The organism is Variovorax sp. GW821-FHT10B04, from assembly GCF_059415645.1.
In genome coordinates, this window is the sequence record NZ_JBWKNQ010000010.1 from 111,934 (window position 1) to 226,088 (window position 114,155).

Annotated in this window: 93 protein-coding genes and 1 riboswitch (2 of these 94 only partly in view); of the genes, 39 read left to right on the forward strand and 54 right to left on the reverse strand. The window is 69.2% G+C overall.

Annotated features, from left to right (window positions below):
* The 9 genes from AC07PZ_RS23085 to AC07PZ_RS23125 form a co-directional block, all read right to left on the reverse strand.
* On the reverse strand, positions 1-1,231 hold the 5' portion of the coding sequence (locus AC07PZ_RS23085; RefSeq protein WP_495297486.1) for an amidase. Its footprint begins 179 nt before the window's first position; only the first 1,231 of its 1,410 coding nucleotides appear in the window; it begins with the start codon at positions 1,229-1,231; the stop codon falls past the left edge of the window.
* A 22-nt stretch (positions 1,232-1,253) separates the two neighbouring features.
* Entirely contained in the window at positions 1,254-2,744 is a 1,491-nt protein-coding gene (locus AC07PZ_RS23090) for an amidase (protein ID WP_495297487.1), read from the reverse strand.
* A gap of 16 nt (positions 2,745-2,760) precedes the next feature.
* On the reverse strand, positions 2,761-4,251 hold the full coding sequence (locus AC07PZ_RS23095) for an ABC transporter substrate-binding protein (protein WP_495297488.1): 1,491 nt from the start codon (positions 4,249-4,251) through the stop codon (positions 2,761-2,763).
* A 59-nt stretch (positions 4,252-4,310) separates the two neighbouring features.
* Positions 4,311-5,135, reverse strand: coding sequence for an ATP-binding cassette domain-containing protein (locus AC07PZ_RS23100; RefSeq protein WP_495297489.1), 825 nt, complete (start codon positions 5,133-5,135; stop codon positions 4,311-4,313).
* The gene (locus AC07PZ_RS23105) at positions 5,132-6,115 is read right to left on the reverse strand and encodes an ABC transporter ATP-binding protein (RefSeq protein ID WP_495297490.1); all 984 of its coding nucleotides are present in this window, start codon (positions 6,113-6,115) and stop codon (positions 5,132-5,134) included. The genes AC07PZ_RS23100 and AC07PZ_RS23105 overlap by 4 nt, the downstream gene beginning before the upstream one ends.
* Before the next feature lie 23 nt (positions 6,116-6,138).
* On the reverse strand, positions 6,139-7,023 hold the full coding sequence (locus tag AC07PZ_RS23110) for an ABC transporter permease (RefSeq protein ID WP_495297491.1): 885 nt from the start codon (positions 7,021-7,023) through the stop codon (positions 6,139-6,141).
* Positions 7,020-7,979 carry an ABC transporter permease gene (locus tag AC07PZ_RS23115; RefSeq protein ID WP_495297492.1) on the reverse strand — a complete coding sequence of 320 codons (960 nt, stop codon included), beginning with the start codon at positions 7,977-7,979 and terminating at the stop codon, positions 7,020-7,022. The genes AC07PZ_RS23110 and AC07PZ_RS23115 overlap by 4 nt, the downstream gene beginning before the upstream one ends.
* Before the next feature lie 96 nt (positions 7,980-8,075).
* Complete coding sequence (locus tag AC07PZ_RS23120) at positions 8,076-8,411, reverse strand: AzlD domain-containing protein (RefSeq protein WP_495297493.1); 336 nt, start codon at positions 8,409-8,411, stop codon at positions 8,076-8,078.
* A 58-nt stretch (positions 8,412-8,469) separates the two neighbouring features.
* Positions 8,470-9,153: an AzlC family ABC transporter permease gene (locus AC07PZ_RS23125; RefSeq protein ID WP_495297494.1), complete on the reverse strand. Its 684-nt coding sequence runs from the start codon at positions 9,151-9,153 to the stop codon at positions 8,470-8,472.
* Positions 9,154-9,426: 273 nt separating this feature from the next.
* On the opposite strand from AC07PZ_RS23125, the gene AC07PZ_RS23130 reads away from it, so the two are divergent.
* Positions 9,427-10,872: an aminotransferase-like domain-containing protein gene (locus tag AC07PZ_RS23130; protein WP_495297495.1), complete on the forward strand. Its 1,446-nt coding sequence runs from the start codon at positions 9,427-9,429 to the stop codon at positions 10,870-10,872.
* An 81-nt stretch (positions 10,873-10,953) separates the two neighbouring features.
* On the opposite strand, the gene AC07PZ_RS23135 is transcribed toward AC07PZ_RS23130, so the two are convergent.
* The 7 genes from AC07PZ_RS23135 to AC07PZ_RS23165 all read right to left on the reverse strand — a co-directional run bounded on the left by AC07PZ_RS23135 (position 10,954) and on the right by AC07PZ_RS23165 (position 19,373).
* Positions 10,954-12,030, reverse strand: coding sequence for an alpha/beta hydrolase (locus tag AC07PZ_RS23135; protein WP_495297496.1), 1,077 nt, complete (start codon positions 12,028-12,030; stop codon positions 10,954-10,956).
* Between the two features lie 129 nt (positions 12,031-12,159).
* Entirely contained in the window at positions 12,160-13,746 is a 1,587-nt protein-coding gene (locus AC07PZ_RS23140) for a serine hydrolase domain-containing protein (RefSeq protein ID WP_495297497.1), read from the reverse strand.
* A complete protein-coding gene (locus tag AC07PZ_RS23145) occupies positions 13,722-14,798 on the reverse strand; it encodes an ABC transporter substrate-binding protein (RefSeq protein ID WP_495297498.1) in 1,077 nt (358 codons plus the stop codon). Before AC07PZ_RS23145 ends, AC07PZ_RS23140 begins: the two co-directional genes overlap by 25 nt.
* Before the next feature lie 56 nt (positions 14,799-14,854).
* On the reverse strand, positions 14,855-15,916 hold the full coding sequence (locus AC07PZ_RS23150) for an ABC transporter ATP-binding protein (protein WP_495297499.1): 1,062 nt from the start codon (positions 15,914-15,916) through the stop codon (positions 14,855-14,857).
* Entirely contained in the window at positions 15,909-17,645 is a 1,737-nt protein-coding gene (locus tag AC07PZ_RS23155) for an ABC transporter permease (protein WP_495297500.1), read from the reverse strand. The genes AC07PZ_RS23150 and AC07PZ_RS23155 overlap by 8 nt, the downstream gene beginning before the upstream one ends.
* The gene (locus AC07PZ_RS23160; RefSeq protein WP_495297501.1) at positions 17,642-18,004 is read right to left on the reverse strand and encodes a DUF4387 domain-containing protein; all 363 of its coding nucleotides are present in this window, start codon (positions 18,002-18,004) and stop codon (positions 17,642-17,644) included. Before AC07PZ_RS23160 ends, AC07PZ_RS23155 begins: the two co-directional genes overlap by 4 nt.
* A complete protein-coding gene (locus AC07PZ_RS23165; RefSeq protein ID WP_495297502.1) occupies positions 17,997-19,373 on the reverse strand; it encodes an acyclic terpene utilization AtuA family protein in 1,377 nt (458 codons plus the stop codon). The genes AC07PZ_RS23160 and AC07PZ_RS23165 overlap by 8 nt, the downstream gene beginning before the upstream one ends.
* Positions 19,374-19,398: 25 nt before the next feature.
* Between AC07PZ_RS23165 and AC07PZ_RS23170 the strand changes: the two genes are divergently transcribed.
* A complete protein-coding gene (locus tag AC07PZ_RS23170) occupies positions 19,399-20,151 on the forward strand; it encodes a GntR family transcriptional regulator (protein ID WP_495297503.1) in 753 nt (250 codons plus the stop codon).
* Positions 20,152-20,209: 58 nt separating this feature from the next.
* Here the strand turns inward: AC07PZ_RS23170 and AC07PZ_RS23175 are convergent, their stop codons facing one another.
* A complete protein-coding gene (locus AC07PZ_RS23175; RefSeq protein ID WP_495297598.1) occupies positions 20,210-21,508 on the reverse strand; it encodes an MATE family efflux transporter in 1,299 nt (432 codons plus the stop codon).
* Between the two features lie 206 nt (positions 21,509-21,714).
* The gene (locus AC07PZ_RS23180; RefSeq protein ID WP_495297504.1) at positions 21,715-22,359 is read right to left on the reverse strand and encodes a DUF2239 family protein; all 645 of its coding nucleotides are present in this window, start codon (positions 22,357-22,359) and stop codon (positions 21,715-21,717) included.
* A 293-nt stretch (positions 22,360-22,652) separates the two neighbouring features.
* Between AC07PZ_RS23180 and pgaA the strand changes: the two genes are divergently transcribed.
* From pgaA to AC07PZ_RS23210, 6 genes are all read left to right on the forward strand, one after another.
* Positions 22,653-25,232 (forward strand): poly-beta-1,6 N-acetyl-D-glucosamine export porin PgaA, encoded by a 2,580-nt coding sequence (gene pgaA, locus AC07PZ_RS23185; protein WP_495297505.1) that lies wholly within the window; start codon positions 22,653-22,655, stop codon positions 25,230-25,232.
* Positions 25,229-27,445 (forward strand): poly-beta-1,6-N-acetyl-D-glucosamine N-deacetylase PgaB, encoded by a 2,217-nt coding sequence (pgaB, locus tag AC07PZ_RS23190; RefSeq protein ID WP_495297506.1) that lies wholly within the window; start codon positions 25,229-25,231, stop codon positions 27,443-27,445. The genes pgaA and pgaB overlap by 4 nt, the downstream gene beginning before the upstream one ends.
* The gene (pgaC, locus tag AC07PZ_RS23195) at positions 27,442-28,713 is read left to right on the forward strand and encodes a poly-beta-1,6-N-acetyl-D-glucosamine synthase (RefSeq protein ID WP_495297507.1); all 1,272 of its coding nucleotides are present in this window, start codon (positions 27,442-27,444) and stop codon (positions 28,711-28,713) included. Before pgaB ends, pgaC begins: the two co-directional genes overlap by 4 nt.
* Positions 28,703-29,293 (forward strand): poly-beta-1,6-N-acetyl-D-glucosamine biosynthesis protein PgaD, encoded by a 591-nt coding sequence (gene pgaD / locus AC07PZ_RS23200; RefSeq protein ID WP_495297508.1) that lies wholly within the window; start codon positions 28,703-28,705, stop codon positions 29,291-29,293. The genes pgaC and pgaD overlap by 11 nt, the downstream gene beginning before the upstream one ends.
* A 67-nt stretch (positions 29,294-29,360) precedes the next feature.
* Positions 29,361-31,733 (forward strand): Tex family protein, encoded by a 2,373-nt coding sequence (locus AC07PZ_RS23205; RefSeq protein WP_495297509.1) that lies wholly within the window; start codon positions 29,361-29,363, stop codon positions 31,731-31,733.
* 136 nt (positions 31,734-31,869) lie between these two features.
* Positions 31,870-32,946 (forward strand): patatin-like phospholipase domain-containing protein, encoded by a 1,077-nt coding sequence (locus tag AC07PZ_RS23210; RefSeq protein WP_495297510.1) that lies wholly within the window; start codon positions 31,870-31,872, stop codon positions 32,944-32,946.
* 12 nt (positions 32,947-32,958) lie between these two features.
* Here the strand turns inward: AC07PZ_RS23210 and AC07PZ_RS23215 are convergent, their stop codons facing one another.
* The gene (locus tag AC07PZ_RS23215) at positions 32,959-34,026 is read right to left on the reverse strand and encodes an NAD(P)-dependent alcohol dehydrogenase (RefSeq protein WP_495297511.1); all 1,068 of its coding nucleotides are present in this window, start codon (positions 34,024-34,026) and stop codon (positions 32,959-32,961) included.
* Positions 34,023-34,313: a hypothetical protein gene (locus AC07PZ_RS23220; RefSeq protein WP_495297512.1), complete on the reverse strand. Its 291-nt coding sequence runs from the start codon at positions 34,311-34,313 to the stop codon at positions 34,023-34,025. Before AC07PZ_RS23220 ends, AC07PZ_RS23215 begins: the two co-directional genes overlap by 4 nt.
* Before the next feature lie 53 nt (positions 34,314-34,366).
* Between AC07PZ_RS23220 and yjjJ the strand changes: the two genes are divergently transcribed.
* From yjjJ to AC07PZ_RS23270, 10 genes are all read left to right on the forward strand, one after another.
* Positions 34,367-35,752, forward strand: a complete 1,386-nt coding sequence (yjjJ, locus tag AC07PZ_RS23225; protein WP_495297513.1) for a type II toxin-antitoxin system HipA family toxin YjjJ — start codon at positions 34,367-34,369, stop codon at positions 35,750-35,752.
* Positions 35,753-35,825: 73 nt separating this feature from the next.
* A riboswitch (cobalamin riboswitch) is annotated at positions 35,826-36,079 on the forward strand.
* Between the two features lie 146 nt (positions 36,080-36,225).
* Positions 36,226-38,415, forward strand: a complete 2,190-nt coding sequence (locus tag AC07PZ_RS23230) for a TonB-dependent receptor (protein ID WP_495297514.1) — start codon at positions 36,226-36,228, stop codon at positions 38,413-38,415.
* Positions 38,415-39,287 carry an ABC transporter substrate-binding protein gene (locus AC07PZ_RS23235; protein ID WP_495297515.1) on the forward strand — a complete coding sequence of 291 codons (873 nt, stop codon included), beginning with the start codon at positions 38,415-38,417 and terminating at the stop codon, positions 39,285-39,287. The genes AC07PZ_RS23230 and AC07PZ_RS23235 overlap by 1 nt, the downstream gene beginning before the upstream one ends.
* 8 nt (positions 39,288-39,295) lie before the next feature.
* The gene (locus AC07PZ_RS23240; protein ID WP_495297516.1) at positions 39,296-40,300 is read left to right on the forward strand and encodes a FecCD family ABC transporter permease; all 1,005 of its coding nucleotides are present in this window, start codon (positions 39,296-39,298) and stop codon (positions 40,298-40,300) included.
* Positions 40,301-40,358: 58 nt separating this feature from the next.
* Positions 40,359-41,153 carry an ABC transporter ATP-binding protein gene (locus AC07PZ_RS23245; protein WP_495297517.1) on the forward strand — a complete coding sequence of 265 codons (795 nt, stop codon included), beginning with the start codon at positions 40,359-40,361 and terminating at the stop codon, positions 41,151-41,153.
* Entirely contained in the window at positions 41,153-42,094 is a 942-nt protein-coding gene (locus tag AC07PZ_RS23250) for an LLM class flavin-dependent oxidoreductase (RefSeq protein WP_495297518.1), read from the forward strand. Before AC07PZ_RS23245 ends, AC07PZ_RS23250 begins: the two co-directional genes overlap by 1 nt.
* A gap of 68 nt (positions 42,095-42,162) precedes the next feature.
* Positions 42,163-43,221, forward strand: coding sequence for a cobalamin biosynthesis protein CobW (cobW, locus tag AC07PZ_RS23255; RefSeq protein WP_495297519.1), 1,059 nt, complete (start codon positions 42,163-42,165; stop codon positions 43,219-43,221).
* A 22-nt stretch (positions 43,222-43,243) separates the two neighbouring features.
* Complete coding sequence (locus tag AC07PZ_RS23260) at positions 43,244-47,245, forward strand: cobaltochelatase subunit CobN (RefSeq protein WP_495297520.1); 4,002 nt, start codon at positions 43,244-43,246, stop codon at positions 47,243-47,245.
* Positions 47,242-48,426: a magnesium chelatase ATPase subunit I gene (locus AC07PZ_RS23265; RefSeq protein WP_495297521.1), complete on the forward strand. Its 1,185-nt coding sequence runs from the start codon at positions 47,242-47,244 to the stop codon at positions 48,424-48,426. Before AC07PZ_RS23260 ends, AC07PZ_RS23265 begins: the two co-directional genes overlap by 4 nt.
* Before the next feature lie 128 nt (positions 48,427-48,554).
* Positions 48,555-49,112 carry a vWA domain-containing protein gene (locus AC07PZ_RS23270; RefSeq protein WP_495297522.1) on the forward strand — a complete coding sequence of 186 codons (558 nt, stop codon included), beginning with the start codon at positions 48,555-48,557 and terminating at the stop codon, positions 49,110-49,112.
* Here the strand turns inward: AC07PZ_RS23270 and AC07PZ_RS23275 are convergent.
* Positions 49,073-50,815: an S-layer protein gene (locus AC07PZ_RS23275; protein WP_495297523.1), complete on the reverse strand. Its 1,743-nt coding sequence runs from the start codon at positions 50,813-50,815 to the stop codon at positions 49,073-49,075. The genes AC07PZ_RS23270 and AC07PZ_RS23275 overlap by 40 nt on opposite strands.
* Before the next feature lie 176 nt (positions 50,816-50,991).
* Here AC07PZ_RS23275 and AC07PZ_RS23280 point away from each other — a divergent pair, with 176 nt between their 5' ends.
* Together AC07PZ_RS23280 and AC07PZ_RS23285 are read left to right on the forward strand one after the other, a co-directional pair.
* Positions 50,992-51,402, forward strand: coding sequence for an energy transducer TonB (locus tag AC07PZ_RS23280; RefSeq protein ID WP_495297524.1), 411 nt, complete (start codon positions 50,992-50,994; stop codon positions 51,400-51,402).
* A 35-nt stretch (positions 51,403-51,437) separates the two neighbouring features.
* Positions 51,438-51,881 carry a hypothetical protein gene (locus AC07PZ_RS23285; protein WP_495297525.1) on the forward strand — a complete coding sequence of 148 codons (444 nt, stop codon included), beginning with the start codon at positions 51,438-51,440 and terminating at the stop codon, positions 51,879-51,881.
* 46 nt (positions 51,882-51,927) lie between these two features.
* Here the strand turns inward: AC07PZ_RS23285 and AC07PZ_RS23290 are convergent, their stop codons facing one another.
* Both AC07PZ_RS23290 and AC07PZ_RS23295 read right to left on the reverse strand, forming a co-directional pair.
* Positions 51,928-53,589 (reverse strand): ATP-binding protein, encoded by a 1,662-nt coding sequence (locus tag AC07PZ_RS23290; RefSeq protein ID WP_495297526.1) that lies wholly within the window; start codon positions 53,587-53,589, stop codon positions 51,928-51,930.
* Positions 53,590-53,836: 247 nt separating this feature from the next.
* On the reverse strand, positions 53,837-54,754 hold the full coding sequence (locus AC07PZ_RS23295; RefSeq protein ID WP_495297527.1) for an ABC transporter substrate-binding protein: 918 nt from the start codon (positions 54,752-54,754) through the stop codon (positions 53,837-53,839).
* A 72-nt stretch (positions 54,755-54,826) separates the two neighbouring features.
* Between AC07PZ_RS23295 and AC07PZ_RS23300 the strand changes: the two genes are divergently transcribed.
* From AC07PZ_RS23300 to AC07PZ_RS23310, 3 genes are all read left to right on the forward strand, one after another.
* A complete protein-coding gene (locus AC07PZ_RS23300) occupies positions 54,827-55,690 on the forward strand; it encodes an NAD-dependent protein deacetylase (RefSeq protein ID WP_495297528.1) in 864 nt (287 codons plus the stop codon).
* Positions 55,691-55,761: 71 nt separating this feature from the next.
* On the forward strand, positions 55,762-57,024 hold the full coding sequence (locus tag AC07PZ_RS23305; RefSeq protein ID WP_495297529.1) for a cation:proton antiporter: 1,263 nt from the start codon (positions 55,762-55,764) through the stop codon (positions 57,022-57,024).
* On the forward strand, positions 57,002-58,327 hold the full coding sequence (locus AC07PZ_RS23310) for an NAD(P)/FAD-dependent oxidoreductase (protein ID WP_495297530.1): 1,326 nt from the start codon (positions 57,002-57,004) through the stop codon (positions 58,325-58,327). The genes AC07PZ_RS23305 and AC07PZ_RS23310 overlap by 23 nt, the downstream gene beginning before the upstream one ends.
* Positions 58,328-58,384: 57 nt before the next feature.
* On the opposite strand, the gene AC07PZ_RS23315 is transcribed toward AC07PZ_RS23310, so the two are convergent.
* On the reverse strand, positions 58,385-59,155 hold the full coding sequence (locus AC07PZ_RS23315) for a class I SAM-dependent methyltransferase (protein ID WP_495297531.1): 771 nt from the start codon (positions 59,153-59,155) through the stop codon (positions 58,385-58,387).
* A gap of 26 nt (positions 59,156-59,181) precedes the next feature.
* On the opposite strand from AC07PZ_RS23315, the gene AC07PZ_RS23320 reads away from it, so the two are divergent.
* On the forward strand, positions 59,182-60,228 hold the full coding sequence (locus AC07PZ_RS23320; RefSeq protein WP_495297532.1) for a DUF2272 domain-containing protein: 1,047 nt from the start codon (positions 59,182-59,184) through the stop codon (positions 60,226-60,228).
* 4 nt (positions 60,229-60,232) lie between these two features.
* Here the strand turns inward: AC07PZ_RS23320 and AC07PZ_RS23325 are convergent, their stop codons facing one another.
* The gene (locus AC07PZ_RS23325) at positions 60,233-60,481 is read right to left on the reverse strand and encodes a DUF3297 family protein (RefSeq protein ID WP_495297533.1); all 249 of its coding nucleotides are present in this window, start codon (positions 60,479-60,481) and stop codon (positions 60,233-60,235) included.
* A 269-nt stretch (positions 60,482-60,750) separates the two neighbouring features.
* On the opposite strand from AC07PZ_RS23325, the gene AC07PZ_RS23330 reads away from it, so the two are divergent.
* On the forward strand, positions 60,751-61,326 hold the full coding sequence (locus AC07PZ_RS23330; RefSeq protein WP_495297534.1) for a hypothetical protein: 576 nt from the start codon (positions 60,751-60,753) through the stop codon (positions 61,324-61,326).
* 337 nt (positions 61,327-61,663) lie between these two features.
* On the opposite strand, the gene AC07PZ_RS23335 is transcribed toward AC07PZ_RS23330, so the two are convergent.
* The 4 genes from AC07PZ_RS23335 to AC07PZ_RS23350 form a co-directional block, all read right to left on the reverse strand.
* Positions 61,664-62,656 carry an aldo/keto reductase gene (locus AC07PZ_RS23335; RefSeq protein WP_495297535.1) on the reverse strand — a complete coding sequence of 331 codons (993 nt, stop codon included), beginning with the start codon at positions 62,654-62,656 and terminating at the stop codon, positions 61,664-61,666.
* A gap of 68 nt (positions 62,657-62,724) precedes the next feature.
* On the reverse strand, positions 62,725-63,126 hold the full coding sequence (locus tag AC07PZ_RS23340; protein WP_495297536.1) for a MerR family transcriptional regulator: 402 nt from the start codon (positions 63,124-63,126) through the stop codon (positions 62,725-62,727).
* 88 nt (positions 63,127-63,214) lie between these two features.
* Complete coding sequence (locus AC07PZ_RS23345; protein WP_495297537.1) at positions 63,215-63,859, reverse strand: ABC transporter ATP-binding protein; 645 nt, start codon at positions 63,857-63,859, stop codon at positions 63,215-63,217.
* A complete protein-coding gene (locus AC07PZ_RS23350; RefSeq protein WP_495297538.1) occupies positions 63,856-65,142 on the reverse strand; it encodes an amidohydrolase family protein in 1,287 nt (428 codons plus the stop codon). The genes AC07PZ_RS23345 and AC07PZ_RS23350 overlap by 4 nt, the downstream gene beginning before the upstream one ends.
* A gap of 105 nt (positions 65,143-65,247) precedes the next feature.
* Between AC07PZ_RS23350 and AC07PZ_RS23355 the strand changes: the two genes are divergently transcribed.
* Together AC07PZ_RS23355 and AC07PZ_RS23360 are read left to right on the forward strand one after the other, a co-directional pair.
* Entirely contained in the window at positions 65,248-66,174 is a 927-nt protein-coding gene (locus tag AC07PZ_RS23355; RefSeq protein ID WP_495297539.1) for a cation diffusion facilitator family transporter, read from the forward strand.
* An 89-nt stretch (positions 66,175-66,263) separates the two neighbouring features.
* Positions 66,264-67,838 (forward strand): gamma-glutamyltransferase family protein, encoded by a 1,575-nt coding sequence (locus AC07PZ_RS23360; RefSeq protein WP_495297599.1) that lies wholly within the window; start codon positions 66,264-66,266, stop codon positions 67,836-67,838.
* Here the strand turns inward: AC07PZ_RS23360 and AC07PZ_RS23365 are convergent.
* The 8 genes from AC07PZ_RS23365 to AC07PZ_RS23400 form a co-directional block, all read right to left on the reverse strand.
* Positions 67,835-68,155, reverse strand: a complete 321-nt coding sequence (locus tag AC07PZ_RS23365; protein ID WP_495297540.1) for a chaperone modulator CbpM — start codon at positions 68,153-68,155, stop codon at positions 67,835-67,837. The genes AC07PZ_RS23360 and AC07PZ_RS23365 overlap by 4 nt on opposite strands.
* A 5-nt stretch (positions 68,156-68,160) precedes the next feature.
* Positions 68,161-69,120, reverse strand: a complete 960-nt coding sequence (locus AC07PZ_RS23370; protein ID WP_495297541.1) for a DnaJ C-terminal domain-containing protein — start codon at positions 69,118-69,120, stop codon at positions 68,161-68,163.
* Between the two features lie 88 nt (positions 69,121-69,208).
* Positions 69,209-69,874: a histidine phosphatase family protein gene (locus AC07PZ_RS23375; protein ID WP_495297542.1), complete on the reverse strand. Its 666-nt coding sequence runs from the start codon at positions 69,872-69,874 to the stop codon at positions 69,209-69,211.
* 129 nt (positions 69,875-70,003) lie between these two features.
* Positions 70,004-70,657, reverse strand: coding sequence for a CDP-alcohol phosphatidyltransferase family protein (locus tag AC07PZ_RS23380; RefSeq protein ID WP_495297543.1), 654 nt, complete (start codon positions 70,655-70,657; stop codon positions 70,004-70,006).
* Between the two features lie 82 nt (positions 70,658-70,739).
* Positions 70,740-72,140, reverse strand: a complete 1,401-nt coding sequence (locus AC07PZ_RS23385) for a sensor domain-containing protein (protein ID WP_495297544.1) — start codon at positions 72,138-72,140, stop codon at positions 70,740-70,742.
* 23 nt (positions 72,141-72,163) lie between these two features.
* Positions 72,164-73,633, reverse strand: coding sequence for a GTPase/DUF3482 domain-containing protein (locus AC07PZ_RS23390; protein ID WP_495297545.1), 1,470 nt, complete (start codon positions 73,631-73,633; stop codon positions 72,164-72,166).
* Positions 73,630-75,105 carry a DUF2868 domain-containing protein gene (locus tag AC07PZ_RS23395; RefSeq protein WP_495297546.1) on the reverse strand — a complete coding sequence of 492 codons (1,476 nt, stop codon included), beginning with the start codon at positions 75,103-75,105 and terminating at the stop codon, positions 73,630-73,632. The genes AC07PZ_RS23390 and AC07PZ_RS23395 overlap by 4 nt, the downstream gene beginning before the upstream one ends.
* Before the next feature lie 379 nt (positions 75,106-75,484).
* On the reverse strand, positions 75,485-77,377 hold the full coding sequence (locus tag AC07PZ_RS23400) for an ABC transporter ATP-binding protein (protein WP_495297547.1): 1,893 nt from the start codon (positions 77,375-77,377) through the stop codon (positions 75,485-75,487).
* A 71-nt stretch (positions 77,378-77,448) separates the two neighbouring features.
* On the opposite strand from AC07PZ_RS23400, the gene AC07PZ_RS23405 reads away from it, so the two are divergent.
* Positions 77,449-77,961: a GAF domain-containing protein gene (locus AC07PZ_RS23405; protein WP_495297548.1), complete on the forward strand. Its 513-nt coding sequence runs from the start codon at positions 77,449-77,451 to the stop codon at positions 77,959-77,961.
* Positions 77,962-77,968: 7 nt separating this feature from the next.
* On the opposite strand, the gene AC07PZ_RS23410 is transcribed toward AC07PZ_RS23405, so the two are convergent.
* The gene (locus AC07PZ_RS23410) at positions 77,969-80,635 is read right to left on the reverse strand and encodes an ATP-binding protein (RefSeq protein WP_495297549.1); all 2,667 of its coding nucleotides are present in this window, start codon (positions 80,633-80,635) and stop codon (positions 77,969-77,971) included.
* A gap of 182 nt (positions 80,636-80,817) precedes the next feature.
* On the opposite strand from AC07PZ_RS23410, the gene AC07PZ_RS23415 reads away from it, so the two are divergent.
* A complete protein-coding gene (locus AC07PZ_RS23415; RefSeq protein WP_495297550.1) occupies positions 80,818-80,997 on the forward strand; it encodes a DUF3606 domain-containing protein in 180 nt (59 codons plus the stop codon).
* Between the two features lie 28 nt (positions 80,998-81,025).
* On the opposite strand, the gene AC07PZ_RS23420 is transcribed toward AC07PZ_RS23415, so the two are convergent.
* Positions 81,026-83,074 (reverse strand): AsmA family protein, encoded by a 2,049-nt coding sequence (locus AC07PZ_RS23420; protein ID WP_495297551.1) that lies wholly within the window; start codon positions 83,072-83,074, stop codon positions 81,026-81,028.
* On the reverse strand, positions 83,071-84,795 hold the full coding sequence (locus tag AC07PZ_RS23425) for a RecQ family ATP-dependent DNA helicase (protein ID WP_495297552.1): 1,725 nt from the start codon (positions 84,793-84,795) through the stop codon (positions 83,071-83,073). Before AC07PZ_RS23425 ends, AC07PZ_RS23420 begins: the two co-directional genes overlap by 4 nt.
* A 294-nt stretch (positions 84,796-85,089) precedes the next feature.
* Here AC07PZ_RS23425 and AC07PZ_RS23430 point away from each other — a divergent pair, with 294 nt between their 5' ends.
* Positions 85,090-87,195: an NAD(+) synthase gene (locus AC07PZ_RS23430; RefSeq protein WP_495297553.1), complete on the forward strand. Its 2,106-nt coding sequence runs from the start codon at positions 85,090-85,092 to the stop codon at positions 87,193-87,195.
* Between the two features lie 49 nt (positions 87,196-87,244).
* Here AC07PZ_RS23430 and AC07PZ_RS23435 read toward each other — a convergent pair whose 3' ends face one another.
* From AC07PZ_RS23435 to AC07PZ_RS23455, 5 genes are read right to left on the reverse strand one after another with little or no spacing between them, the layout of a single operon-like run.
* Positions 87,245-87,718: an SRPBCC family protein gene (locus AC07PZ_RS23435; protein ID WP_495297554.1), complete on the reverse strand. Its 474-nt coding sequence runs from the start codon at positions 87,716-87,718 to the stop codon at positions 87,245-87,247.
* Positions 87,711-88,697: a DMT family transporter gene (locus tag AC07PZ_RS23440; protein WP_495297555.1), complete on the reverse strand. Its 987-nt coding sequence runs from the start codon at positions 88,695-88,697 to the stop codon at positions 87,711-87,713. The genes AC07PZ_RS23435 and AC07PZ_RS23440 overlap by 8 nt, the downstream gene beginning before the upstream one ends.
* A 34-nt stretch (positions 88,698-88,731) precedes the next feature.
* Positions 88,732-89,520 (reverse strand): helix-turn-helix transcriptional regulator, encoded by a 789-nt coding sequence (locus AC07PZ_RS23445; RefSeq protein ID WP_495297556.1) that lies wholly within the window; start codon positions 89,518-89,520, stop codon positions 88,732-88,734.
* A gap of 34 nt (positions 89,521-89,554) precedes the next feature.
* Positions 89,555-90,718: a zinc-binding dehydrogenase gene (locus tag AC07PZ_RS23450; protein WP_495297557.1), complete on the reverse strand. Its 1,164-nt coding sequence runs from the start codon at positions 90,716-90,718 to the stop codon at positions 89,555-89,557.
* Positions 90,715-91,656: a LysR family transcriptional regulator gene (locus AC07PZ_RS23455; RefSeq protein ID WP_495297558.1), complete on the reverse strand. Its 942-nt coding sequence runs from the start codon at positions 91,654-91,656 to the stop codon at positions 90,715-90,717. Before AC07PZ_RS23455 ends, AC07PZ_RS23450 begins: the two co-directional genes overlap by 4 nt.
* Before the next feature lie 114 nt (positions 91,657-91,770).
* Between AC07PZ_RS23455 and AC07PZ_RS23460 the strand changes: the two genes are divergently transcribed.
* On the forward strand, positions 91,771-92,616 hold the full coding sequence (locus tag AC07PZ_RS23460) for a DODA-type extradiol aromatic ring-opening family dioxygenase (RefSeq protein ID WP_495297559.1): 846 nt from the start codon (positions 91,771-91,773) through the stop codon (positions 92,614-92,616).
* Between the two features lie 30 nt (positions 92,617-92,646).
* Here AC07PZ_RS23460 and AC07PZ_RS23465 read toward each other — a convergent pair whose 3' ends face one another.
* From AC07PZ_RS23465 to AC07PZ_RS23475, 3 genes are read right to left on the reverse strand one after another with little or no spacing between them, the layout of a single operon-like run.
* Positions 92,647-93,555 carry an aminotransferase class IV gene (locus tag AC07PZ_RS23465; protein ID WP_495297560.1) on the reverse strand — a complete coding sequence of 303 codons (909 nt, stop codon included), beginning with the start codon at positions 93,553-93,555 and terminating at the stop codon, positions 92,647-92,649.
* A 35-nt stretch (positions 93,556-93,590) separates the two neighbouring features.
* Positions 93,591-95,756: a prolyl oligopeptidase family serine peptidase gene (locus tag AC07PZ_RS23470; protein ID WP_495297561.1), complete on the reverse strand. Its 2,166-nt coding sequence runs from the start codon at positions 95,754-95,756 to the stop codon at positions 93,591-93,593.
* A 46-nt stretch (positions 95,757-95,802) separates the two neighbouring features.
* Positions 95,803-97,311 carry a glycosyltransferase family 2 protein gene (locus tag AC07PZ_RS23475; protein ID WP_495297562.1) on the reverse strand — a complete coding sequence of 503 codons (1,509 nt, stop codon included), beginning with the start codon at positions 97,309-97,311 and terminating at the stop codon, positions 95,803-95,805.
* Between the two features lie 125 nt (positions 97,312-97,436).
* Between AC07PZ_RS23475 and AC07PZ_RS23480 the strand changes: the two genes are divergently transcribed.
* Entirely contained in the window at positions 97,437-97,997 is a 561-nt protein-coding gene (locus AC07PZ_RS23480) for a cytochrome b (RefSeq protein ID WP_495297563.1), read from the forward strand.
* A gap of 49 nt (positions 97,998-98,046) precedes the next feature.
* Here the strand turns inward: AC07PZ_RS23480 and AC07PZ_RS23485 are convergent, their stop codons facing one another.
* Positions 98,047-98,202 carry a hypothetical protein gene (locus tag AC07PZ_RS23485; RefSeq protein ID WP_495297564.1) on the reverse strand — a complete coding sequence of 52 codons (156 nt, stop codon included), beginning with the start codon at positions 98,200-98,202 and terminating at the stop codon, positions 98,047-98,049.
* Between the two features lie 109 nt (positions 98,203-98,311).
* Here AC07PZ_RS23485 and AC07PZ_RS23490 point away from each other — a divergent pair, with 109 nt between their 5' ends.
* Positions 98,312-99,202 (forward strand): alpha/beta fold hydrolase, encoded by an 891-nt coding sequence (locus AC07PZ_RS23490; protein WP_495297565.1) that lies wholly within the window; start codon positions 98,312-98,314, stop codon positions 99,200-99,202.
* A gap of 36 nt (positions 99,203-99,238) precedes the next feature.
* Here the strand turns inward: AC07PZ_RS23490 and AC07PZ_RS23495 are convergent, their stop codons facing one another.
* From AC07PZ_RS23495 to AC07PZ_RS23515, 5 genes are all read right to left on the reverse strand, one after another.
* A complete protein-coding gene (locus AC07PZ_RS23495; RefSeq protein ID WP_495297566.1) occupies positions 99,239-99,826 on the reverse strand; it encodes a hemerythrin domain-containing protein in 588 nt (195 codons plus the stop codon).
* 103 nt (positions 99,827-99,929) lie between these two features.
* Positions 99,930-100,295 (reverse strand): hypothetical protein, encoded by a 366-nt coding sequence (locus AC07PZ_RS23500; protein WP_495297567.1) that lies wholly within the window; start codon positions 100,293-100,295, stop codon positions 99,930-99,932.
* Positions 100,292-101,821 carry an efflux transporter outer membrane subunit gene (locus tag AC07PZ_RS23505; RefSeq protein WP_495297568.1) on the reverse strand — a complete coding sequence of 510 codons (1,530 nt, stop codon included), beginning with the start codon at positions 101,819-101,821 and terminating at the stop codon, positions 100,292-100,294. The genes AC07PZ_RS23500 and AC07PZ_RS23505 overlap by 4 nt, the downstream gene beginning before the upstream one ends.
* On the reverse strand, positions 101,818-104,937 hold the full coding sequence (locus tag AC07PZ_RS23510; RefSeq protein WP_495297569.1) for an efflux RND transporter permease subunit: 3,120 nt from the start codon (positions 104,935-104,937) through the stop codon (positions 101,818-101,820). The genes AC07PZ_RS23505 and AC07PZ_RS23510 overlap by 4 nt, the downstream gene beginning before the upstream one ends.
* Entirely contained in the window at positions 104,930-106,093 is a 1,164-nt protein-coding gene (locus AC07PZ_RS23515; protein WP_495297570.1) for an efflux RND transporter periplasmic adaptor subunit, read from the reverse strand. The genes AC07PZ_RS23510 and AC07PZ_RS23515 overlap by 8 nt, the downstream gene beginning before the upstream one ends.
* A 173-nt stretch (positions 106,094-106,266) precedes the next feature.
* On the opposite strand from AC07PZ_RS23515, the gene AC07PZ_RS23520 reads away from it, so the two are divergent.
* From AC07PZ_RS23520 to thpR, 6 genes are all read left to right on the forward strand, one after another.
* Complete coding sequence (locus AC07PZ_RS23520; protein WP_495297571.1) at positions 106,267-106,962, forward strand: response regulator; 696 nt, start codon at positions 106,267-106,269, stop codon at positions 106,960-106,962.
* A complete protein-coding gene (locus tag AC07PZ_RS23525) occupies positions 106,955-108,367 on the forward strand; it encodes an ATP-binding protein (RefSeq protein WP_495297572.1) in 1,413 nt (470 codons plus the stop codon). Before AC07PZ_RS23520 ends, AC07PZ_RS23525 begins: the two co-directional genes overlap by 8 nt.
* Positions 108,368-108,450: 83 nt before the next feature.
* Complete coding sequence (imuA, locus tag AC07PZ_RS23530) at positions 108,451-109,269, forward strand: translesion DNA synthesis-associated protein ImuA (RefSeq protein ID WP_495297573.1); 819 nt, start codon at positions 108,451-108,453, stop codon at positions 109,267-109,269.
* Positions 109,238-110,614, forward strand: coding sequence for a Y-family DNA polymerase (locus AC07PZ_RS23535; protein WP_495297574.1), 1,377 nt, complete (start codon positions 109,238-109,240; stop codon positions 110,612-110,614). The genes imuA and AC07PZ_RS23535 overlap by 32 nt, the downstream gene beginning before the upstream one ends.
* Positions 110,607-113,987: an error-prone DNA polymerase gene (locus AC07PZ_RS23540; protein ID WP_495297575.1), complete on the forward strand. Its 3,381-nt coding sequence runs from the start codon at positions 110,607-110,609 to the stop codon at positions 113,985-113,987. Before AC07PZ_RS23535 ends, AC07PZ_RS23540 begins: the two co-directional genes overlap by 8 nt.
* A 47-nt stretch (positions 113,988-114,034) precedes the next feature.
* Positions 114,035-114,155, forward strand: the 5' end (the start) of a protein-coding gene (gene thpR, locus AC07PZ_RS23545; protein WP_495297576.1) for an RNA 2',3'-cyclic phosphodiesterase. Its footprint extends 491 nt past the window's final position; 121 of the gene's 612 nt are visible here — the first part of the coding sequence; it begins with the start codon at positions 114,035-114,037; its stop codon lies off the right edge, out of view.

A 114,155-nucleotide genomic window follows, 5' to 3' on the forward strand; every position in this document is an offset into this window, starting at 1 on the left:
TGAACGGCACCGTGAAGGTGATGTGGTGCATGGCCGTCGCGACGTCGTTGGTCGGCATCGGCAGCGACCCATCGAAGGCGGCGATCGCGGCGACCGGGCTCAGCACGAAGTCGTAGGGCTGGGTGGCGCGGACGGTCGCCGCGCGCATGGCCGTGGTGGCCGCATAGCCCTGGAACACCTCGGCACCGCTGTGGCCCGCGCCGGTCTGCGCCCATTCGCGGACGAAAGGCAGGATCTTCTCTTGCAGTTCCTGCGGCAGAAGTGCCATGTCGGCATGCGAGCGCGTGCGCCAGAAGCGGTCGATGTTGTCCACCAGCTGCGACGTGGCCCACGGCTTCATGGGCTCGACCACCGCGCCGGCCGCCTCGAAGCGGCGCGCCGCGGCCTCGATGGCGGCGCGGGTTTCAGGCTCCGTGGCCAGGCCGTGGCCGCCGTCCAGCAGCAGGCCGATCCGCACGCCGCGCAGGTCGCGCTCCAGCTGCATCCAGTCGATGTCCTGCCAGGGCAGGCTCGCGTAGTCGGCAGCGTCGGGTTGCGACAGCACGCCCATCATCAGCGCCGCGTCGCTCACCGTGCGGGTCATCGGGCCGGCGGCCAGCGCCATGAAGGGCGGGTCGAGCGGCACGCGCCCATAGCTTGGCTTCAGGCCGACGACGCCGCACCACGCCGCGGGCAGCCGGATCGATCCGCCGAGGTCGGTGCCGACGTGCAACGGCCCGTAGCCGGCGGCCGCCGCGGCACCCGCGCCGCCGCTGGAACCGCCGGGGCTCTTGTCGAGGTTCCAGGGGTTGCGGGTGCGGCCGTGAAAGCTCGACAGGCCGGACGACAGCATCCCGTAGTCGGGCATGGTCGTCTTGCCGATCAGCACGGCGCCGGCCTCGCGCAGGCGCGCCGTCACCGGGGCGTCGACGGGCGATGGCGTCGGCGCGATCGCCGCGGTGCCCAGCACGGTCGGCTTGCCCTTGACGTTGACCCGGTCCTTGAGCGTCGTCGGAACGCCGTCGAGCGTGAAGCCGCCGCAGGTGGCCGGCGTGCCGGCGCGCCAACGTGCCTCCGATGCACGGGCCATGTCCAGCGCGTCGGACGGGTCGACCGCGAAGGTCGCGCCGAGCACGCCGTCGCAGGCCGCGATCTGGTCGAGCACGGCCTGCGTGACCTGCACCGGCGACAGCTCGCCGCTGCGGAAGGCGCTCAGCATCTCGAGCGCGGACAGGGAAATGAGATCGGTCATGGGTTCCGGTTTCGAAGGTTGTTCAGGCCGCCGTGGCCTGGACAGTTTGCGTGACGTGGACGCCAGGCTTGCGACCCGCATTCCATTGGCCGTCGATCGCTCTTTCGATCTGAGCGGCCAACTGGAGCAGCAGCCCGTCGTTGCCTTGCCGCGCCTGCGCCTGGATGCCCAGCGGCAGCCCGCTTTCCTGTTCGGCCAACGGCAGCGAGATGCCCGGAATGCCGCACAGGTTGGACAGAGGCGTGTAGGCGAAGTTGGTCCACAGGTTGGCGAACCAGTCATAGACCGACGGGTTGGTGCTGGTCGTCAGGTACTCGGTGGTGCCGACCTTCGGCGTGGGCAGCGCGGTGATCGGCGTGAGGATGATGTCCCATTCCTCGAAGAAGTTGCCGAAGGCGCGCGACGTGGTGTTGAACACCGCCTGCATCTTCGAGCGCTCGGTGTACGAGGTGTTCAGGCCGGCTTCCCAGATCTTGATGTTGATCGGCTCGACCTTGTCGGCAGGCGGCCGCTCGAGCCCGAAGCGTTCGAGATGCCCCGCCACCACCTGGGCGAAGTTGCTGATGTAGCAGGTCGTCTGCGCGGCGAAGGCAGCGCGGAAGTCGACGTCGGGCAGCGCCCAGTCGACCTCGTGGCCCAGGCCTTCGAGAAAGCGGCCGACGCGGGTGAGTTCGGCGACGAAGTGCGGCGTCGCGCGAAAGTCGCCCCACTCGTGAGACAGCGCGATGCGCAGCTTGCCCGGGTCGCGGCGGATCAGCTCGGTGTAGGGCTCGGGCGTCGTCCAGTAGGGCATGAACTCGCCGGGTGCGCCGCCGCGGCAGTTGTCCACGAAGGCCGCGGTGTCGCGCACCGTTCGGCTGTGGCAGCCCTGGATCGACACCAGGCCCGACAGGTCGGACAGGCCGGGCGCGATCGAGAACACGCCGCGCGACACCTTCAGGCCGATGTTGCCGTTCACGCCCGCCGGAATGCGGATCGAGCCGCCGCCGTCGGTCGCGTGCGACATCGGCAGCACGCCGGCCGCCACAACGGCCGCGGTGCCGGCCGACGAGCCGCAGGTCGTGTAGTCGAGGTTCCACGGGTTGCGCGTGACGAACAGCTCGTTCTCCACCGAGCTGCACACGCCGAATTCCGGCGTAGTGGTGCGGCCCATGATGTTGAGCCCGGCCTGGCGGATCTTGCCGGTGAGAAACGAGTCCGCCGTCGCGCGGTTGCCCTGCATCAGCTGCGAGCCCATCTCCTGCAGGCGACCCTTCAGCGTGGGGCCGAGGTCCTTCATAAGATAGGGCACGCCGGCGAAGGCGCCGTCCGGGTTCATGCCGTCCACCAGCGGGTCGGCCACCGCATCGTCGAACACCTCCACCACCGCGCTCATCGCGGGGTCGGTGAGGGCGATGCCCGCCGCCACCTGCGCGGCGAGTTCGGCAGGCGACACGTCGCCCTTGCGCACCCGCTCGGCCAGCCCGACCGCGTCGTGCGCGGCCCATTCGTCCCAACCCATCACTGGCGTCATCGTCGTGTTCCTTCGATCAGGACCAGCTCAGCGCCGACAGGTCGTTGACCGAGATCGGCAGCGAGGTCCACAGGCCCTTGATGCCCTTCTTGGCGATGGTCGGGAACTGCGGCTGGTACATGAAGCCGTTGACGGCGTCGGTCGCCAGCATCTTCTGCGCGTCGCCCAGCAGCCTGTTGCGCTCGGCTTCGTTGCCGGTGTTCTTGATCTTGTCGTACAGGTCGTTGAAGGCCTTCGACTGGTAGCCCCAGTAGTAGTCGGGGTTGGTGTAGTTGGCGATGTCGATCGGCTCGGTGTGCGACACGATCGTCAGGTCGAAGTCCTTGTTGCCCAGCGTGCCGCTGAGCCACTGCGCCCACTCGACGTTCTGCACCTTCACCACGATGCCGATCTTGGCCATCTCGGCCACGATCACCTCGCCGCCCTGGCGTGCGTAGGGCTGCGGCGGCAGCGTCATGGTGAGTTCGAGCGGCGTCTTGACGCCCGCTTCGGCCAGCAGCTTCTTGGCCTTCTCGATGTCGAAGGGGTTGATGCCCGTCGTGTCGACGTAGCCCGGCGTGCCCGGCACGTAGTGGCTGCCGATCGGCACGCCGTAGCCGTCCGCGGCGCCTTCGATGATCGCCTTGCGGTCGATCGCGGCCAGGATGGCGCGGCGCACGCGCACGTCGTTCAGCGGCTTGCGGCGGTTGTTGATCGTCAGGATGGTCTTGCCGCGCGAGCCGGCCAGGATGGTCTGGAACTGCGGGTTGTTCTTGAACTGCGGCACCGCGCGCGTGCCGATGCGCGGGAACACGTCGATGTCGCCGGCCAGCAGCGCCGAGGTCTGGGCCGCCGTGTCGGAGATGAAGCGGAAGGTCGCCTTCTTGATCTTCGCTTCGCCGGGGTTGCGGAAGCCGTCCCACTTGCTCACGGTCAGCGACGAACCCTTCGACCAGCTGTCGAGCTTGTACGGGCCGGTGCCGACCGGCTTGGTCGCGTTGGTGTCGGCGCTCTTCGGCTCGACGATGACGGCGGTCGCCTGGCCGAGCAGGAAGGGCAGGTCGGGGTCGATTTCCTTGTTGATGACCACCACCGTGTATTCGTCCACGGCTTGCGTGCTCAGCTTCTGGAACATGCGCTTGTCTTTGTTGGTGCTCTTTTCACCGGACGCGCGATCGAACGAGAACTTGACCGTGGCCGCATTGAAGGGCTCGCCGTTCTGGAACTTGACACCCTTGCGCAGCTTGAAGGTGTAGGTGCGCAGGTCGGGCGAGATCTCCCAGCTTTCGGCCAGCAACGGCGTGACCTTGCCGTCGGCGTTGATCTTGGTCAGCGTCTCGAAGATGTTGTATTGCACGACCTCGGCAATGGCGACGGCGGCGGCGGCGGTCGGGTCGAGCCCCGGCGGCTCCAGCGTCAGACCGATAACGACCGAGTCCTTGCGGCTCTGGGCGGTGGCGAGGATGGGCAGGGCGGCACCGACGGCGGCCAGGCCGGTCGAGGCGAGAAGCGTGCGACGTTTCAACATGGTCAATGACTCCAGGGGCAAGGTAAGGCGTAACGGGTGAAGGGTAAAGGTTCGGGAAATCAGTGGTGCACCGGCTCGGCGCGGGGTACCGCCGCCAGCAGCGTCTGCGTGTAGGGGTGCTGGGCGTTCGAGAACAGCTCCTGCGGCGCGCCGCGCTCGACCACCAGGCCGCGGTTCAGCACGCACACGTCGTCGCACAGGTGGTTCACCACCGCGAGGTCGTGGCTGATCAGCAGGTAGCTGATGCCGAATTCCTGCTGCAGGTCGGTCATGAGGTTCAGCACCTGGGCCTGCACCGACACGTCGAGCGCACTCACCGGCTCGTCGGCCACGATCAGCTTGGGGCGCGTGATCAGCGCACGCGCGATCGCGATGCGCTGGCGCTGGCCGCCCGAGAACTCGTGCGGGTACTTGTCGAGGTCGGTCGTGCGCAGGCCGACCGCCGAGAGTGATGCCGACGCGCGCTTGCGCTGTTCGGCGCGGCTGGTCTCGGCCTGCGCCTCGAGCGGCTCGGCCACGATCTGCGCCACGGTCTGGCGCGGGTCGAGCGAGCCGTACGGGTCCTGGAAGACCATCTGGATGTCGCGCCGCGCCGCGCGCAGTTCGTCGCGCGACATCGTGTTCAGGTCGCGGCCGAGCAGCTTCACGCTGCCCGAGGTCGGGCGGTCCAGCGCCATGACCAGCCGTGCGATGGTCGACTTGCCCGAGCCGGACTCGCCGACGATGCCCAGGCTCTGGCCCTGGCGCACGGTGAAGCTCACGCCGTTCAGCGCCTTGACCTGTGCGGGCGGCGTGAAGAGCGATTCGCGCGGCAGCGGGTAGTGCCGCACCAGGTCGGTCACTTCGAGCAGCGGCGCGGTGGGGTTGTTCGTCGACGTGCTCATGCCGCCATCTCCATCCGTGCTTCGGGCAATCGGCTGCAACGCACCTCGTGGCCGCCGGGCATGTACGTCACGGCCGGACGCATCGAGACGCAGGCGTCGATGGTCTGGCTGCAGCGGCCCGCGAACGGGCAGCCGGCTGGCATGTCGACCAGTTCGGGCACGCTGCCGCGGATCGTCTCCAGCCGCACGCCGCGCGGGGCGCCGAGCGCGGGCCGCGCCGCGAACAGGCCCTTGGTGTACGGGTGCGCACGTTCCGCGAAGACGCGCTCCGTCGGGCCGCTCTCGACCACGCTGCCGCCGTACATCACGAGCATCTTCGACACGCTGCGCGCGATCACGCCGAGGTCGTGCGAGATCAGGATCAGCGCCATGCCGCGTTCGGCCACCAGGCTCTGGATCAGGTCGAGGATCTGCTTCTGGATCGTCACGTCGAGCGCGGTCGTCGGCTCGTCGGCGATCAGCAGGTCCGGGCTGCATGCCAGCGCCATCGCGATGCCGATGCGCTGGCGCTGGCCGCCCGAGAACTGGTGCGGGTAGGAGTCGAGCCGCGAAGCCGGCTCCGGGATGCCGACGCGTTCGAGCAGCGCCAGCACTTCGGTGCGGGCCTGCGCGCTGGACATGCCGCGGTGCAGCTTGAGCGGCTCGCCGACCTGGCGCGCAATCGTGTGCACCGGGTTGAGCGCCGTCATCGGTTCCTGGAAGATCATGCCGATCCGGTTGCCGCGGATCTTGCGCATGTCGGACTCCGGCAATCCGACCAGTTCCTGGCCCGCGAAGCGGATGCTGCCGGAGACCTTGGCGCTGGAGGGCAGCAGGCCCATCAGCGACTGCACGGTGATCGACTTGCCGCAGCCGGACTCGCCGACGATGCCCAGCGTCTCGCCGGGCGCGACCGAAAAGTTGATGCCGCGGACCGCATCGGCCGGGCCGCGCTGGGTCTGCAGCCCGATGCGGAGGTTGTTGACTTCAAGAAGAGACATGTCGGTTCTCGTTGTGGGCATGGTCAGCGCGCGCGCGCCAGGCGCGGGTCCAGAAGGTCGCGCAGGCCGTCGCCGAGCAGGTTGAGGCCGAGGACGGCCAGGGCGATCGCCATGCCGGGGAACACCGCCAGCAGCGGCGCCTGGAACATCAGCGTCTGCGCTTCGCTCAGCATGCGGCCCCACGAGGCCTGCGGCGGCTGCGTGCCCATGCCCAGATAGGACAGGGCGGCTTCGGCCAGGATGGCGATCGCGAAGCGGATGGTGATCTGCACGATCAGCACGGCCGAGATGTTCGGCAGCACGTGCTGCATCGTGATGGAGAACGGCCCCTTGCCGCAGGCCCGGGCGGCGGCCACGTATTCGCGCGACCAGATGGCGTTAGCCGATGCGCGCGTGATCCGCGCGAAGGTCGGTATGTTGTAGATGCCGATGGCGATGATCGCGTTGACCAGACCTGCGCCGAACACGGCCGTCAGCATGATGGCCGACAGGATCGCGGGGAAGGCGAGCGAGAAATCGGTGAAGCGCATCACGGCTTCTTCCACCCAGCCGCGCCGCGCGGCGGCGAGCAGGCCGAGGCCGGTGCCGACCACCAGGCCGATGCCGACGGCGATCACGCCCACCAGGATCGAGGCGCGCGCGCCGGCCAGCAGCAACGAGGCCACGTCGCGGCCATAGGCGTCCGTGCCCAGCCAGTGCGCCCAGGTGGGCGACTGCATCTTGTTGGCCATGTCCATCTCGGAGACGGACCACGGCGTCCACACGAGCGACAGCACGGCCGCGACGATGAGCAGGCCCGAGAGCACGGCTCCGACCATGAAGCTGCGGTGGCCGGTCGCGCGGCGCCAGAAGCCGGGCGCCTTGGGCGCGACCGCCGAGGCGGGCTTGTCGAGGGTGATGGCGTTCATATGTCGCTGGCTTTCACGCGGGGGTCGATGACGGCATAGAGCACGTCGACCACGAAGTTGACGATGACCACCATGGCTGCGAGCAGCATCACGCAGTCGCGCACGACGATCAGGTCGCGGTTGCTGATCGCCTGGAAGATCAGGCGGCCCAGGCCGGGCAGGTAGAACACGTTCTCGATCACGATCGTGCCGGCCAGCAGCTCGGAGAACTGCATGCCCATCACGGTCACGACCGGGATGAGCGCGTTGCGCAGCACGTGCGTCCAGAGCACCGAGCGCTGCGAAACGCCCTTGGCACGCGCGGTGCGCACGAAGTCCTCGCGCATCACTTCGAGCACGGCCGAGCGCGTGATGCGCGCGAGGATCGCCGACTGCACGACGGCCAGCGCGAGCGCCGGCAGCAGCAGCGACTTCAGGCCCGACACGATGCCTTCGGCGCCTTCGCCCCAGCCGTCGAAGCCGCCGGCGGAGAACCACTGCAGCTTCACCGAGAACAGCAGGATCAGCAGGATCGCGAACCAGAAGTTGGGCACCGCGATGCCCAGCTGCGCCATGCCCATCAGGCCGACGTCGCCCATCTGGTTGTGGCGCGCAGCCGCCGTCACGCCGACCAGCAGCGCGAAGACGGTGGTCAGCACCATCGCCGTGAGCGCCAGCGGCACCGTCAGGGTCAGGCGATCGAGGATCAGGTCGAGCACCGGCGAGCCATAGGCATAGCTGTCGCCGAGATTGCCCGTGAGGAGCCCGCCGATCCATTGCCAGTAGCGCGTCCAGGCCGGCAGGTCCAGGCCGAGCTTGGTGGCGAGCGCGGCCACCGCGGCCGGGTCGGCGTCGGGGCCCATGAGGATCTGCGCGGCGTTGCCGGGCAGGATCTCGAGCACGAGGAACACGATGATCGACGCACCGATCAGCGTGCCGATCAGCGTCGCGAGTCGCTTGAGGATGAACAGGCTCATGGTGATTTCGCCAGGTCCGGCGGCGGTAGGGAAGAAGGGTGGTTCGGGCTCATGTGTGGGCTTCGATCGAGGGGCGTTTCATGCGGGTGCGGGCCGTCACCAGCCCCAGCCCACGTGAAGGGGGAAATACGCCAGGCTGCCGACGACGATCGGCAGCGTGACGCTGCGTCGCAGCACGTAGCACAGGCAGGCGGCAGCGACGGCGAAAAGGCGCGCGTCGCGCCAGTCGGTGATGAAGGCCCCGGCGGGCGACAGCAGCACCTGCGGCACGACCAGCGCCAGCAGCGCGGCCGGCGGCGCGTGCCGCATGGCGTTCTGCAGCCACGGCGGAAACCGGGGCGCGTGTCTCGGCAGCAGGAACACGCTGCGCGTCAGCACCGTGGTGGCGGCGAGCGCAAACACGGCCAGCCAGTGGAAGAGCGCCGTGTTCATGGGCGACCTCCACCGCGCGGGCTGCGGTGCCGAGCGTCTTCGGGCGGCCGGGCGGCGCTCATGCGGCCGCCTTGTTGCGGTCGAGCCATGCGCCGGTCAGCGCGGCAAGCGCGATCGCCGCCAGCACGCCGGAGCCCATCGGCCAGGACGCCGTCAGCGCGGCCACGGTGCCGGCGACCAGCGCCGAGATGCGGGTGTGGCGGTCGTGCAGCATCGGCAGCGTCAGTGCCAGCAGCGCGAGCGCGCCGATGAACTGCAGGCCCCAGCTGGCGGGAATGGCGTCGACGGCCAGGATGCCGACCAGCGACGAGAGCTGCCAGGCGGCCCAGTTCGTCAATGCCAGGCCGAGGAAATAGGGGACCTTGCCGGGCCGGCCCGACTGTTGGCGCGCCACGAACGCGGCATAGACCGGGTCGCCTGCAAAGTAGGCCAGCAGCAGGCGCCGCGGCCGGGGCATGTGGCCCAGGTAGGGACGCCAGAGCGCACTGAAGACGACGAAGCGCAGGTTCAGCAGGAAGGCCATCGCGACGATCAGCCACAGGTGCGCGCCGGCGGCGATCAGGGGCAGGCCGGCCAGCTGGGAAGAGCTGGCGAACACCAGGAAGGACATGGCCAGGATCACGGACAGGTCGAGCCCGCTCTTGCCCATCGCCGCGCCCGTGATGAGGCCCATGGCGATCGTGCCCAGCGACGGCCCCGCGATGGCGCGTGCACCCGAGGCGAACTCGTTCCAGGCAGTCAACGGCGGCGACTGCTGGGAATGCTCTGTGCTTGTATGAGGGACGGGATGCCGCATGGGTCGGAAGGTTCGAATCGGGGTCGCAAGGCGGTGGGCATCGGGTGCTGCCGCCTTGCGTGTACTTTAGTCATGCGCCACCCATACACATATATACAGTTGAACAATGGTGCGCTATAACAGTTCGGCCTCTCCGTGCAGTGCAGCTACCCAAACTGGAACGTGCGGTGCACCAGTTCTGTGCGAGCGCGCCGCGCGATCCTCCGAAAGCAGTCCACGATGACGTCCATCGACAAAGCACCATCCGCCATTCCCCTGGTCCAGCAGATCCGGGATTCGATTGCCGGCGAAATCGACCGCGGACTGCTGCTGCCCGGCGCCAAGCTCGAGTCGGTGCGGGGTGCCGCATTGCGCCGCGGGGTCAGCACGATGACCGTCACCAATGCCTATAACCGGTTGGTGGCCGAGGGCTATCTCGTCGCCCGCCGCGCCAGTGGTTACTTCGTCACGTCGGACCCGAGCCGGTCGTCGGCGCTGCAGCGCGGACGGCCCTTCGTCGGGCGCACGAAGGTCGACTCGCTGTGGTTGATCCGCCGGGTCTGGGAGGACGACAGCGCGTTGATCAATGCCGGCTGCGGCTGGATGCCACCGGACTGGCTGCAGGGCGAGGAAGTGCGCACCGCGCTGGCGGGCCTGGCGCGCAAGAAGAGCGCGGGCCTGGCGAACTACGGCGGGCCGAGCGGCTACCTGCCGCTGCGCCAGCAGATCCAGATCCTGCTCGGCCAGCGGGCCATCGACGTCGCAGCGCACCAGATCACCCTGACCCATGGCGCCACGCAGGGCCTGGCGCTGGCCGCCCGCACGCTGCTGCGCCCGCAGGACGCCGTGCTGGTCGACGACCCGGGCTCGACCAATCTCTTCGCGACGCTGCGGTCGATGGATGTGCGCCTGGTCGGCGTGGAGCGCAGGCTCGACGGCCCCGATCTCGTGGCGCTGGAAGCGCTGGCCAAGCGCTACCGGCCGAAGGCCTTCTTCATCTGCACGCAACTGCACAACCCGACCGGCGGCATGTGCTCGCCGGCCGTGGCCTACCAGATCCTGCGGCTGGCGGAGAAGTACGACTTCCAGATCGTCGAGAACGACGTGCTGGCCGGCTTCGAGCCCGCGGGCGCGGTCAGCCTCGCGAGCCTGGACCAACTGAAGCGGGTCATCTACATCGGGAGCTTTTCGAAGACGATCTCGCCCAGCCTGCGCGTGGGCTACCTGGCCTGCAGCGAGGACCTGGCCGAGCGGATCATCTACGAGAAGATGGTCGACAGCCTGACCAGCTCCGAGCTGGGCGAGAAGCTGGTCCACGCGGTGCTCGTGGGCGGGCACTACCGTGCGCACCTCGCAACGCTGGCGGAGCGCTTGCGCGAGGCGCAGCGCGTCGTCTGCGACGGGCTCGAGGAGGCCGGCCTGCAGGTGTTCGCGCGTCCTGCGGGCGGGCCCTTCCTGTCGGCACGCTTCGTCGACGAAAAGGTCGACGTGCTCGACGTGGCGCAGCAGGCGGTGGCGGCGGGCATCATGCTCGCGCCCGGCTACCTGTTTCGCACCGACCAGCAGCCGACGCCGTGGATGCGCTTCAACGCCGCTTACGCCAACAACCCGCGGCTGTTCGAATTCCTGCGGGCGGTGAGCGGGCGCAAGGGGCGGGCATCCGTGTCCCGCTCGGCCGCCGATTGAGCCGCCCGGCTTCTCGGCTTCTACCGGCGGGCGAGGCCCGAGCCGCCACTCACCAGTTCGTCTCTGTCGGCGGTGGCCCTTTCATGGCACGACGTGGCTGGCGATCCATCCATCGAGCATCGCCGAGATTTCGAGGTTGTTCTTCTCCAACATCATCATGTGGCCGTTTCCATGGATTCCCAGATCGGCCAGCCGGATCAGATCGTTCTTCACACCGGCCTGCGCCAGATACTTCGATGTGCAGTGGTCGTACGCCGCGTGATATGACGCCTCGGTGATGACGACAGCCGTCGGGATGCCTGCCAGATTCGGCAGCCTTCGTGGCGTTCCATCCTGCATGAAGCAGCGCACGAGGTCGGGCGCGTCGGGCGCCTCCTGCTGCACCACCTGCAACTCGGCGGGATCGGTCAACGCCGGTTCGTAGGTCAATGCGATGTCCGTGAGCCCCCATGGACGTACCCGGCTTGCGTTTTGGAACGGTGGGCCCAACGGCTCGATGGCCACGATACCTTTGACGAGTTGCGGTCGAGCGTCGGCAATGAGCCAACCGAACGCACCGGCCTGAGAGTGCACGACAAGGACTGCCGGTCCGATCTTGTCCAGCAGTGCCGCGCCTGCTCGCTGCACCAGGGTCTGGGTCTCGCTGTTGCTTTCGAGGTGCTGCATTTGCGAGCGGAAGAACGCGTCGAAAGTCGGGTCGCCGATACGTCCGCTGCCAGGCCACTGAGTCTGGCGCCTGGCTTGCGGCCATGTTCCCTTTTCTGCATTGGCAGTGAACTGACGCTCCTCCATCTCGGTCGTGAAGAGCATTTCCTTGCCGTCGATCCCGGGCAGGTAGGCCGAACGCCCTCGGGCGGGTTGGTCGACCAGATAGACGACGTAGCCACGCTCGACGAAGTCATCTGCCCAGCCTTTGCGGCCGTCGGGTGTGCCCATCCAGTTGGTGGCGTTCTGTCCGGCTCCGTGGAACAGGACCAGCGGCCAGCGATGCTGGATCCGCTTGGGAACGAGCACCTCGACATACATCGCTCCGTGCATGAGTGTCTTCCCGGGCTGTCCCACATAGTCGCCGCCGACATAGAAGAAGCCGCGCCGGCCCAGCGCGGACTGGTCTGTCGTCGGCACTGGAACGATCGCCTGTGCGGGCTGCGGCGACATCGCTGGCATCGTCGAGTTGGCACAGGCGGCAAGGACGGATATCAACGAAATTGCACTCACCCTGCGCAGTGCGCACCGCCACGGGCTCGTCCTTCCAATTCTCATTGCATTCATGGGTTCAGGTCTCGATCAGGGATGGACGTTGCGGGTGCCGTGCACCGTGGCGTGAACCAACGGTCGTGACGTGGCACCTCCGTTGACGTTCACTGAACGCGACATCGTCAGGGCCTCGCCTTCGAAGACGAGCACGAAGGTGTCCCGGAACGCGGTTTCCGTGTACTGGCATTGCACGGTGAAACTGCAGGGGCTGTTCCAGTGTCCGCTCGCCACGGTGACGAGTTCGCCCGGCTCGTAGCCGTGGTGGAGCCCGGCGCCGGGCAGCGTGGTGTGCGACCCGAACGTGGTGCCATGGAGCCCCGCTTCGATGCCATGCCACGTCGCGCCGATCTCGAATTGCAGGCGGCATGTCGCGCCGCGGAAATCCAGCCGGATCGCTTGAATGCCGTCGGCGTTGGGTTCTGCGTCGAAGCAAAGGCCATCCACGTCGATGGTGGTCGAGGCTGCTGGATGGTCCGGTGCAGCCAGCTTCAATTCGCGCGTGTGCAAATAGGCGGCCAGCGATGCTTCGGTGCCGGCCGTTGCATCGGCGCCGGCGATCACGCGGGGCAGGTATTCCCAGACCCGCGGCGGAATCCCGACATCCGGTCTGCTGATGGATCCTGGTACGGCCGCTGTCGTGACCAGGGCGAGTCCGTGCTCGGGAAGCACGAAGGCGTACTGGCCGAAGGCACCGAAGGCAAAGAAGCCAGGCGTGTTCGGCCAGACCCACCAGTGATAGCCGTAGGGCCCCGCCGCCGTGGCTTTCGAAGCGGCTGCGACCCAGCCCTCCGGCAGGATGCGTCGACCTTGCCAGCGTCCATCTGCCGCATGCAGGATGGCCAGGCGAAGCAGGTCTTCCGAGCTTGCGCTGACACCGTTGCCTCCAGGGTTGATCCCTTCGGGGCCGACGTCCCATCGCACGGAGCGCATGCCGAGCGGCTCGAACAAGCGCTGCGCCAGATAGTCTCGAAGCGACTGTCCCGAGGTGCGTGTGACGATCGCCGACAGCATGAAACTCGTGGCGCTCGAATACTGGAAGTGCGTGCCCGGTGCATGCACCACGGGGATCTTCAGGAATTCGTCGATCCAGCTCGATGCGATACCTCGCCAGACCGAGCCCGACATGCCGCGATCGTGGCCGGAGGTCTGGGTCAGCAGATCACGCACCCTCATCTGCGCGAGGTTCGGTGGAATCTCCGTCGGCAGTCGCTCCGGAAAGAACGAGACGACAGTGTCGTCGAGAGAAAACAGCCCCTCGTGCACCGCAAGGCCGATGCCGGTCGCCGTGAGTGCCTTCGTCACCGAGTGCAGCATGTGCACGTGCTGGGGGGCATATGGCTTCCACCATGCCTCGGCCACCACTGCGCCGTGCCTGGCCAGCATGAAGCTGTGCAACTCCAGACCCGCCGATTCCATGGCACGCAGCAGCGCCTCGACAGCCGATGCGGACAACCCGGCCGCAGCGAGGGATGTGCGCGGCAGAACCTGATCGACCGGCGACGGCTGCTGTCGTGGCGCTTGCGTCGTATCCGGATGATTCCTCGAGTTCAAATCAACTTCTCCATCCTTGGGGCTCGATCTCATGTCCATGCTCAAGCCTTGAACAAGGATTTCCATTTCTTGACGACTTGCGGCCAGCCCGCGAGCTTCTTGCGGTCGTAGGTGTAATAGATGATGTTCTTGTCGCCGATCTGTTCGCGCACGGTCTTGAGCGTGTTGAACGGCAGCCCGTCTTGCGCAACGTCATCGCGGTAGGGTGTCAGGCCCGTCATGGCCAGTGCGCGCTGGCCGTCTCGCGACAGCATGAGATCCAGCACGAGCTTCGCGGAGTTCGGGTTCTTTGCCCGCTTCGTGATCAGTGCACCCTGGAGCGACACGGGCGTGCCGTCCTTCACGTAGCTCCAGCCGACGAGCCGCTTCACTTCCGGGCGTTCGAAGCCGACGAGCGACACGCTGTTGGAGAAGAAGGCGACCTTGTACTCGCCCGTCATGAGCTTCTCGCGCTGAACCGCGCCGCCCGACTCGGGCCGAGTGAGCGGTCCGATGGGTTCGAAGATCGACCAGTCGTTGCCCGGGCCTTCGAGCCAGGTCGCGAACATCGCGGTGCCGAAGGGATTGGCCTCGGCGTCGTAGGTGGATATCCGGCCTTTCATTCCCTTGGGATCGGCCTTGGCCATGGCCGAGATGTCCCGAATCGATTCCGGCGGCGTCTTCACGAGCAGGCGGTTGTACATGAGGATCGCCGGGCTGGCGGAGATCGTGTACAGCCCCGGCTCCGGCCTGCTCCAGGCCGGCAGCGCGTCCAGTTCACGCGAGACGTAGGGCATCATTTCGCCGCGATCGATGAAGTCGACGAAGCGGTCCGGCGCGGTGGTGGAAATGATGTCCGCGCTCCGCGTCCCGGCCGCCGACTCGGCGAAGTAGCGCTCCCATAACTCGGCGCCCATGTCGCTCGTCTCGAGCTTGATCCAGGGGTAGGTGCGTGCGAGCAACTCCCGGAACGGTTTCCAGATGAACTCGGGCAGGTTCGAATAGACGAGCACGCCGGATTCCGACCGGGAGGCTTCGACGATGGCCTGGTAGTCCGGCTTCGAGGCCTGGGCTCGCGCGACGAGCGGGCCGCCCAGTGTGAACAACCCCAGGAGCTGGGCCACGACTCTGCGTTTCATTTCGGTTCCTTGAAGGATGGTGAAGGAGGGGAATCGGCATGCGCTGCCGCAATTGCTCAGGCGAAGACGCGCAAGGCGTCCTCGGGAATGCGCAGGTAGCCTTCCAGTGGCGCGCCGGTCGCAGGCACTTCGACCCGCAGCGTCTGGGTTCCGACGCGCGCTTCGACGAGCACACGGGACCCCAGGTAACTGCGGGACAGGATCTCCGCCGGGAACGCATCGGCCCCCTGCGTCCGAGTGAGGGCCAGGCTTTCCGGGCGCGCGCTCAAGGTGACACGTGCCCCGACGCTCAGCGTGCTGCTGCTCGGCACCGAGATCTCCGGCCCTCCTTCGAGCTGCACGCGGGAGCTGCCTTGCAACGACGACACGACCGTTCCGGCAAATATGTTGCTCGCGCCCACGAAGTCGGCGACGAAGGCCGTTGCGGGACTCTGGTAGATCTCGTGCGGCGTGCCGATCTGCGCGATGCGCCCGCCGTGCATCACGATGATCCGATCGCTGAGCGACAAGGCCTCCGTCTGGTCATGCGTCACGAAGATCGTGGTCATGCCGGTGCGGCGCTGGATCTCGCCCAGCCAGAGGCGCGCCTTCTCCCGCAGCTTGGCGTCGAGGTTGGACAGCGGTTCGTCCAGCAGGAGGATGGTGGGTCGATACACCATCGTCCGTGCCAGTGCCACACGCTGCTGCTGACCACCCGAAAGCTCACCCGGGAAGCGCTCGGCGAAATTTTCCATGTCGACCATGGCGAGTACTTCCTCGATGCGAGAGCGCGCTTCCGCGCCGCGCACGCCGTTGAGTTCCAACGCGAAGTCGAGGTTGCGATAGACCGTCATGTGCGGCCACAGCGCGTACGACTGGAACATCAGCCCGAGCCGGCGATGTCGCGCGTCGACGAAGATGCCGCGCGCATCGTCGAACACGCACCGCCCGCCGATCGTGATGCGACCGGAGGTCGGGCGGTCCAGGCCGGCCAGTGCGCTGAGCGTCGTCGACTTTCCGCAGCCGGACGGCCCCAGCAAGGTCATGAACTCTCCCGAGCGCACCTCGAACGACACATCGTCCAGGGCCGTGGTCGCGCCGAAGCGCCGGCCGAGGTTCTCCACAATCACATCAGCCATAGAGGCGTACTCCGAACACACGAGTTGAAATTGAAACCAGCACGACCGTGAGGGCGACCTGCACCACCGCGAGTGCTGCGACCGGGCCGATGCTTCCCTGAGCCCAGAGGCTCAGCATCGTCGAGCCGATCACCTCGCTGCCGGGCGCCATCAGGAACACTGCCGACGAATACTCCTTGATGATCAGGACCATCAGCAGGACGAAGCACGAGAGCAGTGCGTGCTTCTGCAGCGGCATGACGATGCGCAACATCGTGGTCGTCCAGCCCGCACCCGCCACCCGCGCCGCCTTGTCGAAGTCGGGCGTGATCTGCACGAGCGCGGGCGCGACGATGCCGTAGCCCGCACTGAGGAACCGGATGAGGTAGGCGAGGAGCAGCAGCCAGATGGTGTCGCGCAGGATGGACATGCCTGGTATGAACACCGAGGCGTAGAACACGCCGAGGCCCACGATCATCCCCGGCAGCACCCTCGGCACTTGCGCAAAGGCATCCAGCACGCGTCGCAGGACGAAGTTCGAGCGCTGCGAGACGAGCGAGACGCCCACGATCAGGGCCGTTCCGACGGCCGCGCCGATCAGTGCGAGCACCACGGTGTTGAAGATGGAGCGACGGTACACATCCACCGTGAGCAGGTCGGCGAAGTTCTGCCATGTCAGTGCTTCGGACAGCGGGACGCCGGGCGCAATGATGAAGGTGCCCGAGCGCACGAAAACCGAGCCCACGATCGCCAGCACACCGAGCAGCACGTAGGCGCCCAGAACCCCGCTGGCGACCCATCGCCACCGTCCCAGCGGCAGTCGGCGCAGCGCGCCGGCCTTGGGCCCGACGCCGATGAAGCGGAACGACTTGCGCATCCACAGCCGCTGCAGCAGGAACAGCACCCCGACGAATGCGATCAGCATCACCGCGAGCGCCGCAACCAGGCCGTATTGAGGAATGCCGGCGGACTGGAAGCTGCGCTTGTAGATGAGCGTCGTCAGCAGATCGATGTGAACAGGTCCGCCGATGATCAGCGGGATCGCCAATGTCTCGGTTGCGTTGACGATGTTCATGATCAACGCAAAGATCAGCGCAGGCCGCATCAGCGGCAGGCTGATCCGCCGGAGCACCTGCCAGGTTCCGGCGCCAGTGATGCGCGCTGCGGCGTCGTGGTCCGGGTCCTGCTGGCGCGCGGAGACGATGCAGTACAACGTGGTGATCGGCGCGTTCGACAGCGCAGTGATCAGCGCCATTCCCGTCAGCGAGTAGAGATTCCACGGCGCGTCGGTGCCGGTCAACTGCTGGAATAGCAACGTGACTGTGCCCATCGGCCCGTAGGCAATGATGGCGCCGAACCCGATCACCTGGGGCGACAGGTACAGCGGCCAGAACACCAGTGCACCCAGAACGCCACGGCCCGGCATGTCCGTGCGTTCGAGCAGAACGGCAGCACCCACGCCGAAGATCATCGAAAAGGCGACCGTGATGAGCGCGAAGATCGCCGTGGCGCCCACGCTTTGCCGGATCTCCGCATCCTCGAACAACAGCCGGAAGTTCCCGAGCGTCCAGGCGGCCTCGGGGTAGTACAGCGGTCGGTCCATGAAGACCTGCATGACCGTCGGTACGAGTGCCGCTGCGATCAGTGCCAGCGTTATCGCCGTGATCCCGATCTGGATGCCGACGCCTTCGCCGCCTTTGCGATCGCCTTCGTGTGGTATCCGAGGCAAGTCGAGCGATCTCGCGCTCATCGGACCGCCGCCTCGTCCAGCGGGTCCGCTGCGTGGCCTGTCGCACCGCCGGCACTGAGTTCGACATCGAGCAAGCGCACGTATTGCTGGCCACCATGCATGTCACGCTCGAAGACACCGCCCTGGGGCGCCTTGCGCGGAAACGAGAGCTTGAGCACATCGAGGTCTCGGACCGGGAACCGCTTGACCGAATCCACCGGGACGGCAAAGGCGCTGGCAATGGCCTCGCTCTGCAGTTCGGGTGCCTCGGACCAGCGACGGAACGCCTCGGCGTCCTTGAAGAACATATCGACGGTGATCCAGAAAGGGCCCGCATTTTTTGACCGCACATGGCGGCAGACTTCTGAAAGCTTAGGCATGGGTGAGTTCTCCTGCGTGCACGTAGACCGTGCGGACGAGTTCAAGTGGCTCGCTCACATGCACGACGTGATTCAGCCTGAATTCGTACACTGCGCCCCGCTCGACCTCGGCGGGCGAGAACGGGAACGCATAGCTCGGCAGCTCGGCCTCCCGGTGCAACGGCATGTGGAAAAAGAGCGGATTGCAGGTCTTGGCGATTTGTGTTGCCTGCTCCTGCGTCGGCGCCGTTGCGACGAACATCAGTCCGATCTCTTCGGGAATGTGCGGGCTGTCGATGCCGCTGACGGCATTCCAGCCGTATGGCCGCAACGAAATATCGAACGCGAGATCGGCATTGCCCATCGTCTCGCGGACCCGGGCGACAAGCGTCTGTTGCATCTGGGCCAGAAAGCGCGGCAACTCCCGGAGAACCTTCGGGTCCTGGATGCCGACGAGCATGATCGTCTGGTGGGCTGTCGCGACCGCCCCTTCGAGTTTCATGGTGTAGGGGCCGGTCTCGAAGCGAGAGCCCGTGACCCGCACGCAGCGATCGGTCGCCGCCTCGTAGCACGCATGCGATACGTCGAGGACGCCGCCGGGCTCGTGCAGGAGAAAGGGGTCGCTGTTCTCATAGAGCATGTGTGCGGACACCGTGTAGGGCGTGCAGCGATTGGTCGCGCGCAGGGGCTCAATCTCGAAGAAGTCCGCACCGACGCGCATCATGACGCCGCCTTCGCGCGGGCTCACGGAGCACAGGCCGCCACATTCGGCGATCTTGCCCGCGTGCCACGCGGCGCCTGCGGACATTCCCTTCATGAGCGGTACGGCGGCCAGGACTGCGGTGTCGGTGGTGCGCCCGCCGAGCACGATGTCTGCGCCGGCGTGAAGTGCGGCGATATAGGGTTCGGGCCCCATCAACGCAACGATGTGGTCACAGCCCTCGAAGACGGCGGGCTGCGCATCCGTCATCGGCGACAACGGCGCCACGCGCCCTTCGCTGGCCGCTTGCGCGATCAGGGCAGGCGGCTGTTCCGAGTAGAGGAGTGCGATATGCGGATGAAGGCCGTTCTCCTCGGCAATTTCCAATGCGATGTCGCGCATCCAGTCGAGTGCCTGATCGTTGCCTGAAGTGCCACACGAGCCGATGAGGAGCGGCACCTTCGCCTCGGCCTGGGCACGCATCAGTACGGTCATGTCGGACTTGACCGCCGCGCGCGAGTATTTGCAACGCCCCGTGGCGAGATAGGCCGGCCCGCTGTCGGTGGAGCCGGCATCGCATGCGATGGCATGTGCGCCCGCAGCCAATCCTGCTGCGACATCTGCGACTCGCACTCCAGCGCCGAGCGCCCCGACGGGCACCAGCACGTTCACTGTGTTCGATGAATTCATGCCGCAAGAATAGTAGAGAACACAATTGGTCGTCAACTGGTATACCAATAATATTCAATGTGTACCCGACTGGTGCGATACTTCCGAAATGCTGTCAAATCCTGCGGAAGCGCCCCCTGAAACCGAGATCGATCCGGACTTGCCGCTGTCCGAGCGCGCACATCGCGCGCTTCTGGCGATGATCCTGAGCGGCGAACTGTCACCGGCCGAGGTCATCACTGAGCGGCAGATTGCGTTGCAACTGGGAATTTCACGGACGCCATTGCGAGAAGCTGTGCGCCGTCTCGAGGGTGCCCGCCTCCTGGAGCGCCAGAAGAGCGGTGCGTTGGTGGTGCGGGGGCTGCCGGTCGAGGAGTACATCAATATCCTGGACGTGCGGCGCGTGCTGGAAGGCGAAGCCGCACGCCTGGCGGCCGGCCATGTTCCCAAAGCCGAACTCGAGCGCATACGGCAACGCGCGCAAGCCGTCCTTGCGCTTCCGGACGACACCGCGATTGCAGAGCCTGGCGATGATGAAAATCTCCACGCCCTCATCGCGAGCGCTGCCGGCAATCCAGTCTTGCTGGAGACTCTCGCGGCATTGCGCACGCGCACGGCCATGTTCCGCTTCGGACGCCTACCTGCCAGGCGTCGCACGGTGATCCTGGAGCACCTCGCGGTGGTGGACGCCCTGGAGGCCGGAGACGGCGCTGCGGCACGCCAGGCGATGGAGCATCACATCGAGCAGGTCCGCGCGACGATCATCGCCAAGCTCAATGGCACCGATCGCATGCGGTAGCACCGCGGCACTGCCTGAATGGTGAACGGCACGCGCAACCGGCGCCAACCGGCGCTGGCTACACCAGCCGCCGAATCGCCTTCTTCCGCCAGACCAGCCGGTAGTACGCGGTCTGCAACGCCAGCATCGCGATGAAGGCCGCGGGGTAGGCGAACCACACGCCGTTCAGTCCGATCCGGTGGCTCATGAACCAGGCCACCGGCACCTCCACGCAGGCGATGCAGAAGATCGCGATGGCGGTCGGCACCAGCACCGAGCCGCTGGCCCGCATGATCCCCGAGAGCACCGACGCCATGCCGAAGATCACGCTGCTCCACAGCATGATGTGCAGCAGCGTCTGCGCGAGGTCGATCACCGGCGCGCTGGTGATGAAGAAGCCCATCAGGTGGCGCGAGAACAGGTAACCGAGCAGCACCAGCGCGCCGGTCAGCACGAGGTTCATCAGCAGCCCGGTGCGCGCGATGGCGCCGAGCTTGTCGACGCGGCCCGCGCCGATCGCCTGCGCGCCGAGGATCGACGAGGTGATCGCGATCGAGATCGCCGGGAACTGCACGTAGGCCACCACCTGATTGACCGCGCCGTAGGCCGCCGTGGCGCTCGATCCGTAGCTGTTGACCAGCGACAGCAGGGCGACTTCGGCCAGCGAGATCACGATCATCTGCACGCCGGTCGGCACGCCGACCTTGAGCACCGTCTTGAGGATCTTCGGGTCGATGCGCATGCGCCGCCAGAACTCGGCATCGGGCGCCAGCGGGCTCTTCTTCGTGCGCAGCCGGAAGCCCAGCCAGATGGTCGCGACCACGAAGGCCACGACGGTCGCAGCCGCGCCGCTCGCCACGCCGAGTTGCGGCAGGCCGCCCCAGCCGCGGATCAGCGCGGGCGTGACCATCAGCCCGATGCAGGTCGAGATCGCCAGCGTGAACAGCGGCGTGACGGTGTCGCCCACGCCGCGCAGCATGGCCGTCGACAGCAGGAACACGAACAGTCCGGGCATCGCCATCAGCATGATGCGGGCGTAGGTCGTGGCGTCGGCCAGGATGTCCGGCGGCGTGCCCAGCGCGCGCAGCAGCGGCGTGGTGAAGAAGCCGCCGAACAGCGCGACCAGCAGCCCGAAGACGATGCCCACGGTGAGCGTGGTGCCCGCCACGGCCTTGACCTTGCCGACATCGCGCGCGCCCCAGGCCTGGCCGATCAGCACCGAGGCGCCGGCGCCCAGGCCGATGGTGAAGGCGATGAAGAAGAACATGATCGGGAAGAAGCTCGACACCGCCGCGAGCGCGCCGACACCGATCATCTGGCCCACGTACACGTTGTTCAGCGTGCCCGACAGCGACTGCAGGATGTTGCTCAGCAGCATCGGCGCCAGGAAGAAAAGGAAGACCTTCCAGAGCGGCCGGTTGCCGTCGAAAGGCGTGCGATGCGGTTTCGCGGAAGCGTGTGCCGCCGCAGCGGGCGGCACGGGTGCCAGCGCGGGGTCGGCGACGGCGGCGGGCGGTGCGGCGATTTCGCCGGCCACGCGCAGATCGTCGGGCTGCATGTCGGGGCGGAGTGTCTCGGGTGTCGTCATTGTTCTTTCCAGGCGGCCGCAGAGAGTACGTGCAAATGCGTGCGCAGGTCCGTCGGCCAAGAGGCGATCTGCGTGCCGAAGCCGCTTTCGTCGCCTGCGAACAACGCGCGCGACGCTTCCTCGAAACCGGGCAGGTCGCCGGCCATCTCGCTCATGAAGCGATAGGCGGCTTCACGGGCGGCGCGCAGGCCATCGCGGCCGGCGTGGGCGCGGCGAGCGTCTTCGACCAGGCGGCGCAACGCGACCGATGCGCCGCCGGGTTGCCGGCTCAGCCAGTCCCAATGGCGCGGCAGCAGCGTGACTTCGCGGGCGACCACGCCGAGTTTCGGCCGCCCGACGGCGCGCGGCGCGGCAGGGGCGGGCGCCGGCACCGGTGCTGCGTCGGCCGCCGCTGGCGCCGCGCGCACATCGATGGGGACGAGGGCGCCGGTGGCGTCGTCGAACACACGCAGCAGCACGCTGTCCGGTACGGGCGCCGCGCGCAGATGGGCTGCTATTTCAGCAAGGGTTCCGCCGATCACGCGGTGGAAGCCGGCGAAGGCGGTCAGTCGTGCGGGCGCCTCGGGTGCCGGATCGGGCGTCGGCGTGCTGGGTGCCGCAGGTTTGCGGCCGTTCGTCGGGCGGGTGGGTGGCGTCGTCATGGTTCTTATTTTACCCGGACAAAATTAAATTTGTATCGTTCGGGTGTAAAGGTATCGAAGCTTCTGACCTACACGGAAGTTCTCATTTTTTCTTCGGGTTGAAACTAGTACTTACAGGTTAATGCTGACTTTCCAGTTGAAAAACACGGCCATTTCGAGCTCGTTTTTCGCTGTTTATTCATCGTTTTTCCTGCGGAGCGTCACAAGCGCCGCCGTGCTGGTCCATGGAACTTTTACAGTCTAGAAAGCCGATTCACCTGGCCCTTTGCAGTGCGCTGGGTGCTTTCGCGGCCTTGGCCACTGCCACAGGTTTTTCATCCCCCGCGTTCGCCCAGGCGTCCAGCGTGGCGTCCGACGGCCCCGTGTCGTCGCCCAGCCAGCCACCGCTTCGCTCGGCGGAACCCGCCTTGTCGAACGCGCCGTACACGGCCGCCGCGCATGACGAACTCGTCGCCGCGCAGCGTGCGGGCCGGGTATCGGCTGCGGCGGGATTCGCGCAATTGGCCGTCTGGCACGGCCAGTCGCTCGAGCCGGCGGCTGCCAGGCGCGTCGTGTCCGACGGCGTGGTCTGGGCGATGGCGGCTGGCCGACCCGCCGAAGCCGCACGCTGGGCGCGCGAGGCGCCGGTCGGCGAACTCGCAACTTACGCGGTGGTGCCCGCCTTCCAGGCGGCGCGGACCGTCGCGGATCGGGCACTGGAAGGCGATGCCGTCCATCTGCTCCGCAGCCGGGAGCCCGATGCGTGGCAGCCGCGAATCTACGAGGCGCTGTGGTTGATCGATACGGGCGAGTTCGCCCAGGCCGAATCGGCGCTGAATGCGCTCGCGGCGGCCTGGACCTCGCCGGCGACCGATCAGCAGGTCGCGCTGCTGGAAGCGCGCGGCGCATTGGACGAGGCGCGCAACCAGCCGCTCGACGCCCTCGCGCACTACAACGCCTTGCTCCAACTGCAGCCCGGCCATCGCTATGCGACCCGCGCGGTGAGCTTCATGCTGGGCGCCAGCGGTGCCGAAGCCGCGGCGCTCAAGCATGCGGAAGACGTGGAGAAGGCGAACCCCGGCAGCTTCTCGGCGCTCGAGATGGCCAGCCTGCGGCAGCAGGCGCTGGGGCAGCAGTTGCGCTGGGCCATCGCCGACCGTGCGCAATCCACCGGCTGGGGCGTGGGGCGATTCGCCTCGCTGGACGCGGTGTTGCCGCGCTATCACGCCGAGCTCGAAACCGCCACGGCGCAGGAGGCGCGTGCCCGTGCCGAAGGCGACACGCCTGGCACCGACGCCTGGCGGCGGCTGCGCCTGCAGCTGAGCTACGACCGGATCGTCGCGCTGCAGGAGCGGGCGCGTTATGCCGAGGTCACGCAGGCCTACGACGCACTGGTGGCCGAGGGCGTGGCGCCGCCGTACTACGTGCTGTCGGCCGTTGCCGGCGCATGGCAGCAGCAGCGCCGCTCCGATCTGGCGGTGCCGCTGTACGAAGCCGCGCTGCGCGATGGCGGCGACCAGATCCCGATGCCGAGCGACACGCACGTCGGGCTGGTCTACGCCTATCTCGACACCGCGCGCTTCGAGCAGGCCGAAACGCTGCTGGACCGCATGGAGAGCGCGACGCCGCCGATGCTGCGGCTCGCGCCGACGCCCGGCACCAGCAACGCGGAGTATGGCGAGGTGCGCAACCTGCGCGCGCTGTCGCAGCTCTACACCGGCCAGACCGCGCAGGCCGAGCGCACGGCCGGCGTGTTGTCGGCCGTCGCGCCGCTGAACGCCGGCTTCCGCTCTGCCGAAGCCGAGACCGCACTGGCGCGCCAGCATCCCGACGCCGCGCTCGCGCATTACCAGGAACTGCTGACCGACCATCCCGACAGCCTGCAGGCACGCGCCGGTTACGCCGGTGCGCTGTTCGATGCGGGCGAGCTGCGGGCCGGCCATCAGCTGGTCGACGCTCTCGAAGCCGAGGCGCCCGATTCCATCGCGGTGCGCAACGCCGTGCGCCTGCGCAATGCCACGCTGGCGCCGCGGCTCGAGGTCGATGCCGACGCGGGCAAGGACGGCGGCGCGCTGGCCAACCGCGAATGGCGCGTCGATTCGCGGCTGATCTCGCCCTGGATCGGCGACGACTGGCGGCTCTTCTATCACCAGGTGCTGGCCCATGCGGACACCGACGCGGGCAACGTGACGCTGGCGCGCGCCGGCCTGGGCGTCGAATGGCTGCGCGGCCGCTGGAACCTCACGGGCGAGGTGCATCAGGCCAACGATGGGCCGTACCGCACCGGCGTCGCACTCGGCCTGCGCTACCGCGCGAGCGACAACTGGCGCCTGTTCGCCACGGTCGACACCAACAGCCTCGACACGCCCTGGAAGGCGCGCAACGCCGGCATCGGCGCCCACGCGGCCGAGGTCGGCGCGACCTATGTCGTCAACGAATCGCGCAGCTTCGAAGGCACGGCGCAGCGCATGGACTACAGCGACGGCAACGCGCGCGACGCGCTCGGCCTGACCTGGCGCGAGCGCTGGCTGAGCACGGCGCGCTGGCAGCTCGAAAGCACGCTGGGTGCCGAGACCGCGCGAACCGACCGCCAGGACACGCCGTACTTCAGCCCCGCCAGCGAGAGCGCCGTGCAGGCCGGCCTGAGCGCGCGCTACCTGACCTGGAAGCGCGACGACCGCAGCCTCGCGCAGGTGGTCGAACTCAGCGCCGGCCGCTACGAGCAGCAAGGCTTCGGCAGCGGCCCGATGTGGTCGCTGCGCTACGGCCACGAGTGGAGCTTCGGTCCCACGATGCTGCTGCGCTACGGGCTCGGCGTGTCCAGCCATCCCTACGACGGCGTCAAGGAGCGCCGGCCGTTCGTTTTCCTGAGCCTTTCGGTGCCACTGCAATGAGAAGCCATTCCCTGAAAACCCCTGTTCCCGCGGCGCTCGCCGCCCACGCGGTCCGTGTTCCGGCGACGCCGCTCTGGCGGCGCTGGCTCGGCCTGCTGCTGGCGGCCTGCGTGCTCGGCATCGGGCTGCCGGCGCTCGCCCAGAAGGTGCCGCAGCCCGATGCCGACGACGGCCAGACCTTCCGCGCGATCGCGCTGCACGACATCCGCACGAACGTGCGCGGGAGCTTCGAGTCCGAGCCCGAGGCGACCGCGCTGGACGAGCGCACGCTGGCCGAGTTCTTCTCCTGGCTGCAGTCCGGCGACTATCACCCGGTGAGCCTGCAGCAGGTCATCGACGCCCGCGCCGGGCGCACGCCGCTGCCGCCGCGCGCGGTACTGCTGACGCTCGACGACGGCTACGAGAGCGCCTACACCAAGGCGTTCCCGTTGCTCAAGCGCTTCAACTATCCGGTGGTGATGGCGCTGGTCACGAGCTGGCTGGAAGTGCCGCCGGGCGAGATCGTGCAGGGCTACAGCACCAAGACGCCACTGCGCCGGGAGGCCTTCATCACCTGGGCGCAGGCGCGCGAGATGGCGGCCTCCGGCCTGGTCGAATTCGCGAGCCACAGCGACGCACTCCACCAGGGCGTGCTCGGCAACCCGCAGGGCAACCTGCAGCCGGCCGCCACCACGCGCATCTACGACGCCGGCTCGAAGACCTATGAGTCGGTGCCCGACTACGTGGCGCGCGTCGAGACCGACCTGCGCCGCAGCCGTGCGCTGATCCAGGACCGCACCCACAGCCCGGTGCGCGCGATGGTCTGGCCCTACGGCGCCTACAACCGCGAGGCGATGCGCGCGGCCGACCGGGCCGGCATGCCGATCACGCTGACGCTGGACGAAGGCCCCAACACGCACGACGTGCCGCTGCAGGAGATCCGCCGCGGCCTCGCGATCTACGACATGGCGCCGCCGTACCACGGCTTGTTCCGCATGCCCGCGCGTGTCGGCGCGTTCTATCCGCTGAACCGCGCGATGCACGTCGACCTCGACTATGTGTACGACCCCGACCCGGTTCGGCAGGAGGCCAACCTGTCGCGGCTGCTCGATCGCGTGCAGGCGGTCGGGCCGAGCGCGGTTTACCTGCAGGCCTTTGCCGATCCGGATGGCGACGGCGTGGCCGACGCGCTGTACTTCCCCAACCGGCACATGCCGATGCGGGCGGACCTGTTCAACCGTGTCGCCTGGCAATTGCGCACCCGCGTCGGCGTGCAGGTCTATGCCTGGATGCCGGTGCTCGCCTTCAAGCTGCCGGCGCGGAATCCGCTCGCCACGCATCGGATCACCTGGCTCGACAACGTGGCGAAGGTGCCGACGCCGCAGGCCGCCAGCACGCGCTACGCGCGGCTGTCGCCCTTCGACGCCGACGTGCGCACGCTGATCGGCGACATCTACGAAGACCTCGGCCGCAACGCGCCGGTCGCCGGCGTGCTGTTCCACGACGACGCCACCATCGGCGACGACGAGGACACCAGCCCGGCCGCGCTGCAGACCTATGCGCGCTGGGGCCTGCCGGCCGATGTCGCGGCGATCCGTGCCGACCCCGCGCTGAGCGAGCGCTGGAGCCACGAGAAGACGCGCTTCCTGACCGACTTCACGCTGCAGCTCGCGCAGCGCGTGCGCGACTGGCAGCCGGGCCTGCGGACCGCGCGCAACCTGTATGCGCGCCCGGTGATCGAGCCCGCATCGGAAGCCTGGTTCGCGCAGAACTACGAACAGTCGCTGGCCGCCTACGACTACACCGCGGTCATGGCGATGCCCTACATGGAAGAGGCGGCCGACCCGCAGGCCTGGCTGGCCGCGCTCGCCAGGCGTGTTGCCGCCACGCCTCGGGGCCTGGAGCGCACCGTGTTCGAGCTGCAGGCACGCGACTGGCGCAACGGCCAGCCGATTCCCGATGCGACGCTCGCCGCGCAGTGGTCGATGCTGCATCGCATGGGCGCGCGCCATCTGGCGTATTACCCCGACGACTTCCTGAACGACCAGCCGGGCCTGCCGGTGGTCCGCAATGCGATCTCGGTGCGCAGCACGCTGCTCGGTGCCATCGACCTGCCCGAGCCGACCCATGCGCCACGCAAGCCCGAGGCGCCCAACCTCGTCCCTGAACAACCTTCCGATGGCCGTGCCGTCCCCACCGTTCCCGGCACACCTGCCACTGGAGCTACTCGATGAGTCCTGATTTCCTTGGCGCCGACACCATTCAATTCCTTCTCGACTATGTCTTCTACTACCCCTTCCTCATGGCCTTCGTCTGGATGGGCGGCGGCATTGCCCATGCGCTGGTGTTCGAGCGCCGGCGCCACGAGCACATCGATCCGTTGACCCTGCTGGAGGAGACGCCGCTGGTCACGGTCATCGTGCCTTGCTACAACGAAGGCGGAGGCGTCTCGGAGGTCATCGACCAGTTGATGCGCAGCCGCTATCCGGCCTACGAGGTGATCGCCGTCAACGACGGCAGCACCGACAACACGGCCGAAGCGCTCGACGCGCTGGCGGCGCGCTACGCCAAGCTGCGCGTGGTCCACCACGCGAGCAACCAGGGCAAGGCCGTCGGGTTGAACACGGCCGCGCTGCTGGCCAACGGCGAGTACATCCTCGGCGTCGACGGCGACGCACTGGTCGACCCCGACGCGATCGGCTGGATGATGCGGCACATGCTGCAGTCGGAGCGGGTCGGCGCCATCACCGGCAACCCGCGCATCCGCACCCGCACCAGCCTGCTGGGGCGCATGCAGGTGGGCGAGTTCTCGTCGACCATCGGCCTGATCAAGCGCGCGCAGCAACTGCTGGGCCGGCTCTTCACTGTGTCGGGCGTGCTGTCGATGTTCCGCAAGAAGGCGCTGCTCGAGGTCGGCTTCTGGAGCCCCGACGTGATGACCGAGGACATCGACATCAGCTGGAAGCTGCAGCTCAAGGGCTGGGACGTGCGCTTCGAGCCGCGCGCGCTGTGCTGGATCCTGATGCCCGAGACCGTGCGCGGCCTCTACCGCCAGCGCCAGCGCTGGGCCACCGGCGGCATCCAGACGCTGATGCGCCACGGCTTCAAGCTGCTGAACCCGCGCAACATCCGCATGTGGCCGATCTTCATCGAGTACCTGGCCAGCGTGGTCTGGGCCTACGCGATGTTCGCGGTGCTCGTGCTGGCCATCATCCGGCCGCTGCTGCCGCCGGACTGGATCTACGTCGGCTTCCTGCCCCAATGGAACGGGATGCTGCTGGGCATCACCTGCATGCTGCAGATGCTGGTGAGCCTGTGGATCGACCGCCACTACGACCGCGACATCATGCGGTACTTCGTGTGGACCATCTGGTATCCGGTCGCCTTCTGGATGATCAACATGTTCACGACGGTGCTGGCCATTCCGATCACCCTGTTGCGTCGCCGAGGCCAGCGTGCGACGTGGACCAGCCCCGACCGAGGAGAAACGAATGTCAGCTGAACCGCAGGAAAACCCCGTGACCGGAAGCCCGTCCACCGAACCGCCGCCGGAGCGCACCAGCGACTGGGCCGAGCCGAACGGCACGCCGATCCTGGACGCGGCGCGCGTGCCGCTGAAGGCCTTCCGCGAGAACAAGCCGACGTCCAGCGCCTTCCTGATGTACGTCTGGCTGCACCTGCTGCGACCGCTCGTGCTGGTGATGTTCTGGGTCGGCGCGGCCTTCTATGCATGGCGCCATTTCTTCGAGCCGACCGACGACGCGGAGAGCTGGAACCTGCTCGCCGTCTATGCGGTGGTGATCGTCGTGATCTTCATCGTGATGCTGATCGTGGCGCCGATCCGCAGGCGCCAGCACGAGGAAAAGCGCCGCCGCGCCGCCCGCCCGGGCGACAGCTCGACGGACGCGATCGCCGAGTTCGCCCATCTTCCGCCGCAGAAACTGTCGCGCTGGCAGCGTGGCCGCCGGCTGGTGGTCCAGCACGACGCCGAAGGCCATCTGCGCAACGCGTCCGACCTCGACGCCGACCCGGCGCGCGCGCCGGTGCCGGAGGCGCCGCGGCGCACGCGAAACCGGGCCTGAGCAGGGTGGAAACGGCCCGGGCGCCTATGGCAAACTCGGCCGTTTTTGCCAGGGACAAGTCCAAGACATGCTGAAAATCATTCGCCAGCTCGCGGCCGAGATCAAGGTCGGCGAGCACCAGGTGAAGGCAGCCGTCGAACTGCTCGACGGTGGTGCCACGGTTCCGTTCATCGCGCGCTACCGCAAGGAAGCCACCGACGGCCTGGACGACATCCAGCTGCGCGAACTCGAGGCCCGCCTGTCCTATCTGCGTGAGCTCGAAGACCGCCGCGCCGCCGTGCTCAAGAGCATCGACGAACAGGGCAAGCTCACACCGCAGTTGCGCGCCGCGGTCGAGGCCGCGCCGACCAAGCAGGAACTCGAAGACCTGTACCTGCCCTTCAAGCAGAAGCGCCGCACCAAGGGCCAGATCGCCCGCGAGTTCGGCATCGAGCCGCTGGCCGACAAGCTCTTCGCCGATCCGACGCTGAACCCGGCGGTCGAGGCGCAGGCCTTCCTGAAGCCCGCGACCACGCTCGACGATGGCAAGCCGGGCCCCGATTTCTCGACCGTGCCCGCGGTGCTCGACGGTGTGCGGGACATCCTCTCCGAACGCTGGGCCGAAGACGCCGTGCTGGTGCAGCGCATGCGCGAATGGCTCTGGACCGAAGGCCTGTTCAAGTCGACGCTGATGAGCGGCAAGGACGAGAACAACGTCGACGTGTCGCGCTTCCGAGATTACTTCGCCTACGACGAGCCGATCGGCCGCGTGCCCTCGCACCGCGCGCTGGCCGTGTTCCGCGGCCGCTCGCTGGAAATCCTCGATGCCAAGCTGGTGCTGCCGGTCGAGCCCGAGCCGGGCAAGCCATCCATCGCCGAAGGCAGGATCGCGCTGCACCTGGGCTGGAGCCATGCGAGCCGCGCCGCCGACGACCTGATCCGCAAGGCGGTCGCCTGGACCTGGCGCGTGAAGCTGTCGCTGTCGACCGAGCGCGACCTGTTCACGCGACTGCGCGAAGAGGCCGAGAAGGTCGCCATCAAGGTGTTCGCCGACAACCTGCGCGACCTGCTGCTGGCCGCACCGGCCGGCCCGCGCGTGGTGCTGGGGCTGGACCCGGGCATTCGCACCGGCGTGAAGGTCGCGGTGGTCGACGCCACCGGCAAGCTGGTCGAGACCGCCACCGTGTTCCCGCACGAGCCGCGCCGTGACTGGGAAGGCTCGCTGCACACGCTCGGCAAGCTGTGCGCCAAGCACGGCGTGAACCTGATCGCGATCGGCAACGGCACCGCCAGCCGCGAAACCGACAAGCTGGCCGCCGACCTGATCAAGCTGCTCGCCAGGATGGCCGAGCAGGCCGGCGCGCCGCCGATGACGATCGACAAGGTGGTGGTGAGCGAGGCCGGCGCCTCGGTCTATTCCGCGAGCGAGTTCGCGTCGCAGGAGATGCCCGACGTCGACGTGAGCCTGCGCGGTGCCGCCAGCATCGCGCGCCGCCTGCAGGACCCGCTGGCCGAGCTGGTGAAGATCGACCCCAAGTCGATCGGCGTCGGCCAGTACCAGCACGACGTGAACCAGGGCGAGCTCGCGCGCACGCTGCATGCGGTGGTCGAGGACTGCGTGAACTCGGTCGGCGTCGACCTGAACACCGCGAGCGTGCCGCTGCTGAGCCGCGTCTCGGGCCTGTCGGCCAGCGTGGCCAAGGCGGTGGTGCGCTGGCGCGAGGCCAACGGTGCCTTCGCCACCCGCAAGCAGCTGATGGACGTCACCGGCTTCGGGCCGAAGGCCTTCGAACAGAGCGCCGGCTTTCTGCGTGTGCGCGGCGGCAGCAACCCGCTGGACATCACCGGCGTGCATCCGGAAACCTATCCGCTGGTCGAGCAGATCATGCAGAAGACCGGCAAGCCGATCACCGAGCTGATGGGCCGTGCCGAGATGCTGAAGACGCTCAAGCCCGAGCTGTTCGCCAACGAGAAGTTCGGCGTCATCACGGTCAAGGACATCCTCGGCGAGCTCGAGAAGCCGGGCCGCGATCCGCGTCCCGACTTCAAGGTGGCGCGCTTCAACGACGGCGTGGAAGACATCGCCGACCTGAAGGAGGGCATGGTGCTCGAAGGCACGGTGAGCAACGTGGCGCAGTTCGGCGCCTTCATCGACCTGGGCGTGCACCAGGACGGGCTGGTGCACGTGAGCCAGCTGAGCCACAAGTTCGTCAACGATGCGCGCGAGGTCGTGAAGACCGGCGACATCGTGAAGGTCAAGGTGATGGAGGTCGACGTGGCGCGCAAGCGCATCGGCCTGTCGATGAAGCTCGACGCCGCACCGGCGCGCCGCGACGGGCCGCGCGACAACCGCTTCGAGGGCGCGGGCCGCGGCCAGCAGCAGCCGCGCCGCGACAGCGCCCCGCAGCCGGCCGGGCAGATGGCCAGTGCCTTCGCCAAGCTGCAGGGGCTGCGCAAGTAGGCGCAGCCGCGAATCGCCAGCGGCGACGGGTCGACCAGGACCCGTGCCGCGGGCCGTAGAAGTCGTCGGCCTGCGCGGTTGTCTGCAATTGCCGATGATCGGGGGGCCAGCCGCCTCCACTCACCGCGTCATCGACATGCAAGCGCTTCGTCTCTACGCCGGCCCCGCCGCCCGCCAGCACATCGCCCGCCATGGCCTGCGTCCGCAGGACATCCGCACCATTCCCGGCGCGGCCGGCGGTCCGAAAGGGCTGGTGCTCGGCGCCATCGACCGCTTTCTGTTTGCCGACTGGCTGCCACGTTCGAGCCAGCCGATCGACCTGGTCGGCGCGTCGATCGGCGCCTGGCGCCTGGCCAACGCCTGCCTGGACGACGCGGAACACACGCTGCGCGATTTCGAGCATGGCTACATCCATCAGGAATTCACGCTGCCGCCCGGACAGAAGCGGCTGACGGCACGCGAGGTCAGTCGGCAGTTCGGCGAGGGCTTGAGTGGCTTCTACGGCGGCCGGGCCCAGCAGGTGCTCGCGCATCCGCGCTACCGGCTGCACGTGATCGCGGCGCATGGCCGGCACCTGCTCGGGCGCGAGGGCAGGGCGCGCACGCCGGTGGGTTACCTGGGCGCTTTCGTTGCCAACGGCTTGCACCGCCGCGCGCTGGGCGGCTGGCTGGAGCGGGTGGTCTTTTCCACCGGCGGCGCGACCGAGCTGCCTTTTGGCACGAGCGATTTCACGACGCGGCGCGCGCCGCTGAACGAGGCCAATTTCGAGCTCGCGCTGCGCGCGTCGTGCTCGATCCCGTTCATGCTGGAGGCGGTGCACGACATCCCGGGCGCGCCGCCCGGTGCTTACTGGGACGGTGGCATCACCGACTACCACCTGCACCTCGACTATCGGCCTGGCGATGCCGGGCTGGTGCTGTACCCGCACTTCCAGAAGGCCGTGGTGCCCGGCTGGCTCGACAAGGGCTTGAAGTGGCGCCACAAGGCCACGCCCTTCCTGGATCGCATGGTGCTGCTGGCGCCCGATCCGGCCTGGATCGCGACGCTGCCCAACGGCAAGCTGCCCGACCGCAACGACTTCGCGCGCTACGCCGGCGACCCCGCTGCGCGCATGCAGGCCTGGCGCACCGCGGCGGGCGCGTCACAGCAGCTGGCGGATGAATTGGCGGAATGGCTGGAGAAGCCGGACCTGGGGCGGGTCGAGGCGCTTTAGCGCCTCCAATCCCTAGGCCGCGGCCGCTTCCTTCAGCGTCCCCATGTCCACCACGAAGCGGTACTTCACGTCGCTCTTGAGCATGCGCTCGTAGGCGTCGTTGATGTCGGCCATGGCGATGGGCTCGATGTCCGAGACGATGCCGTGCTCCGCGCAGAAGTCGAGCATCTCCTGCGTCTCGGCGATGCCGCCGATCAGCGAGCCGGCCAGGCGGCGGCGCTTGAAGATCAGGCCAAACACGGCGGGCGACGGGTGCGGCGTCGCGGGTGCGCCGACGAGCGTCATCGTGCCGTCGAGTTTCAGCAGGCCCAGGAAGGGGTCGAGCGGGTGCGCCACGGCCACCGTGTTCAGGATGAAGTCGAAGCTGTTGGCATGCGCGGCCATCTCGTCGGCGTTCTTCGAGACGACCACTTCCTTGGCGCCCAGGCGCAGCGCGTCCTCGGTCTTGCCGGGCGACGTGGTGAACAGCACCACGTGCGCGCCCATGGCCGCCGCGATCTTCACGCCCATGTGGCCGAGCCCGCCCAGGCCGACGATGCCGACCTTCATGCCGGGGCCGACCTTCCACTGGCGCAACGGCGAATAGGTGGTGATGCCGGCGCACAGCAGCGGCGCGACGGCGGCCAGGTCGGCTTCGGCGTGCGTGACCTTGAGCACGAACTTCTCGTGCACCACGATGTGATCGGAATAGCCACCCAGGGTGTTGGCGCGCGACACCTGCTCGGGGCTGTCGTAGGTGCCGGTGAAGCCGTTGTCGCAGTACTGCTCCAGGCCGTCGGCGCAGGGCTGGCAATGCTGGCAGCTGTCGACCATGCAGCCGACGCCGACGATGTCGCCCACCTTGAACTTGGAGACGCCGTCGCCCACCGCGGTCACGCGCCCGACGATCTCGTGGCCGGGCACCACCGGGTAGTTCGCGGGGCCCCATTCGCTGCGCGCGGTGTGCAGGTCGGAATGGCAGACGCCGCAGTGCAGGATGTCGATGGCGACGTCGCGTGCGGTCGGCGTGCGGCGCTCGAAGCTGAAGGGCGCGAGCGGCGTGGTGGCGGACTGGGCCGCGTAGGCGTGTGCGAGGGTCATGGTATGTCGAAGGAAGGAGAGGGTGATGGGAGAAGGGGGAGAAGAGGAACCCGAAGGACATGCGCTTCGTCATGGCCGTGAATCGCGACGATCGGGTGGCGGTCCAAGCTCAGTATCCGGGTGGCGAGGCATGCCTTGTCGAGACAAGGGCCATTCGGCCGGGCTTCGGCGTTCGATCGGGCCGGCCTTGCAGGGCGTGCCTGGCTGCAGATATTCGGATCCGCCAGGGTGACCTCGATCGCCTCAAGAATCTTCTCATCAATTCGTGTTTCATGGAAAAATGCCATTGATTCAATTGAATTTGTTCTGTTGAATCCAATCAAGAATCTTCTCAATCCGCATGCCCCTGCCAACCGCCTCCGCGCCAGATCAACTCCGTGCAGCACTCGCGCGGAGCCCGGCTTCCAGCGCCGCCGAACTGGCGGCGTCGCTGGGCGTGAGCGTGCCCACCGTGCACCGGCTGCTCCGGCGACTGGGCGATGGCGTGGTCACGGGCGGCAAGGCAAGGCGCGCGCGCTATGCGCTCGGGCGGTCCGTCCGCGGCGTGTCGTCGTCGCTGCCGGTCTACGCGGTCGATCGGGCGGGCCATGTCCAGCAGTGGGGCCAGCTCACGCCGCTGCGCCCCGAAGGCAGTTGGTTGCCGCTCGACGGCACGCCATGGCCCGCGCCTGACGAGGCCCGCGACGGGTGGTGGGACGGCTTGCCCTATCCGCTCTACCAGATGCGTCCGCAAGGCTACATGGGCCGGCAGTTCGCGCGAGCGGAACACAGGCAACTGCAGGTCGCCGCCAATCCGCAGGAGTGGAACGACGACGACATCCTGCACGTGCTGAGCCAGCGGGGCGCCGACCTCAGCGGCAACCTGATCCTGGGCGATGCGGCCTGCGAACTGTGGTTGGCGACCAAGGCCGCGCCAGGCGACCCCATCGCCGAGGCCGCCACCGGCGCGCGCTACCAGGCGCTGGCCGAGCAGGCCGCCGCGGCGGGCTCGGCTGGCTCCAGTGCGGCCGGAGAGTTCCCCAAGTTCACGGCCCGGCGTGCGTTGGCAGGCAGCATGACGCCGCACGTCCTGGTGAAGTTTTCGGGCGCCGATGCGGCCGCGACCGTCCAGCGCTGGTCCGACCTGCTGGTGTGCGAACACCTCGCGCTCGCGCACGCGGACGCGCTTCCCGGCCTTGCCGTTGCGCGCAGCCGCATCCTGCAGTCGGGTGGCCGGACCTTCCTGGAGGTGGAGCGCTTCGATCGCCATGGCGATGCCGGCCGCAGTCCGTTGTGCGGGCTCGACCTGATCAACGCGGCGCTGATCGGCGACGCATCGATGGAGTGGCCGCGCCTGTGCGGCCGGCTTCTCACGCTCGGCCTGCTCGACGAGGAAGCCGTCGCGGCGGTGCGCCGGCTCTGGTGGTACGGCCGCCTGATCGGCAACACCGACATGCACACCGGCAATCTGAGCTTCGTGCCGCACGAAGGCCGGCTCGGCCTGGCGCCGGTCTACGACATGCTGCCGATGCGCTATGCGCCGCTGCCCGGCGGCGAAGTGCCCGCCGATCGCGCGCTGGACCTGGCGCTCCCGTTGCCGGCACAGCGTGAAGCCTGGTTGAGCGCGTGCAGCGCCGCCGTCTCGTTCTGGCGTGCCTGCGCGACCGATGGGCGCATCGGCGCGGCCTTCCGTGCGACGTGTTCGTCCAATGCCGACGCGCTCGTGCGCCTGCAGCAGCACGCCTGACCCGTCACCCCCGCTCCCTATAATCCCGCCCGGTCGCGCCGATCCGCTCAAGCGGTCGGCGCGCCACGGTTGCCAGGTGCCCTGCATGCCATTCGATGGCCTGGGGGTTAAACGGGAAGCAGGTGCGCCGCGTCGTCCATGACGCAGCCAATCCTGCGCTGCCCCCGCAACGGTCAGCGGAAATGGAACCCTCAGGTCGATGCCACCGGCATCGGCAGTCACTGCGCTTCAACGCGTGGGAAGGCGAGGTGTCCGGTCGTCGGAGATGCATGTGCCCGTGTCCATGCATGCACCCGGCGACGTCCCGTGAGCCCGGATACCGGCCTGCGCCGCCGCCTTCGGACGCTGCGGGAGTGCGTCGGTCCGGGCAGGTCGATGCGCATGCAGCGGCCCTGCCTCGACGCGTGCCCTCCCTCAGCGTGCTTTTCTGTGTCGACAGTCCTGCGGGGTCGCAGGACGCACTGGAGCCGCGCATGCGCAAGACGAAACCCAAGCCCCATCCGTTCCCCATCCCGAACTCCGTTCGCCTCGGCGTTCTCGCCTGCCTGTCGATCGCCGCCGGCGACGGCATGGCGCAGGAGACCGACGCACTCAAGGAGATCTTCGTGACCGCCACCGCGCGGCCCGAGGAGCGCGGCCGGATCGCGGCGACCACGCAGGTGATCGACCGCGCCGCCATCGACCGGTCCAGCGCCAGGTCGGTGACCGACCTGCTGGCCGAGAACGCGGTCGGCTTCTTCAGCGAATGGAGCGCGGGGCAGACCTCCATCAACATCCGTGGCGCGACCAGCGACGGCCAGGGCCGCGACTTCAAGGGCCAGGTGCTGGTGCTGATCAACGGCCGGCGCGCGGGTACGGCCAACATCTCGAAGCTGAGCACGTCCGAGATCGAACGCATCGAGATCGTGCGCGGCCCGGCCTCGGTGATCTACGGCAGCCAGAACATGGGCGGCGTGATCAACATCATCATGAAGAGCGGTGCCACGTCGCCGCCGAGCCAGGCGGGCATCACCGTCGGCTCGTGGGGACTGGTGACGACCACGGCCCAGACCAGCGGCGCCACCGACACGACCGACTGGTACTTCGGCGTCTCGGGCGGCCGGCGCGGCGACTACGACTCGGGCAAGGGCGGCGGCACGCTGGCCAACACCGGCTGGGAGCGGCGCGGCTTCAGCGGCGCGGTCGGCTTCCAGCTGAACGAGCTGAACCGGGTCGACCTGCAACTGCGCACCGACGGCATCTACAACGCAGGCTTCCGTGGATCGGGCGCCAACACCGTGAGCAAGGACGACCGCACCAACGCGTCCTTCGACGCCACCTACGAAGGCCGCACGGCCGACGACCGCTTCAGCTGGATGGCGCAGGCCTACCTGGTGCAGGACGAGGACGAGTTCAAGTGGGCGTCGCCCGTGGTGCGCAGCGGCACGGCCGCCGTGCCCGGCACGCGCAGCGACTACAACATCCGCAAGCTCGACATCGCGGGCACGCGCCTGCAGCCGCGCTTCAAGCTGGGCGACAGCAACGACCTGCTGGTCGGCTACGACTTCGAACGCAGCAAGCTGCGCTCCGATCGCGTGCGCGTCGCGCTGCCCGGCGGCCCGAGCGGCCAGGTCGCGCCTTACGACAACAACCAGACCGAGCACGTCAACGCGCTGTACTTCGAGGACGCGCAGAAGTTCATCGGCGACCGGCTCACGGTGCGCGGCGGCGCGCGCCAGACCTGGGGCAAGACCAGCTTCGACCCCACGCCCAACCTGGCGCTGCAGCGCAGCGGCAGCCAGTCCTATGACGAGACGACCTGGTCGGCCGGCGCCACCTGGCGCGCGCTCGACGTGCTGAACCTGCGCACCGGCATCTCCACCGGCTTCCGCGCGCCGACCTCGAGCGAGCTCGGCGCCGACTTCACCGCCGTCGGTGGCGGCCGCACCTTCGGCAACCCGAACCTCAAGCCGGAGAGCAACCGGCAGATCGAGTTCGGCGGCACGCTGCAGATGCCGGCCTGGAAGATGGACATGGCGCTGTTCCAGAACACGATCTTCGACCGGATCACGACCGTGTCGCGCGGTGCCGCGACCAACACATCGGACTACGCCAACAACGCGGCCGACATCGTGGTGCGCGGGCTCGAGGCCAGCGCCGACGTCGACCTCGCCAGGTTGCTGGACTTCTCGACCGGCGCCTACCGCGTGAGCGCCTATGCCAACGGCTACTACAACTTCACGATGCAGGACAAGGGCGCGACCGCGCTCGACACCGACCGCGTGCAGCGCATGTACAAGTACGAGGCCTCGCTCGGCATGCGCTACGGCCGTGGCGCGGGCGCGCAGCCGGACGACTGGAGCCTGCAGCTCGGCGCGCTGCTGCGCGGACCGATGTGGTACGACACCGAAGAGGCGCTGCTGATCCCGCAGGGCGAGCCCTACAGCACCTACATCCACCGCAAGGGCGCGTTCACGACCTGGAATCTGCGCGGCGACTACCGCATCAACAAGCAGGTGAGGGTGTTCGCGGCCGTCAACAACCTGTTCGACATCAACCGCAGCCCGATCTTCATCGCGCTCGACCAGAAGCCGTGCATCGCGGACCCGCGCTTCCAGAACGGTGGCTGCGGCACTTCCATGCCCGGCCGCGAGTTGCAGGTCGGCATGCTCGTGAATTTCTGATGCGACGTCTGCTCGCGCTCTCGACGGCATTGCTGATGGGCGCGTTCGCCCACGCCGCGCCGATCGAGGTGCGCGACGCGCTCGGCCGCCGCGTGGTGCTGCCTGCGGCACCGCAGCGGCTGGTGACGATCTTCGCGTCGAACACCGAACTGGTCGCATCGCTCGGCCTGGCCGACCGGATCGTCGGTGTCGAGGACTACACGCGTTTTCCGCCCGAGGTCGTCGACCGGCCCAAGGTCGGCGGGCGGCTCGGCTTCTCGGTCGACGCGGTGGTCGCGCAGCAGCCCGACCTGGTGATCGTCACGCCGGCGCGGCAGGCCGCGCACCAGCTGGTCGATCCGATGGAGCGCATCGGCGTGCCGGTCATCGTGCTGCTGAGCCGCAGCGTGGGCGAGGTGCTCGACAACATCCGGCTGGTCGGCCGCGCGACCGGCGTGCCGGCGCGCGGCGAGGCGCTGGCCGCGGCGCTGCAGCAGCGGCTCGACCGGGTGGCGGCCCGTGTGGCCGGCCAGCCCGCGCCGCGCGCCGTGATGATCACCGGGCGCATCGGCAACGGCATGCTGCTGGTGGCACGCGGCGACACCTACACCGGCGAAGCGATGCGCAAGGCCGGCAGCCAGTTCGCGCTGACGGGCCGTGGCGCGGTGCCGCAGGTGTCGCCCGAGGCGATCCTCGCATCCGATCCCGACGTGCTGCTGTTCGCGGGCACGCGCGCCGCGCTCGACGAACTGGTGCGGCTGCCGGGCTGGCGCGACCTGCGTGCGGTGCGCGAAGGCCGCGCACTGACCGTGTCGCGCAGCGAATTCCTCGTTCCAGGCCCGCGCACGATCGACGGCATCGAGTCGCTGGCCCGCACGCTTCATCCGCAATGACACCTTCCATGACATCGGGCACACCGCCGCGCTGGCGGCCCTGGCTGATCGCGTCGGGCGTGCTCGCCGCGGCGTTGCTGCTCGCGGCCTGCGCCGGCCACCAGTGGTCGTCGCCGGCCGACATCTACCGCGCGCTGGCCGGCGAGGACACGCTGCGCAGCCGGCTGCTGCTGCAGTGGCGGCTGCCGCGCGTCGGTGCGGCGGCGCTGGTCGGGGCGCTGCTCGGGCTGTCGGGCGCGGTGTTCCAGGGCGTGTTCCGCAATCCGCTGGCCGAGCCGTATCTGCTGGGCGCTTCCGGTGGCGCGGCGCTGGGCGCGACCGTCGCGCTGCTGGTGCCGCTCGGCCTGCCGCAGGCGCTGCTGCTGCCGGCGCTGGCCTTCGCGGGCGCCTGGGGCTCGACCATGCTGGTGCTCGGCGTGTCGCGCGTGGCGGGCGCGCTCGACGCGGCCGGCATGCTGCTGGCGGGCGTCGCCATCGCGGCGGTGCTGGGTGCGCTGCGCTCCTTCCTGATGCTCGCGCTGTCCGATGAAACCGTGAGCCTGCAGGTCGTGATGAGCTGGGTGCTCGGCGGCATCCAGACGCCCGGCTGGCCCGGCCTGGGCCTGCTGGCGGGGCTGTGCGCGGCAAGCCTGCTCGCCACGGCGGCGATCGCGCGCGGACTCGACCTGCTCGGCCTGGGCAGCACGGCGGCGCAAGGCTTCGGGCTGGACGTCGCGCGCTTCACGCCGCTGGCCGTGGTGGTCGGTTCGCTGGTGGTCGCCGCCGCCGTGGCCTACGGCGGGCTGGTCGCCTTCGTCGGCCTGGCCGCGCCGCACATCGCGCGCTGGATGGTCGGGCCGCTGCACCGCGTGCTGCTGCCGGCCTCGGCGTTGACCGGCGCGATCGTGGTCACGCTGGCCGATGCGATCGCGCGTTCGGCGCTGCCGCCGGCCGAGATCCCGCTGGGCCTGGTCACGGCCGTGGCGGGCGGGCCTTTCTTCATGGTGCTGCTGGCGCGAAGGTTGCGCGCATGAGCGCCGCCCGGCCGCCCGAAGGCGCTCGCACCGCAGCCCGCAGGGCGGAGGTTGATTTATGAACGATGCCACCTATCGCCTGGAAGCCCGCGGCCTGGGCCTGTCGCGCCGCGGCCGGCCGGTGCTGTCGAACGTGTCGCTGCAACTGCCGGCGACCGGCTCGGTCGCGATCATCGGGCCGAACGGCGCGGGCAAGTCGACGCTGCTGTCGCTGCTGGCCGGCCTGCTGCCGGCGCAGCGCGGCGACGTGCTGCTCGACGGGCGCGACATCGCCCGCGTGCCGGTGGCCGAGCGCGCACGGGCCATCGGCTTCATGCCGCAGCGCTTCGAGCCGTACTGGGACCTGACACTCGACGAACTGCTCGGCATGCGCCTGGCGCAGCAGCAGCGCGTGGCCGGCGCGGCGGCGGTCGGCGTCGACGAGGTCATCGCGCGCGAAGGCCTGGGCGAGTTCCGCCGCCGCCGCTGGTCGACCCTGTCGGGCGGGGAGCAGGCGCGCGTGCTGCTCGCCACCGTGCTGGCCACCGACCCGCCCGCGCTGCTGGCGGACGAGCCCGGTGCCAGTCTCGACGTGCGGCACCGGCTCGCACTGGTCGAGGCCCTGGCCGCGCGCGGCCGGCACCGGCTGGTCGTCGTCGTGATGCACGACCTGGATCTCGCATTCCGCCACTTCGAGCGCATCGTGGTGGTGGCCGACGGCGGCATCGCGGCCGATGGCGGCGCCGAGCTGATCCACGCGCCGGTGCTCGACAGCATCTTCGGTGTGGTGTTCGACCGCATCGGCGTGCCGCCCGGCGTGATGCTGCGCGCCAGCCTGCGCGAGCGGCTGCTGGCCGACCGGAGCACCGGCTGATGCGCATCGACCTGGCCGGCTGGACGCGCGAGGCCACGCAAGGCGATCCGCGCGCCTTCTTCGCGCTGTTCGAGGAGGCCGACCGGCTCGGCTTCGATGGCGCCTGGTTCAGCGAATTCCGCCTGTCCGAGGCCGACTGGCCGTACCCGTCGCCCTTGTTGCTGGCCGCCGCGCTGCTCGCGCGCACCGAGCGATTGCGCGTCGGCACGGCGGTGCTGGTGGCGCCGCTGCATCAGCCGCTGCTGCTGGCGGAAGAGCTCGCGCAACTCCATTTCCAGAGTGGTGGCCGCATCGACGTCGGCCTGGGGCGCGGCACCGAGGCCGCCACCTTGCAGGCGCTGCGGATCGATGCGGCCGACACCCGCGCGCGCTTCGAGGACGCCTGCGCCGTGCTGCAGGCGCGGCCTCGGTTGCCGCTCTACATCGCGGGCTCGACGGCCGAGACCGTGGGCTTCGCGGCGCAGCGCGGCATCCCGCTGCTGCTGAGCCTGGAGCCGCCCGAAGCACGGCAGCTCGCGCATCTCGACGCACTGGCCGGCGAGACGGCCGACGATACGGCCGGCTGCGCGGTGGCCGACCTGCGCGCGCGCTCGTCGCTCGCACGCTACGTGTGCATCGGCGCCAGTGCCGACGCGGTCGCGGCGCAGCTCCATACGCTGTGGCCGAAGCTGTACGAGCGCCGCGTGTATTTCGCCGGTCGGCGCGGCGTGCCCGCGTCCGAGGTGCCGCCCATCGACATCGACCGCGTGCTGCGCGAGCAGTTCATCCACGGCGACCCGCCGGCCTGCTTCGCGCAGATCGCGGCGCTGCGTGCGGGCACCGGCATCCCGAACCTGCGCTGCGTGTTCAACGCCAACGGCCTGCTCGGCAACGAGCTGGCGCTGGCCGGCATGCGGCTCTTCGCGCGCGAAGTCCTGCCCGCGCTGAAGGCCATCCACTGAGCGCCGGTGCGCATCGCACGCCGGCCGCGTCATCATCCCTTTCTGCTTCTTTCGAGACACACACGACCATGCAAACCGCCAAGATCCCCGTCACCATCGTCACCGGCTTCCTCGGCAGCGGCAAGACCACGCTGCTGCGCCACATCCTCGGCAACGCCGAAGGCCGGCGCATCGCCGTCATCGTCAACGAGTTCGGCGAGCTGGGCATCGACGGCGAGATATTGCGTGGCTGCGGCATCGGCTGCGACGACGAGGGCAACGAGCGCGAAGGCGCGCTCTACGAGCTGGCCAACGGCTGCGTCTGCTGCACCGTGCAGGAGGAGTTCCTGCCGGTGATGCAGCAACTGGCCGCACGCCGCGACCAGATCGACGCGGTGCTGATCGAGACCTCGGGCCTCGCGCTGCCCAAGCCGCTGGTGCAGGCCTTCCAGTGGCCGGACATCGCCAACGTCTTCACCGTCGATGCGGTGGTCACGGTGGTCGACGGCCCCGCGGCGGCGTCGGGCCAGTTCGCGGAAGACGTGGTGGCGGTCGACGCGCTGCGCCGCGCCGACCCGAACCTCGACCACGAGTCGCCGCTGCACGAGCTGTTCGAAGACCAGCTGTCGGCCGCCGACCTGGTGGTGCTCAACAAGACCGACCTGATGGACGCGGCCGCGCAGGCGCAGGTCGAGGTGCTGATCCGTGCCGAGATCCCGGCCGAGGTGAAGATCGTCACCGCCACCGAAGGCCGGCTGCCGCTCGCGGTCCTGCTGGGCCAGGGCCGCGCGGCAGAGACCACCATCGATGCGCGCCAGAGCCATCACGACCACGAGGAAGACCACGACCACGACGAGTTCGACTCGCTGGTGCTCGAGTTGCCCGCGGTCGACCGCGATCGCCTGATGGCTGCGCTGGCAGGCCTGGTGGAAGCCCACACCATCTACCGCGTCAAGGGTTTCGTGGCGGTGCCGGGCAAGCCGATGCGGCTGCTGGTGCAGGGCGTGGGCCGGCGCTTCGACGCGCACTTCGACCGCCGCTGGAAGGACGGCGAGGCGCAGGTCACGCGCCTCGTGTTCATCGGCGAGGACCTCGATGCTGGCGCCCTGCGCGACGCGCTGAGCGCCGGCATCGCCGTCGCGGCTTGAGCATTCCCTTGCCGCGCGCCGCATGCATCTGCTGAGCACCCAGCCCGGACGCTTCGTCGAGGACGACAGCGTGGTGACGCGGCTCGACCAGACGCCGGCCGACATCGTGGTGCTGAGTTCGGCCGACACCACGCTCGCGCTGCTGGCGGCGGCGCGCACGCGCATCGCGCAGGCCGGCGGCGACTACCCGTCGCTGCGGCTCGCGAACCTGATGTACCTGAAGCAGCCGGCCTCGCTCGACCTCTACGTCGACGAGGTGCTGCAGCATGCGCGCGTGGTGGTGGTCGATCACCTGGGTGCCGAGTCGGCCTGGGCCTATGGGCTCGAACAGATCGAGAAGCTGGCGCGGCGGCGCGGCCAGCAGCTTGCGATCTTCTCGGGCGACCTTCAAGAGGACGAGGACCTGCTCGCGCGCAGCACGCTGCCGCGCGAGGTCGGCCGCCAGCTGTGGCAATACGTGCGGGCGGGCGGGGCGGCCAACGCGGCGCAGTTCCTGCGCGCCATCGCCTTCCACGGGCTCGGCCACGGCGCCGCGCCCGAGCCGCCGCGCAGCCTGCCGCAGGTGGCGCTGCACGTGCCGCCCTACCCGAATGACCCAGGTGATCCGGGCGACCCCGGCGCCGCGCGGGTGCCGCGGCCGGCGCATGCGGTCGCGGGCATCGACGACCTGCAGGCGGGCTGGCGTCCAGGCGCGCCGGTCGTGGCCTTGCTGTTCTACCGCTCGCATCTGATGTCGGGCAACACGGCGGTGTTCGACGCGCTCGCGCTCGCGCTGCGCGCGCAGGGCATGAACCCGCTGCCGCTGGCGCTCGATTCGCTGAAGGACCCGCTGTGCCTCGAGACGCTGCGCAGCCTGTGCCGCACGCACGATGTGCAACTGGTGCTCAACACCACGGCCTTCGCGGCGCTGGGGCAGGGCGCGGGCGCGGGAGCGGGCGCGGCGCAGGATGAACTCGCCGGCGACGCGCCGGTGCTGCAGGTGATCGTCAGCGGCGGCAACCGGGACGACTGGCTGGCCGATGCGCAGGGCCTGCGCCCGCGCGACATCGCGATGCAGATCGCGCTGCCCGAGATGGACGGCCGCGTCATCACGCGGGCCGTGAGCTTCAAGGGGCTCGCCTACCGCTGCGAACTCACGCAGACCGAGGTGGTGCGGTACCAGCCCGAGGCCGATCGCATCGATTTCGTGGCCGAGCTCGCGCGGCGCTGGTGCCGGCTGCGCAGCCTGCGGCCGGCGGACAAGCGCATCGCGCTGGTGCTGGCCAACTACCCGGGCAGCGAAGGCCGCATCGGCAGCGGTGTCGGGCTGGACACGCCGGCCTCGGTCATCGCGATCCTGCGGATGCTGCAGGCCGAGGGCCACGACCTGGGCGCCGCCGCAGCGCTGCCGCCCGATGGCGATGCGCTGATGCGCACGCTGCAGCGGGGCATCGCCAACGACCCGTCGCAGTGGCCGCTGCGGCCGGCGGCGCAGAGCTATGCGCTCGCGGCCTACCGGGCGCGGCTTGCGCAACTGCCCGACGGCATGGCGGCCGTGATCGACGCGCGCTGGGGTCCGCCGGAACACGATCCGATGCTGCGGCAGGGCCGCTTCATGATCGCCGGGCTGCGGCTCGGCCGGGTGTTCGTCGGCATCCAGCCGGCACGTGCGCTTGCCCGTGGCGGCGACGAAGGCCGGAGCGACTACGCCAGCTACCACGATGCCGAACTCGTGCCGCCGCACAGCTACCTCGCGTTCTATTTCTGGCTGCGCGATGCCTTCGCGATCGATGCGGTCGTCCATGTGGGCAAGCACGGCAATCTCGAATGGCTGCCCGGCAAGAGCCTGGCGCTCGCGGGCACGTGCTGGCCGGACGCGGTGCTGGGCCCGTTGCCGAATCTGTACCCCTTCATCGTCAACGACCCGGGCGAGGGCGCGCAGGCCAAGCGCCGCACGCAGGCCGTGATCGTCGACCACCTGATGCCGCCGCTCACCCGGGCCGAGAACCACGGCCCGCTGCAGGACCTGGAGCGCCAGGTGGACGAGTACTACGACGCGCTGCTGGTCGACGCACGGCGTGCACGCGTGTTGCGCGCGCAGATCCTGGCGACGGTGCGCGAGCAGCATCTGGCGGAAGAGCTGGCGCTGCCGGTGGCCATGCCGGCGGTCGATGAAGACGCCACGCTCGCGCGTGAAGCAGAAGACGCCACGCTTGCGCGTGAAGCAGAGGACGCCACGCTTGCGCGTGAAGCAGAGGACGCCACGCTTGCGCGTGTCGATGCCTACCTCTGCGAACTCAAGGAGACGCAGATCCGCGACGGGCTGCACGTGTTCGGCCAGTCGCCGCAGGGCCGGCAGCGCCGCGACACCCTGCTGGCGCTCGCGCGCTATCCCGCGGGCGATGGCGCCGGCGCCAACGCCGGCCTGCTCACGGCGCTGGCGCGCGACCTCCACCTCGACCTGCTTCCCGGCACACCCTTCGATCCGCTCGACATCGACGCCGCGGCGCCGTGGCAGGGCGCGCGCCCGGCGCTGCTTCAGGCCGTGAGCGCCGAGCCCTGGCGGCATCAGGGCGACACGCGCGAGCGGCTGGAACTGCTCGCGCTGCAACTGGTCGAGGACGCGTCGGCCATCGCGGCGATCGCCGCGACTGGCGATGATCTGCCGAACGCGCGCGCCGTGCTCGGCCGCATCCAGGCCCGGATCGCGCCCGACCTCGACGCCTGCGGCCCCGAAGAACTGCGCCAGCTGTCACGTGGCCTGCAGGGCCGCTTCGTGCCGCCGGGGCCGAGCGGTTCGCCCTCGCGCGGCCGACCCGACGTGCTGCCGACCGGGCGCAACTTCTATTCGATCGACACCCGCGCGATCCCGACGCCGACCGCGTGGATGCTGGGCCTCAAGTCGGCGGCGCAACTGGTCGAGCGCCATCTGCAGGACCACGGCGACTATCCGCAGGCGCTCGGCCTGTCGGTCTGGGGCACGGCCACCATGCGCACCGGCGGCGACGACCTGGCGCAGGCCTTCGCGCTCATCGGCGTGCGGCCCAGGTGGGCGCCCGGCAGCCAGCGCGTGATCGACTTCGAGGTGCTGCCGACCGTCGGCCTCGGCCGGCCGCGCATCGATGTCACGCTGCGCATCTCGGGCTTCTTCCGCGATGCCTTTCCGGCCGCGGTGCAGATGTTCGACGCGGCCGTGCAGGCCGTCGCCGCGCAGGAAGACGAGGACGCCGAGCGCAACCCGGTCCGCGCGCGCATCCTGCGTGAAACCGCCGCGCTGCAGGCGCAGGGCATGGCCGCCGACGCGGCGCGCACCCAGGCCGGCTGGCGGGTGTTCGGCTCGGCGCCGGGGCACTACGGGTCGGGCCTGCAGCCGCTGTTCGACCGCGGCGACTGGCAGACCGACGACGACCTCGCGAGCGCCTATGTCGGCGGCAGCGCGCATGCCTACGGCCAGGGCAGCGACGGCGTGCCGGCGGCCGAGGCGCTGGCGCAGCGGCTGCGCGGCATGGACGCCGTGCTGCAGAACCAGGACAGCCGCGAGCATGACCTGCTCGACTCCAACGACTACTACCAGTTCCAGGGCGGCATGGTCGCCGCCGTGCGCCACCTGAGCGGGCGCCAGCCGGCGATGTACCACGGCGACCATGGCAATCCGCAGGCGCCGCGCGTGCGCACGCTGACCGAGGAAATCGGCCGCGTGATCCGCGCGCGCGTGGTCAACCCGAAGTGGATCGACGGCGTGAAGCGCCACGGCTACAAGGGCGCGTTCGAGATGGCGGCGACGGTCGACTACCTGTTCGGCTTCGACGCCACCGCGCGCGTGGTCGCCGACCACCAGTACGCGCTGGTCGCCGATGCCTACGTGCGCGACGCGGCCACCCGCGAGTTCATCGCCACGCACAATCCGCGCGCGCTGCACGACATCCTGAGCCGCCTGCTCGAAGCGATGGCACGCGGCCTGTGGCAGTCGCCCGGCGACTACCGCACCGAACTCGAAGACCTGCTGCTCGACCACGAGCAGCGCACCGAAACAGCGATGCCATGACCCAGTCAACGACCCTGCCCACGGACGCCGACGAGGTCGCGTTGCCCGCGACCTTTCCCTTTGCCGCGATCACCGGCCAGCCGCTGCTGCAGATGGCGCTGCTGCTCAGCGCGGTCGACCCGGCGCTGGGCGGCGTGCTGATCGAAGGTCCGCGCGGCACGGCCAAGTCGACCGCGGCGCGCGCGCTCGCCGAGCTGCTGCCGGGCGCGCCCTTCGTCACGCTGCCGCTCGGTGCCAGCCTCGAACACCTGGTCGGTACGCTGGACCTGGGCGAGGCGCTGGCCGGCCACGCGCTGCGCTTCGCGCCCGGCCTGCTGGCGCGCGCGCATGGCGGCGTGCTGTACGTTGATGAGGTCAACCTGCTGCCGGACGCGCTGATCGATTCGCTGCTCGACGTCGCGGCCAGCGGCGTGAACCGCGTCGAGCGCGATGGCATCTCTCACCGCCATGCCGCGCGCTTCGTGCTGGTCGGCACGATGAACCCGGAGGAGGGCGCGCTGCGCCCGCAGTTGCTCGACCGCTTCGGCCTGTGCGTGCGGCTCGTGAACATCGGTGATGCAACGGCGCGGCAGGCCATCGTGCGCGCACGGCTGGCCTTCGATGCGGACCCGGAAGGCTTCCGCGCACAGCATGCCGCTGCGCAGGCCGCACTGGCCGGCACGCTGGCACGGGCACGTGCCGCGGTGGCCGACGCAAGCGCGCTGCCCTATGGCGATGCGGTGCATGAACAGGTGGGCGCACTGTGCATCGCAGCGGGTGTGGACGGGCTGCGTGCGGACCTCGTGATGCTGCGCGCCGCGCGCGCGCTGGCGGCCTGGGAAGGCGCGGCGGCGATCGGGTCGACGCACGTGTCGCGGGTGGCGGAACTGGTGCTGCTGCACCGGCGCAAGCCGGGCAGCGAGGCCGCGCCGGCCGCTTCGCCCGGCGCGCAACCGTTGACCGGCGATGCCGGTGCACGAGGCGACCGCGGCGACGGCAGCGAAGGCGGCGGAGGAGCCAGGCCCGGCGACATGGCCGCCGCACCACCGCGCTCCCCGGATCCCGCCCGTGCGGCCGATACGGCCGAAGACCCCGACTGGGGCGCGCTGCCGCCCGAGCCCGCTGGCATCGTGCGCGTCAAGCCGCTGCGTCCGCTGATCGCCGAACCGTCGAACGCGCAGGCCGTCCCAAAAAAAGCCTGAGCCTCCGGGACGCTGCCGCCGCCGTCACCACCTCGACGCGGCAAGGCGACCGGAGGCCGGGCACCCAGCGACAGTCCTGGCACGGCGAACCGGCCAGGCACGCCGCGATCGACTGGCCGCGCACGCTCATGGCACGCGGCGCCGGCACGCTGCAGGCCAGCCATCTGCGCCGCCAGCCGCAGGAGGCGCATGGCGGTGCGCTGCACTGCTTCGTGCTCGACTGTTCCGCCTCGATGCTGGCCGACGGCCATCTCGCAGAGGCCAAGGGTGTGCTGCTCGCGCTGATGGAAGAGGCCTACCGGCGCCGCGACCAGGTCGCGCTGCTGTGCTTCGGCGGTGGCGGCGTCGTGCTGCGGCTGCCACCGCGCCGGGCCGCGCTGTGGAACGACGACTGGATCGCGCCCATCGGCGGTGGCGGTGGCACGCCGCTCGCGCAGGCCGTGGCGGAGGCCGGCGCACTGCTCGCGCGGCACGGGGCGCGGCAACGCTGGCTCTGGCTGCTGAGCGACGGCCGCACGCGCGAAAGCCCGGTGCGGCCCCCATCGGCCGACCGGGCGGTCGTGATCGATTTCGAATCGGCGCGTGCGCCACTGCGTCGGGCAGCGGCGCTGGCCGCGCGCTGGGGCGCGGACTACCGCGCCGGCCCTTACAGCGCGGGCACCTTCACGAACACCGGGTTCGAATAGAACCACAGGTCGCTGTAGTTGCGCGCGTTGATCGCATTGAAGCGGGTCGTCGCGTCCGGCACGGTGGTCGAGGAGATCGACACGTCCGGCTGCGGTTCGCCGGCGACCATTTCGCCCGGCACGTCCACGCCGAGGTTGGTGCCGCGCAGGCGGAAGTACTGGCTGTTGTTCGCGGTCACCGTGTAGGTCGCGGCGTAGTAGCCCTCGCTGTCGAGCTTCCAGTCGGCGGCCGTGAAGCGCTTGGCGACGCGGGTCGACGGGTTGGTGTCGCGCGAATAACCGGGCGTGCCGGGCGTTTCGCGGCCGGTCACGTCACCCGCGATCAGGTCGATGTGGTCGACCACCGGCTTCACGTTGGCCGGGATGCCGCTGCCGAGGCGGTACTCGAAGTTGTTGCGATCGGGCGTCTTGAAGCGCACCGTGATCGTCACGGTCTCGCCGGCCTTGGCCGCGATTTCAGAACCCATCTCGCCGCTGCCGGCGGTGCTGGTCACGCGGAAGTCCAGGGCGCTGATCAGGTCGCCGTAGGTGCCGAAGAACTTGCCGGCGCGCATGGCGTCGAGCAGCGACTGCGGGTCCTTGATGTCGCCCCACAGATGGTTCTTGGCATATTCGCCCGGCGCGTAGCCGCTGCTGTTGTTGCCGTTGACCGTGAAGTGGTAGTCGGAGTCGGCCACGTTCCAGATGTGGCGGCCTTCGGACAGCAGCGCGTCCCAGGTGCCGCCGAGCTTGGCGACGAGGTAGTCGACGCCGCCGTAGGTGCGTGCCACCAGGTTCGCCGTCGTCGGGTTGGCCGCCTGGGTGTAGCCGCCGCGGTCGGGCTCCATCTGGTTGCCGACCATGCCTTCGATCGAGAACACGATCTTCGGCGCCAGGTCGTTCATCTCGCGCAGCTGGGCGATCGTGTAGGAGCCGAGGTTGCGCGACGGATGGTTGACCTGCAGGTAGCTGGTGTCGGGGTAGTGGGTCTTGAGCCAGCCCAGGCCCAGCAGGGTTTCGGCGTGCGTGTTGTAGCCGGTGCCGGCCTTCGGGCCCCAGGCGGTGACGTCGGCGGCCTGGAACTGCGTCGCGGGGCGGTTGGTGAACAGGTATTCGAACTGGTTCATCGCCTTGAGCGCGGCGTCGGACATCGGCTGGTCGGTCAGGATGCCGACGTTGCCGTGGTCATGGCCGGGCATGTCCCATTCGGCGGACGCGAAGATCGTCTTGTCGGCATAGGTCCCGGCGGCCTGCAGCGCCTTGATGCGCGGCACCTGGTACTTGGCCATGCCTTCCGAGAAGGGGATCTGCGCCGCCAGCTTGTTGCCGTTGTTGTCGTACGAAGACACGCGCAGGTGGTCCGAGATCGCGGCCCAGTCGAGGCCGAAGGTGTTGAACGCCTTGGCCAGCACCTGGTCGAGCGTGGTGGTCTGCTGCGTGTCGTCCGACTGGTAGGTGTGGATGTGCATGTCGCCGACCGTCCAGCGGCCCGGCGGCACCGTGGGCTCGGTCGGCGTTTCGGGCGTGGTCGGCGTGTTGTCGACGGGAGGATCGACAGGCGTGGTGGGTGTCGTCGGCGTGGTCGGCGCTTCGGCGACCGGCGTGCTCGAGCCGCCGGAGCCGCCTCCGCAGGCGGCCAGCATGGCCGCGCTCAGGATGGCGGCCGATATCAGGGACAGACGGGTCGAAGCGTATGAAAAATGGGGGACGGCACGCGGATTCATGGCAAGGTAGTCAGGTAAAGGTAAGGCAAAGGCATTAACAAAAGCGTTGCAGTCTCGCGCCGAGGTGTGACGGTTGGATGAAAGAGGTCCGGGTTTCCCCGAGTGCCCTGCCGATCGCGTTGCAGTGCCCGCTCCTATACTCCCGCGCGCCGTAACCACATGACAGAGGACTGGAGATGCGTCGAATTGCTGAATGGAAGAAGGTCGCCGGGAGATCGATCTACGGCGTGGCGACGCCGTTGCTTGCACTGCTGCTGGTGGCCTGCGCCAACCCGGCGCCGCCGGCGCGCTCGGCCGACGAATGGCAGCCGGCGGTTCCGAATCCCAACGCACCCTATCCGCCCGAATCGCGCCAGAACGGCGAGCAGGGCCAGGTGCTGCTGCGCGTGCTGACCGATGCCGAAGGCCGGCCGACCCAGGTGGAGGTGCAGCAGTCCAGCGGCTATCCGCGGCTCGACAAGTCGGCTGTCGATACCGTCCGTCGCTGGCAGTTCAAGCCGTTGCCGCAGACCGGTGCCGTCGTCTGGCGCGAGGTGCCGATCCGTTTCTTCATCAATGCGCCGCTGTTCGCGGCACCGATGCAGTAGGCGCACCGCTGCTGCCCACTTGCAAGAAGCCCCAGATGTCTCTTTTCGACAAGCTCCAGATCGCCGCCACGAACCCCGACGGGTCCGTCACGCCACCGCCCAGCGCGGACGACCTGCGCCAGGCCCTCGAGGCGCGCAACGAGGAGCTGGCGGAGAAGCTCGGCGAACTCGAGGAGATCCTCGCCAAGCCGCTCGACCAGATCCTGGCCGAACGCGACAAGTTCAAGGAGGCGGCCGCCGCCTGGGATTCGTTCGGTGCGATGTGGATGCTGTCGCAGCGCGCGATGAAGCGCGTGGCGCTGGACCTCGCCGCCCAGCAGGGCGTGAGCGAGGAAGACGTCGTGGCGCGTGCGCTGGCCTTCGCCAACGACGTGCTCAACGGCGACGGCGTCGACCTGGGCGGCACCATCGCCGAGCCGCAGATGGCGCACATCGCGCGCCACAAGCCCTTCCTGCGCAAGCAGTTCCGGCGCGGCTGATCGCGCCGGCTCGGGTCCGCGCCGGCACCTCGCCTGCGCGGCTCGCTCAAGCCCTCGCGGTGATCTCCTGGATCTCCTTGCGCAGGTAGGCCGGGCGCAGCGGCTTGTGCATGAGCCTGACCTGCCTGCCCTCGGCCGCGGTCCTGAGTTCCGTGTTCATGTCGCCGGTCAGCAGAATCGCGGACAGGGCCGGCTGGCCCATGCGCAGGCGGACGGCGTCCACGCCGCCGAGGCCGTCGGGCAGGGTTCCAAGGTGGAAGTCGGTGATCAGCAGACCCGGCGCGAAGCCGTCGTCCAGGTGCTGCAAGGCGCCGGCCACGCTTTCCGCGCTGCGGACTTCATGGCCCCAGCCCGTGAGCATCGCGGCGGCCGCCGTGCGTGAGAACTCGTCGTCTTCGACGACCAGGATGTTCAACGGCCCCGCAGTGGCCGGGGGGGCCGGCGCGGCGGCCAGGCTCGTGGCATGGCTCAGCAGCCGGGCGGGCAGATGCAGCGTGAACGTGCTGCCCGAGCCGGGCCGGGAATCCAACGCGATGCGCAGCCCCAGCAGGTCCGCGCCCTTGTCGACGATCGTGAGTCCGATGCCGAGACTCGTTGCGTCCGCGTCCTGCGGAGACACGCGCGTGAACGCCTGGAAGACCTGCTTCTGCACCGACGGGTCGATGCCGGGGCCCGTGTCCGTCACGCTGATTTCCAGGCCGTCGACCCGGCGGACGACCCGCAGGGCGACGCTGCCCTCATGGGTGTACTTCACGGCGTTGTGCAGCAGGTTGGAGATCATGCGCACGAAGAGCCCGCGGTCCGATGTGAGCAGCATCTGCCGGGCATCCTCGATCTGCGCATCGAGCTGCAGCCCCTTGCGGCGCGCCAGGTCCTTGTGGGACTCCAGCGCCTCCCTCAGCACCGCGTGGAGCCCGAAGGGTTCGGCCTGGGGAGGCTGCTGGCCTTCGAGCCTCGAGATGTCCAGCAGCCCCTGCAGCATGTCGGTCAGCAGATTGACCTGGGACCGCGTGTGCCTGATGCGCATGCGATGGTCTTCTTCCGGCGCAGAGGCGTGCCAGCTTTCCAGCATCAGGCCCAGGGCGTGCACCGGCTGGCGCAGGTCGTGGCTGGCCGTGGCGATCACGCGCACCTTGTCCTGGTTGGCCGCGGCCAGGCGCTCGTTCTTTTCCTTGAGTTCTTCCACCAGCCGCACGTTGTCCAGCAGGATCATGAATTGCGCCTTGCGCGTCTTCTCGAACAGCGGAAGCGCGATCAGGTAGCAGGCCGCGATCGCCAGGCCGTACTCGCCGCCCCACAGCGCCCATGCCGCGGCGATGCTGCAAAGAAGGATGCGCATCAGCCAGACGGCGCCGCCGATGAAATACAGCGTGGACAGGAGCACGTTGCTGGTGATGACCACCGTCAGGGCCATCCTGCCCAGCGGCGGTATGGCCGGAAAGCTCACCATCAGTGCGATGGCCAGGAGCCCGCCGGTGAGGGCGCTCATGTAGAGGGGAATCAGGCGCCAGCGATGCCATTGCGCCACCTTGGTGGCCGGCGCCAGGCGGCGATAGCGGGCCGTCAGGAGGGCGCGGGCCGTCTGCACGGCCTGCGTGACCAGCAGCCATCCCGCAACCCAGGCGGCGGGAAGGTGCTCCCAGGCGATGAAGGCGACGCTCAGGAAGATGGCCCCGTTCGTCCAGAGGACCTGGGGCGAGTTCTGCAATGTCAGTTCAAGCGCGATCTCGCGATCTGTCTCGGGCCTCGGTGGCTCATGCGTCCTGGCCACTGCGATACCTGCTTTCGCTCATGGGGCGGGCTGACGAAAACATCGTTGAAACGTGCCTTCCTGCTGGCTGATGGGATGGGTAGGGATATTCGAGGTGTCGCACGTGTCGATCGTCATGAGAATGCCTCAATGACGTCCAAAGGTCGAGCCCGCGCTGCGCGATTTGGACACCTTGGCGCGCGGCTCAGGGTTGCGGGCTGCCCAACGCGATCAGGCAGTCGACCACCGCCTCGGCACCTTCGTCCAGGCGAGGGCCGGCCCGCATCATCACGTCGAAGCGGGCGGCGCCGAAGGTGCAGCTGCTGCCACGACGAATCGCATCCATGGACGCCCAGCCGGGCCGCGAACCCATCGCGTTCAGCTCGCCGAAGGCCGACACCATCAGCAGGTCGGGGTTCGCGCGCACCACGAACTCGGGGCTGATCCGAGGGAACGGACCGAGCGCGGCCGGCACGATGTTCGCCAGCCCCAGCCGCGTGAGCGTTTCGCCGATGAAGGAACTCTCGCCGGCGGCGGCCACGCCATGCACCTCGAAGTAGACGCGCTTGCCCTTCCATCCCGCGGGCATGCGGGCGCGCGCCGCATCGAGCCGGGCGTCGAGCCGGCGCCACAGCGCTTCGCCCGCGCCGGGGCGGCCGGTCACGCGGGCCAGGTTTTCCATCACCCGGCGCATGTCGGCGTGGCTGCGCGCATCGAGCGCGACCACCGGAATGCCCAGGCTCTCGAGCTGGTTCAGCACCCGGCTGCGCGGGCGCAGCAGCACCACGTCGGGCCGCAGCGCGACGATGCGCTCGATCTGCGCATCGTCGATGCCGCCGACCTGCGGCAACTGCCTGACCGAATCGGGCCAGCTCGCATGGCGATCGACGCCGACCAGTCGGCCGCAGGCGTCGAGTGCGCAGATGGTTTCGGTCAGCGACGGCACGAGCGACACGATGCGCTGCGGCGGTCTGGCGAAGTTCAGCGTGTGGCCGCGGTCGTCGACCACCTGCAGGCCGGACGCATGGGCGGCGGTGAGCGGCGCTGCCGCCAGGCTGGCGAGGCCGAGGAGGGCGGCAAGAAAAACCAGGCAAGCCGGGAGCGGGGCGCGGAGAAAAAACATCGTGTCGATGTTCTCAGATTCGCGCGCGGCCCTCGGCATGCATCGGCCCTGCGGCTCACGTAAGCTCGCTCGATGGACACCATTTCAGCGCCCACGGCCCTCGCGGATCTGGCCGCACTCACCGAATTCACCGTGCGCCATCCGCGGCTCTTCGTGCTGACCGGTGCGGGCTGCAGCACCGATTCGGGCATCCCGGACTACCGCGACAGCAACGGCGACTGGAAGCGGCCGGCGCCCGTCACCTTCCAGACCTTCACCGGCGACGAGGCCACGCGCAAGCGCTACTGGGCGCGCAGCCTGGTCGGCTGGCCGACCATGGCCCACGCACGGCCGGGCGCGGCCCATCGTGCGCTGGCGCAACTGGAGGCCGCAGGGCGCATCGAGCTGCTGCTGACCCAGAACGTCGACGGCCTGCACGAGGCGGCCGGCAGCCGGCACACGATCGACCTGCATGGCCGCATCGACACCGTGCGCTGCCTGGCTTGCGAGCTGCGCATGCCGCGCGCCGAGCTGCAGCTGGAATTGCGGCGGCGCAACCCGGCCTGGGCGGCACTCGAAGCGCGCGCCGCACCCGATGGCGATGCCGATCTCGACGGCATCGACTTCAGCGTGTTCGACGTGCCGCCCTGTCCGCGCTGCGGCGGCATGCTCAAGCCCGATGTCGTGTTCTTCGGCGAGAGCGTGCCGCGCGATCGCGTGGCCGAAGCCTTCGCGGCGCTGTCGCGTGCGGACGCCGTGCTGGTCGCCGGCTCCTCGCTGATGGTCTATTCGGGCTTCCGCTTCGTACAGGCCGCTGCGGCAGCGGGCCAGCCGGTGGCCATGGTCAACCTGGGCCGCACCCGTGCCGATGCGCTGCTGTCGTTCAAGGTCGAGGCGCCGGTGGGCGACACGCTGGCCGCGCTGGCCACGCACTTCGGCATGCCCGCCCTGCGTTGATGGCCCGACGATGACGGCCGGAAGCCGACGGCATGCCGCTACCATCGCCGAGCACTGAACAAGGTCCCACCATGTCCCTCGCCCTGCTGCTGCTTCAGCTTGCCGTGATCCTGATCGTCGCCCGCCTCTGCGGGCTGTTGCTGCGCGCCATCGGCCAGCCGATGGTGATCGGCGAGATGGCCGCGGGCATCCTGCTCGGGCCGGTGGTGCTCGGCGCGATCTTTCCGCAGTGGCATGCGCAGCTGTTCCCGGCCGCGTCCTTGCCCGGCCTCTCGGCATTGGCATCGATCGGTGTCGTGCTCTTCATGTTCATCGTCGGCGCCGAGTTGCGCACGCCCAGCGGCATGGGGGCGCAGCTGAAGGCGTCGGGCTGGGTCGGGCTCTGCAGCATGGTGCTGCCGATGGCGCTCGGCCTGGCCATTGCGCCGGTGCTGCATCCGCTGCTGGCGCCTGCGGGCGTGGCCTTCTGGCCCTTCGCGCTGTTCCTGGGCGTGGCACTGTCGATCACCGCCTTCCCGGTGCTCGCCCGCATCCTCAAGGACCGCAACATGACGCGCACGCGCATCGGCCAGCTGTCGCTGGGTGCGGCCGGCGTGGTCGATGCGCTGGCCTGGGTGCTGCTCGCGCTGGTGGTGGCGCTGGCGGGTTCGGGTGAGGGCTTGGGCGGTTTCTTTCGCATAGCCGGCGGGCTGGCACTGCTGGTCGCCGTCGTCTTCGGCGTCGTGCGTCCGCTGCTGGCGCGGCTGCTGCGGCGGCATGCACCCGATGGCGTGCCGTCGCCGATGGTGCTGGCCGTGCTGCTGATCGGACTGTTCGTGTGCGCGATGCTGACGGAGTGGCTGCACCTGCATGCGGTGTTCGGTGCGTTCATCTTCGGCATCAGCCTGCCGCGCGACGACCGGCTGCTGCGCGCGCTCGAGCAGCGCATCGAGCCGCTGTCGATCATCGTGCTGATGCCGATCTTCTTCGCGCTGGCCGGCCTTGGCACCAGCGCGGGCGCGTTCACCAACGCGAGCCTCGGCACCATGGGCCTGATCCTGCTGGTGGCCACGGTCGGCAAGATCGTCGGCGGCGCGGCCGGCGCGCGCGTCTGCGGCTACAGCTGGAGCGAGAGCCTGGCGACCGGCTCGCTCATGAATTCGCGCGGACTGATGGAGCTCATCGTGATCAAGGTCGGCCTGGACGCCGGCCTGATCGGCCCGGAGCTCTTCACGATGCTGCTGGTGATGGCGCTGCTCACCACCGCCGCCACCGGTCCGCTGCTGACGCTGATCGCCCAATTCCAGAAACCATCCGAGGAGAGTCGACAACATGGAAGCCAGCCAGGAATGTGATGTGCTCGTGATCGGTGGCGGCCCCGCGGGCTCCACCACGGCCACGCTGCTGGCCCGCCAGGGGCGCCGCGTGGTGATCGTCGAGAAGGAGCAGCATCCGCGCTTCCACATCGGCGAGTCGCTGCTGCCGGGCAACGTCGAGCTGTTCGAGAAGCTCGGCGTGCGCGACCAGGTCGCGAAGATCGGCATGCCGAAGTTCGGCATCGAGTTCGTGCCGCCCGACAGCGACGAGCGCAGCTACGTCGACTTCTCCGAAGGCTGGGACCCGCAGAAGGATTCGGCCTGGCAGGTGCGTCGATCCGAACTCGACGAGGTGCTGTTCCGCAATGCGGCTGCGCAGGGCGCGCTGGCCTTCGAGAACACCCGCGTGCGGCAGGTCGACTTCGACGACGCCGGTGCCACGGTGCAGACCCAGCACGACGACGGCAGCAAGGCGAACTGGCGAGCCCGCTTCGTGGTCGACGCGAGCGGCCGCGACACCGTGCTGGCCACCAAGTTCAAAAGCAAGCAGAAGAACCCCGACCACAACAGCACCGCGCTGTTCGGCCATTTCCGCGGTGCGCGCCGGCTCGAGGGCAAGCGCGAGGGCAACATCAGCATCTGCTGGTTCGAGCACGGCTGGTTCTGGTTCATCCCGCTGGCCGATGGCACCACGAGCGTGGGCGCGGTCTGCTGGGCCTACTACCTGAAGGCGCGCGACAAGCCGCTGAAGGACTACTTCTTCGACACCATCGCGATGTGCCCCGAACTCGCCGATCGCCTGAAAGGCGCCACGCTGGTCGACGACGCGGTGCACGCCACCGGCAACTTCGCCTATTCGAGCACCCACGCCACCGGCGAGCGCTACCTGATGGTGGGCGACGCCTTCACCTTCATCGACCCGATGTTCTCGTCGGGCGTGTTCCTGGCGATGCAGAGTGCGTTCAATGGCGCCGAACTGGTGGAGAAGGCGCTGGACCGGCCAGCCGAACTGCCGGCCGCGCGGCGCCTGCTGGAAAAGCAGATGCGGGCCGGGCCGCGCGATTATTCGTGGTTCATCTACCGCGTGACCAACCCGACGATCCGCGACATGTTCATGCACCCGCAGAACATGTTCAAGGTCAAGCAGGGACTGATGTCGCTGCTGGCGGCCGACCTGCGCCATGGCGCGTCGTATCGCCTGTCGCTGAGCATGTTCAAGGTGATCTACTACTTGGTGTCGGTGCTCAACTGGCGCCGGACCTACGACGGCTGGAAGCGCCATCGCCACAACATCCGCGACATGGGACTGCTGAAGGGCGAGACGATCATCAAGAGCGAGTGAGCGGCCCGGCGCGCAGGGCCGCCGGGCCAGCCATCAGTCCGTCAGACGGCCAGACGATCAGCCCGGCTTGACCGCGGTGTATTCCGAGAAGATGCCGAGCTCGACGTGGCGCTGCACCTGCTGGAAGCCCGCCGCTTCCAGTGCCGCCATCACCGAGGCCGGCGGGATGCAGGCCTCGATCGTGTCCCAGTAGTACTGCCACAGCTCCTGCGTGGTGCGCTGGCGTGCGACCACGCGGGCGATGGTCGGCACCACCGCGCGCATGTAGCCCTTGAGCAGCGCCGTGGCGATGCGTCCGGCGGGGCGGGTGATTTCGAGCACCACCAGCCGGCCGCCCGGCCGCAGCACGCGATGGAATTCGGCAAAGGCCGCGCCCACGTCAGAGATGTGGCGCAGCGCATAGCCCATGCTCAGGAAGTCGGCCGATGCGTCGCCGCAAGGGATGGCTTCGGCGCGGCCTGCGAGCAATTGCACGCTCGGCAGCGTGACCTGCGCCATCATGCCGGGGCTCGGATCCACGCCGGTCAGCTGGCCGCCCGGGCCGATCAGCGCGAGCGCCTCGCGCGCCACCAGGCCGGTGCCGATGCCGACGTCGATCACCCGCGCATTCGCGGCCAGCCCCGCACGTTGCAACGCCGAACGCCTGTACCACGGGCCGCTGCCCATTGCCAGCACGCGCTCGATGCGGTCGTAGTCGCTGGCCGTGTCGTCGAAGATCCGGCGCAGGTAGCGCTGGTGTTCCTCCTCGTCGCTGTAGTAGGCCGGCAGCGGCGTATGGGGCAGCTGCGAGATGCCTGCAGCGGGGGCTTGGGGGCGGGCGTCGGTCATGGAGGCATCATAGGCGCCGCATGCCGATGCCATTCATCTCGCTTCCCCGGACCGCCCGCGCCATCACACGTCAGCCACGCAGGACGCCCGCCGTGTGGCTGGCGCTGTTCCTGTGTGGGGCATCCGGGACGGCCGCCGCTGCGGACGCCTGCCTCGATACCGCAAACCAGAAGGCTGCGCCGCCGCGCGCGCTTGCGATGGCCGCCGCCGCACGGCAGGAACATGGCGCCTTCGGCGGGCAGACGATGGATGCCGAAGGCCGGCTCGTCCGGGCGGGCGATTCCGAAGCCGAGGACACGCGCCGCACGATCGGCGCCACGCCGCCGTGGGCGCGCGTGCTCGGCTATTGGCGCGCGGTCGATCTGGAGGACACGCGCCTGCCGTACCTGGTGCGCTTCGGCGGCCTGCGGCCGGCGCACCGCGAACTGCTGCTGCAGGCCCTGAACCAGGCGAGCGCCGACCATCTGCAGGGCCTGGGCGTCGGGCCGGACCAGGGGTTGGCGTCGTCCGATCAGCGTGCGATGGCGGTCGCGTTGAACCGCGTCGCGGTCATCGACACGCCCTGGTCCGCCGCCTTCGTGAGCTGGCTCGCGCGCCAGGCCGGGCTGGGCGCGGACGAGTTCGCGTTCTCGGAGGCGCATGCGGACTACGCCGGTGCCGCATGGCAGGCCGGTGTCGACGAGGCGGCCGGGCGTGCCACGCCTTACGCGTTGCGTGCCTGCGACCCGGTGTACACGCCGCCGCGCATCGGCGACCTGCTGTGCCAGGCGCGCGCCGGCAGTGCGGGCATCGACAGCTTCGCGCGGATCGGCGAGGCGCTCATCGACCGTCGCAACGGCGGCGCGCCGCTGCCGATGCATTGCGACGTGGTGGTGGCGGTCGACCCCACGGGCTTCGACACGGTGGGCGGCAACGTGCTGCAGTCGGTCACGCGGCGGCGCCTGGACTTCGCGCCTGGCACGGCGCTGCTCGATCCGAGCTATCGGCCGGAAGGCTGCGTGCCGGGCGCACCGGCGTGTGTCGATCGCCACATGAGCCGGCAACCGTGGTCGCTGCTGCTGCAGTGGCGCTGAGCCCTCAGCGGTAGAAGGCCTCGACCTCGCCCTTGAGCTTGATCAGCAAGGGCTTGCCCTTGCGGTCCAGCGTCTTGCCGGCCGGGACCTTGATCCAGCGCTCGCTGACGCAGTACTCCTCCACGTCGAGGCGCTCCTTGCCGTTGAAGCGGATGCCGATGTCGTGTTCGAAGACGGCCGCCACGTGGTGCGGGCTGCGCGGGTCGATGGACAGGTGGTCGGGAAGGGGAGGGAGAGAGGTGCTGTCGTTCATGGCGTTCGATGGATGCATCGGCATCGCGGCGCGGTCGCCTGGAAGACGGCGCGGGGGCGATTGCGGGGCCGCCATGATAGGTGCTGAACGCATGGCGCCGCCGCACGGCGACGGCGTTTTGCCAGCCGGCGGCGTAAGGAGACCTTGAGCTTCGCTGAGGTAAGTACCAGTAACAAAATGTCAGGGCGAATGGAAAATCCGGCCGACAGGGAAATCGGCGTCCGAAGAGGCTCAATGCCCGCGCGTCGTCCAACCGACAGGACAGGCAAGTGCCATCAATCGCCAGTGGAGAAGACGTGTGCCTCGGACGAATCGTGTCGCAGAGAGTCGGCAGCCGTCCGCCCGCAGCCCCGGATGTCTGGGACTTCAGGAACCACCCGACCTGGCGCGACGCCCTCTGGAAACTCGTCGAGGACTTCGCCGGGAGCGATGTCCGCCGCTTTCTTCTATTGCATCCATCGGTGCATCTCGCCGATGACGACTTCGGTTGGCTCGACCGATTCGCCGCAGATGCGAAGGGCCACCGAATGGACTCCCGCAGTTCGCTGGCCGACCGGATCGTTCAACGATATCGGGCGATCCGGGCCGCGCACGGCACGCGGACGCCAGGTGTCGGGGCTTTCTACAGAGAAGGCCTGCGTGTGCTGGATGCCCATGAACGGAACGCCAGAGCACGTGAAGTCTTTCTCGACGGCCGCTTTCCTGAACTGACCCGAAAGAAGCTGTCGATAGCGATCGCTGCCGTCGAAGCCGAACAGCGGACGGGTGGCCTTCACTTCGAGGCGAACGAGCAGCATCTGGTCGGCCGCTGTAGGCACCACATGCTGTACGGCAGCGCTATCTGAGCGCGGTGGCTGCTCATCTCGGATCGGCAAGGGACTACCTGCAGGCACTGGCACTGGAAGGCGCCCCCGTGGTGTTCGTGTGCGACGTGCCGCTCGATCGCATGCGCTACGACGCACTGAGGGATTTCGCCGGGCAGGCCATGCAGGTGCTGTTCGAGGAGCTCGTCCAGGGCGGCGCGTACCGTCGCAGCCCCTACCGTGCGTGTGGCTTCCGCATCGACGCCGGCCTGGAACCCGAGCACATCGTGGGGCACTACGCGCCATCGCTCGTTCGCGACCCTGGCGACATGCACCTGTCGCCGGTCCGGCTGATCGAACCGGCGTGGACGATCCGGCCTCAGACGTTCACCGACCCGATGAACGACTCCGGATACCGCAGCCCGGCCGCCGCATCGGCCGGGAATGCACGGTCCAGTGCGGCGAGCTCTTCCGAACTCAACACCACATCGAGCGCGCCGATGTTCTCGTCCAGATAGCGGCGGCGCTTGGTGCCGGGGATCGGCAGGATGTCGTCGCCCTGTGCCAGCACCCAGGCCAGTGCGATCTGCGACGCCGTGCAGCCGTGCGCCTCGGCCAATTGCCGAACCTGTTCCGCCAGCGCCAGGTTGCGCGTGAAGTTCTCGCCCTGGAAGCGCGGCGAGTGACGCCGGTAATCGTCGGCCGGAAGGTCATCCGGCGTCTTGAACGCACCCGCCAGGAAGCCGCGGCCCAGCGGCGAATAGGCGACCAGGCTCACGCCGTTCGCGCGGCAGGCGGCCAGCGTTCCGGTCGTTTCCGGGTCGCGCGTCCACAGCGAATATTCGCTCTGCAATGCCGCGATCGGATGCACCTTGCAGGCGCGCTCGATGGTCGCTGCCGATGCTTCCGACAGGCCCAGGTAGCGCACCTTGCCTGCCTGCACCAGCTCGGCCATGGCACCGACCGTGTCCTCGATCGGCACTGTCCTGTCGACACGGTGCTGGTAGTAGAGGTCGATCCGGTCGACGCCCAGGCGCTTCAGGCTGGCGTCGCAGGCCGCTTTCACATACGCGGGCCGGCCGTCGATGCCGCGCGCCGTCGGGTCGGCCAGGTCGCGCGCGATGCCGAACTTGGTCGCGATGAACACCTCGTCGCGCCGGCCGGCGATCGCCTTGCCGATCAGCAGTTCGTTGGTGTGCGGCCCGTAGGCGTCGGAGGTGTCGAGAAAGTTCAGCCCCTGGTCGAGCGCGTGGTGCAACGTGGCGATCGACTCCGCGTCGTCGCGGTTGCCATAGAAATCGCTCATGCCCATGCAGCCCAGGCCGATGGCCGAGATGGCGGGGCCGTTCTTGCCGAGTGTTCTTGTCTTCATGATGTGGTCCTTGGATGTGAGGGGGGGAGGGATTCGGATGCCGGCTCGCAATGCGCGCTCGGGCAGGCTCAGGCTCGTTTCGGCAGCGCCTGCAGGTCCTGGTAGCCGCGGATCTTCCGGCGGATGTAGGCCAGCGTGTCGCCGATGCGTTCGAGGTCCGCTTCGAGCTGCTCGGCGTGGCGTTCCAGCATCGCCTGCCGTTCGGCGACGCTCTCGGGCGCCTGGCCTTCGCGCAGCAAGGTCGCATAGCGCTGCATGTCGCGCATCGACATGCCGGTGGCCCGCAGGCGCACCAGGAATTCGAGCCAGCGCATGTCGTCGGCGCTGTAGCGGCGTGCACCGCTGCGCCGGTCGATCGGCGCGATCAGGCCGATCTGCTCGTAGTAGCGCAAGGTGTGGGCGCTCAGGCCGGTGGCCGCCGAGGCCTCGGCGATGCTCAACGGGCTCGTTGGGCGCAGTGGTGAGTTCATGCCGCAAGCGTACGGCTTCGAGTGCACTCGAAGTCAAGCGCCAGCGTGCAGCGCGCGCCGTGCCCTCCGGCGCGGCGCCCCGGATCGCTCAGGCGCCGGCGGCGAACGGCAGTTCGAGCGTCGTGTTGAAAGCCACGTCGCCGATGCGCTCGCCACTCGCGACCACGACCGCGCGATCCGGCCGCGCCGTGATCCGCGTGAGCGCATCCCAAAGCGCGCGGCGCGACGGACCGTCGAGGCCGCCGGTCGGCTCGTCGAGCAGCGTCAGCGGCCGGCCGGTCGCAAGCCCGGCCGCCAGCCAGACCTTGCGCTTCGAGCCGGTCGACAGCATGAACATCTTCTTCTCGAGGTGCGGCGCCAGAGAGAAGGCGTCGACCAGCGCCTGCCATGCGACGGGGTCGAAGTGCGCGTCACCGGCGACCAGCGCATCGGTGCATTCGCGGCAGCTCATCGCGTCCCAGGCGTCGGTGCCCGGGTCGACGAAGAACACGTTGCGCCGATAAGCCGCGGCGTCCTGGTCGAGCCGCACGCCCGACAGCGTGAGCCGGCCCTTGGCGGGGAGTGCGGGCAAGGTGCCGGCCAGCACCCGCAGCAGCGTCGACTTGCCGCTGCCGGTGTCGCCGTACAGCAGCGTCACGCCGGCATCGATCCGGCCGGACCAGCCCGCCACCAGCGGCGGCGCGTCCGGATAGCCGAAACCGAGCGCCTCGATCTCCAGCAGCGGCCGCGTCATGCGCCGGCCCTCGGCGGCATGAACGCGGTCTGCGCGCCGCGCCCCGCGAGATGCAGCGCCGCCGTGGCCGCTGGCGTCTCGGCCAGCAGCACGCCCTTGCGGAACACCTTGAGCCGGGTCGCGCGCAGCCGGATCGCCTCGACCGTGTCGCGCGCCTGCAGCAGCACGAAGCTGGCGTCGCAGCCGGCATCGAGCCCGTAGTTCTCGAGCCCGAAGACGCGCGCCGCGTTCGTCGTGACCGCCTCGAAGCAGCGCCGAATGCCGGCCTGGCTCGTCATCTGCGCGACGTGCAGGCCCATGTGCGCGACCTCCAGCATGTCGCCCGAGCCCATGCCGTACCACGGGTCCATCACGCAGTCGTGCCCGAAGGCCACGTTCACGCCAGCGGCCATGAGTTCGGGCACGCGCGTCATGCCGCGGCGCTTCGGGTAGGTGTCGTGGCGGCCTTGCAGCGTGATGTTGATCAGCGGATTGGCGATCACGCTCACGCCGGCTTCGGCGATCAGCGGCAGCAGCTTGCTCACGTAGTAGTTGTCCATCGAGTGCATCGACGTGCAGTGCGAGCCGGTCACGCGGCCCTGCAGGCCGAGGCGCTGGGTCTCGAAGGCCAGCGTCTCGATGTGGCGCGACAGCGGATCGTCGGACTCGTCGCAGTGCATGTCGACGCGCTGGCCGCGCTCGGCCGCAATCTCCATCAGCAGCTTCACGCTGGCGGCGCCGTCGGCCATCGTGCGCTCGAAGTGCGGAATGCCGCCGACCACGTCGACGCCCTTGTCGAGCGCGCGCTTCAGGTTGTCCACGCCGCCGGGCGGGCGCAGCACGCCGTCCTGCGGAAAGGCGACGAGCTGCAGGTCGAGGTAGGGCGCGACCAGGCGCTTGACCTCCAGCAGCGCGTCGACCGCCAGCAGGCTCGGGTCGCTGGTGTCGACATGCGTGCGTACCGCCAGCAGGCCCTTGGCCACCGCCCAGTCGCAGTAGGCGAGCGCGCGTTCGATCAGCGCTTCCTGCTTGAGCAGCGGCTTGAGTTCGCCCCACAGCGCGATGCCTTCGAGCAGCGTGCCGCTCTCGTTGACGCGCGGCAGGCCGTAGCTCAGCGTCGCGTCCATGTGGAAATGCGGGTCGACGAAATGCGGTGCGACGAGCAGGCCCTGTGCGTCGACCGTCTCGTGCGCCGGTGCATCGAGACCGGCCGTGACTTCGGCGATGCGGCCGTCCTGCACGGCGATCGACATGCCGGTGCGGCCGTCGGGCAGCGTGGCGTTGCGGATGAGGAGGTTCAGCATGGTGGGAGCGCGGGAGTTCGTCGGGGTGCTTTGATTATGTTGGCTGACACGCACACGCTCCCTGCAAGAAGCGCTCCAAGCTCACGGCGCCCTTAGGCTCGACGGATGGCCGAATCCAAAATAGCAATCTACGGCGCCATCGGTGCCAACGTGGCCATCGCCGTCACCAAGTTCGTCGTCGCCGGCATCACCGGCAGCTCGGCGATGCTGTCCGAGGGCATCCATTCCGCGGTCGATACCTTCAACGGCATCCTGTTGCTGGTCGGGCTGCGGCTGAGCCAGCGGCCGGCCACGGCCGAACATCCGTTCGGGCACGGCAAGGAGCTGTACTTCTGGAGCCTGATCGTCGCGGTGCTGATCTTCGGGCTCGGCGGTGGCGTGTCTTTCTACGAGGGCGTGCAGCACATCCGGCATCCGGAGCCGATGACCGACCCGACCTGGAACTACGTCGTGCTGGCCGCGGCGATGCTGTTCGAAGGCACGAGCTTCGCGATCGCGCTGCGGCAGTTCCTGAAGCAGGCCGGCAAGACGCCGTTCTGGAAGGCGCTGCACACCAGCAAGGACCCGACCAACTACACGGTGCTGGCGGAAGATTCCGCCGCACTGGCCGGCCTGGTGGTGGCGGCCATCGGCATCTGGCTGAGCCATTGGCTGAACATCCCCGAGCTCGACGGCGTGGCATCGGTCGTGATCGGGCTGCTGCTGGCCGGCGTCGCGGTACTGCTGATCCGCGAGTCGCGCGGGCTGCTGATCGGCGAGGGCATCCGGCCCGAGACGGCGCGCGACATCCGGGCAATGGCCAAGGCGCATCCGGAGGTGTACGACGTCGGCCGGCTGCTGTCGATGTACATGGGGCCGGAAGAAGTGCTCGTGACCATCGATCTCGATTTCGTGGACGGCACGTCCACCGAAGACGCCTCGGCCACGATCACCGCGATCGCCAAGCAGGTGCGCGAGCGCTATCCGGCGATCAAGCGCCTGTTCATCGAGGCCGGCGACATGCCGGCGCCGGTCGCCGTGTCGACCGCCTGAAAGCGCCTGAAGCGTTTATCCTGCGCGGCTTCACGCACCGCAACCGCACAGGAAATTTCATGGCCCATTCCATCCAGGGACGTCGCGGCATGGCCGTAGCGCCCCATGCGCTCGCTTCGCAATCCGCTCTCGCCGTGCTGCGCGAGGGCGGCAACGCGATCGAGGCGATGGTCGCGGCCGCGGCCACCATCGCGGTGGTCTATCCGCACATGAACGGCATCGGCGGCGACAGCTTCTGGCTGGTCGGCACGCCGAAGTCCGGCGGCGGGCATGACGTCGTCGGCATCGAAGGCTGCGGGGCCGCAGCAGCGGACGCGCGGCGCGAGAACTACGCCGGCCGCAGCGCGATCCCGTTCCGCGGCGGCGATGCGGCCATCACCGTGGCCGGCACGCTCGGCGGCTGGGAACAGGCGCTGGCATTGAGCCGCGACACGATGGGCGGCCGCTTGCCGCTCTCGCGCCTGCTGGCCGATGCGATCGACTACGCACGCAACGGCACGCCCGTCACCGTCAGCCAGCAGCGCAGCACGGCGGGCAAGCGCGCCGAACTCGAGTCGGTCCATGGTTTCGCGGAGACCTTTCTGCCGGGCGGCGAAGTGCCCGAAGTGGGCAGCCTGTTCATGCAGCCGCGGCTGGCGGCGACCTTCGAGCACCTGGTGCGCGCCGGCCTCGACGACTTCTACCGCGGCGACCTCGCGCGCAGCATGGCCGCCGACCTGCAGTCCGCCGGCAGCCCGGTCGCGCTGGCCGACCTGCAGGCGCACCGCGGCCAGCTGCGCGAGCCGCTGATGCTCGCGCACAGCCATGGCCGCGTCTTCAACATGCCGCCGCCCACGCAAGGCATGGTCGCGCTGATCATCCTCGGCCTGATGGACCGGCTCGGCATCGAGCGCTTCGACCACCTGAGTGCGGACTACGTGCATGCGGCGGTCGAGTCGGTCAAGCAGGCCTTCGCGGTGCGCAACCGGCACATCACCGACCCGGCGCACATGACGGTCGATCCGGCGTCGTTCCTGGCGCCCGGCGCGCTCGACGCGATGGCCGCGCGCATCGACATGCAGCGCGCCGCGCCGTGGGGCGCTGGCAAGGGCCCGGCCGACACGGTCTGGATGGGCGTGATCGACGGCGAGGGCCGGGCGGTGTCGATGATCCAGAGCGTCTATCACGAGTTCGGTTCGGGCGTGGTGCTGGCGCAGAGCGGCGTCAACTGGCAGAACCGCGGCGCCTCGTTTTCGCTCGACCCGGCGCACATCAACACGCTGGTGCCGGGCAAGCGGCCCTTCCACACGCTGATCCCCGGCCTGGCGCTGCTGAACGACGGCCGCACGATGGTCTACGGCAACATGGGCGGCGACGGCCAGCCGCAGAGCCAGTCGGCGGTGTTCACCCGCACGGTGGTTCACGGCTTGAACCCGCAGGACGCGATCAGCGCGCCGCGCTGGCTGCTCGGCCGCACCTGGGGCCAGAGCTCGGATTCGCTGAAGCTGGAGAGCCGCTTTCCTGCAGCAACGGTCGATGCGCTACGTGCGCGCGGCCACGAAGTCGATGTGCTCGGCGAATTCGACGAGACCTTCGGCCACGCCGGCTGCGTGCTGCGCCGGCCGGACGGCAGCTTCGAAGGTGGCTTCGACCCGCGCTCCGACGGGAGCGTGGCGGCGTTCTAGCCGGCGTCGATGCCTTGCGCCCGCAGCAGCGCCCTGGTGCGCCGCAGCTCGCGCTGAAGATCGAGGATCAACGCCGCCGCATCGAGCCCGACGCCGAAGTCGCGCTCCAGCCGGCGCGCGGCCAGCGCCTGTTGCAGATCGGCGCTCTGGAAGCGCCATTGCTCGGGTTGCTGATCGCGAATCGGCACCTCGACGATGCCGACCTCGACCAACTGGACGACCCAGTCGATGCGGGCGCCGCAGGCATGGGCAAGTTCCAGCGCGGCGAGTGGATGCGAGGCGCCGAGCGCGGTGGTGGTGACGGTGACGGTGGCCATGGTCTTCACGCTCCCAGATGGCGGCGCGGGTTGAAGGGCGCGGCCTTCGCCAGCTGCTCATAGGCTTGGCGGGCCGCTTCGCTGTCGGCCGGCGGCAGCGCGATCTCGAGCAGCAGATAGAGATTGCCGGGCGGATTGCCGGCAAAGCCGCGGCCCTTGAGCCGGAGCTTCAAGCCGCTGCGCGCGTTCGGCGGCACGCTGACCTCGACGGCGCCGCCGGTGGGCGTCGGCACTTCGACCTGCGCACCCAGCGCGGCTTCGGTCGGCGTCACGGGCAGCGTCATGTAGAGATCGCGGCCCTCCACGCGGTAGAGCTTGTGCGGCGCGATCCGCACTTCGAGGTACAGGTCGCCAGCCGATTCGCCGCCATGGCCGGGCATGCCCTGGCCGGCGAGCCGGATGAACTGGCCCGGATGCACACCGGCCGGAATCTTCACGCTGAGCGTGCGGGTCTTGATCTCCGGCTGGCCGTCGGCGCCGGTCTCGACGGCGCGCAGCGAGATCTCACGCTCCGACCCGAGCAGTGCGTCTTCCAGCGTGATCTCGATGGCGGCGTGGTGGTCTTCGCCGCGTGCGCGGTAGTTCTGCCGCGTGGCCGAGCGGCGCTCCGACGCGCCGAACATCGACGAGAAGAACTCGCTGAAGTCCGCGTGGTCGGCCGGGCCCTGGTTGGGGCCGCGGTGGAACTCGAAGCCTTCGTCCCATCCCGGCGGCGGACGGAAGTCGCCCTCGGGGCTGCCGCCGCGCGCGACCCGGTCGGCGAGCGCGTCGTAGGCCGCGCGCTTTTCCTTGTCGCGCAACACGTCGTTGGCTTCGTTGACGTCGCGCATCTTCAACTCGGCGTCGGGCTCCTTGCTCACGTCGGGGTGGTACTTGCGCGCCAGCTTGCGGTAGGCCTTGCGCACCTCGTCGTCCGACGCGGTGCGCTCGACGCCGAGCACCTTGTAGTAGTCCTTGAAATCCATGTCGTGTGTCCGTGGTCCGTGGTCCGTGGTCCGGGGCCGATGTCTATGGGATCTGGCGATGGCGCCCGGACGTGAATGCCGGCGTCGGTCAGGCGATGGCCGAGCCGTTGTCCGCGGCGTCGGGCCCCGTCATCGCCATGTCGGCGAGCGCGCGCACCGTCCATGTGGTGCCGCTGCGCTCGAATCGCAAGGGCATCGCGTTGCCGAGCACCCGCGCATCGAGCGGCACGCCGAGCAGGCCGGCCAGCACATACAGCGTGCCGCCGTGCGCCACGACCAGCACCGGCGCGGGCTGATCGAGCGCGGCCTCGAGCGCCGACCGCTTGCGTGCGACGAACTCCGGCAGCGTCTCGCCGCCTTCCGGCTCGCAGGCCCAGTCGATGTTCAGGGACGACGTGCCGATCAGCGCGCCGAAATGACGTTCGCGCAGCGTCGGCTGGGGGAAAGGCGTCAGCCCGTGCGGCTTGGCCACGGTGTGTGCGGTGTCGAAGGCGCGGCGCGCATCGCTGCAGACGATGGTGCGGATCGGCTCGCCGGCCAGCAGCGTGGCGGCGGCTGCGGCCTGCTGCAGGCCCAGTTCACTCAACGGCTCGTCGACCGCCTGGAAGATGCGCAGCGCATTGCGGCCGGTCTGGCCATGGCGCAGGAAATAGAAATGGTCGCAGGCCGGTTCGAGCGGGCGTTCTGCCGCCAGGCTGGCGAGCAGTTCGAGGCCGGCGCCGCCAGCGGGATGCGTTGCAGTTTGATTGGTCATGATCACCAATTCTCCATCTCTACGGCCCAAGCCAGGAACACCGCGGAACCGGCTTCGCCGGGCCGCCGGTGTTGCCCCCGGTGAGGGGGGTGGCGAAAGCGACACGAAGTGCGCGAAGCCTGGGGGAGGTCAAAGTTTCGGTATGTGCAGCGTCTTGCTGATCATCAGCGTGCCCGACAGCCCGAACAGCAGCGTCAACGGATGCAGCTGCCACGGGCCGAGCTGCCATGCGCCGCCCCAGATCGCTGCGCCGATGCTGCCTTGCCAGGCGGCGAGCGCCAGCACGCCGACCAGCACCACGCTGGTCGGAATCGGCGTGCCTTCGAAGTACTTGACCTTGTCGGCGCCTGCGGAAAGCGCTTCCGCCGTCACGTTGTAGCGCGCCAGCCGGCTCACGCCGCAGCAGACGAAGTACACGAGCAGGAGGCAGTCCCAGCCCCCGTCGAGCCCGGCCGCGAAGGCGAGCGCGGCCGGCGCGACGCCGAAAGAGATCACGTCCGCCAGGGAATCGAGCTCGCGGCCCAGCGCTGAATGGGTCTGCCGCCAGCGTGCGATGCGGCCGTCGAACACGTCGAAGATGAATGCCACCGGGGCAAGTGCAGCAGCCCACAGGAATTGCGTGGTGGAGCGACTGGCCATGAAGGCCATCGCGAGGAAGACTGCGCCGACGCCGCAAGCGGCATTGCCCAGCGTAAAGATGTCCGCCAGATGAAAGCCGCGGATCATCGAGAAGTGGCGGCGGGCCGGCGTGGCGGATGTGGCCGAAGGCAAGGGAGACGACATGGCTGGGGTCCTTCGCGAAAGTGGCATGCAGTTCATGCCACCGGTACGGTCTCCGGCCGGCACGGGCACGATGGCGACCAGCCTAGCGCAGGCCCGGCGCTTTCGCTGTAGGTTCAGACCGGCGCTGGCTGCTCTTCACGCGGCTGCGATTGCCGCCGGCCTTCTTGGCCGCATACATGGCCTCGTCCGCATGGCGGATCAGCCGCTTGTAGTCATCGCCATGCTGCGGATGCAATGCGATGCCGATGCTCGGCGACACCTGGAACTGCTCGTCGTTCATCGAAAAGGGCTCGCACAGCGCAACGCGGATCTGCTCCGCCAACTCGACGGCGCGGGCCGGCGACGGGTCCTGGTCGAGCAGCACCAGGAATTCGTCGCCGCCGATGCGCCCGACCATGCCGGCGTCGCCCACGCAGCGGCGCAGGCGCTGTGCGGTTTCCTGCAGCAACTGATCGCCGGCCGCATGGCCATGGCTGTCGTTGACCTGCTTGAACATGTCGAGGTCGAGGTACAGCACGGCCAGCCGCGTGAGTTCGGTCCGAGCGTGGCGCAAGGCGGACTGCAGCCGGTCGTTCAGCAACGTGCGGTTCGGCAGGTCGGTCAGCGGATCGTGCCGGGCGATGTGGCGCAGCCAGGTCTCGGCCTGCTTGCGCTCGATGGCGCTCGCCACCTGCGCCGACACGAACTGCAGCAGCTCCACATCTTTCTCGGTGTAGCGCGTGTCGCCGAAATAGCTCTGCACCACGAGCACGCCGATCGGGCCCTTCTGCGTCTGCAGCGGCACGCCGAGCCAGTCGAGCGAGTCCTTGCCCATGTCGATCTTCACGCCCGGCGGCAGCGGATCGGGCGAATCGGCACGCAGCAGCAGCGCCTGCCCGGTGCGGATCACTTCGGCGCTCAGCGTGCCGGAGTCGAGCGGGCGTGGCTCGGGTGGCGTGTGGTGGCTGTCGACGTAGTAGGGAAAGCTGAGTTCGTCCTTGGCTTCGTCGTAGAGCGCAACGAAGAAGTTCGACGCCGTCGTCAGCCTGGCCACGATCTCGTGGATGCGCCGAAACAGCGTCAGCAGATCTTCGGCCGTGTGCGCAGCTTCCGACACGGCATAGAGCGCGGCCTGCATCGACTCGGCGCGCTTGCGTTCGGTCACGTCGCGCGCCACCGCGACGCGGACACCGCCGATTTCCGACCAGCGCGCCGACCACATGATGTGCACGGTCTGCCCGTCCTTGCGCAGGTAGCGGTTCTCGAAATGCGGCTGCTGCGTGCTGGTGTGGATCGCGTCGACCTGGCCGAGCGTGCGTGCGCGGTCTTCCGGCAGCACGAAGTCGATCATGTTGCGCCCGACCATCTCGTCGGGCTCGTAGCCGAAGATCTGCGTGCATGCGGCGCTCACGAACATGAACACGCCCTTTGCGTCGACCACGCAGATCGCGTCGGCGAGCAGGTCCATGACGTTGGCAAGAAAGGTGTCGCCGTCGGGCTTCATCGGAGAAGGAGGAATTCGGCGCACTAGCGGAGCGGGTCTTTCGGCGGTTGTGATGTTGCAATGCGTTGCACATCTTCGGCCGATCTTGCCACCAACGCCGCGCGCTGCGGACTTTGGGGTTGTCTGCGCGGCCCGGCTTCCCATTCCGGATGGCTGCGGGCGGGGCGCAACGTGGCGACGGCCGCCCGCAGGAGCGGGCGTGGCGATGGCGCTGGTGCAGCCCTCTCGGCGCCTGCGGCCGGGGCGCCCGAAGTGACCGAAGCCAATGGGCCGGTCGCCGCGTGCCCGCGCTGTGAGAGCGCCAGCCACAGGTCGACCTGCCAGCCGAGCAGCACGATCAACACGGCGTCTTCCACGCTCAGTTCGCGCAAATCGCGCAGGCGGTTGGCGAGCTTGCGGCCCAGCGGTCCCCAGCCCTGCATCAGCGCACCACCGAGCGCGCCGCCCAGCGCAGCGCCTGCGCCGAGCGACAGGCCGCCGGCCGCGATGTCCAGTGCCACGCCCAGCGCTGCGCCGACCGCCGCGCCCTGGCCCAGCCGGATGCCGGCGTGCTTCATGGCCTCGGCGCTGAAGAAGTCCATTGCCCATCGGCCTTCGACCTGGGGCAGCGGCGCCTCGGCCGCGTCGCCGGCACGAAAGCCGTGCAGCGACAGCAGGTCGTCGGCGCAGCGCTGCGCCTTGTCGAACACCTCGCGGCGCAGATCGGCAACAGCGGCCGAGGTGGCCGAGACCTCGGCATCGGCCGGCACCGTGCGGCGCAGCGAAGCCACGTCGACCAGCAGTTCCGCGATGCGTGCAGCGGCTGCGTCTCGCCGTTGCGCGGCTTCGGTGGCTAGATGCGTGATGACTGCGTCGAGTTGCACGCGCCGGTCGCGCAGCAGCGTGACCAGGTCCTGGTAGAGCGCCCGCTCGGCGCCGACGAAGGGCGCCGCCGCGTCGAAGCGCACGACCGCATGCAGGCCGTAGGCCGCCAGCAGCGCCTTCCATTCGGGCTCGCGCTGCGCGGTGTCGCGCACGAAGTTCAATACGGGCAGCACCGGCCGGCCGCAGGAGCCGATCAGCTCGATCTCGTCGCGGTACTTCGGCAGCACCGGCTCGCGCACATCGATCACGAGGAAGGCGGCGTCCACCTCGAGCAGCGTGCGCAACACCTTGGCTTCCTGCTCGAAGGCACCGTGCGCCTCAGGACTCTGCAGGAAGCGGCGAATGCGCTCGGGCGGCGTGCGCTCGTCGGCAAAGGCGGTGAGATGTTCGCGCAGGGTGACGGCATCTTCCAGCCCCGGCGTGTCGAAGAAGCGGATCGCGGTGCGGCCGCCGGCGGCGAGCTCGACGCTTTCCACATGGCGTGTGGTGCCGGGCCGCGAGGCGACCTCGCCGAACGTCTGGCGCCGCGTCAACGTGCGCAGCAGCGAGGTCTTGCCGGCATTGGTATGCCCGACCACCGCGATGCGGATGACATCGTCGCCCGGTGATTGCCGTGCGCCTGCGTTCATGGCGACTGCCAATCTTCGAGCACGGCGTCGGCGCTGTCGCTGGCGCGTATGCGCGCGGGGCCGAGCGCTGTGTCGGCCAGCCAGGTGTGCCAGCGCTGCATGTCGGCACCGGCATCTTCCGCTCGCGCTGCGCCGCTGCCGTCCGTGTCGATCAGCCAGAGCCGGCACTCGCCGCACAGCGCCAGGACATCGCGCAGAAAGCGCTCGGTGCCGCGGTCGGGGCTGGCGGCTGCGCGGCAAACGACCAGCACGCGGCGTGGGCGCTCAGTGGCGAGAAGGTCGAGCAAGGCCCGCCGCTCGGCCAGGCTGCCGTCGACGCGCGGCGTGTGGATGGACGACCTGGCCGGGCGCGCGGCCTGTTGCTGCATGAAGGCCGCGAGTGCGGCCGGCGGCCAGGCGGCCTCAGGTGGCAATTCGAATCCGATGGCGACCAGCCGATCCCGGGTGTGTTCGGGCGCGAGGCCGGGCGGTGCGGTCGCTGGCGTTCGGCCGGGGTCGGCATCGACGATCCGTGTCGGCGCCAGCGCGTCGAAGCGCGCGGCCAGGCGGCGGTAGTAAGGGTCGTCAAGGTCGGGCCGCAGCAGCGGCATGCGGATGCGCCAGACCACGGCGCAGAGCGCCATCAGCAGTAGCCGAGGCAGCAGGCCATACACCACGATGCAGCCGGTGAGCCAGAGTGCCCAGTCGCGCTGGCCGGCCGTCGGCACCGCGCCGGCCGGCATGTTGGTCGGTGCGGCAGACAGCACCGTCTGCGCGTCCGGCACCGGGAAACCCAGATGCGCGGGCAGCCAGCCGAGCGCACGCACGCCTTCCACGAAGAAGCCCGGATCGAGGATCGTCGTCTCCCAGCTCAACGTGTAGTTGCGAAAAGCCAGCGCAAACAACAAGGCAGCCAGCACCGCCGCAAAGGACAAGCTCCAGATGGCATGGCTGACGAAGCCGAAGGCCCACGGCAGTAGCCGTGCCCGTGCGAGCAGGCCGGTGGTTGCGTGCAACAGAAGCGGCGTCTGTCCGCGCCGACCGCCCGCGACCCGCGCCGTGAGCCAGAGCCACAGCCGGCCGAACGAAGCGGGCAGGGTGGCCGTCGGCAACACCAGCCCGATCAGCCACAACAACAGCGTGAGCAGATGCACGCCCAGAAGGCTCGCAAGCGCGACCATCACGTTGATGCGGCGTTCGCCGCTGCCGGCCACGCCGCCCGCGAGCGACACACCGACCACGACGACCATCGCGGCCAGCGCCAGCAGCATCCACGGTGCGCCTTGGCGCCAGCGGGCCAGATCGTCCTGGAGCCCGACGCGCTGCCCCAGATGGCTTGCACGCGCATCGATGCGGCGTGCGTTGGCGGCATGCGCGGCAAGTGCTTCGCGCACTGCCTGCGCGTCTTCGAGCGGGCCGGCCCGCTCGGCCAGGCGGATGGCCTCGGTGATCACCGCGTCATGGACGGCAGCGTCGCGCAGCGCAGTGGACAACGAATTCCCTTTGGAGAGGATGCGGGGCGGGAGCACGAAATTATGCCGCGCAGGTTCTGGACGTCAGGCGCAAGTACACGGACGAAAAAAAAGGTCGCCTGGCAGAGCGACCTCTCTGTCCGGCACGAAGCCGGAATCACGCTGCGGAAATTGATCTCAGCGCAGTCCGAAGAACGACAGCACGGCCACCACGACCACGACCAGACCGACGATGTAGATGATTGAATTCACGGCAAAACTCCTCTGCGTTGATGATGTGTAGAGCATCGCAGGAGGCTGCGTTTCGCCTGTCGGCTTCGGTCGGCGCGCCCTGTAGGAATTACCGTAGTCAGCGCGCGGTCATTGCGCTTTCGCCATGAGCCGCCTGCGCCGGCGGCAGTCACGTTGCGGCTTCGGCTTCCCCCGCCTCCTCGCCGAGAAAGCCGCCGCTCTGGTGCGCCCAGAGGCGCGCATAAAGCCCGCCTTGCGCGAGCAGCGTGGCGTGATCGCCTTCTTCCACCACATGGCCGCCGTCCAGCACGATCAGCCGGTCCATGGCCGCGATGGTCGACAGCCGGTGCGCGATCGCGATCACCGTCTTGCCTTCCATCAGCTGGTACAGGCTCGCCTGGATGGCCGCTTCGACCTCGGAGTCGAGTGCGCTGGTCGCCTCGTCGAGCAGCAGGATCGGCGCGTCCTTCAGCATCACGCGCGCGATCGCGATGCGCTGGCGCTGGCCGCCCGACAGCTTGACGCCGCGTTCGCCCACGTGCGCTTCGTAGCCGCTGCGGCCCTTCGCATCGCCGAGCGTCTGGATGAAGTCGTGCGCTTCGGCACGTCCGGCCGCAGCCTCGATCGCGGCCGGCACGGCATCGGGCCGTCCGTACGCGATGTTGTCGGCCACCGAACGGTGCAGCAGCGAGGTGTCCTGCGTGACCATGCCGATGTGGCTGCGCAGCGAATCCTGCGTCACCCTGGCGATGTCCTGCCCGTCGATCAGGATGCGGCCACCGTCCAGGTCATGGAAGCGCAGCAGCAGGTTCACCAGCGTCGACTTGCCGGCGCCCGAACGGCCGACGAGGCCGATCTTTTCGCCCGGGCGCACGGTGAGCGTGAGGTCGTCGATCACGCGCCGGCCGGCCGGGCTGTAGCGGAAGCTCGCATGTTCGAAGCGCACTTCGCCGCGCGGCACTTGCAGCGCGGACGCGGCCGGCGCGTCGACCACGGTGCGCGGGCGCGACAGCGTCTTCATGCCGTCCTGCACGGTTCCGATGTTCTCGAACAGGCTGGTCATCTCCCACATGATCCAGTGCGACATGCCCTGCAGCCGCAGCGCCATCGCGGTGGATGCGGCCACCGCGCCCACGCCCACGGAGCCCTTCGACCAGAGCCACAGCGCCGTGCCGGCCATGCCGCCGATCAGGCCCATGCTGAGCGTGTGGTTGACGATCTCGAAGGCGCTCACCAGCCGCATCTGCGCGTGGCCGGTACCCATGAATTCCTTCATGGCATCGCGCGCGAAGCCCGCTTCGCGCTGGGTGTGCGAGAACAGCTTCACGGTCGTGATGTTGGTGTAGGCGTCGGTAATGCGGCCGGTCATGAGCGAGCGCGCATCGGCCTGCGCCTTGCCGACCTGGCCCAGCCGCGGCACGAAGAACACCAGCGCGCCGATGTACGCCAGCAGCCAGACCACGAAGGGCAGCATGAGCTGGGCATCGAGCACCGCGGCCAGCACGATCAGCGTGATCACGTAGACGCCCATCGCCACCAGCACGTCGGCCAGCACGAAGATGGTGTCGCGCACCGCCAGCGCGGTCTGCATCACCTTGGCCGTGATGCGGCCGGCGAATTCGTCCTGGTAGAAAGCCATGCTCTGGCCCAGCATCAGGCGGTGGAAGTTCCAGCGCAGCCGCATCGGCAGGTTGATGGCCAGGCTCTGGTGCTTGACGATGGTCTGCAGCGCCACGACCACGATGCTGGCCACCAGCGCGCCGGCCAGCCAGGCGAGGGTGGTGCCGCGCTGCGTCCAGAGCTGTGCGGGCACCTGGCCGCCGAGCCAGTCGACGATGCGCCCGAGCATCGCCACGAGCAGCGCCTCGAAGGACGACATTGCCGCCGTGAGCAGGGCCATCGCGAAGATCGTTCCGCGCACCCCTCGGGTGCAGGCCCAGATGAACGGCAGGAAGCCGTCCGGAGGCAATGCGGGTTCGTCGGCGGGATAAGGTTGAAGCAGTCTTTCGAAGAAACGGAACAAAACGGTAGGCCTCCAGCAGGGCGCCACTGTAGCGGGCATGCAACGGTCGCGTACCGGAAAGGGTTTCACGCCGACGCGGCAACAAGGGCGGCTCCCTTAGGATGCAGCCCATGTCCGATTCCCCGCCTTTCAACGAAACCGCCCGTCTCGCCGAACTCCAGCGCCTGTGCGTGCTGGACACGCTGGAAGAGCAGGCCTACGACGACATCACGCGCATGGCCGCCGATATCTGCGGCACGCCGATGGCCGTCATCTCGCTGATCGACGACAAGCGCCAGTGGTTCAAGTCGCGCGTCGGCCTGCAGGTCAGCGAAACGCCGCGCGAACTGGCCTTCTGCGCGCACGCCATCCGGACGCCCGACCGGCCTTTCGTCGTGAACGACGCGACCAAGGACGCCCGTTTCGAGGCCAACCCGCTGGTCACGGGCGACCCCAACATCCGCTTCTATGCGGGCGCGCCGCTCGTCACTTCCAACGGCCACGCGCTGGGCACGGTCTGCGTGATCGACTGCGAGCCCCGCGAGGTCACGCCCGAGCAATTGGCGCAGCTGCAGTTCATGGCGCAGCAGGTGATCCTGATGCTCGAAGCGCACGTGGCACCTGCCGCCAGCCAGCCCGACTGACGCGCCGTCAGCTGTCGATCGCCGGCGGGGGCGGTTCGGTGGCGATCAGGTCCTGCACGCGCAGCGCCAGTGCATCCAGCGTGAAGGGCTTGGTCAGCACCTGCATGCCGGGCTCCAGATGGCCGTTGCCGAGTACGGCGTTCTCGGCATAGCCGGTGATGAACAGCACCTTGAGGCCGGGCCGCAAAGCCCGGCCGCCGTCGGCCAGCTGGCGTCCGTTCATGCCGCCCGGCAGGCCGACGTCGGTGATCATCAGGTCGATGGTGGCCGTCGACTGCAGCACGGCCAGGCCGGTCGTGCCGTCCTCGGCCTCCAGCGTCTGGAAGCCGAGTTCCTCCAGCACTTCGACCACCAGGGCGCGCACGCTCGGTTCGTCGTCGACCACCAGCACCGTGCCGGCGGCCGTATGCCGGGACGGCTCGACCGGCACCGGCAGCTCGAATTCTTCCGGCGCCTTGTGGTGGCGCGGCAGGTAGACGCACATCGTGGTCCCCATGCCGAGTTCGGAATACACCCGCACCTGGCCACCCGACTGGCGCGCGAAGCCATAGACCATCGACAGGCCGAGCCCCGTGCCCATGCCGATCGGCTTGGTCGTGAAGAAGGGCTCGAACACGCGCTGGATGATCTCGGGCGGCATGCCGGTGCCGGTGTCGGTCACGCAGAGCGACACGTACTGCCCCGCCGGCAGGTCGCGTTCCCGGCTCGCGCGCTCGTCCATCCACTTGTTGGCGGTCTCGATGGTCAGCCGGCCGCCGTTGGGCATGGCGTCGCGCGCGTTGATGCACAGGTTCAGCAGCGCGTTCTCGAGCTGATGCGGGTCGACCTGCGTGGTCCAGAGGCCGACCGCGCCGACGAACTCGAGTTCGTTCTCCGGGCCGATGGTGCGGCGGATCAGCTCCTCCATGCCGCCGACCAGCCGGTTCACGTCGGTCGGCTTCGGGTCGAGCGTCTGCCGGCGCGAGAAGGCCAGCATGCGGTGCGTCAGCGCCGCGGCGCGCTTCGCGGCGCCCTGGCCCACGCTGATGTACCGCTCGAAGTCGTTGAAGCGGCCCTGCGAGAGCCGCCGCTGCATCAGTTCGAAGCTGCCGCTGATGCTGGCCAGCAGGTTGTTGAAATCGTGCGCCAGGCCGCCGGTGAGCTGGCCGACGGCTTCCATCTTCTGCGACTGCCGCAGCGCTTCCTGCACGTTCTCGCGCTCGCGTGCCTCGGCCTGGAGTTGCTTCAGGGCCTCCTCGACTTCGCGCGTGCGCGACGCGATGCGCGCTTCGAGGTGCTCGTTGAGGCGGCGCAGTTCGTTCTCCGCGCTCAACTTCTCGGTCACATCGGCACCCTCGGCGAAGATCCCGGTCACGGTGCCGCCGGCGTCCAGGATCGGCTGGTAGACGAAGTTCAGGTACCGCCTGGTCAAGGGCGCGCCCGGGGAGCGCTGCAGCATGATCTGCATGCTCTCGCCGACGAAAGGCCGACCGGTGGCGTACACCGAGTCGAGCAGTTCGTAGAAGCCCTGGCCTTCCAGTTCGGGCAGCGCTTCGCGCACCGGCTTGCCTTCGACCTGGCGATGCCCGATCAGCTGCATGTACGACCCGTTCACGAGCTCGAAGACATGGTCGGGGCCGCGCACCAGGCACATGAATCCCGGCGCCTGCCGGAACAGGTCGCGCAGCTGGTCGCGCTCGGCCGTGCTGGCTTCGAGCGCTTCCGCATTCGCCAGTCTCGGCGCGATCTGGCCGGCCAGGAGCTGCACGAAGCTCGTCAATGCGTCGTCGAGCGCGCGATACGGGTTGACGCCGGTCACCAGGAACCCGGCTGCCCGCGCCGTACCTTGCGGCGGCAGCCCGACGACCAGGGCGGCGGCAGGCGGCTTGTCCCAGGGCCCCGTCGGCGCGCCGAGCCGGGCATCGAGCGGCAGCGACCAGGTCGTTTCTCCGGCGTTCAACCGCTCCGGCTGCCAGCGTCTTGCCGATGCGAGCGGATGGTCGGGCGTCATGCCGACCGCACAGTGCAATTGCGGATCGCCGGCCGCGTCGAACAGATACATCAGCGCGAAAGGCAGGTCGCGTTCGGCCAATCCCATGGTGTTGCGCACCGTGGCGACCACGGCACGCCGGGTGTCCGCCGCCGCCAGTCCGGCGCCGAGCTCGCGCAGCAACTGCAGCCGCCGTTCGCTGATCACCCGGGCGGTGTCTTCGGAGACCGCACAGAAGATGCCTTCGATCCGCCCGCTGTCGCCGATCAGCGGGCTGTACGAGAAGGTGTGGTACGTCTCCTCGGGATAGCCGGAGCGCTGCACCAACAGCATCAGCGCCACGTCCCAGGTCGACTCGCCGCGCTCGTACACCGTCGCGATGCGGCCGCGCACGTCTTCCCAGATCTCGGGCCAGACGTCGCGCGTCGGCCGGCCGAGCGCCTGCGGATGCTTGATGCCGAGCGTGGGGCGGTAGGCGTCGTTGTAGAAGAAGGCCACATCGGGGCCCCAGCCCAGCCACATCTCGAAGCGCGAGGTCAGCAGGATCCGCAGCGCCACCTTGAGCGACTCCGGCCAGCCATCGGGCGTGCCGAGCGGCGTGGACGCCCAGTCGTGGCTGCGCATCAGCGCCGCGGTTTCGCTGTTGCCGATGAAGATGTCGGCGTAAGGGCTGTCGGCGGCTGCTGCGGTGATGGAATGGGGCATGGCGCGAAAAATGTAGCCGCGCCGACACGTTGCCCGCGTCGGACAAGCCCGCGCAACGTGTCGCGTAGGACACAGCGAACAATCGGCTGTCGGCTTCTCCCGCAGGTGCACCCAGGGCACACCGACGCGGGATGCCGGTGCGGCTTCGCATGCTGCTGCCTTCACATTCAAGGAGCAGACACATGGCAGACGACCTGAGCAATCGCGGACCGCAGGACGCAGCGCGCATCAACGTGAACGAACAGCACGAGTTGCGCTACTGGACCCAGACTTTCGGCGTGACCGAAGCCAGGCTGCGCTCGGCCGTGGCTGCGGCGGGGACATCGACGGACGCCGTGCGCAAATACCTGGGGATCAAGTGAGCAGGTATCGGCGCCGGCGGCTGCCAATCTAGCGCACCGCCGGCGCCGGCCGCGCGCCGCGGGCGCGGGACGTGGCCTGCTTCGCAGCCGGTCCGACCTCGCGCTGCAGCGCCGGGCAATTCGTCGATTCGCCCGGCCCGGTTTCGATCAGCGGCAGCAATGCGGCCAGCGGCGCCGCCGCAGCCAGCGCCAATGCGCCGCCGGCCCGTGCGAGCAGCGGCCCCTTGTCGATCTGGAAATCCGGATTCTTGAAAGTGCCGTAGAGCCGGACCGGCGTGCGCAGCGACAGGATGCCCATCTGCTTCGGCTTGGGCGCCACGGTCAGGTCGAAGCGTTCGTTGCGCAGGTCGAAGCCACCGCTTCCCAGGATCTGGGTCTGCTCGGTGTCGATCACGAACAACGACGCTGTGCCGAGTCCCTTCTTGATGTCGAACGCGACGCCGCCGCAGTTGACCTCGATGGTGCGGTCGCCGCCCGCAAGCAGCCGTATCACCTTGCCGCCGTTGAGCCCGCTCGCCGCATCGAGCAGGTTCGAGATCTGGCCGCCGGCAATGGTCGCCGTGATGCGGCCGTTCGACACGGCCGCCGCGTCGGCGATCGAGTTGCCGGCGCCGGCGATGCGCACCGTCGCGCCGACCACGCCCGCGCTCTTGGCGATCTTCTCGGCTTTGGGCAGCAGCCGGTCGAGCCGGATCTGGCGGAAATCGGCATTCAGTTCGGACTTGATCGTCGGTTCGCGCGCGTCGAGCGTGATCTGCGAGACGATCGCGCCGCCCGCAAAACCGAACTCCAGCGGCGTCAGTTTCAGCACCGCGTCGTGCAGCCGCAGCGAAGCGCGCAGGCTTTCCAGCGGGAGCGAATTCGGCACGCGCAGTTGCTTGGCCTCGAGGTCGACGTCTGCGTCGATCTTCTGCAGCCGGCTGCCGTCGAAGCTGCCTGAGGGCAGGATGTGGTCGGGGTCGGCTGCATGCTGTTGCGCGGCTGCGGCCGGGCGGTTGCTGGTGGCGGCTTGCGACGCCGCGGGCTTGCCGCCGGTTTCCTTGGTCTGCACGCCGACGAGCGGCCCCAGGTCGGCGATGTCCAGCCGCTTGCTGTGCAGGTCGGCCGTCAGCAGCGGGCGCGGCTTGCCTTCGACATAGGCGCCCCGGCCGCTCACGTCGGTCGAGCCGATGCGGCCGACCAGGTCGTCCATCGTGTAGCGGTTGCCCTTGAGGATCAGGTGGCCCTGCAATTGATACGGCGGAGAAGCGGGCAGCGGCAGCAGGAGAAACGGGTACAGGTTGGCCAGCGTCTGCCCTTCGATGCGCAGCCGCGTGTCGATGGCGCTGATGTTGGCCGCGTCGGCGATCGTGCCTTCGACCTCCACGCGGGTGGTGCCGGCCACCAGCTTTCCCTTGATCGGGAAGGGCACGTTCGACTCCTGGAAGCTCAGCACCTCGCCGGTGAGCGCGCTGCCCGAGAAACTCGCGTCGTGGTACTTGCCCTTGAATTCGTACTGCGCCGAATAGCGGTCGTTCTGCGGCTTGGCATCGGCGTCCTTCGCCGCTTCCTGCTTGCTGGCGTCGAAGGTGCTGGCCTGCACGTCGATCTCGAAAGGCATGCCGTGGTCGACATAGCGCAGCTGGCCGCGGTCGACCGACAGCGTGCTGATGCGCAGCTTGCTCGGCGACTTGTCGGCCGGGTCCGAAAGGATCCAGTTCTTGCGGTCGTCGGGGAGCCGTTCGAAGTTGAGTTCGGGCTGGGTCAGCGCCACGCGCGGTATCAGGATCTTCTCCGGCAGGTCGCGCAGCGAGACGGAAAACTCCAGGTTCGGGATCTTGGCCATCGCCTCGTCGTGCGCCCAGTCGGCGTTGCCGAAATAGACGTCGCGCATGCGAATGGTCGGCGTCAGCCCGAGCTTCACGTGGAGGTCTGAAATCCGGAAGGTCCGATGCGTCTTCTGCGAGATGTAGCGTTCGAGCGGCGGACGAAACCAGTTCCAGTCGAACAGTGCGATCAGCAGCACGAGCGCGACGACCAGCCCGACCCACACCGGATGGCGCCGGACGAAGTGCAAGGGGCGGGCGGTGGCGTTCATGGCAGTGCTGCGATGGGTGGTTGGATGCGTCGCCGCGGCGGCGCGTGCAACGCGCCACTGGTGTCCGCGTCGGCGATGTCGGCCTGGACGGCAAGGCTGGCATCGGCGTCGCTGTCAGCCTCGCCGCCGAGCGGCAGCACGATCGGTTGCCCGTCCACGGCCGCCGCCACCTGCATGGCAGCCTCGTGGCGCGCGATCCGCAGGCAACTGTCGCAATGGCCGCAGCGCGGTGCGGCGTCATCGTCCTCCAGCTCGGCAAGCAGGCGCTGCCAGCGGCATTGGCCGCCCTGCGCATACGCCGCCATCCGGTCGAGGGCTGCGAGATCCTGCGCATGGCGGTCGCGGTAGGTCCGTGCCAGGCCTTCGAGCGCCGGCAGGTCGAGGTCGGTGCGCGCCAGGCGCAGCGCACCGTCGCGGCCGGCGCGGCGCTCGCGCACCACGACGCCTTCCTGCCGAAGCAGGTTGAGTACCGACTGCACCTTGGTGCGCGGCCGTTCGGCCTGTTGCTGGATGGCGAGCGGTGTCCAGCCGGCGGCCTCCTCGGGCGTGCGCAGCAGCACGCGACAGACGGCTTCGATGTCCGCCATTTCCGGGTAGCCACCGGCGAGGAAGAATTTCTGGACGGCGATGTCCTTCGCCAGAAAAAGCAACGTGCATTGCGCAGGCTGGCCATCGCGGCCGGCCCGGCCGGACTCCTGGTAATAGGCGTCGAGCGCAGCGGGCATCTGGTAATGCAGCACGAAGCGGATTTCGGGCTTGTCGATGCCCATGCCGAACGCGTTGGTCGCCACCATCACCCGCGTTGCGCCGGACATGAAGGCGTCCTGCGCCGCGCGCCTTTCCGCTGCAGGCCGCTTGCCGTGGTACACGCCCGCCGGTTCGCCGGCCGCGCGCAGTGCGTCGTACAGCTGCTCGGCGGCCTTGACGGTCGCGGCATAGACGATGCCGCTGCCTTCGCTCTGGCGCACCAGCGAGATCGCGCGCTCCAGCTTGTCGGCCTCGGTGATGGCCTGCTCGACCGCGTAGTGCAGGTTGGCGCGGTAGCTGCCGGTGTCGATGAGCCCGGCCTTCGGAATGCCGAGCCGTGCCATCACGTCGGCCGCGACCTCGTCGCCCGCCGTGGCGGTGAGCGCCAGCACGGTCGGCTGGCCGAGCGTCTTGCGGGCGGGGCCGATTTCCATGAACGCCGGGCGGAAGTCGTGCCCCCATTGCGAGATGCAGTGGGCCTCGTCGACCGCCAGCAGCGCCGTCGGATGGGTGTTGAGCAGTGCCAGGAAGGCCGGGTCGGCCAGGCGTTCGGGCGTGGTGAGCACGATGCGCGCGGAGCCGTCGGCAATGGCACGTTCGGCCGCGCGAAGCTCGTCGGTACCGATCTGGCTGTTGAGCTGTACCGCGGCGACGCCCTGGGCCGCCAGCTTCTCGCACTGGTCCTTCATCAGCGCGATGAGCGGCGACACGACCACCGTGCGGCCTTCCAGCAGCAAGGCCGGCAATTGGTAGCACAGCGACTTGCCGGCGCCGGTGGGCATCACGGCCAGCGTCGACCGGCCCGCCAGCACGCGACCGATGACTTCGGCCTGGCCCGGGCGCAACTGCTGCAGGCCGAACACCTCGCGCAGCAGCCTCGCCGGTTTTCCCCCGACGCATGCCAGCGTGGGTTCGGACACGCCAGGCGTCCGGGGCTTTGCGGTGCGGGCAGGTGTGCGGGGCGTTCGCGCCATCGAATTCGGTCTCCGGAAGATCCCCGGAACGACGACCGGGCATCTGCTCTGGTGTACCGGCTGCGTGCGGCGCAAGGCTGTAGGGCCGGTCCTTCTCGCCGCGTAGGCAGTGGGGCGCGATGCCTGTTGGCGCACAAACCCTGGCCAGGACGGATTTTGTGGACGGCGGGACAATCGATGGGCGAGACAATCGGCACATGAATGAGTGAGTCGAATGTTCGACCGGGCCGCGCGAGGCATCGGCCCGGGTCCGCGAGTTCGCAAGTCCGTATGTCTGCAAAGAAGGAAAAGCAAGTGACCGAAGTCGCCGAAGCCGCCAGCGCCGCCCCAGCAGCCAGAGCCGCATTCCTCAATCCCTACCGCCATGGCTTCGCGCGCGTGGCGGTCGCGGTGCCGCGCAACCGTGTGGCCGACCCGGTGTTCAATGCCGCCGAGACCATCGCGATGTACCGCGAGGCAGCCGCCGCGGGTTCCGTCGTCGTCGCGTTCCCCGAACTGGGCATCTCGGCCTATACCTGCGACGACCTGTTCCACCAGGCGGCGTTGCTCGACGCCTGCGAGACCGCGCTGCAACAGGTGGTCGATGCGTCGAAGGACATCGGCGCGCTGGCCATCGTCGGCCTGCCGCTGCGGGTGGACCATCGGCTGTTCAACTGCGCGGCGCTGGTCGCGGGCGGGCGGCTGCTGGGCGTGATGCCCAAGACCTATCTGCCGAACTACGGCGAGTTCTACGAAGGCCGCCAGTTCGCCGCGGCCGACAGCGCCCTGGCCACCGAGATCACGCTGTGCGGCAGCCGCGTGCCTTTCGGCACCGACCTGATCTTCCAGGCGCGCCAGTTGCCGCTGCTCAAGGTGCATGTCGAGATCTGCGAGGACGTCTGGGTGCCGATACCGCCTTCGAGCTATGCGGCGCTGGCGGGTGCGACGGTGCTGGTCAACCTGTCGGCGTCGAACGTGACGATCGGCAAGGCCGACTACCGCCACAGCCTGGTGAGCATGCAGTCGGCGCGCTGCCTGGCGGCCTACCTGTATTCATCGGCCGGCATCGGCGAGTCGACCACCGACCTGGCCTGGGACGGCCAGGCGCTGATCTACGAAAGCGGCGACCTCCTGGCCGAGAGCCAGCGCTTCAGCAACACGTCGAACCTGATTTCGGCCGACGTCGACCTGGAACGCATGTCGCGCGAGCGCATGCGGCAGAACAGCTTCGGCGTGTCGGCGCAGAAGCACCGCGCCGCGCTGGCGGGCTGGCGCACGGTCGAGTTCGACCTGGCCCTGCCAGCCACCGTGCCGAACGGCCTGCTGCGCCGGGTGGAGCGCTTTCCGTACGTGCCGTCCAACAGCGCGCGGCGCGACGAACGCTGCCAGGAAGTCTTCAACATCCAGGTGCAGTCGCTCGTGCAGCGGCTGGAGGCCAGCGGCATCGAGAAGGTGGTGATCGGCGTTTCGGGCGGGCTCGACTCGACGCATGCGCTGCTGGTCTGCGCGCAGGCGATGGACCGGCTCGGCCGGCCGCGCGCCAACATCCTCGGCTTCACGATGCCGGGGTTCGCGACCAGCGGTCGCACGCTGCAGCAGGCGCATCAGCTGATGGCCGCGATCGGTTGCACCGCACGCGAGATCGACATCCGGCCGAGCTGCCGCCAGATGCTGGCCGACCTCGGCCATCCGTATGGCGACGGCGTGCCGCAGTACGACATCACCTTCGAGAACGTGCAGGCCGGCGAGCGCACCAGCCATCTGTTCCGCTTGGCCAACTTCCACAACGCGATCGTGGTCGGCACCGGCGACCTGAGCGAGCTCGCGCTCGGCTGGTGCACCTACGGCGTCGGCGACCACATGTCGCACTACAACGTGAACGCGAGCGTGCCCAAGACGCTGATCAAGCACCTGGTGCGCTGGGTCGCCGACAGCCGGGTGCTGGGCGGCGAGGGCAGCACGGTGCTGCACGCGATCGTCGACACCGAGGTCAGCCCGGAGCTGGTGCCCTACGATGCGCTCGACGTGGCGGCTCAGCCCGGCCAGAAGACCGAGGACACGATCGGGCCTTACGAGCTGCAGGACTTCCACCTGTACTACACGCTGCGCTACGGCTTCAAGCCGAGCAAGGTGGCGTACCTGGCGCATGTCGCGTGGCACGACCGCACGCAGGGCGGCTGGCCCGACGGCATGGACGGCGAGGGCGCGCGCAACGAATACGCACTGCCCGCGATCCGCAAGCACCTGCGCACCTTCCTGTGGCGCTTCTTCAAGACCAGCCAGTTCAAGCGCTCCTGCGTGCCGAATGCGCCGAAGGTCGGCTCGGGTGGTTCGCTGTCGCCGCGCGGTGACTGGCGCGCGCCGAGCGATTCGGAAGCGGTGGTCTGGCTGGCCGACCTGGAGACGGTGCCGGGCGAGTGATCCGGCAGGCCGGTCGTGCCAGGCGGCCGGTGGCCTCGGACGTGTCGAACTACAGCGTCGCGACCAGCGCTTCGAGCTGGTCCGTCGCGATGCCCCAGCCCTGGTGGAAGCCCATCTTCTCGTGGGCTTCGCGGTCTTCCTTCGTCCAGTGCCGTGCGCGGGCCGTGTAGCGGGTGGCGTCGCCTTCCGCTTCGAAGCTCAGGATCAGCGTCATGAAGGGCTTGGCCGACGGCACCCAGGCCTCGGTGTAGGCGTCGGTTGCCACCAGCCGGGTGTTGGGCACGACTTCGAGGTACACGCCGGGATTCGGGTACTCGTTGCCGTCGGGGTCGCGCATCACGATCAGGCTGCTGCCGCCCGGGCGCAGGTCGACCTTGGCGGAGGCGACGGTCCAGGGCTTCGGCGTGAACCACTGCATCAGCAGCGCCGGTTCGGTCCAGGCGCGGAACAGCTTGTCGGGCGTGGCGCGAATGAGGCGGGTCAGGACGAGTTCGCGGTCGGTGGCGTCGTGAGCGTCAGTCATGGCGGGGTTCCTTGTTCGGTGGTTGACCGCTGGAATTCTGCCTCGCCGGCATGACGCCGCTGGCCAGTGCCACGCCGACCAGCGCGAGCGCGACGGCCAGCCAGTCGGACGGCGCCAGCACGTCGCCGAGCCACCACCAGCCGCCCAGCGCCGAGACCACCGGCGCGAGCCCGCCGAACGCGGCGGCACGTGCCGCGCCCAGGCGTTCGATGGCCACGCCGAAGATGGCCAGTCCCAGCAAGCCAGCCACCACGCCTTGCCAGGCCGCCTGCCAGAGCAGGTCGCGCAACGGTGCATCGAACAGCCGCACGTCGCCGCGCCACAGCAGCCAGGGCAGCAGCAGCACGGCCGACCAGGCATTGACGAAGGCCGCGCCCTGCCACGCCGTCAACCCGCTGCGCCGGAAGCACAGCGTGAAGCCGGCCCACAACGCCGCAGCCGCGAGGAACAGCAAGTCGCCGCGCCAGGTGCCGGCTGCCGCCGGACTGCCGATCGCCGGACTGCCGATCGCCGGACTGCCGATCGCGTCGCCGGCCGAGCCGATCAGCGAGCCGCCGCCTAGCAGCAGCACGCCGCCGGCCATGCAGCCCAGGCCCAGCGCGCGCCAGCGGTCTGGCCGGTCGCGCCAGAGCGCCCAGGCGAAGAGCGCCGCGAACAATGGCGACGCGCCCGCCATCAGCACGCCCATGTGCGCGGCCGGCGCAAGGCGCGTGCCGCTCATCGCGACCAGTCCGAAGGGCAACCCGGCGCCGAGCACCATGCCGAGCAGCAGGTGGCGAGGCACGCCGTGCGGCAGCAGCCCTGTGCGACGCCAGAGCGGCCACAGCAGCAGCGCGGGAATCAGGTAGCGCAGCAGCGCGAGGTCGGCCGGCGCGATTGTGGTGGTGGTCGACTGGCGTGTCACCACCTGCCAGAGGCCGCCGATCAGGGCGGAGGCGACGCCGGCCAGCAGGCCGACGGCAAGACGTGAAGAGATCAAGGCAGGGCTCCGACGAGGAGCCGCCAGTCTGGTCTCAGGTGCGGGCGGGCGCTGCCAGATTCGTGCGCACTTGACTCGGCGCCCGGCCGAAGTTGCGGCGGAACACGCCGGTGAAATGGCTGTGGCTCGCGTAGCCGAGATCGGCGGCGAGTGCGCTCAGGTCCTGCTCGCCCTGGCGCAGGCGATCGAGTGCTGCCGTCATCCGCAATTGCGTGCGAAAGCCGTGCAGGCTCTGGCCGGTCTGCTGGCGGAAGCGCCTTGCCAGGTGAAAGGCCGAGCAGTTCGCGGCGCGGGCGATGTCGGCCAGCGTATCGCCGCGGCCGGGGTCGGCGGCGATGTGTTCGCGTGCGCGTTCGACTGCGCGATGGCGCCGCTGCGGGCGACGGGCGCGGTCGTCGGTGCCGGTGCCGGAACGCAGGGTGTCGATCCAGCGTGCGAGCCCTTCCTCGACATCGAGCGTCTCCATCGTTCCTGCGGCGACGGTGCACGCCCAGCGGGCCAGGTCGGCCTGCAGCCCGAGCGGCAGGGGCGAGCGCCCGACGAAACCGGGGTCTTCGGCCAGCGTCAGCAGCGTGCTGCGCTGGCGTGCCCACGGGCGCCGCAGCCGATAGCCCCGTTCCGGCGAGAGCCACAGTGCGCACGCCGGGTCGCAGACGAAGGCATCGGTGCCGATGCGGCATTCGAAACACAGGTCCACCGGCAGCAGCAGGCTGAAGCCGGCGACGCGGTAGTCATCGCTCCAGGCCGGATACGCGCCGTCGAGCTGCACCTGGTGCCAGCCGAGCAGCGGGCTGTCGAACACCGTGCGGCGCGCGTAGGCCATGGCGTCCGTGTTGTCGGCGGTGCGTGGTTCGCGTTCAGAGACCCGGCAGCGGCGCGATGTCCTTGGCCGGATTGACCAGGTACTTCGCGCCGGTCGAGCGTGCGTTGTAGACCGCGATCGCGTCGGGCTGCAGCATGCCGGCCAGCGAAACCTCGCCGGTATAGCTGCTCGCGAAGGTGGTCTTCAGTTCGGCGGCGACGCGTGCCTTGAGCTTCTGCACGACTTCCGGGCCGACCTTCTGCATGAAGGGGAACAGCAGCCAGCCGCCCATGCCCCAGGCCATGCCGAAGCTGCGCGTGAACTCGGTCGGGCGGGTGTCGAGCCCGCCGTACAGGTAGACCTGCTTGTGCGTGGTCGAGCCGTAGCGGCTGTATTCCTTGGCGTTGCGATTGAGCGCCGCTTCCATGCAGGCCAGGATCTGTCCGGCCAGCGTGCCGCCGCCGGTCGCGTCGAAGGCGATGGTGGCGCCGGTGGCGGCCAGCGCGTCGGTCAGTGCCTCGGTGAAGCCGGGCGAGCTGGCGTCGCACACGTAGCGCGCACCTTGCGAGGCGAGCAGTTGCGCCTGCTCCGGCTTGCGCACGATGTTGACCAGGCCGATGCCGTCCTTCTGGCAGATGCGGTTGAGCATCTGGCCGAGGTTGGACGCCGCGGCGGTGTGCACCAGCGCCTTGTGGCCTTCACGCCGCATCGTCTCGACCATGCCGAGGGCGGTCAGCGGATTGACGAAGCACGATGCGCCGTCCGCCGCGGTGGCACCCGCTGGCAGCAGCAGGCATTGCGCGACGGCGATGGTGCGGTACTGCGCATACATCTCGCCGCCCAGCACGGCGACCGTCTTGCCGAGCAGCGCCTGCGCTTCGGGCGAAGCGCCGGCCTTGACGACCACGCCGGCGCCTTCGTTGCCGACCGGCAGCGACTGGCCGATGCGCGCCGCCATCGCCTTCATCGCGGCCTCGGGCACGCGTGCGGTGACGACGGGTTGCCCGGGCGTGCCGCCGAAAGTCGCGGCGCGCATGTCGGCCGGGCCGAACAGCAGGCCGAGGTCGGACGGGTTCAGCGGTGCGGCTTCGATGCGGACCACCACTTCGTGGGCGGCGGGTTCGGCGACCGGGACGCGTGCGAGCGTCACTTCGAGCTCGCCGTCGGGCTTGACGAGCGAGCGCAGTTGCAGGGCTGCGGGCGGGTTGCTTGTGCTCATGGTGCCTCCTGGGTTGGCGGGTGGGAGTGTAGGGCGCGACCGGCAGGCGTGTCGTCACCTGGGAGATGAATACTGAAGTAGTCGATAAAACTGCGCAGCTTCGGCGCCATGTATTGCCGGCTGGTGTACACCGCGAACAGCGTCACCGCGGGTGCCGCGAACTCCGGCACCAGCCGTTGCAGCCGGCCTTGCGCCAGGTCGTCGTCGACCAGCCACTCGGGCAGGTACGCGAGCCCCATGCCGGCGCGCACCGCATGCAGCGTGAGCGTGGTGTCGTCCGAGCGCAGCACCGGCCGCAGCCGCAAGGGCGCGGTACGGCCGTCCGGCCCCTTCAGTGCGATGCCTTCGATGTTGACGTAGCTCGGCACCACCGCACCGAGCCGTGCCAGCTCGGCCGGTGTGGCCGGCACGCCCATTCGCGCGAGGTAGCCGGCTTCCGCCACCAGATGGAACTGCAGCCGGCACAGGGGCCGCGCGATCAGCGCGGGCGACGGCTCCTGCGTGGCACGCAGCGCGAGGTCGTAGCCGTCGGCGGTGAGGTCGACCTTCCGGTTCTCCAGGTGGATGTCGACCAGCACTTCGGGATAGCGCTCGCGGTAGCCGGCCAGCACGCCGGCGAAGCGCGGCGTGGCGCACCACACGGGCGCGCTGAGCTTGAGTTCGCCGCGCGGCGCCTCGTTCTTCTGGCCGATGGCGGCCTCGGCCGCGTCCAGCAGGTCGAGTGCCTGCTTGCTCTGCGCATACCAGGCGGTGCCGGCCTCGGTCAGGCTCAGGTGGCGGCTCGACCGGTTCAACAGCCGTGCACCGAGCGATTTTTCGAGCTGCGCGACGTGCTTGCTCGCCATCGGCGCCGAGATGCCGAGCCGCTCGGCCGCCTTCACGAAGCTGCCCGATTCGACGACGTCGCGGAACACGCGCAGGCCGGTCATGCGGTCCATCGATGTTTCCTGTGGAGAAATGAATCGTTGAATCCTAGCCTGTCGATTTCCGAAGGCGAAATCTCTAGACTCGATCGAAAGGCGCGCAGTCCGTGTGCGCAAAAGGAGCATTCCATGACCACGATCGACCCGACCCCCTCCAGCCTCCCGGTGTTGCCGACTTATTTCATCTCGCACGGCGGCGGCCCGTGGCCGTGGATGAAGCGCGAAATGGGCGACACCTATGCGCGCCTCGAGGCCTCGCTGGCCGACATGCCGCGCCAGATCGGCCGCAAGCCGCGCGCCATCCTGATGGTGTCGGCGCACTGGGAGTCGTCGGCCTTCACGGTGATGGCGAATCCGCGCCCACCGATGATCTACGACTACGGCGGCTTTCCGGCCCACACCTACCAGGTGCACTACGACGCGCCCGGCGCACCCGACGTGGCGCTGCGCGTGCGCGACCTGATCGCAGCGGCCGGGCTGCCGGTGCAGGTCGATGCCGAACGCGGTTTCGACCACGGCACCTTCTCGCCGATGGCCGCGATCTACCCGAAGGCCGACGTGCCGGTGCTGCAGCTGTCGCTGCGCCGCGGGCTCGATCCGGCCGAGCATCTGGCGCTGGGCCGCGCGCTCGCGCCGCTGCGGCATGAAGACGTGCTGATCGTCGGCAGCGGCCTGAGCTATCACAACCTGCGCAACTTCGGCCCGCAGGCGCGCGACGTGTCGAAGGCCTTCGACGACTGGCTCGGCCAAGCCGTGGTGAACGACACCGCCGCCGCGCGCAACGAACAGCTCGAGGCCTGGGCGCAGGCGCCGGCCGCGCGCATCGCCCACCCGCGCGAGGAACACCTGATTCCGCTGATGGTCGCGGTCGGCGCGGCCGAGCAGGAAGCCGGCGTGCGCGTCTATCACGAGGACGGCTTCATGGGCGGTCTCTCGGTGTCGAGCTTTCGCTTCGGCGCGGCCGCCGGGCAGTGACGTGACGCCGGGCGGCCGTGCCGCTCGGGCTCAGTAGCGCACGGGGTCGCTGTATGCGGCCTCGTCGTGCATCGCCCAATAGGCGTCGTACAGCCGCGTGGTGATCGGCCCCGGGAAAGCCAGCCTCAGCGGCTGGCCGTTGATGCGGGCGATCGGCAGCACGCCGCCGCCGGTCGAGCTCAGGAAGACTTCGTCGGCATCGCGCAGATCGTCCACCGGGATCGGCTCCTCGCGCAGCGGGATGCCCAGGCGCGCGCTCAGCTCGATCACCGTGCGGCGCGAGATGCCCTCGAGCACACCGCGGTCGGCCGTGCGCACGGTGCCGTCGCGCACCACGAACACGTTGAAGCCCGGCCCTTCGGTCAGGCAGCCGTCGGCGTCGACCACGCAGCTCGTGTCGCGGCCCTGGTCGTAGGCGTCGAACAGCGACTGCACCAGGTCCAGCCAGTGGTAGTTCTTGATGGTCGGGTCGACCGAGGCCGGCGAGATGCGCTGGCGCCGGCTCACGTGCAGGTCGATGCCGCTCAGCTGCTTCTCGCGCGACGCGATCCACACATAGGGCACGGCGTAGGCATAGAAGCGGTTCTCGGCCAGCCGCGGATCGCGCGCGCCGCGCGGCGGCACGCCGCGGGTGACCACCATGGCGACGTAGGCCTGCTTCAGGTCGGCACCGCGCACGCAGGCGTGCAGGATGTCGCGCACCTGCGCCCGGCTGTACGGGATGCGGAAGCGCAGCTTGTCCATGCTCGCGAAGAAGCGGTCGAGGTGGTCTTCGAGGCGGAAGAAGCTGCCGTTCCAGACGCTGGCGACGTCGTAGGTGGCGTCAGAGCGGGTGAAGCCCCAGTCGAACAACGAGATCTTCGCTTCGGACAAGGGAACGAAATTGCCGTCGGCGAAGGCGGTTCCACCTTCGAATTCACCGGTTTGGGGTTCGCGCACGGGAGGTCCTCGGTTGGCTTGAAACCTTCATTCTTTCAGCCTGCAGCCGATGCGCCCGCGCCCTCGCGCCGCAGCATGCCCATCAGGAAGGTATGCAGCATCGCCTCGCGCCCGGCCAGCAACTGCGGCGTGGCGCGCCCGAGGTGTCCGCCGCTGCGTTCCTCGTACAGCCAGGCCTGCGAATGCCCCAGCGCGCGCAGGCGAGCGACCATCTTGCGGGCGTGCGACGGATGCACCCGGTCGTCGTTGCGGTTGCCGATGAACAGCACCGGCGGGTAGGCGACGCCCGAGCGCGCATCACGCAAGTTTTGCAGCGGCGACCACTTCTCGAGCACCGCGCGGTCGGCGGCGATGGCCGGGTCGCCGTACTCGCCGATCCAGGATGGGCCGGCCGTGAAGCGCGTGAACTCGAGCATGTCGGCGAGCGGCACGCGCGACACCACCGCGCCGAACAGCTCGGGCCGTTGCACCATCACGGCCGACACCAGCGCGCCGCCGTTGCTCGCGCCGTAGATGCCGAGCTTCGGAGCCCGCGCGATGCGCCGCGCGGCGAGGTCTTCGGCGACGGCGATGAAGTCGTCGAAGGACTTCTGGCGCTGCCGGCCCTTGGCCGCCTCGTGCCATTCGGTGCCGAACTCGCCGCCGCCGCGGATGTGGGCCAGCACGTAGGCGCCGCCGTAGCGCAGCCAGTCGATGCCGGGCAGCCGCTGGTAGCTCAGGTCCAGCGGAATGCCGAAGCCGCCGTAGCCGTAGAGCAGCGTCGGCGTGCTGCCGTCCAGCGGCATCGCCGTGGGCGCGATCACGGTGTACGGAATGGCGGTGCCGTCGGCGGAACGCGCTTCGTAACGCTGCACCGACAGCCCGGCGGCGTCGAAGGCCGGGAGCTGCTGCTTGATCGGCGCCCAGGCCTGCGGCTGCGCGGGTGCCACGTCGAGCAGGCCGAAGGTCTGCGGCACCAGCGGCGCCTGCGTCGTCAGCCAGACCTGGTTGTTCGCTTCGGCATCGTCGGCGCGGATCGACACCAGGCCGGCGTCCGGCAGCGCGACATCGCTCTGCGTGAAGCGATCGCCGTCCCAGCGCTGGAATGCGAGGCGCGGCTGCAGGTTGTCGGCCCAGGCGATGGCGAAACCGTCGCGCACGCGCTCCGTGCGAATCAGGCGCTGGCGCGGACCGGCCGCCAGCAGCGAATGGAAGCGCGGCGCCTGCTGGCCGGCCGTGGCCAGCGGCGTGGCGATCAGGCTGCCGGCACTGTGGCGCGTGCTGCCGTCGTCGAAGGCCTGGCGCAGCGAGACCACGAGCCAGTCGCGCGCCAGCCAGCTTTCTGCACCGTCCGGCAACGCCAGCGGCGTCAGCGTGGGTGTCGGCGTGCCGTCGCGCAGCAGCCAGCGCCGGCTCTGGAAGAAGCCGGTGCGGCGCCCGACCAGCGCGACCGGCGCGCTGCCGTCCACGGCGAGCGTGTCGATGGTCACGCCGAGGTCGTCGGGTTCGCCGCGCAGCACTTCGGGTGCGTCGGCCAGCGCCGTGCCGCGGCGCCAGCGGCGGACCGTCATCGCATAGCCGCTGCGCGTGAGGCTGCCGTCGCCGAAGTCGGTGGCGATCAGCAACGCGTCGTTGCCGAACCAGTCGGCGCTCATCTTGGCGAGCGGGGCGTTGAAGCCGCCTGCCACGAACTGGCGCGAGGCCAGGTCGAATTCGCGCAGCTCGACGCGGTCTTCACCGCCGGCCGACAGCCGGAGCAGCGCGCGTTGGCCGTCCGGGCTCAGCTGGTAGCCGTTGAAGGCCAGGGGGCGCATCTCCTGGCCGGCGAGCTTGTCGAAGTCGACCAGCACCTGCCAGCTGGGGCGCTCCTTGCGGTATTCCTCCAGCGTGGTGCGCCGCCACACGCCGTGCGGCTGGTCGGCATTGCTGTAGTAGTTGTAGAGCCGGTCGCGGTGCGGCCGCACGAACTGGATGTTGGTGTTGCGGGCCGACAGGCTGGCGAGCGTGTCGCGGTAGCGGCGGCCGTAGTCGGGCAGGCCTTCGATCAGCCCGCGCGCCTCCTGGGTGCGCGCGTCGACCCAGGCGATGGCTTCGGCACCGTCGACCTGTTCCAGCGCGAGTTCCAGGGAGGCGGCCGGCCCGGCGTCCTGGCTCCATGCGGCCAGCGGGCGCGCGAGCGGTTGGGCGAGGGCGAGCAGGGCGATGTGGCGGCGGTTGAGCATCGGACGATCGTAGTGCGCCGCGATGCCGTCGCCGGCCGTGCGCGCCCTATGGTTTGCCCGCGTCGCCGGTGCCGTCCTTCGACAGCAGGCCGACCCGCACCTGCCGCCCCCAGCTGCCGTGGCCGGTCAGGAAGGTCCACCAGCCCCAGGCGGCGCCGCTGTGGCGCAGGATCTGGAAGGTGAAGGGCTCGACGATCGCGGCCAGGAAGGCCAGGCCCATGCTGGTTTCGCTCTGGCGGCCGATCCAGCGGCGGTACAGGTGCACCGACCAGAGATGGAAGGCGAGGTCGAGCACGATCTTCGCGCCGATCACGCCCGCCACCGGCGCCAGCACGCCCAGGTCGCCGCGCGCCAGGTAGGTCAGCAGCAGGAAGAAGGCCGCCAGGCCGTAGAGCGGCTGCAGCGTGTCGATCGCCTTGACCGGCAGCATCAGCGTGCCGAGCCAGCGGTAGCGCCGGTCGCCGACCATGGCGCGGTACCAGTACTGCGTCTGCAGGAAGCCGCCGAACCAGCGCCGGCGCTGGCGCAGGAAGGGCATCAGGCCGCTCGGCGCGTCGGTGTGCGCCTGGGCGTCGCCCAGCACGCGCACGCGCCACGGCAGGCCATGCGCCTCGGCATGGCGGTAGAGCCGATGGATCAGCTCGTAGTCCTCCACCAGGCAGTCGGTGTCGAAGCCGCCGACCGCGCGCACCGCGTCGAGCCGGAAGGCGGCGAAGGCGCCGGAGATCAGCAGCAGCCCGTCGACCCGCGCCCACGCGTAGCGCGACAGGAAGTTGCGGATGTATTCATAGGTCTGGAACCACTGGAAGCAGCGGCCGGCCAGCGTGCGGCTGCAGACCGGCGTGATGACGCCCGTGGCCGCCACCAGGTCCGGGTCGGCGGAGAACGCGCGCCGCACCGCGGCGATGGCGCCGGCATCGAGCAGCGTGTCGCCGTCGACCGTGAGCACCGTGTCGCTGTCGATGCACAGCACGGCGGCGTTCAGCGCCACCGCCTTGCCGCCGTGCGGCAGCCGCAGCCAGCTCAGCGATGGGTGCAGCGTGCTGGGTGCGCTCAGCTGGCCGAATTCGGGTGCGATCAGGCCGTAGCGCTGGGTCAGGAGCTCGGCCGTGCCGTCGGTCGAGCCGTCGTCGGCGATCACGATGCGGTCGGGCAGGTCGCTCTGGCCGAGCAGCGCGGCCAGCGTGACCGGCAGCACGGCGGCCTCGTTGTGCGACGCGACGATCACGCCCAGCGAACGGCGCGGTGCGGTGTCGGCCGCAGCGGCGGCCAGCGCCGTGGGCGGCCGCAGGATCGCGAGCGTCTGCCAGCCGACGAACAGCAGCAGCACGGTGTCGTACAGCACGTAGGCCACGCCGACCGACCACGACCAGACGTTGCCGCCCGAGACCTCCATGCGGCCGCCGTGGCGGAAGGCCATCGCGAAGAGCCCGATCCAGAGCAGCAGCACGCCGCCATGGATGAGCCAGCTGCGCAAGGGCGTCGGGGGCGGCGAGAGCCGGGGCGAGGCGGCGGCGAAGGCGCGGGAGAGTGCGCTGGAGAGGGCGTCGTTCAAGCGGTGATCCGGGAAGGTGGACTGGGTACGCAAAGGCTGCGCCAACGGTTTCGGATGGCATCAAAAAGCCCCGGAACCCGCGGGCCGTTGTCGGTGCGACTCGCCGACGGCCCGAGAATTCCCGCATGTCCTCCGAAACACGCTACACCCGGCCCGCGATCATCCTGCATTGGCTCATCGCCTTGCTCATGGCGGTCAATATCGCGCTGATCCTGCTCGTCGATCGCTTTCCGGAGGACTGGATCCGCCCAGCGATCGACACCCACAAATCGCTCGGCATCACGGTGCTGGGGCTGGTGCTGTTGCGCATCCTGTGGCGCTTCACGCACCGGCCGCCCGCGATGCCGCCGTCCTACGGTCGGCTGGAACGCTTCGGCGCGCATGCGGCACATCTCGGCCTGTACCTGCTGATGCTGTTGCTGCCGCTGTCGGGCTGGATGCACGATTCGGCCTGGAAGGACGCGGCGACGCATCCGATGCAGCTGTTCGGCCTGGTGCCGTGGCCGCGCATCGGCTGGATCATGGACATCGCGCCCGACACCAAGGAAATGCTGCACGACGCCTTCGGCCTGCTGCACGAGTGGGCGGGTTACGTGCTGTATGGGCTGTTCGCGCTGCACGTGCTGGGTGCGCTCAAGCACCAGTGGATCGACAAGGAGCGCGAACTGCAGCGCATGCTGCCGTGACCGGCGGCACGGGTTCCGGCGGAGCCGATGGCCTTCGCCTTTGGTGCTTTCAGTGGACGAAGGACCGGAATGCCGACCCCAGCGCCACGACCCAGAGTGCGACGCTGCAGACATAACCCACCGCGAGGACGCCGCGCTGCTTGCGCGTCGGCTTTTCCTCGACGGGACGGTAGTCGGCTGAAGAAACGGATGAACGTTGCAACATTCACAAATATTAACGATGTTGTAACGATCGGCAAAATGCCATTCAAATAACCCGGCATGCCGCCGGATCAATCCGGTCCTCTGCACCCGCCCGGAAAATCGACGCCGCCATGAACCCTTCCCCCACGCTCTCCGACGAAGACGCGCGCGCCGCGATCGCCCGCATCGACGCCCTGTCGATCCACCATGACGCCGAACACGAGGGCACGCGCGTGCGCTGGCGCCGCTTCGGCCCGCCCGATGCCGTGCCCGGCCGGCCGCCGCTGGTGCTGCTGCACGGTGGCCACGGCAGCTGGATGCACTGGCTGCGCAACGTCGAGGCGCTGTCCGCGCGGCACACGCTGTGGCTGCCCGACATGCCTGGTTTCCACGATTCCGGCGTACCGCCGCCGGCCGCACCGGGCGAAGCGCCGCTCGACCCGCTGCTGGCAGCGCTCGGCGGCACGCTCGACCAGCTGATCGGCGCCGGCACGCCGATCGACCTCGCGGGCTTTTCCTTCGGTGGACTGACCGCCGCCCGTTTCGCGCTGCGGCGCGGTGCGATCCGCCGCATCGCGCTGCTCGGCAGCGGTGGCCATGGCACCTTGCGCCGTTTGCGGGTCGACATGATCAACTGGCGCGCTGCGCCCGATCGCGCGGCCGAAGTCGCCGCGCTGCGCCACAACCTGGCCGCATTGATGCTGCACGACGAGGCGGCCATCGACGCGCTGGCCTTCACGATCCACGACATCTCGTGCCACGGCACGCGCTACCGCAGCAAGGAGGTGTCGCAAGGCGGCGGGCTGGAAGACGCGCTCGACACGATGGACGCGCGCGGCGTGCCGCAATTGCTGCTGTGGGGCGAGTACGACGTCACGGCCGACCCGCGTCCGCTGGTTGCAAGCCTGACGGCCGGCCATCCGCTGCGGGAAGGTGTCGTGGTCGACGGCGCCGGGCACTGGGTGCAGTTCGAGCGCGCGGAAGAAACGAACCAGTCGCTGCTGCGCTTCTTCGGCGCCTGACGCATCACCGGCGTCCGCCGGGGCGGTGCCGCGGGCTCAGCGTTCGTCGCCCAGCCCGATCGGCGCCGGCAGCACGTTGACGATGCGCGTGAAGAGCGCGCGGTAGTCGGCTTCGGGCGGATGGCCGGTCAACGGGTCGCGATTGGCCTCGAAGGCGCGGTCGAGTTCTTCCCAGTCGGCCTCGGTCAGCACGCGCTCGGCGAGCGGCAGGATCTCCTTTTCCTCCAGCGCCATGTGCGCGAGGTAGAACTCGACGTAGCGCTCCACCGCCAGCTCGAAGGCCTCGCGGCGCGGCTCGCCGATCATCTCGAAGGCCAGCAGCGCATGCTCGACGTTGCGGATCTTCCGCTCGCCGCGCGCGTGGTCGTCGTCGAGCCGGTCGAGCAGCTCGCGCGACACCGGCGTGCGGGCCCGCAGCTTGGGGAAGAGCAGTTCCGATTCCTTTCGGTGATGGCGCTTCTCGGGGAATTCGTCGACGTAGAACAGCATCGCGCGCAGCACGCCGAAGTCGGGCAGCGTGCCGCGCTGCCGATGCCGCGCCAGCAGCATCTCGATGGAACGCAGCATGGCCGAGAGGGCCGCGTGTTCCTGGCGAATGATCTGGGCGGTGGCGTGCGTGCGCATGGCGGATCCTGCAGATGGTGAGCGTGCCTGGAGGATGGCATGCAGGGCGCGGCGGGATGTTGATGCAACGCAAAGGGGCGTGGCGCTGCCCGGGCCTCTCGGCTCAGCGAAGCGCGGGTGCCTGCATGGCCAAGGGGGCGTCGCAATCCCGGATGTTCACGAACACGATGTCACCGACCTGGAGCGAGGCGCCGGGCGGCACGTGGCCGGTCCCCAGCGAGCGCGAATGCACGCCGCTGCTGTGGTAGCGCACCAGGACATAGGGATCGGCATCGCCGATCGGGCCGCAATCGCGGCTGGCCGTGGCGGCGAGTTCGCTGGCGCGTCCGATCGCGACGATCTGGGCCGGGCGCCAGCCGGCGCCATCGACCGCCGCCGTGCCGAGCGGCGCGCAGCCGCCGGACACCAGCGCCCACGACACGCAGATGCAGGCGCAGGTGCGAGTGCAGGCGGCGGTGCCGGTCTTCATGGCCTGCCGGGCGGTGTCGCCGCCACGGCGAGCGCGGCGGTGGGCGAGGGCGCGGCGCCAGCCGTGTCGCCGGCCGCGTTCCACCAGCCGCCGCCAAGTGCCTGGAACAGCGCGGCCGCGTCGCTCAGCCGCAGCGCTCGCGCCTGCACCAGCCCGAGCCGGGCCTGTTGCTGCGCCTGTTGCGCCAGCCGCAGGCCCAACGCGCTGGCGTCGCCCAACTGCACCTGGCGCTGCGTGCGCGCCAGGCTCCGGGACGCCGTGCGCTCGGCCTTCTCCGCGGCTTGCACGGCGCGTGTGTCGGTGTCGATCGCGTCGAGCGTATTGGCCACATCCTGGAAAGCGGCCAGCACCGTGGCGCGGTACTGTGCCGCGGCCTGGTCGAATCCGGCGCGGGCCGCGGCCTCGCGGTGCGCCAGCGCGCCGCCGTCGACGAGCGGCTGCGTCACGCCGGCCGCGAGTGTCCAGAACAGGCCCGGCCCCTTGAACAACTGCGACAGCGCATAGGCCGACGAACCCGCATTGGCGCTCAGCGTGAGGCTCGGCAGCCGAGCCGCCACCGCCACGCCGATGGCGGCGCTCGCGGCCTTCAACTGCGCTTCGGCAGCGCGTACGTCGGGGCGGTGCTCGACCAGCGTCGACGGCAGGCTCAGCGGCAGCGCGGCGGGCAGTTGCAGCGTGTCGAGGTCGAATTGCGCCTCGACGCCCTGCGACGGGTAGCGGCCCGCGAGCGTGGCGAGCAGGTTGCGCTGCTGCGCCAACTGGCGTTCGAGCGGTGGCAGCGTGGCCTCGGTTGCGGCCAGCGAGGCCTCCTGCGCGTCGACATCGGCCGGTGCGACCTGGCCGAGCCGCAGTTGCCGGCGATAGGCATCGAGCACCTGCCGCTGTGCATCGGCGATCTCGCGCGTGGCGCTTTGTTGCGCGCGCAACGAGGCTTCGGTGATGGCCGCCGCCACCACGTTGCTGCTGAGCGTGAGCCGCGCTGCCAGGCGCTGGAAGCGCAGGGTCTCGGCCTGCGCCTGTGCCCCTTCGACCTGCCTGCGCGTGCCGCCGAACACGTCGGGCGTGTACGACACGCTGAGTTGCGCGGTATGCAGCGTGTAGAGGCTGGCGTCGGACGCCACCGGGCTGGCCACGGCGTCGGCCACGCGCTGGCGTGTCGGTGCGTAGTTCACGCCCACGGCGGGCCAGAACGCCGCCTGTTCGGCGGCTGCGTTCTCTTGCGCGGCCCGCAGTGCCGCATCGGCCGCCTCCAGCGTCGGACTGCCCGCCAGGCTCCGCGCGACCAGTGCGTTCAGCGCTTCGGAATGGAAGGCCTGCCACCATTGCGCAGGCACGTCCAGATCGGTCGCGAGGCGCGGCAGGGCAACGCTCGCCACCTCGGTCTGCGGGGCCGTGGCCGGTGCGGCCACGTAGCGCTCGGGCAGGTCCAGCGGCGGCCGTGCGTAGTCGGGCCCCGCTGCGCAGCCGGCCAGCAGCAGCGCCAGACCCGCCGCCAGTGCGCCCGCAAGGATGGGTTTCGGATTCATGCGGCCTCCGATCCGGTTTCTTCGGCGGCCCTGCGCGCGCGCGAGTCATCCTCCTTGCGCTCGAAGAAGGCTTCGAGCGCGAAGTACAGCGCCGGCAGGATGAACAGCGTCAACAGCGTCGACACGACCAGCCCGCCGACCACCACCGTCGCCAGCCCGCGCTGCACGTCCGTGCCCACGCCCGTGGCCAGCGCCGCGGGCAGCATGCCGATCGACGCCACGGTCGCCGTCATCAGCACCGGCCGCAGGCGCTCGGCCGCGCCTTCGAGCACCGAGGCCCGCAGCGCGAGCCCTTCGCCGCGCACGCGCCGGAAGTTGGAAACCATGATGATCCCGTTCTGGATCGACACGCCGAACAGCGCGATGAAGCCGACCGCCGTCGCCACGTTGAGCGTTTCGCCCGCCACGTGCACCGCGATCAGCCCGCCCAGCATGGCCATCGGCACCACGCCGAGGATCAGCGCCACCTGGCGGACCTGGCCGAACTGGAAGAACAGCAGCACCGCCATGATCCCGACGACGATCGCGAGCGACGTGCCCAGCCGCGCCTGGGCGCGCTGCTGGTTCTCGAACTGGCCGGCCCACTGCAGGCGCACCTTGGTGGGGTCGAACTGGATGTCCCTGGCGATGCGCGTGCGCGCTTCGTCGAGGTACGAGGCCAGGTCGCGATCGCGGTTGTCGACGCGCACGGTGATCTGGCGTTCGTTCATCTCGTGCGAGATCGTGCTTTCGCCGGTCTGCAGGCGGATGTCGGCCACCTGCGACAGCGACACCTTGACGCCACCCGACCCGTTGAGCTGCAGCGCGCCGAGCGCCTCGGTGCTGCCCTTGGCGTTCGCGGGCATCTTCACCGACACGTTGTACGTGCGGTTGCCCGCGTACACGGTGATCACCGGCGCGCCGCCGATGCCGGTCTGGATGAGATTCGCCACGTCGCTGGCATTGACGCCGTAGCGTGCCGCGGCCTCGCGGTCGAGCGCGATCACCACCTGCGGGATCGGCGGCTCCTGGAACAGCGACGCCGACGCCGTGCCGCGCACGGTGGCCAGCAGATCGACGATCTGGTTGCCGATGCGCCGGCTCTCCTTCAGGTCGTCGCCGTAGATGCGCAGGACCAGCGGGCTGTGCGCGCCGCCCACCGCGTCGTTCACGCCATCGATGATCGGCTGGCTGATGCCCACGTCGAAGCCCGGCATGCGGGCGAAGCGCTCGGTCAGCGTGTGCACGAAGGCCGCCTTGTCCACGCCGGCCGGCCATTCGGCGTACGGCTTGAGGCCCACGGGCACTTCCATGTGCGAAGGGGTCCAGGGGTCGGTGCCATCGTCGTTGCGCCCGAGCTGGGTGACCACGTACGACACCTCCGGGTATTCGAGCAGCGTCCGGCGCATCTCGGTCGCCATCTCGCCGGCCTTGTCGAGCGACAGCCCCGACGGCAGCTGCACCTGCAGCCAGAGCGCACCTTCGTCGATGTCGGGCAGGAACTCGCGCCCGGCCGTGGCGCCCAGCGCCACGACCGCGGCCAGCGCCAGCGCGCTCAGGCCATAGGCGATGGCGGGCGTGTCGAGCAGCATCGACAGCCCGCGGCGATAGGCGCCCGTGAGCCACACCAGCGGCTTGTTGACGAAGGGCTTGCTCGGCTTGCGCAGCGCCACGTAGGCGAGGCTCGGAATCAGCGTCAGCGCGCACAGCAGCGCGCCGATCAGCGCATAGCCCACGGTGAAGGCCATCGGCTTGAACAGCTTGCCCTCGGCACGCTCGAACGCGAACAGCGGGAAGTACGCGGTCACGATGATCAGCGTGGCGAAGAAGATCGGCTTCGCCACATGGCCCACGGTCTCCAGCACGTGGGCCTCGGTGAGCATGAGATGGGGCTCTTCCTCGCGGCGCCGCAGGATGGCTTCCATGATCACGATGGCACCGTCCACGATGATGCCGAAGTCGATCGCGCCGAGCGAAAACAGGTTGGCCGGCATGCGCGTGAAGTGCATGACGATGAAGACCGTCACGAGCGACATCGGGATCGCCACCGCCGCCACGACCGCGCTGCGGGGGCTGCCCAGGAACAGGATCAGCACGAAGCTCACCAGTGCCATGCCTTCGAGCATGGTGTGCGTCACCTTGTCGACGGTGAGCTTCACCAGATCGTCGCGGTCGATGTAGGGCACGATCTTCACGCCCATCGGTGCGAGTTCGGCCTGCAGCGCGTCGATCTTCGCGTGCACGCCTTCGAGCACGCGCGACGGGTTCTCGTACTTGAGCATCAGCACGATGCCTTCGATGGTGTCGGGGTTGGTGTCCTTGCCGAGGATGCCGCTGCGCTCCTGGTGGCCCGACTGCAGGCGGCCGAGATCGCGCACCAGCACCGGCGAGCCGTTGTTCTGTGCCACCACCACGCTGCCGAGCTCGTCGAGCGTGCGCACCTGGCCGATGCCGCGCACCACATAGCCTTGCTCGCCGCGCGCGATGCGTCCGCCGCCGGCATTGGCGCTGCTGTTGTTGATGGCCGTGACCACGTCGCTCAGGACCAGCGCGTGCTGCTGCAGTTTGGCCGGATCGAGTTCGAGCTGGAACTCCCTGGTGAAGCCGCCGAAGTTGTTGACGTCGACCACGCCCGCCACCTGCCGGAGTGCGGGAATGACCTTCCAGCGCTGGATCTCGGACAGCGCCATGAGGTTCTGCGTGTCCGACTCGAGCGTGTAGCGGTAGATCTCGCCCGCCGGCCCGGCCATCGGGCCGAGGCCGGGCTGCACGCCCGCCGGCAGCGCCACCTGCCCGATGCGCTCGCTGACGCGCTGGCGCGCGAAATAGTCGTCGGTGCCGTCCTTGAAGCTCAGGTTGATCAGCGACAGGCCGAAGGTGCTGCTCGACCGGATCGACGCCAGGGCCGGCACGCTGCCGAGCGCGCGTTCCAGCGGCGTGGTGATCTGCTGCTCGATCTCCTCGGCGGCGAGGCCGTTGACCTGCGTGGCCACCTGCACCGTCACGTCGCCGAGGTCGGGATAGGCCTCGACCGTCATCTGCGTCCACGACCATGCGCCGAACAGCACCAGCGCAACCGACATCGCCCAGGCCAGCAGGCGATGGCGAAAGAACTGTGCGATGACCAGATCAATCATTGAGCAGCACACCACCGCGCACGACCACGCGTTCATCGGCCGCCAGGCCACTGCGGATGCGCACGCGGTCGCCGTCCTCGCGGCCGAGCTCCACCGTGCGGCGCATGAAGGTCCAGGGCGCGACCTCGACGAACACGCTCACGGCGTCGTTGTTCATCAGCAGTGCCGAGGCCGGCACCTGCGCCTGCTGCGCCTGCGGCACGTCGAGCACGGCGGTCGCGTACATGTTGGGCTTGAGCAGGCCCTCGGGGTTGGAGAACACCACGCGCGCCTTGGCGCGGCGCGTGTCGGCGTCGAGCGCCGCGCCCACGAAGGCGACCTTGCCGCTGAAGCTGCGGCCGGGATAGGCGGCGAGCGTGACGACGGTGCGCTGGCCCGCGGCAACGGCGCTCAAGGCGCTCTCGGGCACGCCGACCGTGACCCAGACGGTGTCGAGGTTCGACACCGTCATGAGCACCGCGCTGGTGTCGTTGAGGTTGACACCGGCCGCGGTGTTGAGTGCGGTGACCGTGCCGGCCATCGGCGCCGTGATCTTCAACAACTGGCCGCCCTGCATGCCGCCGTCGGCGCCGAGCGTGCGCAGCCGCGCCTCGCTGCGATGCAGCTCGGCGTTCTGCTGCACGAGCGCGCTGCGGGTCGCCTCCACGTCCTTGGCGGCATTGGAGCCGGCTTCGTTCACGCCCAGCGCCCGGGTCAGCGCACGCTGCGCCAGGTCGGCTGCATCACGTGCCTTCTGCGCGTCGGCCACGGCCTGTGCCAGGTCGGGCGACGCCAGCGTGGCCAGCAGCTGGCCGCGCTTCACCGTGTCGCCCAGCCGCACCTTGAGTTCGACCAGCCGGCCGGCCAGCGGCGGCACGATGTTGGCGGTGCGCGCCGGGTCGGCCTCGACCGTGGCCGGCAGGTTGATCTGATGCGGGAGCGCGTCCTGCGTCACGGTGGCCACCTGCAGCCGCTCGCGCAACGGCGAGCCCGGCGGCACGGTGAGGCGCGCGCCCTGGCGCACCAGCATTGGCGCGGCGGTGGCGGCCATGTCCGGATGGGTCGGCGCGGCCGCGTGCGCGCGATGGCCGACCAGGTCGAACAGCAGTGCCGCGCAGGCGAACAGGCCGATGGCCAGGCGGGTGGGAGAAGGCGTGTAGAGGGTTTTATTGATCACGATGCGGGTCCGTCCGCGGGCCGGCTGCGTGCGCATGGAGCGCTGCCCATGCCTTCGACGTGCCGTCGCGCCGTTTCGTGGGCAGCTTAGAAAGCACGGCCTGAAGAAGTCCCCAAGAAATCCTGAAAATTTCTTCAGGAAACCGGACGCCGGCTCGCGGCATGATCGGACCCATGCGAATTCTGTTGATCGAAGACGACCGCAAGGCGGCCCGCCTGCTGGCTCGCGGACTGCAGGAAGAAGGCTTCGTCGTCGACGTGGTGCACAGCGCCGAGGAGGGCGACGAGGCCGCCTTCGTCACGGCCTACGACCTGCTCGTGCTGGACTGGATGCTGCCCGGCAAGGACGGCCTGCAGCTGTGCCGCGATCTCCGTCTGCGCGGCAGCAAGACGCCGGTCCTCATGCTGACCGCACGCGATGCGCTGGCCGACCGCGTGGCCGGCCTGAATACCGGTGCCGACGACTACCTCACCAAGCCCTTTGCCTTCGACGAGCTGCTGGCCCGTGTGCGCGCGCTGCTGCGCCGCTCCGAACTCGTGCGGCCGGTGGTGCTCTCGCTGGCCGACCTGAGCCTCGACCCGGTGAGCCAGCGCGTGGTGCGCAGCGGTGCCGTGCTCGAGTTGACGCACAAGGAATTCGTGATCCTGCAGATCCTGCTGCGCCATGCCGGCGAGGTCGTCAGCCGCTCGCGGCTGGCCGAGCAGGTCTGGAAGGACGACCTGATCGCCATCGACAACCTGATCGACGTGCACATCGGCAACCTGCGCCGCAAGGTCGATGCACCGGCCTTCGTGCCGCTGATCCAGACCGTGCGTGGCCGCGGCTTCCGCCTGGCGGTGCCCGATACGGGCGTGGCCGACCATGCTTAGCGTCCGCAGGCGGCTGGCGCTGGCGCACATCGGCGTGATCGTGGTGGTCATGACGATCGCCGCCGCCGGCTCGTATTTCGTCTTTGCGCGCAATGTGCATGCCGAACTCGACGCCGCACTGCTGGCGCTGGCCGAGACCGAGATGGGCATGCTGGCGGCGTCGGGCGAGGGAGCGCCGGTGGTGGTGCACGAGGCGCCGCGCGCCACTTCCGCCGCGCCGTCGTTCGTCCGGCTCGACCGGCTGGTGCAGATCGTCGATGCGCAGGGCCGTGTGCTGGCGCGCAGCGCCAACCTCGGCGAGGCCAGGTTGCCGATCCCGCAGACGCTGCAGGTCCGGCTCGCGGCCGGCGAGACGGTGTTCGAGACGCTCGACGGCTTCGGCGAGGAGCCCACGCGCATGGTCTCGGTGCCTGTGCCGGGGCGGCCTTCGCTGCTCGCGGTGCAGGTGGCGGGGTCGCTCGACGACGTGAACCACGTGCTGACGGCCGCCAGCGTGCTGTTCCTCGTGCTGGGCAGCGTGCTGCTGCTGACGCTCGGCGCCGCCGGTGCACTGGTCACGCGCCGTGCCTTCGGCGCCATCGCCGACGTCGTGCAGCAGGCGCACCGCATCGGTGACGCCAACCTCGGGGAGCGCCTGCCGCATCCCGGCACGCGCGACGAGGTCGGCCGCCTGGTGGACACGCTCAACGCCATGCTGGCACGCATCGAGACCGGCATGGAGGCGCAGCGCCGCTTCACGGCCGATGCGTCGCACGAGTTGCGCTCGCCGCTGTCGCGGCTGCGCACCGAGCTCGAGCTTGCATTGCGCCGTCCACGCGAGGCTGCGTCCTATGTCGAGACGCTGCATTCCGCGCTCGAGGAGGTCGAGTCGCTGACGCTGCTGGTCGAAGAACTGCTGGTGCTGGCGCGGCTCGATGCCGGCCAGGAACGCGACGCCGTCGAAACATTGCCGCTCGATCTGCTGGCCGAAGAGGCGGTGCGCCGCATCGAGCCGATGGCGCGCGAGCGCGGCGTGCAGCTGACGATCGTGCCGGCGCCGCGTGTGACGGCGATCGCGGCACGCGGCGCGGCGGCGCTGGCCCTGGCGAACCTGCTCGACAACGCATTGAAGTTCTCGCCGGCCGGCACCGAGGTCCGCGTGCGGTACTTTGCCGATGTGAACGCGTGCGAGGCGGTGCTTTGCGTCGCCGACGGCGGCGCCGGCATCGCGAAGGACGACCTGCCGCATCTGTTCGAGCGCTTCTACCGTGGCGCCGCTGCGCGCTCCGACGAAAGGACGCCGGGTCTCGGGCTCGGCCTGGCGCTGTCGCAGGCCGTGCTGCAGGCGCACGGCGGGCGGATCGAGGCCTCGAACGGGGAGGGCGGCGGCGCGCGTTTCGAGATGCGGTTGCCGCTTGCGGCTTGACGATCAGATAAGGGGAGGCATTCGCGGGGGCATTGCTGAAATGCAAAATACTGTATAAAAATACAGTTTACTGTCATTCCGCCATGGCCCTTCCCCTGATCTCATCGTCCTTCGTCTCCGCCCGGCACAACGTCTGGCGCGGCGACGAGCTGGGCGTGGCCGACATGCAGGTCATGGGCACCGGCCATGCGGCGCTCGATGCCGAACTGCCGGGCGGTGGCTGGCCGGTGGGCGCCATGACGGAACTGCTGCAGGCGCGGCCCGAGGCGCATGTGTGGCAACTGCTGCTGCCGGCGCTGGCGCAGGCCGTGGCACAGGGCACGGGGCCGGTGGCGCTGATCGGCGCGCCCTTCGAGCCCTTCGGCCCGGCGCTGGCCGCGCACGGCCTGCCGGTCGAGGCGCTGATGTGGATCCGCAGCGACGCGGCGCCCGCTCGCCTGTGGGCCTGCGAACAGGCGTTGCGCTGCGCCGACGTGGCGGCCGTGCTGGCCTGGCTGCCGCAGGCGCGCGCGGGCGAATTGCGCCGGCTGCAGCTGGCCGCGGCCCAGCACGAGGCGCTGCTGTTCGTGTTCCGGCCCGACCACGCCGCGCTGTCGGCGTCGCCGGCCCGGCTGCGGCTGCAGCTCGAAGCCTGCAAGGACGCCGGGAAGGCCGAGAACGCCGGCCAGATGGATGTCCGCATCCTCAAGCGCCGCGGCCCGCCGCTGGCCGCGCCCGTGCAGTTGCCTGCGCGCAGCCAGCGCATGTCGATGCTGCTCGCGGCCAGCCAGCTGCGGCGCAAGGCGCGGCGGCAGGAAGAGGGCAGCGCGCCGCCACCCGCGCTGGCCTCCGCCACGGTGGTGCGCATCGATGCGTGGAAAGGAGGCGGCCGTGCAATGGATCGCACTGCGGTGGCCGCCTGAGGCCGACCGCACCTTGCCGTCGCCCGAGGCGCTCGGCTGGTGGGCGCTGCAGTACACGCCGCGTGTCTGCTGGGTCGACGAGGCGCTGCTGATCGAGGTCTCGGCCTGCGAGCGGCTCTGGGGCGGCCGGCTGTCGCTGATGCGGCAACTGGCGGCCACGAGCCCCGATGGATGCGCGCTGAAGCAGGCCCGCGGCCCCACCAGCCTGGTGGCGCTGGCCCGGCTGCGCCTGTTCGCGCGCGACCAGCGGCCGCCCGTCGACATGCTCGCCGACCTGCCGCTCGACACGCTCACGGCCGCACGCGATCACCTCGACGTCCTCGCGCATCTGGGTTGCCGAACCTGGGGCGAGGTGGCGGCGCTGCCGCGCGCCGGCCTGGCGCGGCGTTTCGGCGCGGCCTTGCGCGACGCGCTCGATCTCGCCTGGGGCCTGCGCCCGGAAAGCCACGAGTGGCTCACGCTGCCCGACCTGTTCGACCAGAAGCTCGAACTGCCCGCGCTGGCCGAAGGCGCACCCGAGCTCATGTGGTCGGCCAACCGCCTGCTGGCCGCCTTGCAGATCTGGCTGCGCGCGCGGCAGCGCGGCGTGCTGTCGATGGAACTGCAATGGACGCTCGACCTCAAGCGCTACAACGGTGTCGACCTGCCGCCGAACCAGGCCATCACCGTGCGCACCGCAGAGCCCACGCAGGACATGACGCACCTGCGCCGCCTGCTGAGCGAGCGGCTCGCACTCACCACGCTGGCCGCACCTGCGAGCTGGCTGCGCCTGCGCACCGTCGACACCACGCCCTGGGCCGGCGCCAGCACCAGCTTCCTGCCCGAGGACAACCGCAAGGGGGACCGGCTGCATGAGCTGGTCGAGCGCTTGAGCGCGCGGCTGGGCGCTGAACAGGTGCTGCGCGCTGCGGCGGGTGCCGACCACCGGCCCGAGGCCATGCAGCATTGGGCGCCGGCCTTGCGCAGCGTGTCGGCCGGCGCGGGCAAGGTGCCATCCGCTGCGCAGGCTTCCGCATCGCAGGCCGCGGCATTGCAAACCGCGGCCAAGGCTGGTGCCGGCCTGCATCCGACCTGGCTGCTGCGCGAGCCCTTGCTGCTGGAGATGCACGACGGGCATCCCTGCTACGGCGGTCCGCTGCGGCGGTTGGTCGGCCCGCAGAAGGTCGAGACCGGTTGGTGGGGCGACAGCCGGGACGGCGGCCAGCCGGCCGTGCGCGACTACTACATCGCGCAGAGTCCGGACGCCGGCTTGCTCTGGGTGTTCCGCGAGCGCCGACCGGCGCCGTTTGCCGAGGACACGGCGGACACGTCGCCGCGCTGGTTCCTGCAGGGGCTCTATGCCTGAACTCAGCGACAAGCAGGCGCGGGCGCGCCAGGCCGCCCGGCTGCACGTGCTGCCGCAGCACGCGCCCGAGCCCGCTGCCGAGCGCGGCCTGCCGGACTATGCGGAGCTGCATTGCCTGACGAACTACAGCTTCCAGCGCGGTGCCTCGTCGCCGGCCGAACTGGTGGCGCGGGCCTGCCAGCTCGGCTACAAGGCGCTGGCGATCACCGACGAGTGCTCGGTGGCCGGCATCGTGCGGGCGCATGTCTGGCTGCGCGACCAGAAAGAAGCATTCGATGCGCATCGCAAGGAGCATCCCGAACTGCCGCTGCAGCCGGCCGAGGACTTCCGCATCCTCTACGGCAGCGAATTCCGCTTCGAGCGCTTCAAGCTGGTGGTGATCGCGCACGACTTCGAGGGCTGGGGCAACCTCTGCGAATTCATCACCGCGGCCCGCAGCGCAGCGCCCAAGGGCGACTACCAGGTGAGCTGGGAAGACAGCAGCATCAGCGACGTGGCTTCGCTGCAGCGCTGCGAGATCCTGTTCGTGCCGCACCGCGCGCCGGGCGCCGACATCGACATCGCGGCGCTGTGCATCGACCTCGACGCGGCGGCTGCGCTTTATGGCGAGCATCTCTGGCTGGCCGTCGAACTGCTCAACGAGATGGACGATGACCTGTGGCTGCTCACGCTGCAGCAGGCGAGCGCGCAGACCGGCGTGCGCTTGATCGCTTCGGGCGACGTGCACATGCACCTGCGCTCGCGCAAGCCGCTGCACGACGTGATCACGGCCGTGCGCGAAGGCCGCACGGTGGCGGAATGCGGCTTCGCCCTGCAGTCCAACGCCGAGCGGCATCTGCGCTCGCGCCTGCGGCTGGCCTCGCTGTTCCCGGCCGAGCTGCTGGCCAACACGCTGGTGGCGATGGAGCGCTGCCGTTTCGATCCGGGGCAGATCGAGGATGAATACAAGTATCCGCGGGAGCTGATCGGCGATGGCGAAACGCCGGCCCAGACGCTGAGGCGCAAGACCTGGACGGGTGCGAACGGGCGTTATCCGAAGCACAAGTATCCGCGCGGCATTCCGAGGAAGGTGAAGAGCAAGGTGAAGCAGGAGCTCGACCTGATCATCGAGCTGCAATACGAGATGTTCTTCCTGACCGTGGAGGACATCGTGGCCTTTGCCAGGAAGGAAGAGATCCTCTGCCAGGGCCGCGGCTCATCGGCCAATTCGGCGGTCTGCTATTGCCTCGGCATCACCGCGATCAACCCCGAGACCGGCAACCTGCTGTTCGAGCGCTTCCTGAGCCGGGCGCGCAAGGAGCCGCCCGACATCGACGTCGACTTCGAGCACCAGCGGCGCGAGCAGGTCATCCAGTACATCTACGGCAAGTACGGCCGTGACCGCGCCGCCATCGCCGCGGTCGTGATCTGCTATCGCTCCCGCAGCGCGCTGCGTGACGTGGGCAAGGCGCTCGGCGTGGCCGACCGGCTGATCGACGAATTCGCGAAAGACCATTACTGGTTCGACGACGACGTCCTGCAGCAGCGGCTGGAAGAAGCGATGGAACGCGCCGGCGTGCGCGAAGACCCGCTGCGCATCGCGCAATGGCTGGAGCTGGCGCACGACCTCAAGGGCTTTCCGCGGCACCTGAGCCAGCACGTCGGCGGCTTCGTGCTCACCGAAGCCAGGCTCACGCGGCTGGTGCCGATCGAGAAGGCGTCGATGCCGAATCGCTCGGTGATCCAGTGGGAGAAGAACGACCTCGAGGCCATGGGCATGCTCAAGGTCGACGTGCTTGCGCTCGGCATGCTGAGCGCCATTCAGCGCGGGCTCGGCTTCGTCAACGGCTGGCGCGGCAGCGTGGTGGAAATGCACGAAGCGGTGCCGGTCGATGGCGATCCGGTGTACGACATGATCTGCGATGCCGACACCATCGGCGTGTTCCAGATCGAGAGCCGCGCGCAGATGTCGATGCTGCCGCGACTGAAGCCGCGCGAGTACTACGACCTGGTGGTCGAGGTCGCGATCGTGCGACCCGGGCCGATCCAGGGCGGCATGGTGCATCCGTACCTGAAGAACCGCGAGAAGAAGCGGCGCAAGGAAAAGATCGACAACCCCTATCCGGCGCTGGACGAGGCGCTGAAGCGGACGCTCGGCGTGCCGATCTTCCAGGAGCAGGTGATGCAGATCGCGATGATCGCGGCCGGCTTCACGGCCGAGCAAGCCGACCGCCTGCGGCGCGCGATGGCTGCCTGGAAACGCACCGGCGGTATCGACAAGTTCAAGGAGCCGTTGATCATGGGCATGAAGGACCGTGGCTACGACCCCGACTTCTGTGAAGCCATCTTCAAGCAGATGGAAGGCTTCGGCGAATACGGCTTCCCCGAGAGTCACGCGGCCAGCTTTGCAATCCTCGTGCTGGTGAGCTGCTGGCTCAAGTTCCATGAGCCGGCCTGCTTCCTGGCCGCCATGCTCGACTCGCAGCCGATGGGCTTCTACACGCCCTCGCAACTGGTGCAGGACGCGCGGCGCCATGGCGTCGAGGTGCGGCCGGTCGACGTGACGGTGAGCGATTTCTACAGCACGCTGGAGCCGCGCGCAGCCGATGCGCCGCGCGTGCCGCCCGGTACCGACGCACGGTATGCGGATCGCCAGGGACGGCCCGGCCAGCCGGCGGTGCGGCTGGGGCTGAACCGTATCGTCAGCCTCAGCAAGATCGGCGTGGAACGCCTGCTCGCGGCCCGCGCGCAGGCGCCGTTCACCAGCACCGAAGACCTCGCGGTGCGGGCCGATCTCGACGGCAAGGACATGGCCGCGCTGGCTGCGGCCGATGCACTGATGACGCTGTCGGGCCATCGGCGCCAGCAGGTCTGGGACGCGACCGCGCAGCGACGCGCACCCGCGTTGCTCAAGGGCGTGCCGATCCATGAACGCCCGTTGCAACTGCCCGAGGCGCCTGAAGGCGAGGAGATCGTCGGCGACTTCGCGTCGCTCGGCCTCACGCTGCGCCGGCATCCGCTGGCGCTGCTGCGCCCGCGGCTGGACCGGCTCAGACTGCTGAGCGCGCAGGTGTTGCGCGACGTGCCGCACGGCCGCATCGTGCGCGCCTGCGGCATGGTCACCGTGCGGCAGCGTCCGGGCACGGCCAAGAACACCATGTTCGTGACGCTGGAAGACGAGACGGGTACCGTCAACGTGATCGTCTGGAGCCACGTGGCCGAGAAGTGGCGTGAGCCGCTGCTCAAGTCGCACCTGCTCGCGGTGCAAGGCACCTGGCAGCGCGACGTCGACAGCGGCGGCGAGGTGCGCCATCTGGTCGCCAGCGCCTTCAAGGACCTCACGCCCTGGCTCGGGCGGCTGGCCGAACGCGACAGGAGCCGGGATTTCCATTGACCGCCGCGGCGCGGCTGCAGCCCACCCCTTTTTCAAGGAAGAAAACGATGCCCAGGAAAGCGCGCTATGTCTCTCCCGATCAGCTCTCGCTGATCGAATCCACGCCACCCAGGCGCCTCTTCATCGGCCTGCTGCCGGAGGCCGACGTGCAGTCTGCGCTGCATGCCC

Excerpts from the sequence above, each read along its gene's own strand:
- AC07PZ_RS23470 (WP_495297561.1), bottom strand. The coding sequence starts at position 95,756 with ATGCTCAACCGCCGCCACATCGCCCTGCTCGCCCTCGCCCAACCGCTC.
- AC07PZ_RS23435 (WP_495297554.1), bottom strand. The coding sequence starts at position 87,718 with ATGACTGACGCTCACGACGCCACCGACCGCGAACTCGTCCTGACCCGC.
- pgaD (WP_495297508.1), top strand. The coding sequence starts at position 28,703 with ATGTCAGCTGAACCGCAGGAAAACCCCGTGACCGGAAGCCCGTCCACC.
- AC07PZ_RS23370 (WP_495297541.1), bottom strand. The coding sequence starts at position 69,120 with ATGGATTTCAAGGACTACTACAAGGTGCTCGGCGTCGAGCGCACCGCG.
- AC07PZ_RS23355 (WP_495297539.1), top strand. The coding sequence starts at position 65,248 with ATGGCCGAATCCAAAATAGCAATCTACGGCGCCATCGGTGCCAACGTG.
- AC07PZ_RS23455 (WP_495297558.1), bottom strand. The coding sequence starts at position 91,656 with ATGGACCGCATGACCGGCCTGCGCGTGTTCCGCGACGTCGTCGAATCG.
- AC07PZ_RS23115 (WP_495297492.1), bottom strand. The coding sequence starts at position 7,979 with ATGAGCCTGTTCATCCTCAAGCGACTCGCGACGCTGATCGGCACGCTG.
- AC07PZ_RS23385 (WP_495297544.1), bottom strand. The coding sequence starts at position 72,140 with ATGAAGCCCGACGGCGACACCTTTCTTGCCAACGTCATGGACCTGCTC.
- AC07PZ_RS23245 (WP_495297517.1), top strand. The coding sequence starts at position 40,359 with ATGAACGATGCCACCTATCGCCTGGAAGCCCGCGGCCTGGGCCTGTCG.
- AC07PZ_RS23140 (WP_495297497.1), bottom strand. The coding sequence starts at position 13,746 with ATGGAAATCCTTGTTCAAGGCTTGAGCATGGACATGAGATCGAGCCCC.
- AC07PZ_RS23520 (WP_495297571.1), top strand. The coding sequence starts at position 106,267 with ATGCGAATTCTGTTGATCGAAGACGACCGCAAGGCGGCCCGCCTGCTG.
- AC07PZ_RS23335 (WP_495297535.1), bottom strand. The coding sequence starts at position 62,656 with ATGAAGACAAGAACACTCGGCAAGAACGGCCCCGCCATCTCGGCCATC.
- cobW (WP_495297519.1), top strand. The coding sequence starts at position 42,163 with ATGCAAACCGCCAAGATCCCCGTCACCATCGTCACCGGCTTCCTCGGC.
- AC07PZ_RS23175 (WP_495297598.1), bottom strand. The coding sequence starts at position 21,508 with ATGCTGCTGAGCAACATCCTGCAGTCGCTGTCGGGCACGCTGAACAAC.
- pgaB (WP_495297506.1), top strand. The coding sequence starts at position 25,229 with ATGAGAAGCCATTCCCTGAAAACCCCTGTTCCCGCGGCGCTCGCCGCC.
- AC07PZ_RS23495 (WP_495297566.1), bottom strand. The coding sequence starts at position 99,826 with ATGCGCACGCACGCCACCGCCCAGATCATTCGCCAGGAACACGCGGCC.
- AC07PZ_RS23130 (WP_495297495.1), top strand. The coding sequence starts at position 9,427 with ATGACGTCCATCGACAAAGCACCATCCGCCATTCCCCTGGTCCAGCAG.
- AC07PZ_RS23160 (WP_495297501.1), bottom strand. The coding sequence starts at position 18,004 with ATGCCTAAGCTTTCAGAAGTCTGCCGCCATGTGCGGTCAAAAAATGCG.
- AC07PZ_RS23325 (WP_495297533.1), bottom strand. The coding sequence starts at position 60,481 with ATGAACGACAGCACCTCTCTCCCTCCCCTTCCCGACCACCTGTCCATC.
- AC07PZ_RS23425 (WP_495297552.1), bottom strand. The coding sequence starts at position 84,795 with ATGGCGCGAACGCCCCGCACACCTGCCCGCACCGCAAAGCCCCGGACG.
- AC07PZ_RS23375 (WP_495297542.1), bottom strand. The coding sequence starts at position 69,874 with ATGACCAATCAAACTGCAACGCATCCCGCTGGCGGCGCCGGCCTCGAA.
- AC07PZ_RS23350 (WP_495297538.1), bottom strand. The coding sequence starts at position 65,142 with ATGCTGAACCTCCTCATCCGCAACGCCACGCTGCCCGACGGCCGCACC.
- AC07PZ_RS23365 (WP_495297540.1), bottom strand. The coding sequence starts at position 68,155 with ATGGCCACCGTCACCGTCACCACCACCGCGCTCGGCGCCTCGCATCCA.
- AC07PZ_RS23405 (WP_495297548.1), top strand. The coding sequence starts at position 77,449 with ATGTCCGATTCCCCGCCTTTCAACGAAACCGCCCGTCTCGCCGAACTC.
- AC07PZ_RS23150 (WP_495297499.1), bottom strand. The coding sequence starts at position 15,916 with ATGGCTGATGTGATTGTGGAGAACCTCGGCCGGCGCTTCGGCGCGACC.
- pgaC (WP_495297507.1), top strand. The coding sequence starts at position 27,442 with ATGAGTCCTGATTTCCTTGGCGCCGACACCATTCAATTCCTTCTCGAC.
- AC07PZ_RS23300 (WP_495297528.1), top strand. The coding sequence starts at position 54,827 with ATGGACACCATTTCAGCGCCCACGGCCCTCGCGGATCTGGCCGCACTC.
- yjjJ (WP_495297513.1), top strand. The coding sequence starts at position 34,367 with ATGCCCCTGCCAACCGCCTCCGCGCCAGATCAACTCCGTGCAGCACTC.
- AC07PZ_RS23145 (WP_495297498.1), bottom strand. The coding sequence starts at position 14,798 with ATGAAACGCAGAGTCGTGGCCCAGCTCCTGGGGTTGTTCACACTGGGC.
- AC07PZ_RS23505 (WP_495297568.1), bottom strand. The coding sequence starts at position 101,821 with ATGAATCCGAAACCCATCCTTGCGGGCGCACTGGCGGCGGGTCTGGCG.
- AC07PZ_RS23155 (WP_495297500.1), bottom strand. The coding sequence starts at position 17,645 with ATGAGCGCGAGATCGCTCGACTTGCCTCGGATACCACACGAAGGCGAT.
- AC07PZ_RS23220 (WP_495297512.1), bottom strand. The coding sequence starts at position 34,313 with ATGGCATTTTTCCATGAAACACGAATTGATGAGAAGATTCTTGAGGCG.
- AC07PZ_RS23320 (WP_495297532.1), top strand. The coding sequence starts at position 59,182 with ATGCCATTCATCTCGCTTCCCCGGACCGCCCGCGCCATCACACGTCAG.
- AC07PZ_RS23315 (WP_495297531.1), bottom strand. The coding sequence starts at position 59,155 with ATGACCGACGCCCGCCCCCAAGCCCCCGCTGCAGGCATCTCGCAGCTG.
- AC07PZ_RS23090 (WP_495297487.1), bottom strand. The coding sequence starts at position 2,744 with ATGACGCCAGTGATGGGTTGGGACGAATGGGCCGCGCACGACGCGGTC.
- AC07PZ_RS23105 (WP_495297490.1), bottom strand. The coding sequence starts at position 6,115 with ATGTCTCTTCTTGAAGTCAACAACCTCCGCATCGGGCTGCAGACCCAG.
- AC07PZ_RS23310 (WP_495297530.1), top strand. The coding sequence starts at position 57,002 with ATGGAAGCCAGCCAGGAATGTGATGTGCTCGTGATCGGTGGCGGCCCC.
- AC07PZ_RS23180 (WP_495297504.1), bottom strand. The coding sequence starts at position 22,359 with ATGACGACGCCACCCACCCGCCCGACGAACGGCCGCAAACCTGCGGCA.
- AC07PZ_RS23240 (WP_495297516.1), top strand. The coding sequence starts at position 39,296 with ATGACATCGGGCACACCGCCGCGCTGGCGGCCCTGGCTGATCGCGTCG.
- AC07PZ_RS23490 (WP_495297565.1), top strand. The coding sequence starts at position 98,312 with ATGAACCCTTCCCCCACGCTCTCCGACGAAGACGCGCGCGCCGCGATC.
- AC07PZ_RS23270 (WP_495297522.1), top strand. The coding sequence starts at position 48,555 with ATGGCACGCGGCGCCGGCACGCTGCAGGCCAGCCATCTGCGCCGCCAG.
- AC07PZ_RS23215 (WP_495297511.1), bottom strand. The coding sequence starts at position 34,026 with ATGACCCTCGCACACGCCTACGCGGCCCAGTCCGCCACCACGCCGCTC.
- AC07PZ_RS23450 (WP_495297557.1), bottom strand. The coding sequence starts at position 90,718 with ATGAGCACAAGCAACCCGCCCGCAGCCCTGCAACTGCGCTCGCTCGTC.
- AC07PZ_RS23460 (WP_495297559.1), top strand. The coding sequence starts at position 91,771 with ATGACCACGATCGACCCGACCCCCTCCAGCCTCCCGGTGTTGCCGACT.
- imuA (WP_495297573.1), top strand. The coding sequence starts at position 108,451 with ATGGCCCTTCCCCTGATCTCATCGTCCTTCGTCTCCGCCCGGCACAAC.
- AC07PZ_RS23275 (WP_495297523.1), bottom strand. The coding sequence starts at position 50,815 with ATGAATCCGCGTGCCGTCCCCCATTTTTCATACGCTTCGACCCGTCTG.
- AC07PZ_RS23295 (WP_495297527.1), bottom strand. The coding sequence starts at position 54,754 with ATGTTTTTTCTCCGCGCCCCGCTCCCGGCTTGCCTGGTTTTTCTTGCC.
- AC07PZ_RS23260 (WP_495297520.1), top strand. The coding sequence starts at position 43,244 with ATGCATCTGCTGAGCACCCAGCCCGGACGCTTCGTCGAGGACGACAGC.
- AC07PZ_RS23205 (WP_495297509.1), top strand. The coding sequence starts at position 29,361 with ATGCTGAAAATCATTCGCCAGCTCGCGGCCGAGATCAAGGTCGGCGAG.
- AC07PZ_RS23525 (WP_495297572.1), top strand. The coding sequence starts at position 106,955 with ATGCTTAGCGTCCGCAGGCGGCTGGCGCTGGCGCACATCGGCGTGATC.
- AC07PZ_RS23165 (WP_495297502.1), bottom strand. The coding sequence starts at position 19,373 with ATGAATTCATCGAACACAGTGAACGTGCTGGTGCCCGTCGGGGCGCTC.
- AC07PZ_RS23400 (WP_495297547.1), bottom strand. The coding sequence starts at position 77,377 with ATGCCCGCTACAGTGGCGCCCTGCTGGAGGCCTACCGTTTTGTTCCGT.
- AC07PZ_RS23095 (WP_495297488.1), bottom strand. The coding sequence starts at position 4,251 with ATGTTGAAACGTCGCACGCTTCTCGCCTCGACCGGCCTGGCCGCCGTC.
- AC07PZ_RS23250 (WP_495297518.1), top strand. The coding sequence starts at position 41,153 with ATGCGCATCGACCTGGCCGGCTGGACGCGCGAGGCCACGCAAGGCGAT.
- AC07PZ_RS23340 (WP_495297536.1), bottom strand. The coding sequence starts at position 63,126 with ATGAACTCACCACTGCGCCCAACGAGCCCGTTGAGCATCGCCGAGGCC.
- AC07PZ_RS23415 (WP_495297550.1), top strand. The coding sequence starts at position 80,818 with ATGGCAGACGACCTGAGCAATCGCGGACCGCAGGACGCAGCGCGCATC.
- AC07PZ_RS23120 (WP_495297493.1), bottom strand. The coding sequence starts at position 8,411 with ATGAACACGGCGCTCTTCCACTGGCTGGCCGTGTTTGCGCTCGCCGCC.
- AC07PZ_RS23410 (WP_495297549.1), bottom strand. The coding sequence starts at position 80,635 with ATGCCCCATTCCATCACCGCAGCAGCCGCCGACAGCCCTTACGCCGAC.
- AC07PZ_RS23235 (WP_495297515.1), top strand. The coding sequence starts at position 38,415 with ATGCGACGTCTGCTCGCGCTCTCGACGGCATTGCTGATGGGCGCGTTC.
- AC07PZ_RS23445 (WP_495297556.1), bottom strand. The coding sequence starts at position 89,520 with ATGGCCTACGCGCGCCGCACGGTGTTCGACAGCCCGCTGCTCGGCTGG.
- AC07PZ_RS23360 (WP_495297599.1), top strand. The coding sequence starts at position 66,264 with ATGGCCGTAGCGCCCCATGCGCTCGCTTCGCAATCCGCTCTCGCCGTG.
- AC07PZ_RS23265 (WP_495297521.1), top strand. The coding sequence starts at position 47,242 with ATGACCCAGTCAACGACCCTGCCCACGGACGCCGACGAGGTCGCGTTG.
- AC07PZ_RS23280 (WP_495297524.1), top strand. The coding sequence starts at position 50,992 with ATGCGTCGAATTGCTGAATGGAAGAAGGTCGCCGGGAGATCGATCTAC.
- AC07PZ_RS23420 (WP_495297551.1), bottom strand. The coding sequence starts at position 83,074 with ATGAACGCCACCGCCCGCCCCTTGCACTTCGTCCGGCGCCATCCGGTG.
- AC07PZ_RS23285 (WP_495297525.1), top strand. The coding sequence starts at position 51,438 with ATGTCTCTTTTCGACAAGCTCCAGATCGCCGCCACGAACCCCGACGGG.
- AC07PZ_RS23390 (WP_495297545.1), bottom strand. The coding sequence starts at position 73,633 with ATGAACGCAGGCGCACGGCAATCACCGGGCGACGATGTCATCCGCATC.
- AC07PZ_RS23230 (WP_495297514.1), top strand. The coding sequence starts at position 36,226 with ATGCGCAAGACGAAACCCAAGCCCCATCCGTTCCCCATCCCGAACTCC.
- AC07PZ_RS23135 (WP_495297496.1), bottom strand. The coding sequence starts at position 12,030 with ATGTCGCCGCAGCCCGCACAGGCGATCGTTCCAGTGCCGACGACAGAC.
- AC07PZ_RS23500 (WP_495297567.1), bottom strand. The coding sequence starts at position 100,295 with ATGAAGACCGGCACCGCCGCCTGCACTCGCACCTGCGCCTGCATCTGC.
- AC07PZ_RS23100 (WP_495297489.1), bottom strand. The coding sequence starts at position 5,135 with ATGAGCACGTCGACGAACAACCCCACCGCGCCGCTGCTCGAAGTGACC.
- AC07PZ_RS23210 (WP_495297510.1), top strand. The coding sequence starts at position 31,870 with ATGCAAGCGCTTCGTCTCTACGCCGGCCCCGCCGCCCGCCAGCACATC.
- AC07PZ_RS23110 (WP_495297491.1), bottom strand. The coding sequence starts at position 7,023 with ATGAACGCCATCACCCTCGACAAGCCCGCCTCGGCGGTCGCGCCCAAG.
- AC07PZ_RS23305 (WP_495297529.1), top strand. The coding sequence starts at position 55,762 with ATGTCCCTCGCCCTGCTGCTGCTTCAGCTTGCCGTGATCCTGATCGTC.
- AC07PZ_RS23485 (WP_495297564.1), bottom strand. The coding sequence starts at position 98,202 with ATGTTGCAACGTTCATCCGTTTCTTCAGCCGACTACCGTCCCGTCGAG.
- AC07PZ_RS23480 (WP_495297563.1), top strand. The coding sequence starts at position 97,437 with ATGTCCTCCGAAACACGCTACACCCGGCCCGCGATCATCCTGCATTGG.
- AC07PZ_RS23345 (WP_495297537.1), bottom strand. The coding sequence starts at position 63,859 with ATGACGCGGCCGCTGCTGGAGATCGAGGCGCTCGGTTTCGGCTATCCG.
- AC07PZ_RS23540 (WP_495297575.1), top strand. The coding sequence starts at position 110,607 with ATGCCTGAACTCAGCGACAAGCAGGCGCGGGCGCGCCAGGCCGCCCGG.
- AC07PZ_RS23510 (WP_495297569.1), bottom strand. The coding sequence starts at position 104,937 with ATGATTGATCTGGTCATCGCACAGTTCTTTCGCCATCGCCTGCTGGCC.
- AC07PZ_RS23380 (WP_495297543.1), bottom strand. The coding sequence starts at position 70,657 with ATGTCGTCTCCCTTGCCTTCGGCCACATCCGCCACGCCGGCCCGCCGC.